Consider the following 112,692-nt stretch of genomic DNA (forward strand, 5'->3'; position numbering starts at 1 on the left):
CCACCGGCCGCTGGTGGGCGCCGCCAGCGTGGAGCAGGACGGCGGCGGCCGGGTGACCGAGCTGATGGCCCGACCACTGCTCAACCTCTTCTGGCCCGAGCTGGCCGGGTTCGTGCAACCCCTCGCGGGCGAGTACGCCGCCCGGCGCGAGGTGCTGGCCCAGGTGCCGTTCGTCTCCGGGTACGGGGTGGAGACGGCGATGCTGATCGACCTGCTCGACCTGGTCGGGCTGGACGCGTTGGCGCAGGTCGACCTGGGCGAGCGCAAGCACCGGCACCAGGACACCGCGGCGCTCGGCCGGATGTCCGCGCAGATCATGTTGACCGCCTGGTCCCGCCTGCAACGGCGCGGCTGGGCCAGCCCCGGCATGTCACCGGAGCCGCTGCTGACCCAGTTCCGCCGCGGCGGCTCCGACGCGCTGCCGAACCTCGACCGCGAGATCGTCGTCAGCGACGTGTCGATCGAGGAGCGCCCGCCGCTGGCCGAGCTGCGCCACCGGGTGCCCCCGCGACGGGTGGCCGCGGCGTGAACGCCCCGGCGCCACGGCCGGCCGCCCTCGTAGCGAAAGGTCACCTCCGATGAGCCTCACCGTGCTGATGAACGCCGGCCCGTGGCTGTCCGTGCCACCACCCGGCTACGGAGGCATCGAGAACGTGATCGCCACGCTGGTCCCGGAGCTGCGACGACTCGGCGTACGGGTGGTGCTCGCCTCGGTCGGAACCAGCACCCTGCCGGTGGACGAGAAGGTGTCGGTCTTTCCCGACGGGCAGTTCGCCGCGTTGCAGCGGCCGTACAACCAGGTCTGCGGAATCGCCCAGGCGCACCTGGCCGGGGTGGTCCGCGAACTGCACGCCCGCCACGACATCGACCTGGTGCACGACCACGTGGAGGCGGTCGGGCTCGCCACTCTCGCCGCGATGGGGCCGAGCGGCCCGCCGACCCTGCACACCCTGCACTGGGACCTGGCCAAGCACCCGGCCCTCTACGGCAGCCTGGACGGCGGCGCCCGCGTCCGCGTCAACGGTGTCTCCGCGTCGCAACTGGCCCGCGCCCCGCTCGCGCTCCAGCAGCACTCGGTGGGGCACGTGCACCTGTCCACGCCGCTGGCCGTGGACGCCGACCGCCGGCCACGGCCGGAGAAGGGCGACCACCTGCTCATCCTCGGCCGGATCAACCCCGGCAAGGGTCAGGACGTGGGCGCCCGGCTCGCCCACCGCGTCGGCATCCCGCTGGTGCTGGCCGGGCCGGTCGGCCCGTACCACCGCCCGGCCGAGCTGGCCGCGGCCGGCGACGAGGCACGGCAGAACCCGGACGTGCGGTTCTTCCTCGACGAGGTGGCGCCGCACGTCGACGGTGACCTGGTCCGCTGGGTCGGCACCGTGGCCGGTCAGGAGCGCGACGACCTGCTCGCCAGCGCCCGCGCGTCGCTGTTCCCGCTGCGCTGGGAGGAGCCGGGCGGCACGGCGGTGGTCGAGTCACTCGCCCTGGGCACGCCGGTGGTGGCGACCGCCCGGGGCTGCCTGCCGGAGCTGATCGAGCACGGCCGCACCGGGCTGCTCACCGCCGACGAGGACGAGCTGGACGAGCTGGTGGTGGCCGCCGAGCTGCTCGACCCCGACGAGTGCCGGCGGGTGGCCGCGCGGCGGTTCACCCCGCAGGTGATGGCCCAGCGCTACGTCGAGCTGTACCAGCGGGTGCGGGAGCTGGCCAGCGCGCCACGGCTGCAGCCGGTCTGACCGTCGCCCGTTGCCGTCGACGTTTGCCGTCGGCGGCAACGGGTAGCCGGCAGCCCTCACGCCGCCGCGCAGCGAGGAGCCGGTGATGGTCGGACCGATGGCGCACTCCCGGGCCCGCTCCAATCCGGCCGACGGCAGGCCGCCGGTACGCCGCGCGGCGGGAACGGTGGCGGTGCTGTTCCTGCTGATCGGCGTCCTCGGTTTCGTGCCGGGGATCACCAGCGGCACGTCCGACCTGCGGTTCGCCGGCCACGGCTCGGGCGCGTTCCTGTTCGGCACGTTCCAGGTGTCGGTGCTGCACAACCTGGTGCACCTGCTGTTCGGGGTGGCCGGGCTGGCGCTGGCGCGCACGGTCACCGGCGCCCGGACGTTCCTGGTCGGCGGTGGCGCCGTGTACCTGGTGCTCTGGCTCTACGGGCTGGCGGTGGACCACGACACCGGCGCGAACGTGCTGCCGGTCAACGACGCCGACGACTGGCTGCACCTCGGCCTCGGCGTCGGGATGATCGCGCTGGGCCTGCTGACCGGACGAGCCCGCCACTGACCTGCCCACCCCATCCGTGACGTGCCTCGCCCGGCCCGCCGGTCCGGTTTGACCCGGGTCCGGGTCGGGTAGTTCGCAGATCCCGACACACCAGCGGATCGAGGGGTTCCATGTCCAGCCGGATGACCTGCGAGGTGCGCGACGCGGCACCGGTGGCGATCGTCCGGCTCGCCGGGCCGCTGGACCTGGGCACCATGCGCACGGTCCACCGGGCGCTGGACGACGCGCTGGCCACCCAACCGGAGGCACTGGTCGTGGACCTCGCCGAGGTCACCGTCCGGGACCGGCTCGCGCTCTCCGTCTTCGCCGCCACCGCCCGACGGGCCGAGGAGTGGCCGGCCGTGCCGGTGGTGCTCTGCGCCCCGCCGCCGGCGGCCGCCCGCTGGCTGACCGAGACGTCCGCGTGCCGGGTGGTCCCGGTGTCACCGGACTGCGACGAAGCGACCCGGATGGCGGGCGCCGCCACCTCCCCCCGCCTGCGGGTCCGGTTGGAGCCGGTGGCCGAGGCCTGCCGGCGTGCCCGGGAGATGGTCACCGACGCGTGCGCGCGGTGGAACCTGCCCGACGCGGCCGGCCCCGCCGCGCTGGTGCTCAGCGAACTGGTCGGCAACGTGGTCCGGCACGCTGGCACGCCCATGCAGGTGACGGTGACGCTGCGCCGGCCGTACCTGCACTTGGCCGTGGTGGACGGCAGCCGGGCGGCCGCCCGCGCTGGCGGGGCGGATCTCCGCGCCGAGGGCGGACGCGGGCTGTTGCTGGTGCGGGAGCTGGCGCAGCGGTGGGGCAGCGTACCGGCCGGGCAGGGCAAGGCCGTCTGGGCGATGCTGCCCGCGACCTGAGCGTCCGGGGTGGTTGGGCCGGTACCGGAGTTCTGACCGAAATTGGCGGTTCGCCTGGTTTCATGGTCAGAGGGACGGGTAGCAACGCTCGTCCTTTCTGTCGTCATGACGGGGTGAGTAGCCATGTCCAAGCGGGTAACCACTGAGCCCGGTCGTGATCGGGGCCCCGCGATCCTGGCGCCGGCCCGCTTCGGGGGCTTCCCCGGGCCGCTGCGGTCGCCGGTCCCCGGCAGCTCCCTGATCAGGTTCCTCGCGACGACCGACCACAAGCAGATCGGGCTGCTGTACCTGCTGACGTCCTTCGGCTTCTTCCTGCTGGCCGGGCTGGAGGCGATGCTGATCCGCGGTGAGCTGGCCCGGCCCGGGCTCCAGTTCCTCTCCTCCGAGCAGTACAACCAGCTCTTCACCTCGCACGGCGCGGTGATGCTGCTGCTGTTCGCCACGCCCGCGGCGTTCGGGTTCGCCAACTTCATCGTGCCGATCCAGATCGGCGCGCCGGACGTGTCCTTCCCCCGGCTCAACGCGCTGGCCTACTGGCTGTACCTGTTCGGTGGTCTGATGGTGGTCGGCGGCTTCCTGACCCCGCAGGGCTCGGCGGACTTCGGCTGGACCGCGTACACCCCGTTGAGCAGTGCCGAGCACAGCCCCGGGGTCGGGGCGAACATGTGGGTCGTCGGCCTGGTCGTCTCCGGGCTGGGCACCATCCTCGGCGCGGTCAACCTGATCACCACGATCCTGACCCTGCGCGCGCCCGGCATGACCATGTTCCGAATGCCGATCTTCACGTGGAACATGCTGTTCACCAGCGTGCTTGTGATCCTGGTGTTCCCACTGCTGGCCGCCGCGCTCCTGGCGCTCTCGGCCGACCGGCTGCTCAACGCGCACGTGTTCGACCCGGCCACCGGCGGCCCGATGCTCTGGCAGCACCTGTTCTGGTTCTTCGGCCACCCCGAGGTCTACATCATCGCGCTGCCGTTCTTCGGCATCATCACCGAGATCATCCCGGTCTTCGCCCGCAAGCCGATCTTCGGCTACACCGGGCTGGTGCTGGCCACCATCGCGATCACCGTGCTGTCGATGACGGTCTGGGCGCACCACATGTTCGCCACCGGCCAGGTGCTGCTGCCGTTCTTCAGCATCCTCAGCTATCTGATCGCGGTGCCCACCGGCGTGAAGTTCTTCAACTGGATCGGCACCATGTGGAAGGGACAGCTCACCTTCGAGACACCGATGCTGTTCGCCATCGGCTTCCTGGTCACCTTCCTGCTCGGCGGGCTGACCGGCGTGCTGCTGGCCAGCCCGCCGGTGGACTTCCACACCCACGACAGCTACTTCGTGGTGGCGCACTTCCACTACGTGGTCTTCGGCACCGTGGTGTTCGCCCTCTTCGGCGGCTACTACTTCTGGTGGCCGAAGATGACCGGCCGGATGCTCGACGATCGGCTCGGCAAGGCGCACTTCTGGACGATGTTCATCGGCTTCCACGGCACGTTCCTCGTGCACCACTGGCTGGGCGACGAGGGCATGCCCCGGCGGTACGCCGACTACCTGCCGACCGACGGCTTCACCACGCTGAACACGATCTCCAGCATCTTCGCCTTCGTCCTCGGCCTGTCCACGCTGTTCTTCATCTACAACGCGTGGAAGTCCTGGCGGTACGGCGCGATGGTCACGGTGGACGACCCGTGGGGCTTCGGCAACTCGCTGGAGTGGGCCACCACCTGTCCCCCCCCGCTGCGCAACTTCGACCGCATGCCCCGGATCCGCTCCGAACGTCCGGCCTTCGACCTGAAGTACGGGCCGCTCGTCGCCGACCTGGGCCGCGACCTGCCGCAGCGCAGCACGAAGCCCCCACAGCACTTCACCGAGGAGTTGCGTATGGAGCACCACGTGCCGGAGTCCCCGGCCGCCGAGGGCGCGCACGGCGCCCAGGAGGCGGCCGACTACCAGCCGGCGGCGCGGTCCGGCGCCCGGCCGGTGGACGTGCCGGAGCCCGACGGCGTGCGCCGACCCAGCTTCGAGCACACCGACGAGCCGGAGGAGACCAACCTCGGCGCCCAACGCGACGAGCAGCCCAACGAGCGGTGGCGGCACCCGCACAGCAAGGGCGACACCGAGGAGTACTGACCCGGGTACGCGACGCGGGGCCGGCACCCGAAGGTGCCGGCCCCGTGTCGTCGACGACCCGAACCGGGCGTCGCGCTCGGGCTCACTCCCGGGCAGGTGCCAGGCCGGCGGCGGTGAGCGAGCGGCGTACCGCGGGTTGGACCCGCGTCAGCCGCAACGGCACCCCGGTGCGGGCCGCCGCGTCCCGCCCGGCCATCAGCGCCGCGATCCCCCCGGCGTCGAAGCCACCCGCGCCGACCAGGTCGACGACGACCTCGGTCGGCTGGCCGGTGACGGCCTCCAGCATCGCCCGGCGCAGCTGGTCCGCGCCGTCCCGGTCCACCTCACCGCCCACCTCGACGACCACACGGTCGCCGTTCTGCTTCACCGAGATCCGGGTCTTGCCCGGGTCCGGCTCGGCGGCGCCGTTCTGCCACGGCGGCGGCGCGTCGGCGAGCATCGCCTGACGCAGCCACGTCAGTGCCCTCGACAGCAGCCGGGAGACGTGCATCTGCGAGATGCCGAACCGGGCGGCGATCTCCGCCTGGGTCTGGTTGCCGTAGAAGCGCATGGCGAGGATCCGCCGCTCCCGCCAGGGCAACCGGTGCAGCAGGCCGCTGACGGTCACCCGGTCGTCGACCGATTCCAGCGCATTGTCCGACTCGCCGACCAGGTCACCGAACTCCGCGGAGCTCTCCCCACCCACCGGCGCGTTGAGCGAGGCCGGGCTGTAGCCGGCTGCCGACTCCAGCGCCGCGAGGATCTCCTCCTCCGGGGTCTCCAGCCGCCGGGACAGCTCCGCGACGGTGGGTGCCCGGGACAGCTCGCTGGTCAGCGCGGCCGTGGCCTGCCCCACCTCGAGGATCAGGTCGCGCAGCCGGCGGGGCACGTGCACGCCCCAGGTGCGGTCCCGGAAGTGCCGCTTGATCTCGCCGACGATCGTGATCGCGGCGTACGCGGTGAACGAGCCCCGTTCCGGGTCGTACCGGTCGACGGCGTTGACCAGGCCCAGACGGGCCACCTGCTCCAAATCCTCCAGCGGCTCGCCGCGGCCCCGGTAGCGGCGGGCCAGCCGGCCGGCGAACGGCAGCGCGAAGCGGACCAGGTCGTCCCGTGCCTCCTGCCGCCGCTCGGGTGGCAGCCCCTCGATGCGGGCCGCGTACGCCAGCGCCGCCGCGTCGAGGTCCTCCAGACCTCGATCGGTGGGTGGTGGTGTGGTCGTGGTCGTGCTCGTCTGTCCGAACATCCGCGCCTCCCTCAGGAAGGTCCCCCGCCCGGATCGGGAAACCGGTCGTGCGCGTGGTCGAGCCACGCACCGGGCCGGAAAGTGGGTCAGTGACTGGGATGCCAGCGGGCGACAACGCCTCTGCGCAGCGCAATCAGGCCGTCGCAGCCAGCGATGTTCCCGCTCCGTAGGTACTCAATCACGGGACCCCGGGTTCGCGAGGAAGTTTCGGCGTGCTCCGCCTCAGGAGAGCAACAACCCCTGGTGGCTGCCGCTGTCGTGGAGCACGGACAACGCCTCGTCGACCCCCAGCGGGGGCGGCGCGGGCAGGTCGTACGGCTGGGCGCGCAGCACCTCGGTGGCCCGGCGGGTGGGCACCGAGGTGACCGGGTATCCCCGCGCGGAGGTCCGGTCGAGCGCCCGACGCCGCCGGCCGAACCCGGCGACCGCCAGCCACTGCGGCAGCCCGGCCAGGGCGGGCGAGCGCACCCCGGGCGGCTCGGGCAGCACGTCCACGGAGCTGAACGCCTCGCTGCCGGCCAGCCACCACTCGGCCTCGTCGACGCTGCGCCGGGTGGCGTTCTCACACCAGTACGGCACCAGCCCCGCCCGCACCACCTGCCACGGATCGAGCAACCGGCCGCACTCCACCACCAACCGGTCACCGGTCTTGCCGGCGCCGCGCAGCCACCGCCGGTACAGGTCGGCCACCGCGGCGCTCAGCGCGCCGGGCCTCGGCGCCAGCACCCGGTGCAGCGGATGCTGCCGGCGGGCAGCCCAGTCCCGCGCGGCCAGCTCGAAGCCCGAGTCCATGCCGTGCTCGGCGTAGCCCGACGGGGCGGACACCTCCGGCGGCTCCCACCGGGTGGCGTCCCCGCCGGCGGAGCGCAGCACCTGCCGCAGAGCGTGGCTGTCCGGGTGGAAGTCCACCGGGTCCAGGCCGCTGGCCGGGCAGCCGACCTGGAAGCTGAACCCGGGGCCGTGCTCCAGCACCGGCCAGGTCCGCGCGTCGCGCACCAGCAGCACCGGGGCTCCCGGGGCCAGCCGGTCGGCCAGGAACTGCGCGTACGCCGCCGGTAGCCCCCGCCAACGGGCGGCCAGCGACACGGTCGCCCCGGTCAGCGGGCCACGGCTGGCCGGGCAGTGCACCTGGCGCAGGTGCAGGTCGGCGTTGCCGGCGAGCAGCCGGGCGGCGAGGGCGCTGCCGTGCTCCAGGGCGGCCGCGGGTCGGTCCACCGCGCCGTCGGTCCAGTGCACGGACATCTCGAAGCCGGCGGGCAGCCACGGCACGCCGAGGGCAACCGCGAGGTGTGCGGCCGCGCCGTGCGGCGAGCCGAGCAGCACCCCGGGGTAGCGGCGACGCGGGTACTGGTCGACGAACCAGCGGGCCACCCGCGCGGAATCCACCTCGTCGACCTGGGTGACGGTGAGCGCGACCCGACCGGCGGCCCTGCTGACGGCGGCGCGGCGGACCGGCTCCGGGGCGCCGGGGAACCGCGACACCGGCCCGGCCTGCCCCAGATCGGCGCAGTCCGCGCCGCGCAGTGCCCGGGCCGTGGCGGCGACCAGCACCCGGGCGGCGCTGCCCACGGCCACGACCCGGTCACCGGCCAGACCGGCGCCATCTGCCGTGAGCCCCTTGTGCACCTTGTGCACCGGCCCCACCTTGCCTCGTTCGCTCACCACGCGGCCCGGCTTCCCGTCCGGATGGGGTTCAAACGGGGCATCACCCACTTGGCGGCACGATTCGCAGGTCTGCGGGGTGCGCCGGTCATCACCGGCGTTGGGCGACGATCGGCCGCGCACGGCGGGAGCGGGTCGCCGGGGGCGATCGGCCCCGCCGGACCCTGCGACGGCGGGCCGGGGTTTCGTCGGAACCAGGGCGGGCACTTCCGGGCCCATGCACACCGAGGACAGCGCCGAGCCCGCCGCCACGATCACGCCGTACCAGGACGGGCCGCTGCTGGTCCGCGGCGACTTCGCCCTGGTCACGCCCGACGGCGAGCGGATCGACGCCCGCCGGGGCACGGTGGCGCTGTGCCGGTGCGGCATGTCGGCGCTCAAGCCGTTCTGCGACGGCACCCACAAGGTGGCGAACTTCCGGGCGGGCACCGCCCGGGAGGGCTGACCCCGCTACGCCACTCCGGCCAGCGGTCCCGCGGCGGTGGACGGCAACGCCGTGGCGGGCACCGAGATGGTCCGCGGGGCGGGCGCCCGCAGGGAGCTGCGGCCGGCGGCCCAGCTGTCCAGCAGGTGCGCGGCGAACATCCGGTCCACGGCGAGCGCCGCGGCGGCGCCGAAGAGCACGTCGCCGGCCAGCGTCGGCTCGACGCGGACCAGGCCGCCGCACAGGTCGTGCGCGGCGATCTGCTCGTGCACCGCGTCGGCCTCCACATGCTCGTCGTAGAAGCGGGTCGCCACCTCGTCCAGGCCGAGACGGCGCAGCCCGTTGCCGTACCGGCGGTTGGGCAGCGAGGAGGTCATCTCGTAGGCGGCCAGGTGACCCAGCAGCGCGCCGCGCAGCCGCCGGTGCAGCCCGAACAGCGACATCAGGTTGTTGGTCGCCAACGTCACGGCGGGAACGGCGTCCAGGTGGGCGCCGTAGCCGGTGTCCAGGCCCAGCCGGTCCAGCGTGCGACGGAACAGCTCGGCGTGCATGCGGTCCAGCCGGCCGTTGCCGTACTCGTCGGTCTGGATCTCCACGAGGGCGGCCTTGGCGGGCCCGCCTAGGCGGGGCAGCGCCCAGCTGTGCGGGTCGGCTTCCCGCAGGTGGTAGACCGAGCGGTGGGCGACGAACTCACGGAACTGGGTGAGGTCGGCGTGCCGTTGCAGGGTGGCGGCCAGTGGCGGCCCGTCGTCGGCGGCGACGATCTCGGCCAGCCCCGCCGCGACGCCGCCGGACGGCACCGGCGGCGAGCCGACCAGTCGGCGCAGGGCCGCCTCGAAGGGTCGCTCGGCGCGGGCGCGCAGGGCCAGCAGCGAGGGCTGCCACTCCCAGCCCTCGTCCACCCCACGCCAGCCCCGGTAGTGCAGCTCGTAGCAGAGGAACAACGTCAGTTGCAGGTCCTCGTCGGTGAGTGGGTCGGCCGGGTCGAGATCGCCGCCGAGGCCCGCCGCAAGGTCGTGCGGCGCACGCCGCAGGGCCCTCACCAGCGCCGTGGACAGCGGGCCGCGTGGTCGCGGAAGCGGCGCGGGACCGTAGCGGCGGTCGGTGGGCTCCGGCATGTGACCTCCAGCGTCGTCGGGCGGCTACTGATGCCCGGACGGAGTGCGCCTAAACGAGGCCCTCCGCGTTCACGGTCAGCTCCACCTGCTCCCGGACCTTCCGGGCGGCGTCCCCGTTGGAGTACAGGCTCCGCAGGTCGGCGAAGGCCGGCTCCGGCGCCGCCAGCGGCACCGCGGCGTCGACCACGGCCTCCAGTACGCACGGCCGGTCCGCGGCGAGCGCCTCGTCCCAGGCCGCGCCCACCAGCTCCGGACGGTCCACCCGGACGCCGTGCAGCCCGAGCAGCCGCGCCCAGCCGGCGTACGGCACGTCGGGACGGCGCTGGGCCGGATCGGAGGACGTCGGCCGCCCACCGCCCATGCCGGACTGGTCGCGGTTGTTGAGCACCAGCACCACCAGTCGCGGGTCCCGCCACTCCTGCCAGTGGTGCGAGACGGTGATCAGCTCGGCGAGCCCGTTGAGCTGCATGGCACCGTCGCCGACCAGCGCGATGACCGGCTGGTCGGGGGCGGCGAGCTTGGCGGCCATCGCGTACGGCAGGGCGCACCCCATCGAGCCGAGCGTCCCGCACAGCTGCGCGTTCACCCCGGGCGGCAGGATCAGGTGCCGGGCGTACCAGTAGAGGACCGAGCCGACGTCGACCGCGACGGCGCCGACCTGCGGAACCCGGGTCGACAGCTCCTGGAGCACGAGCTGCGGGTTGACCGGATCGGCCGGCGCGGCGGCGCGGTCGGCGGCGGTGGTGCGCCACCGGTCCACCGAGCTCTCCACCGTGGCACGCCAGTTGTCGTGGGGCCGCCTGGGCAGCCGCGCCAGCAGCGCCCGCAGCGTCTCCGCGGCGTCGCCGACCAGCGGCACGTCGGCCGGGTACCGGGTGCCGATCCGCCGGCCGTCGATGTCGATCTGCACCGTGCGAGCCTGGTCGGGCATCGGGAAGTAGTCGGTCCACGGGTCGTTGGTGCCGACCATCAGCAGCGTGTCGCAGCCGCCCATCAGCTCGGCCGCGGCCGTGGTGCCGACCTCGCCGAGCACTCCGGTGTGGAAGGGCAGCCGCTCGTCGAGCACCGGCTTGCCCAGCAGAGAGGTGGCAACCCCGGCGCCGATCCGGTCGGCCAACTCGACGATCTCCCGGGCCGCGCCCCGGCCACCCTGGCCCACCAGGATCGCGGTGCGCTGGCCGCCGCCGAGCAACTGGGCGGCGGCGTCGAGGTCCACCTCGTGCGGCAGCACCCGGGCCAACGACTCGCCCGGGTTCGCCGTCATCACGCCGGCCGAGTTCCGTTCCAGGTCGGAGACCATGGCCTCCTGCAGGTGGCGGGGCAGCACGACGCACGTCGGGTTGCGGGTCGCCGCCGCCGTGCGGAACGCCTGGTCCAGCAGCCCCGGCACCTGCTCGGGGCTGCGGGCGTACTGGACGAACTGGTTGCACACGTCGGCGAAGAGCCGGCTCAGCCCGATCTCCTGGTGCGCCCCGCCGAGCGGCCCGGAGATGTCCTCACCGATGATCGCCACCACCGGTGTGCTGTCCAGCTTGGCGTCGTACAGGCCGTTGAGCAGCTGCACCGCGCTCGGCCCCTGGGTGGCCAGGCAGACCCCGATGCCGCCGGTGAACTTGGCGTGCCCGGTGGCCATGAACGAGGCCGTCTCCTCGTGCCGGGCCGGGATGAACGCCGGGTCCCCGCCGGTGCGGTCGAGCGCCGCGACCAGCGGGGCGATCGCCGCACCGGGGAAACCGAAGGCGCGTGGCACACGCCAGGCCAGGAGCCGCTCCACCACCAGGTCGGCGACGCTGCGCTCAGCCATTGCCCCGCCCGGGGGTGCTGGCGTCGACGTACCGCAGCACCGCGCCGACGCCGTCGGTGAGCTCGGGCGCCTCGTCGGGGCCTAGCACGGTCATCGCCGCGTCGGTGCCGACCAGCGCCCGGACCAGCGCCGCGTCGGCGCGGACCCGCTGCGGGTCGTCCACCGACATCGCGGTCAACTGCCCCGGGTCGACGGCGATCTCGGTCGGCTCCGGGCCGATCCACAGCTCACCGTTGGCCGACGGGTCATCCACGATCAGCATGGTGTCCACCTGGTTGCGTTGCAGGGCCCCGACGACCGCGTCGAGCCCGGCGCCCACGTCCTCCTGGACGCCGAACCTGTCCAGGGTGGCGCTGATCCGCTGGTCGGCGACCTCCGCGATGGTCTGCACGGTGAGGTCGTCCAGCAGGGTCTGGTCGGCGCCGGCGGCCCGCGACCCGGCGTCGGTACGCACCATCAGGTCCTGCCACCGTTCGGGCATCTGGGCGGCGATCATGCCGGTGGCCCGTACGTCGCCGGCGATCACCACCACCTCCGCCCCGACCTTCTCGGCCAGCTGGACGGTCGCCGCGGTGACGTCGCCGGCGTTGTGGTGCCACGCCTCCATGGCGGCCTTCTGGTAGATGTCCTGGGACCAGCCACCGGGCTGCGGTTTGCGCAGCGGGAAGGTCTCCCGGCCGACGACGTGCGCCCGTCGCGGCACTCCTCCGGCACTGATCGCGATCGCGTCGGCGCCGGTCCGGTTGGCCAGCACCCGCACCCAGGCCACCTGTTCGCCCCGCTGGGCGAGCAGCGGCATCACGTGCGGCAGTGGCGCGTAACTGGCCAGGTCGCGCAGAGGTGGCGCGGAGAGGTACTCCGACAGCACCACCCGGCCGCGCGTGGCGAAGAGCGCCAGGCCGTAGTCCCCGGCCATCGGGTCGTGCCCACGGACCACCCGGTCCAGTGCGGCGACGGTCGCCTCGTCGGCGCCCTGGTCGGTCAGTTGACGCGCCAGTGCACGCCAGCGCAGGGCCAGCGCCGCGTGGGCGTCCTCCGTGTCGGCGGAGGCGTCCACGTACACCGAGCACCACGGCCCGGGTCGGTCGTAGAGCGGGCGCAGGAAGGACAGCTGCATGCTCGACCCCTTTCCAGCTCGGCCCCCCGCTTACCCGGGTCGCCCGGGATGTCACCTCGCGGCCGTGAGCCCGTGACCAGGTTTCATTCACGTCGTTCAACCGGGGACGTCGATACGATCTGTGAACGGAAGCGGACTCTCGGTGGTGGAGATGGACAGCGGACTCGATACCCGACGGATCGTGCACCCGACGGAGCGGATCGTCACCGGGCGGTTGATCCGCCTGCTCGACGGCTACACCCGCGAGGTGCGCATCGGCCAGCCGGTGCTGGTCGCGGTGCTCGCCGCGGCGGCGTTCGCCCGGCTGCCCGCCCTGCTGCTGCGCTCGCTGTTCTCGGCGGGCGGCGGTGGCACGCGACGGCGCTGGAAGGAGCTGAAGCAGGGCCCGGAGTACCTGGTCACCCCGGTGCGGCTGCGCAACACCGCAGGTCAGCTCTGCGAGGTGGAGCTGCACGGCCACCTGCCGCAGAGCGCCCTGCACCCGGCGGACCACGTGCAGCTCACCCTGCGCCCGCAGCGCGACCCGGAGCTGCCACCCCGCATCGAGCGGATCGTCAACCTCACCACCGGGCAGCTGCTCACCCCGCGTACGGCGACACTCTGGTCGCACCTCGGCCCGCCGCTGCTGTTGCAGGCGGTGCTGGGTGCGCTGCTGCTCGCCGGTGTCGCGGTCGTCGCCGCGCTGACCTGACCGGCTGCCGGGTTTCCCGGGTCGGCACGGCGGGCACCGGCACCGGCATGTTTCCCGGATTCACGCTTGAGGAGATCGACGTCGGCCCGGTACGCCTGCGGGTACGGCACGGCGGGTCGGGTTCGCCGGTGGTGCTGCTGCACGGCCACCCCCGCACCCACGCCACCTGGCACCGGGTGGCACCGCTGCTCGCCGAGCGGCACACGGTCATCTGCCCCGACCTGCGCGGCTACGGCGGCTCGTCCAAGCCGGCGGAGACCGCCGACCACTCCGCGTACGCCAAGCGGGCGATGGCACGCGACGTGGTGGCGCTGCTCGACGCGCTCGGCCACCGGCGGGCCGCGGTGGTCGGCCACGACCGGGGCGCGTACGCGGCGATGCGCACCGCGCTGGACCACCCGGACCGGGTCAGTCGGCTCGGCGTGCTCGACGGGATCCCGATCGGCGTGGCCCTGGACACGTGCGACGCCCGGTTCGCCGCCCGCTGGTGGCACTGGTTCTTCCTGGGCCAGACCGACAAGCCGGCGGAACGGGTGATCAACGCGGACCCGGACGCCTGGTACGGCGGTTCCGCCGCCGAGATGGGCGAGGAAGCGTACGCGGACTACTCCCGGGCGATCCACGACCCGGCGACGGTGCACGCGATGTGCGAGGACTACCGCGCCGGCCTGGGGCCGGACCGGGCGGCCGACGACGCGGACCGCGCCGCCGGGCGGAAGATCGAGTGCCCGGTGCTGTTCGTGTGGTCCGAACGCGACGACATGGTGGAGCTGCACGGCGACCCGGCGGCAATCTGGCGGGAGTGGGCCGACGACGTGCGGGCCGCGTCGGTCGACTCGGGTCACCACATGGCCGAGGAGGCGCCGGAGGCACTGGCCGCCGTGCTCGCCGACTTCCTCGCCGACTGACCGGTCAGCCCGACCGGTGGCGGGTCAGCCGACCGGGGCGGGCTCGGGCGCCGGTCGACGGTCGGTGCCGAGCATGCCCCTGCGGCGGGCCCAGCGCTCGTAGGCCAGGGTGGCGAACGGCGGCACCGCGCAGGCCAGCGCGACCACCGTGGCCAGCAGGCTCCACCGGTGCAGCCGGGCCACCGCCAGCACGAGCAGGACGTACGCGACGAACAGGCCGCCGTGGATCGGGCCGAAGATCTTGACGCCGATCTCGTTGTCCGGCGGGCCGTACTTGACGGCCATGCCGACCAGCAGGGCCAGCCAGGAGCACGCCTCGGCGATCGCCGCCGCGACGAAGAGCCCGGTCACCTTCTCGCGCATACCCACGCCACCACCTCTCGGCCCGCCATGCTATCCGTGCGGGCCGGCCGCCCCCGGAGCGGACCACACGGACGCGACAGGGATCACCGGGCCCGCTGCTGGGTAGGAATAGACCATCGGGTCTTTCCCCATCCGCCGGACACGTGCGAGGTTAGGGAGACCAGCGGTGACAGGGTGGTGACCATGGGCGAGGATGTCGGCGTACGGACCTTCAGTCGTGAGGACCGGGCCCGCTACCGGGAGAAGGTCCGCAGCTGCCTGGACGTCTTCGCCGAGATGCTGCGCGAGTCGCGGTTCGACATCGACCGGCCGATGAGCGGGCTGGAGATCGAGCTGAACCTGGTCGACCAGGAGTCGAATCCGGCGATGCGCAACGCCGACGTGCTGGCGGCCATCGCCGACCCGAGCTTCCAGACCGAGCTGGGCCAGTTCAACATCGAGATCAACGTGCCGCCGCGGCGGCTGACCGGCACCGGCACCGCCGACTTCGAGGAGGACGTGCGGGCCAGCCTCAACGCCGCCGAGGAGAAGGCCCGGGCGATCGGCGCGCACATGGTCATGATCGGCATCCTGCCGACGTTGCGCCCGGAGCACCTGACCGCCGAGACGCTCTCGGCGAATCCCCGTTACAAGCTGCTCAACGAGCAGATCTTCGCCGCCCGGGGCGAGGACCTGCCGATCGCCATCAGCGGGGTGGAACGGTTGGCGGTCACCGCCGACACGATCACCCCGGAGGCGGCCTGCACCAGCACGCAGTTCCACCTCCAGGTCAGCCCGGCCCAGTTCGCCGACTACTGGAACGCCGCCCAGGCGGTCGCCGGCCTCCAGGTGGCGCTCGGCGCGAACTCGCCGCTGCTCTTCGGCCGGGAGCTGTGGCGCGAGACCCGCATCCCACTGTTCCAGCAGGCCACCGACACCCGGTCTGAGGAGATCAAGGCGCAGGGCGTACGGCCACGGGTCTGGTTCGGTGAACGCTGGATCACCAGCGTGTTCGACCTGTTCGAGGAGAACGTCCGCTACTTCCCGGCGCTGCTGCCGGTCTGCGACCCGGAGGACCCGGCGCAGGCCCTCGCTGCCGGCGAGGTGCCCAACCTCGCCGAGCTGCGGCTGCACAACGGCACCATCTACCGGTGGAACCGGCCCGTGTACGACGTGTCGCGCGGCCGGCCGCACCTGCGGGTGGAGAACCGCGTGCTGCCCGCGGGCCCCACCGTGCTGGACACGATCGCCAACGGCGCCTTCTACTTCGGGCTGGTGCGCGCCCTTGCCGAGTCGGACCGGCCACTGTGGTCGCAGATGTCGTTCAGCGCCGCCGAGGAGAACTTCACGAGCTGCGCCCGGTACGGCATCGACGCCCAGGTCTTCTGGTCCGGCCTCGGCTACCTGCCGGCGACCGAGCTGGTGCTGCGCCGGCTGCTGCCGCTGGCGCACCACGGCCTGGACCGGTGGGGGCTGGATCCGGCCGAGCGCGACCGGCTGCTCGGCATCATCGAGCAGCGCTGCCTGACGGGCCGCAACGGCGCGAGCTGGCAGGTGGAGACGCTGCACCGCCTGGAGACGGCCGACCACCTGGACCGGCCGGCGGCGCTGCGCGAGGTGGTCCGTCACTACGTGACGCTGATGCACAGCAACCGGCCCGTGCACGAGTGGCCCATCCCCTGACCCGACCGGGCCCCTGAGCCGCCGTCACTCCCCCGGTCGGTCCCACGGCGACGGGTCGTCGCGCAACCTGCTGTAGAGGTACCCGTCGCGCCAGGCGCCGGCCCGGAACTCGCAGGCCCGGACGACGCCCTCAAGCTGGAAGCCGGCCTTCTCCAGGGACCGCTGCTCGGCGACGTTCTCCGGGTGGGTGCCGGCCTGGATGCGCTGCGCCGGGCTGTGCTGGAACAGGTAGTCGCAGAGCAGCGCCTGTGCCCGCCACCCGACGCCACGCCCGCGCCACGCCGGCAGCAGCACGATCCCGATCTCCCAGTACGACGCCATGCCGCTGTAGCGCCCGGCCTGGTAGCTGACTATGCCGGCCCCGCCCCGCTCCGGCTCGACCTCCACGACGAGCCGTCCGTCGTCCGTGCCGAGCCAGCCGTCGACGGCGAACCGCCGCGCCGGCGCCGCCGCATCGCGGAAACCGGACCAGTCCAGCCCGATCAACCCCGGCTCGGTGCAGAACCGCCGGAACATCGCCAGGTCGGGCTCGGCGACCGGCCGCAGTCGAACGGTGAGGGCGTCCGTCAGGGGTGTCGACGTGCCACCAGGCTCCATCTCGACACGGTAGCCGCCCGGTCGGCGCGACGGCGGCTGCGCCGGTTCGGCGCTCCGCGTCGGCCGCGTGGACAGCGTTCCACGCTGTCCCTTGTGGACCCCCGATCGCATCGATGTTTGTCGTAGGCTGGGCTCGCTCCGACATCGATGACGATGGAGGGATGTCTGTGGAGACTTCCGGAACAGACCGCACCCCGACCCCGAGGTCCGCCAACGGCGCCCTGTCCCGACGGCACGTGCTGCGTGCCGGCGCGGCGACCGCCGGCGGCGCGTTGCTTGTCGGCACGTCCGAGGCGGCGCAGGCCGCGCCGCCTGGCCCGAAGCGGGTGTTGCGGGCACCGGCGCTGGCACCCGGTGACCGGGTTCGGGTCGTGTCGCCCGGTGGCACTCCCAACCCCGCGAACATGGCCCGAGGCATCGAGATCCTGCGGAGCTGGGGCCTGGAGGTCGAGCTGGGCGCGCACGTCTTCGCCAGGTACGGCTACCTGGCCGGCACCGACGAGCAGCGTTTGGCGGACCTGAACGCCGCGTTCAACGACCCCGGGGTCCGTGGTGTCTTCGCCGCCCGTGGCGGCTACGGCACGCAGCGGATCGTCGACCGGATCGACGTGGCCGGCATCCGCCGCGATCCCCGGGTGGTCGTCGGGTTCAGTGACATCACCAGCATCCACGGCCGGCTCTGGCGCGAGACCGGCCTGGTCACCTTCTACGGCCCGATGGTCAACTGGAGCGACAGCCGCACCGGCCCCGAGTCGGCCGAGGCGCTGCGCCAGGCGGTGATGACGACGGCACCCGTCACCATCACCCGGGATCCCGCCGAGACGGCCGCCCCCGTGCTGGTGCCGGGGCGGGCGACGGGTCCCCTGCTCGGCGGCTGCCTCACGCTGATCTCCACATCGCTGGGCGCCGCCGACGCCCCGGCGTTCGACAAGGCCATCCTGTTCTTCGAGGACGTGGACGAGGCGCCGTACAGCATCGACCGGATGCTGACCGAGCTGCGCCGGGTGGGCGTGCTGTCCCGGGTCGCCGGGGTGGTCATCGGCCAGATCACCAACAGCGTCGGTGGACCCGACGAATGGGATGCCGCGGCGGTGCTGAAGGACCGGCTCTACGACCTCGGCGTGCCGGTCCTCGGTGGGCTCCGACTGGGCCACGGCAACGGTCAGCTCACCGTTCCGCTCGGTTCACGCGCCACGATCGACGCCGAGGCGGGGACGCTCACGGTGCAGGCCGGAGTCGGTCCGCGCTAGCCGCGCGCGGCCAGCGGGGTTGGTCAGGCGTCCGGCTCGGTGGCCGGTCCCTGGTCCGTCGGATCATCGGGCCGGACCTCGGCCATTGCGCGGGCCATGTCCCCGCCCTGACGTCGCATGACCATCTCCTCGACCACGACCATCACGGCGATGACCAGGATCAGGGACGCGACCGCGACGAGGGCTGGTATCAGCGTGGCCAGCGGCACCAGAAGTAGGCAGGCCGCGCCCGCACCGACCCGACGCCAGGCGACCGTGTGGTGGATTCGCCAGTACGCGTAGGCGAAGGTCAACAGGAACAACGCGCAGCCGCCGGCGAGGAGCATCGCCTCCCGGGACGGCAGTACGTCGAGTGGCGCGGGAACCATTTCGACCAGGCTGACGGCGATGGTGATGATCCCGAAGCTGAAGAGCAGGTGGCCGTAGACGAGGACCGTGCGGCGCAGGTCCGGCTGGTCCGGGGCCTGTTCCAGGGCACGCCGGAAGTCGGACAGGCCGTAGCCGAAGTAGGCGTACCAGAGGATGCTGACCAGGGCGTAGGCGGCAGCGATGGCGATGAACCGCGCGAAGGTCAGGCGTTCGTGGGCGGCCACCGCCCCGACCTGGATCAGGGACTCGCCGAACACGAGGATGATCAGCAGTCCGTAGCGGTGGGTGAAGTGCGCAGCCTGCACCCTGCTCTGCGCGACAAGGTGACGCGCAACCCAGGGGCTCAGCAGGTCGACGGTGGCGGCGACGGCCCAGAGGATGACCCGGGCGGCGCCCTGCACGAGGGCGCCCGCCAGCAGCAGCGGTCCAGTGAGCAGGAAGACTCCGTAGGGGCCGACGAGAAGGCGCCGCCAGGAGGGGAGATGGCGCAGGGCCAGACCGGTCAGCAGCACCCGGCCGGCAACGTAGATGGCGACGAAGAGCAGGCCGTAATCGTCGTAGGCCCGGGGAATCGTCAGGGCCATCAGGAGACTGACGAGCCCGAGCGTGATGATGCCGACGCGGTCCAGCAGCGACCGCATGTCGCGTTGGTTGGTGTAGAGCACCACGCCGCCCCAGGCCCAGTAGACCGGGACGAAGAGGATCAGGGCCCGACCGATACCGAACCAGCTGTGGTCCTCGTGCAACTGCTCGGAGAACTGGGTGAGGGCGAAGACGAAGGCGAGATCGAAGAAGAGTTCTTCCCAGGTCACGCCCCTGCCGCCTGATGCTGGTCGCATCGACTGCGTCATCAGCCGAGGGCAGGTGGCACCGTGGTTGTCGGCGGTGCCGACGACTCACCGCCTGCCGGCTCTACGAGCTTCACCACCAACCTGCCTCCGGCCGTCCCTCCGCCCCGACGAGGCGAGGTTAACCGCGGTGATGGAGACGCCACGGCGGAATGACAACAGGGTCACCGGAAGGGGCCGATCCCGTTCTGCCTGGTGCTCTGACCGGGAACGTTTACCGGGTTGGCGGCGGGGTCGGGTCCAGACGGCCACCACCCGCCCGACCAGGCTCAGCCAGCCCTTCACCCGCTGGTCCATCCGCAAACTGCTCGCCTACCTGCGCAAGGTGCACGGCCGGGTGATCCGCACCGGCCGCGAGGCCCTGCGCCAACCCCGGGCCCAGTGGCGCCCGCAGGAGCGCGCGCACAACCGACAGATGCGTCACAAGTGCGGGTTTTACGCGTTCGGGTCCCAGTCTGCGAGCTGCTCCATCGGCTCGGTGTCGCCGGTGGTCTCCAGGCCGTCGAGCGGGACGCGCTCGTAGAAGTAGAGGACCAGTTCGCTCGCTGCGCCTCGCATCGCCATGTCGCCCGGCTCCGCGTCGGCGGCGAGGTCGTCGCAGCGGACGCCGTCGGCGTTGAGGGTCAGGCGCCAGGAGCGGCCCTCGGTCGCGTGCAGGTCGATGGTCGCCGGCTTGAACGGCCAGGGGACGGTCGTCGCCGAGACGGTCGTCAGGAACTCGTCGACGCCCTCGACCGCGACGTCCGTCGGCAGCGGCTCTGCGGCCCCCTGGGTGAGCTGGGCGTCGTAGGTGTGGACGGCCAGCTCCTGGATCTGGTGCCGGGCCACGGCTCCGCTGGTCTGCGGGGCCTGCGAGCGGCCCCACCAGGTCCAGCAGCCGCGGTCCGGGCCGGCCTCGCGCATCGCGTCGAGCATGAGCTCGGTCGACTCGGCGAGCCAGGCGTCCAGGGCTTCGCGGTCGCGGGGCGCGGTCGGGGCGCCCTTCGGGTCCGTCCTCGCCGGGGGCTCAGCGCCCGGGCCCGCCGCGATGATGGCGGCCTGACGGCGGCGGCCGTCGCCGAGGTGCTGCGCCAGTTCGCGCAGCGTCCAGTCCGGGCAGGTCGGCACCTGGACGTCAAGGTCGGGGGCGGACGCGATCGCGGCGCGGAACGCGGCCGAGCGGTCTTCGATCAGCCGCAGGACCTCGGGGAACTCCAAAGGGTTTTGCACCTCGGTTGTGTATCACTGTGCTCCGGCCGCCGGGTAGCGAATTTGTCGGACGAACGCGTCGACAGCCGGGCGGAGCGCCGGCGCCGAAGCCGTCCTGAAACTCCGCGCACCGATGTCCAAGCATGCTGGCTGCACCGACCGTTCGGCGCACCTTTCGTTGATGATGGTTGCCATGACGTCTGTGGGCGCCCAGCGGGTACGGGATGCGAACCGTGGAACGCAGAGTCCGTTGGAGCAGCGGCTGATCGAGTCCGTCGCCCACGGCACGGTGCTCGACCTGGCCGGTGACGATCCGGTCGACGAGGCAGCGATGCGGTCCTGGGGCGATGACCGCGTGATCTCGGCTTCGGTCATCCGTGAGCTGGTCCGCGGCCGGCTGGTCAGCGAGCCCGACCCACATGGCCTGCGGCTGCGCGGCGCGCGGATCGTCGGCCAGATCGATCTGGAGAACATCACCAGCGATCTTGCGCTGGAGCTGCGCGACTGCCTGCTGCCCAACGGCGTGAACCTTCGCAATGCCCGACTGTCAGTGGTTGCCCTGACCGGATGCCGCATCGAGCAGGTGTCCGATTCGGCGGATACGGCACTCGATGCCACACGCTGTGTCGCGTGGGTGATGTCGCTCAGGAGAAGCACCGTCACCGCTGACGCTGTCACCGGCACCATTCGTCTCGCCGCCGCACGCGTCGGCACGTTGGACTGCCGCGGAGCGCGGTTGGAGAACAGCACCGGACCTGCCCTGGACGCCGACGGCCTCCAGGTCGACCAGAGCGTGTTCCTGAATGACGGGTTCACCGCCACCAGCCCCAACGTGCGGGGCACCATCCGGCTGCTCGGCGCCCACATCGGCGGCCAGCTCAACTGCGGTGGGGCACGGTTGGAGAACAGCGTCGGCCCGGCACTCAACGCCGACAATCTCCGCGTCGACCAGGACGTGCTGCTGTCGAATGGCTTCGTCGCCACCAGCGCCAGCGAGCAGGGCACCATCCGGCTGCTCGGCGCGCACATCGGCTCGTTGAGCGCGGGCGGTGCGCGGCTGACGAACACCGCCGGACCGGTCTGCGACGCCGACGGCCTCACCGTTGACCGGGACGTGGCCCTGGACCGCGGTTTCACCGCCAGCAGCGCCAGCGAGTGGGGCGGCGTCGGCCTGTCCGGCGCCCACATCGGCGGACTCCTGGCCTGCGGTGAGGCGCGCCTGGAGAACACGACGGGTCCCGCACTCGACCTGAACGGCCTTCGTGTCGACCAGGACGTGCTCCTGGATGACGGATTCAGCGCCACCAGCGGCGGCGAGGAGGTGGTCGTGCTGGTGCTGGCCGGAGCGAGGATCGGTGGGACCTTCCGCCTCGACACCGACCGGGTGACGCGCACGGCACCGGACCCGGGACCGCTGATCGAGTTGGACGGGCTCACCTACAGCGGGCTGCCCCGGCCGGCGTCACTGCGGGGTTGGCTGACCCTGCTGCGCGAACACACGCCTCGTTACAGCGCGCAGCCCTACCAGCACCTCGCCGCCGCGTACCGCGCCGCCGGTCACGACCGCGACGCCCGCACGATCCTCATCGCCCAACGCCGCGACCAGATCCGGCGCGCCGGGCTGACCGCCTCCGAGCGGGCCTGGGGTCGCCTCATCGGCATCACCCTCGGCTACGGCTACCAGCCCTGGCGGGCCCTGCTCCTGCTCCTCGCCACACTGGCGATCGCAGTCACCCTCAGCGTCCTCGGCGGCCACCACGGCGGCCTGGCGCAGAAGCCGGCGACCGGCGAAGCAATCACCACCTGCACCACCATCGACCGGATCGGCGTCGGCCTCGACCTCGGCACCCCACTGCTCAAGACCGGCGCCCGGGACCGCTGCCAACCCACCGACACGCCCGCCGGCCAGGCCCTGACCATCGCCGGCTGGATCCTGCAGCTGCTCGCCTGGAGCTTCGCCACCCTCTTCATCGCCGGCTTCACGAGCGCGGTCCGCAAGACCTGAACCCACGCTCGCCTGCTCCGGTCACGTGTTCGCCGTCAGGCGGGTCGCATCCGAAGGCGATGGTCAACCGCGCGGGGTGGGAACCCCGAAGAGATCGGTGATGCCGCCGGGAAGTTGGGCGAACAGGTCGTGACGCTCGTCGTCGTCGAGCGCCTCGGCGACGGTGCGCAACACCGCCTGGGCGTGCTGACGCACCGCGTCCGCGTCCGCGCACTGCTCCCGGTCGCCCACGTGCCGCAGGAAGTCGCCGACGTCCCACCGGCGGCCCTGCGGGTTACGGGTGACGGACGCGTTCAGCCGCTCCGGTAGCTGAGCCGCCAGGTGGTCGGCCTCCCGTCCGGCGAGCCGTTCGCCGAGCACCGACAGGACAGCCTGTACGGACCGCACGGCCTCGTTCTCGCCGAGGCCCGCGCGCTGCCGTACCGTCGCGATCAACTGGTCGTACTCCATGACCCGCTCCTTCCGACGCGTCGAGCCCGAACCGGTCCGGCGGTCTGCCTGCCAGCCGGGACCACGTCACCGTGCGGCCTTCCTCTCGCGGTGAGCCAGGCGAGTTCCCAGGCTCTGTGGGCGCAAACGAGGTCATTCGTCGGCCCGGCTCCGCCGTCTGCCCGAAACCAGTGGCGCGGCGTCGATGTGCGCCACTACCGTGCTGGCGAACCACGCCGTCTAGTGAGGGACGTGCCGTTGTACACCCTGTGAGACCTCCCGAGCGCTGATCTGTCGCGCGTCGCCCATGTGCGCCGCGCCCCTTCTTGCTGCGGACTTCTCACTGAAACCGGTGTACCCCTGTGCTCAAAAACTGGATGGTCGTGCCCACCCGCCTGCCTCTCGTTCGCCGCCGATGCAACACGTGCGCATCCGAACGCTTCAGGGCAAGCGGCAAGTTTCGCGTCAACGCCAATCACAAGCTCATCGACGTCTGGCTCCTCGCGCTCTGTACCGCCTGCGGGGAAACCGCAAAACTGACGGTCCTGGAACGGATGACTGTGCGCTCCATACGACCCGAACTGCTGGACCGGCTGCACGACAACGACCTTGGCCTGACAGCCGAGCTGCTCCAGGATCCGGACGTGCAGCGTCGTAATCGCATCGCTCTGGACTGGGACAACGCCTGGCGTCTCGACACCGGCGGATCGGATCACCTGGACCGCGAGGTGATCGACGTTACGGTCCGCTTCGCGGCGCGGATCCCTGTCCGGCCGGTGCGACTGATCGCCGAAGGCTGCGCTCTCTCGAGGGCCGAGGTCGAGCGACTGATCGCGGAGGAGAAACTCGTCTCAGCAGTCCGGCTGAGCGGCAAGCTCTCCGGCGACTTCACCTTCACGCTCAAGCGCTGACCCCTCCTCGGTGCCACGGGCCTGTCCGGCGTGATCCGCCGGGCAGGCCCGTGGGAGTTGTTCCGGAAGTGCTGGGCCCGGCGCAGGCCGGCCAGCACTTCCGAGACAAGCCCTAGTCGCGCTTGGGCCAGATGGGGCCCTGATCGGTCCAAGTGACACCCTTGTTGCGGCAGAGGCAGAAGGGGTGGCCAATGGGGTCGGCGTAGACGCGGAAGCCGTAGCCGTCGGCGCCGATGCAGTCCCGCTGCAGGGTCGCGCCGAGGGCCAGGAGACGGCGCTGTTCGGCCTCGATGTCGTCGACTTCGAAGTCGAGGTGGAACTGCTTGGGGTGCTCGCTGTCGGGCCACTGCGGGGCGCGGTAGTCCTCCACCTGGATGAAGGCCAGTTCGATCTCGCCGAACTGGATACCGGCCCAGTTCTCGTTGCTGCCCTCCTTGACCGGGAGCCCCGTCACGTCGGAGTAGAAGGCTGCCAGCTTCATCGTGTCCGGGCAATCGATGATGAAGTCGGTTAGTCGTAGCATCCCGCGATCTTGCCACGAGATCAGATGACCCGGAGTTTGAGACAGGCCCGAGCGGCGAGAACCTACCGGGCCGCGAAGATCGGACCCACGTCGAACCGTCGATCGACCGGGACCAGGTCGTTCGTCGCGAGTGCGAGCCCTGGTCCCGGCCGATCGGCCGATCAGCAGTTCTCGGTGGTGTACTGGACCCACGGGTTGAGGTACGCCCCGCTGATGAAGCCGGACCCACCGGTGCTGAAGCGCACGTGCCACCAGACGGCGATGCCGTTGACCGTGTCGCCGCGCGTGGCGCAGTCCAGGTACGCCGTCACGCCACGATTCACCTGGCCATAGGCGGTGCAGGACGTGTGCGGCCCGGTGCGGTATCGGACGCCGTCTGCCGTCACCACGGCTGTACGGCTGCTCCGGTCCGACCAGCCCTGCCCACAGGCCGCCGACGCCGGTGTCGCGGGCACCACGTAGGTCACCGCCGCCGCGAGCAGCGCGATACCTGCCAGCCGAGCACTCGTTCGTCGCGGGGTCATCGGTCTCCCTCCACAAAGGTGACTTTCAGCCCAGCCTATATCGATGGATGTGCTCGAACCTCTCGCTTCTCGTAGACATCGGGCCGCTACGACAGCGCCGGGCCTATCACCTGGCTAGAGCGCCCACCGGATCACGGTGACCAGCCCGAGCACGGCCAGCGCCAGGACGACCAGGCCGATCAGCGCTGCCACCAGGCAGGGCAGGGCATCGCGCCACCCGTCGGGCGACTCGGGACGGGGGCCGGCCTCCGTCCAGGCGACCCGGTCTTCCCGTCCGGCCTGCTCGACCAGGCGACCGAAGCGCGCGCGTGCCACCGGCCCGAGCCGGTCGGTGGGGTCGGCGTCGACCTTCAGCACGAGCAGGCGCCGCCAGGCATCCGGGTGAGCCCTCTCGAACGCGCCGATCTCCTCCGCGGTGGCGTCCTCGCCGAGGAACCCCCACCGCCCGGCCTCGGCCAGGTTGCCGACCTGCCGGTACAGCGCGGCACGCCGCGCCCGCAGGTCCAGGTCGTCGGGGTACGCGGCCGTCAGGCTCGCCAGGCGCTGCATGGCCGGGTGGACGTGCCCCCGCCGCAGGTCGAGATCCACCTTCGCGAGCACGTGATCTTTCGCCATGGCGGTCATTCTCAGCGGCCCACGACCGGACGGAAAGCTCAATTCCGGCGGCCACTCCTCACGTCTCGTCGCGGGCCAGGCGGATCAGTCGGTCGAGGACCCGGCCGTCGCTGACCCGCAGGCCGTCGTGCTCGTACTCATTGGTGATCCAGGTGCGCAGGCCGCACACCGATCGCGCCGTGGCCAACGAGTCGTCGGTGTCGACGTACATGTCGTCGTGGTAGACGGCGGCGACCACGGGCACCTCGTTGCGGGCGAGCTGCTGCGGGTCGTACAGGTCCGGCCACTCCGCACGCCGTGCCAGCAGCTCCGCCGTCTCGCGCAGCGGGGCCAGCGCCGGATCGGTGGCGAACATCCACGGGTAGATCATCTCGCCGGTCAGCAGCACTGGCCGGTCGTCCGCCAGCGCCTCGTCGACGTCGAACTGCGGGAACTCGGCGCGGACGGTCTCGGCCGCCCAGCCGGTGCCCTCCGGCGTCACCGACCGCTGGCCGTAGATCGGCTCGTGCAGCAGGGCGTAGAGCGGGCGGCTCGCGTACGAGAGCTGGCTCTGCACCTCGGCGAGGAACGGGTCGGAGAGCTGGCCGGCGGGCATCCCGGGCAGGAAGGCGTCTTCGAGCAGGTAGTGCAGGGTGTGCGTACCGTTGCCGGTGCCCAGTGTGGTGCCGATCGCCTGGAACGCCTCGGCGGTCAGCGACCCGCCGCCCGGCAGCCGCACCTCCCGCTCCCGCAGGTGCCGCACCACGGCGCGGACGGTCTCGACGTCCTGCGGGTAGCGCGCGTAGTGCGCCTCGACCTTGCGCTGCACGCGCGGGTACGCGGCCCGGTAGACGTCCTGCGCGGTGCTGCGCAGGCCGGGGAGGCCGCCGGTCACGAAGGCCTCGCGGACGCCCTCGGGCGCGTACGACAGGTAGGTGAGGGTGCAGAAGCCGCCGAAACTCTGGCCGAGCAGGCTCCACCGGCCGTCGGCGCCGAGGAGTTTCCGGCGGATCAGCTCGCAGTCCCGGACGATCGAGTCGGCTCGGAAGTGCGCCAGGTAGCGGGCCTGCGCGGCCGCGTCTCCGCGCAGCGGCAGCGTGTGACGGTCGGCGGGGGTGGAACGGCCGGTGCCGCGCTGGTCCAGCAGCAGCACCCGGTAGTCGTCCAGAGCGCGGTCCAGCCAGGCGTCCCGGCCCACCGGGCGCGGTGACCGGCCGCCGGGGCCGCCCTGCAGGAAGAGCAGCCAGGGCAGCGACTCGCGCTCCTTGCCGGCGGCCACGACCTCCCGGGCGTACACCTCGATCTGCTCGCCGGCCGGGTCCGCGTGGTCCAGCGGTACGCCGAAGCGGTGGTCGGTGATGACGGTGCCTGGGTGGCGGTAGGTCGGCACGGTTCCCTTCCCGGGTAGTCCTGAGGTGCGGCATCTCTGACAGTCGCCGCCACCGTACGTGACAGCCGGCGCCGGTCCGGCCGAGGTGGCGACCCGTCACGGAAGGCGGCCGCACAGAGTTAACCGGCGCGTGCAGTGGGTAGCCGGCAGGCGCCCCTACCAGCGCCGGGAGAGGTCGGATGACGGCGACCAGTGCCTTCTTCGAGCGGTTGACGGTCGCCGGCCAGGACCCGCGGTTCAGCAAGATCTGTGGGAGCGTGCGATTCGACATCCGGGACGGCGACCGCGTGGAGCAGTGGCTCCTGATGATCGATCATGGCCGGATGCGCGTGACGCGGAGCGGCGATCCCGCCGGGACCGTCATCACGGTGTCCGCTCCGTTCGCGGAGGCGATGGCTCGGGGCGAGGTGAACGGCCTGGCCGCGATCCTCCGAGGTGAGATCCAGGTCGACGGTGACCTCGCCATGGCACTGCGCATCGGACGCCTGTTCCCCCGAGCGCCGGAGCAGGCCGACGCCGGCAGCGAGAAGCAGTCATGAGGGACATCCCGGGCACCGTGTCGTGCATCGACGGCAACACCTTCATGGTGTCCGAGGCCAGCGGCGACGTGGAGTCGGCGAGCAGCACCCCGGTCGGGCTGTTCGCCGCCGACACACGTTTCCTGTCCCACTGGGTGCTCACCATCAACGGTGAACGGTTGGCCGCGCTGTCGGTGGACGACAGCCAGTACTACGAGGTGACGTTCTTCCTGGTGCCGGGTGGGGCGGTCGACTACGTGCAGGCGGACGTGTCGGCGATCCGGCGGCGACGTATCGGCCCGGACCTGACCGAGTCGCTGACGATCTTCAACTACGGTCAGCAGGACGTCGATCTCGACGTGCGGCTCGAGGTGGCGGCCGACTTCGCCGACATCTTCGAGATCAAGTTCAACATCCGCGACAAGGTCGGCAGTCACTACACCCACGTCGACGGCAACGAGTTGCGGCTGGGCTATCGGCGCGGCACGTACCGGCGCGAGGTTTCCGTGACGGCGAGCGAGCCGGCCACCTTCGACCCGCACGGACTGCGGTTCACGGCGCGGCTACGGCCCGGGGAGCAGTGGTCCACCCGGTTGCAGGCGGTCATGCGCGCGCTGCGCCCGGACGGCGTCGACTTCCGGGCCCCCCTACGGGCGCTACGCCCGCACGAGTCCACCCTGCCCGACAGCGTGGATGCCTGGGTCGCGGAGGCCCCGAAACTGGACACCGAGAGCGTCGCTCTCCAGCAGGTCTACCACCGCAGCCTGGTGGACCTGGCGGCGCTGCGCTTCGCTCCGCTCTCGCTTCGCGGCGCGAGCGTGCCCGCGGCCGGGCTGCCCTGGTTCATGACCCTGTTCGGCCGGGACAGCCTGCTGACCTGCCTGCAGACCCTGCCCGTCACACCGTCGCTGACCCCGCCGACACTGCGGATCCTCGCCTCACTGCAGGGCGCCCGGACCGACAACGTGCTGGACGAGGATCCCGGCCGGATCCTGCACGAGTTGCGCTACGGCGAGTCGGCCGCGTTCGAGGAGCAGCCGCACTCCCCCTACTACGGCACGGCGGACGCCTCACCGCTGTTCGTCGTGCTGCTCGACGAGTACGAGCGGTGGAGCGGCGACGCGGCGCTGGTGATGGAGTTGGAGCAGGAGGCCCGCGCGGCCCTGACGTGGATCGACCGGTACGCGGACCTGAGGTCGACCGGCTACATCTGGTACGAGAGCCGCAACCGCACCACCGGCCTGGAGAACCAGTGCTGGAAGGACTCCTGGGACAGCATCTCCTTCGCCGACGGACGGTTGCCGACGTTCCCGCGCGCCACCTGCGAGATACAGGGGTACGCCTACGACGCCAAGATCCGAGGGGCGCGGCTGGCCCGTACGTTCTGGGGCGACCCCATCTACGCCGACCGGTTGGAGCGCGAGGCGGCGGCGTTGTACGACCGCTTCAACGAGGACTTCTGGCTCGAGGACCGCGGCTACTACGCCCTGGCACTCGACGGCGACGGCACTCCCGTCGACAGCCTGTCCTCGAACATCGGGCACCTGCTGTGGAGCGGCATCGTGCCGCCGGAGCGGGCCCAGCGGGTCGTCGACCACCTCATGGGTCCGGCGCTCTTCTCCGGCTGGGGGGTGCGCACCTTCGCCGAGGGGCAGAGCCGCTACAACCCGCTCGGCTACCACAACGGCACCGTGTGGCCCTTCGACAACTCGTTCATCGCCTGGGGCCTGCGCCGGTACGGGTTCGCCAGCGAGGCGGGCCGCATCGCGGAGGGCATCCTCTACGCGGCCACGTACTTCCAGGGGCGCCTGCCCGAGGCTTTCGGTGGCTTCGACCGCAGCACCACCCGCTACCCGGTCCGGTATCCGACCGCCGGCAGCCCACAGGCGTGGTCGAGCGGGGCGACGATGCTGCTCCTGCGGACCATGCTCGGCATCAACCCGCACGAGGACCACCTCGCCGTGGACCCGGCGCTGCCGTCCGGATTCGCACGGATCGCGCTGCTGGACATCCCCGGCCGCTGGGGCAAGGTCGACGCCTTCGCCCGTCACCGCCCCGCCCAGCCGTAGGCCGCAGGTCCACGAGCCCGCGACCAGGCAGGCCCGGCAGCCCATTGACAGCTTCGACACCGGGGCCTAGACAGGAGTTCGACGGTCATCGATGAGAACGATGCCCTCCAGCCGCACGCTGAGAAGGGAACCACCACCGTGACCCCGAAACTCCTCTCCGCCGTACTGACCGCCGTGCTCGCCCTCGGGCTGTCCCTCGCCGGCGCCGGGCCGGCGGTCGCCGGGCAGACCAGCCTGCGGGCCGCCGACCCGAGCGTGATCCGCGTCGGCGGCACCTACATCTCCGTCCAGTCGCTCAACGGCGGCATCGCCGTGCGCCAGGCGTCGTCGACCGACGGGCTGGCCGCCGCACCGGCACGGCAGGTGTGGACGGACACCCGCAACCTGGGCGAGGTCTGGGCCCCGGAGATCGTCACCGACGGCGGCCGCTACTACATCTACTTCTCGGCGGGACGCGGCGCCGCGCACCGCATGTACGCGATCAGCTCGACGTCACCGGCCAGCGGCTACACGGCCGAGAGGCAGCTCGCGCTGCCCGGCGGCAAGTGGGCCATCGACGGCAGCCTGTTCACCTTCAACGGGCAGCGGTGGTTCGTCTGGTCGGGATGGGCCGGCGACACCAACGTCGAGCAGAACATCTACCTCAGCCGCATGAGCGACCCGCTCACCCCGACGGGTAACCGGTTCATCATCTCCCAGCCGAGGGAGAGCTGGGAACGCGTCGTCGGCAACCCGTTCATCAACGAGGCACCCGAGGCGATCCGGGACCCGAACGGGCAGCTCCACATCGTCTACTCCGCCAACGGGAGCTGGAGCGACCAGTACTGCATCGCCGACCTGCGACTGCGGGCCGGCGGCGACCCGACCTACGTGTGGGACTGGTACAAGTCCAACGGCTGCCTGTTCGGGTCGAACCGGGCCACCATGATGGCCGGCTGGGACCCCACCCTGCACGTGAACGGCCCCGGCCACCACAGTTTCGTGCTGCTCAACGGCGACATCGCCACGAGCCCGCCCGCCGGGCCGAGGTTCCCGCTGATGTTCCACGCCGTGCCGAAGGGCACCCCGTACTCGTGGGAGAACCGGTACTGGTACACCGGCACCTTCTGCTGGTGGGGCAACACCACCTACCGCCGCGCCAACGTGCCCGGCCCGACGACCGACACCGGATTCAGCATCAAGTTCTTCGAATGATCCGCCGGCCGACACCCGTATTGTGCTTCGCCCTGCTCGCCACGCGGGGACCGGTGGCTGACCGAATGCCCGGCGGAGGACGGATGCTCGGCGGGCGGAACTCGCGAGATGGGCACCTTTCACGGGGATCGATGCCGAGTGGTCAACCGAAACGGTGCGAATGCCCAGGCACCCATGACGACCGCACCCGTCCCGGAATAGAGTGACATCGGTTCGCATCGATCATGACTCATAGCAGATGGGTGGCGATGTGCATGCCGCAGGACGATGAGTTGGTCGAAAAATCGTGGGTGGAGGTCCGCCTGCCGAGCGGCCGGACGGTCATGCTGCGGAGCCTCGACGAGGCGCCCGCTGCCGTCGGCGAGGACACCGGGACGGTCCAGGACGTTCGATTCCGCGCGTTCGACTTCCGTAGGCTCACCGCGACGCTCCAGGAGGTGGGCGACCTCGTGAAGGGCGCGATCGAGACCCTCACCCCGACCGAGGCGGAAGTCGAGCTCGGGCTGGGATTCAGCGCGAAGAGCGGTCAGATACTTGTGCTGTTCGGCGACGCTGCCGTCGACGCGTCCATGAAGGTCACCCTCAAGTGGAGCTTCGATCAGCGGAGCGACAGTGACGACGAAGCTTGAGGGTCTCGTTCGGCAGGCCACCGTCCCCCTGACCGACGCGGCCGGCACACTGCTCGGCACCGCGTTCTTCGTCGCGTCCGGCTTCGCCGTCACGGTCGCGCACGTGGTGCATGAGGTCGTGGACGGTAAAGTCTTCGCTCCCGACCGGCAGGGCGTGCTGCGCGCGCTGTCGGTGTCGGCCAAGCATCCGGCGACCGTCGCACCGGGCATCGAGCCGTACCCGTTACCCGACCTGGCCGTGCTCGTCGCCCGCGCGGGCGAGTTCGAGGACATGCCGTGTGTACTGCTCGGCCGTCCGGGGACCGCAACGCAACTGCTCGCGATTGGACACAGCCGGTCCATCGACCCGCGTGCGGCATTCGGCAACGACCTCGCGCTACTCGACGTCGAGGGGCTCCTCGAGGAGCAGGGCGTCGACGTGTTCAAGGTCAAACAGGGCGCGGTGGAATTCGGGATGAGCGGGGCGCCGGTGCTCGACCGGGAGGCCGGCCTGATCGTCGGCGTGGTGAAGGCGACGCGTGGTGTGGGAAAGCCCTACGGCGCCTACGTCGTCGCCGCCGCCGAACTTCAGCACCTCGAACACTCGGTGTGGGCGCAGAACGAGCTCCACTACCGGACGAACCCCGCGTGGCGCGCGGCGAAGGCGGGCGACTTCGAGGGGCCGGACCCGGTGGCCGCGACGCTGGAGATCGTGGACGCGGTCATCCGGGACGCCGAGTCCCGACGGGAGGCGCTACCGGAGGGAGTCGACGCGGAGGCGCTGCACCAGACGATCTGGCTGCGTCGGCGCGACGTCAGCGGCACCCGGTCGGGTGACGGCGTGTCGTTCCGCCAGCGATGGCGGAGCGAACGCACGATGTCCGGCCTCACCGTGGTCTCCGGGGATCCAGGGTTCGGCAAGTCCTGGCTGCTCGCGCACCAGGCGTTGTACGCCGCACGGCATGCCCGGCATCATCTCGACAGGGGCGGGTCGATCGACGACTGCGTCATCCCGGTGCATCTCACGTGCGCGACGCTCGCGGCCGACAACGGGTACGGCTTGGACGTGCGAGGGCTGGCACGGACGCTGATCGCGGCAACGCTGTCGCACGGGCAGGCGGACGAGAACGACGTCCAGGGGTACGTCGCCGTGGTTGAACGTGCGCTCACTGACGGCCGCGTACTCCTCTGCGTCGACGGCCTCGACGAGATGCCGAACGGTCTTCGATCGAGGCTGAAACTCAGCTTGGTCACGCTGTTGTCGCTCAACAACACGCTGCTGATGGCGTCGCGGCCGGCCGGCCTACCGATAATCGACGAGATCGCGGTCGGCAAGCGTGAGGACTTCGAGCTCGTCGGCTTCTCGACCCGGGAGACCGTGAACTTCGTCCAGGCCTGGCTGCGCGACCGGGAGGAAGCCGCCAACTCGTTGCTCGCTGCGTTCGCCGACCGTGCGGAGCTGGCGCAGCTCGCCGAGGTCCCGCTGCTGTTGTCGTTCCTCTGCCGGCTGGCGGACCCGGCCCAGCGTCAGAACTATCGCCGTGCCACGCTGCCCCAGCTCTACCACGATGTGACCCGGCATCTGTTGTCCGGCCGCTGGCACGGCGCCAGGAGCCCGGATCACAGCGAGGCCATGCCCGATCCCGTTCTGCGCATGCGTCTGCTGGCCGAGGTGCTCGGTGACCTTCAGGACTCGTGGCGCGGCGGCGTCGAGGACATCCCCAAGTCGGACCTACGCGCCGGGCTCCGGCGCCACCGCGAGTACGAGGCGGTTGCCGCCACCGCTGCGGTCCGCATCGCAACACACCACGAGTCGTCCCCGACGTCGGTTGCCGACGTGGCCGAGCCGGTCCTCTGGGAACTGCTCTACGACGGGATTCTGGTCGAGGCGAACGACGCGCGGATGCGGCCGACCGTCCGCTTCATCCACCCGATCCTGAGGGAGACGCTGCTGGCGACGTACTTCGCCGGCTTGCCGCTGGACCAGCAGTTGGCTTGCATCGATAGACACCGTTGGTTGGACGGAAGTTGGACGCGCGTGTTCGTGGCCGCGGCTGGCCTGGTCACCGACCCGGCTGCGCTGGTCGCGCACATTGTCTCCGAGACCGGCGACCCCTGGGTCACGCAACGCACACTGGCCGCGCAGATCATCGTGGAGGCGAACGACTACCGCGATGAGTTGTCCGCGGAGGCCGTACGGGATGCGATCCTTGTCGCGACCCGGTCACCGGTGGCCTTCGAGCGACGGCGGGCCGTCGACGCGCTGGGCATTCTGCTGCGCTCACCATGCCGGCCACTCCGGGAGTGGGCGCGGGAGCAGGTGGAGGTGCTGGATCAGCCGACGGAGCGGCGCGAGGGCATTGAGGGAGCCCCGCACTCGGACATCGAGGCAGAGATTGCACACACCGCCGTCTCAAGCCTCCTGGACGTACGTGACACCGTGGCGGTCCGCCGCGCGCAGACACTCGTAACGTCGGAACGCTGCCCGCAACCACTGCGGCTGCGGCTGATCGCCGGGCTGGTCGCGCTCAACACGAGCGATGCCGCAGACCTGGTTCTCGCCCTGCTGCAGCGACCCGGGGCCGGCCGGGAAGAACTGGAGGCGTTCCTGGGCGCTCTGCGCCCACACTCGTATCCAGCGGTCGCCGCCGCGATCCGGCTGCTGCACAACCGGGGAATCTTCACGAGCGGGCGAGTGCAGGTCGGCCGCGCGCTTCTCGAATGTGGCCCCACCGGTGTCGAGGCAGTCCGGGCCACGGCGGATGACCGCACCATGAACTGGGGCTTGCGCTGCCGCCTGTACGCCGATCTGGTGCGCGCGGCGGTGCCAGACGTGGTCGCGCCGGCCATGCGACTGCTCGCAAGCCAGCACCCCCAATACGACGACCGCGCCGAACTGACACTCGCGTTGGTCGAGGATGGTGTGGCCGAAGCGATCCCGGCCGCCGCGGCGGCGCTGGTCAACCCCCATGTGCACTGGACCGTTCGAGAATCGCTCGCCAGGGCGTTGGCGCGCCAGGGAGAAGCCGGCCGGGATCTCCTCGCGGCACAACTCGACTATGGCGGCATCGAGCTGGATCTGAAGGTCCGCCACGTCTGCGCGCTCGTGGCAGTCCACGACAGTCGCGGCAGCACTGCCGCCGTGAACCTGCACAGCGACAGCGGCGTGGAGAAGTGGATTCGATTCAAGCTGGCCGAGACGCTCCTGCGCCATGATGCCACGCTTGCCGACGAGGAGGCGTTTATCGAGCTCGCCACGTCGGAGGAGATCAATCGGCCGGCACGGCTCGAGATCGTTGCCGAGATGGTCCGGCATGCCTTGCCGTCGGCGGAGATGGTGCTGATGAGCCTCCTTCGGGAGCCCGGCGATGGGGCATATTCGTGGCCAGACGCTTCGAGACGACTGGCCGAGGCCGGCCGAAGCGGGCAGCAGTGCCTGGAGACCGTGGCGAACGCCCCAGACCTGGACTGGAGCGTGCGATGCGATGCGGTGCTCAGCATCGAGAAGACATCCGAGGGCGTTCCCACGCCCGACGCGGTGGCCGAAACGGTCGCGGCGATGCCACAGGTATGGCACAACCGGTTGATCCTTGGTCTGGCCCGCAACGGGCTCGTTCGCGACCTCGATGAGTTCATCACCGTGGCGCGCGGCCAACGGGGCGGCTACCGGATCATCTTCGAGTTCCTCCAGCGCGCTGCGGTCGATCTCCGCGTGCTCACCGAGTTGCTGGCGACAGCGCGTGAGCTGCAACACGGGTCGGCCGTGGACGAAGCGCCGTCCGCGTCACCGATAACCCTCGACGCGGCGCTCCTGACCGAGCTGGGCATCGAGTTCCGATCCGATGTGGAGATGCGGCAGCACCTGGGCTGGATCTACCAGACGCTGCAGCTACGTGTTGGCGCACAGCTGTACAGGCTCATGCTCGCCGAGCAGATCGAAGAGTTCCAGGCTTACGTCGACTCGAACGACGAGGAGGCCGCGTTCGGCTTCATCGAGCAGGAGTTCCCCGAGCACAGGGCAGTTGTCCGCAACGAATTCGCGGCGCTGAAGGACGAGATCCGCAGCGGGAGGACGGTGCCGCCGCCGGTGCCGGACGCGATCCGGGCGAATTCGTTGTTGATCAGCATCTCGAGGGTCTCCGCAGTGCTGTCCGAGTGGGTCGGAGCTGCCGACGCACGCCGGTGGGAGCGGTGGCGCAACCTCACCACCAAGAATGCCGAGTTGATCGGATCGGAGATCGCGCTGCGCGTTCTCAACCTCAGCGTCGGCCTCGATCCGAACTGGGGCCGCCACGAGGCGGCGTTCTTCGTCGCGAGTCGCCTCGCCGACGGCGACGCCGGCATGATCTTCGAGTACTCCGCGCTGATCGACTGGTTGAAGGGTCGGCTCGAGGACGACGACTACCGCGAACTGTTCTACGGCGGCATGTTCGCCACGATGCGATTCGCGGACCAGGAACTCGGCTGGGTGTACGCGGCGGTCGGTGCCGAGCAGTTGGAGCAGCACCAACTGGCGTTGCACCTCGTGCGGCGCGCCGGGCAGAACCGGCCGCCGGGGGAACGGCAGTACGGGTCGTCGATCCTCGACCAGTTCCAGCTCGGCATGGGCTGGAGTGACGAGGTGACCGGCGAGCTGCGCGACGCTTACGTGGAAGGCGTGAAGACCGCCACGCTCAGCGACTACGAACGTGCCGTCGAGCGCGAGCCCGAGTCGGCTGTCCGTCATTTCGCCCTCGGTATCGCCCTGCAACGGGTCGGGCGGCAAGCCGACGCCGTCGAGGCGTACCAGCGAGCAGCCGACCTCGAGCCGAGCGCTGGCATGCGCCATCGTGCGCTCGCTGGGGCGCTTTCTGCGGTCAAGCGGCACGAGGAGGCGCTGACCGCGATCAGCATCGCGCTCGACCTCGACCGGTCCGACCACATTGCCCATTCCGTCCGCAGCATCGTCCTCGGTCGTCTCGATCGGCACGAGGAAGCGCTCGAAGCGATCGAGCAGGCGCACCGCCTGGCACCGACCAGCCCGCACTACCTCGCGCACGTCGGGACCGCGATGTCCCGAGTCGGCCGCCTCGAGGAGGCTATTGAGATGCTGCGCGAGGCGCTCACGCGGCGCCCGAAGCTGATGGAGCCACGATTCGCGCTGGTCGAGGTGTTGACCGGCGCCGAACGTTACGAGGAGGCCTTGACCGAGGTCGACGTCGTACTCCAGCTCGATCCGGTGAACGCCCGGGCGCACTACACGAAGGGCGTGACGCTCAGCCGTGCCGGACGCGACGACGAGGCGGACGAGTGGCTCTGGTCAGCCACCCGGGCGAACCCCGAGAACGCGCTGTATCTGTCCGGCCTCGGGCTGCAACTTCACCGGGTCGGACGGTATTCGGAGTCCGCCGACGCGCTGCGCCGAGCCATCGGCCTGGACGCCAGCTCGTTGATGAGCCAGCGCGTCCTCGCGCAGGTGGAGCTTGCTCTCGGCCGGGAAACCGAGGCCCTTGCGGCAATCACCGCCGCGCTCGCCCTTGACCCTGCGGACCCGCTGACGCATGACGCCCATGGTCGCATGCTGACGCGCCTTGGCCGGTTTCCCGAAGCAGTGGCGGCATTCGCCGAGGCGACGCGACTGGCACCGGAGGCAAGTTGGTGCCGGGCCAACTACGGCGAGGCTCTCGTCCTGTCCGGGCGACTGACGGACGGTGAACGCGAGCTGCGGGAATCGATTCGACTCGGACCAGCCAACGCGATCGAGGCCGCCGTGCTGCTGGCGATTGCGACCCACCAGCGGGACCCGGACGAGGCCGGCGCGCTCGCGCGCGATGCACTGACCTACGAGGACGAGGAGAGCGTCACGCCGTTCCGCAACCGGGAACTCCGGTCGATCGCGCGACTGCTCACCGGCGACGTTGACGGCGCGGTCACCGAGCTGCGGGGCGCGGCCGTTCTGTGGCGTGTCGAGGACTACCGACAGGAGTCGCTCTACGACAGGCTGCGGTCCATCGTGGCACCCGAAGCCGTCGATGCCCTGGTAGCGGCCTGGCCGCAGGCCACCACGTAGTCGTTCGCGCCCTGAATCACCATCGTCGATCATCGGCTGGTAGAAGTAGGCAGTCGCCTCACCTCCCGGGAGATCATCGTGAACCGTTCCCCGCTGTCCCGCCGTTCGCTGTTGGCCGTCGGTGGCGCCGCCGCCGTCACGCTCGGCGCCTCCGCGGCAAGCCCGTCCGCGGCCGCCGCCGCGCCGGCCGACAACCCGGTTGGTACGCCCGCCGAAGCGCTGCGCCGACTGCTCGCCGGCAACCGGCGGTTCACCACCGGCCACGGCCGGCACCCCCACCAGAGCCTGGACGACCTGCACCGGCTCGCCGCCGGCCAGCACCCGTTCGCCATCACCGTCGGCTGCGCGGACTCCCGGGTGGCCCCCGAGGTGCTCTTCGACCAGGGGCTGGGTGACCTGTTCGACAACCGGGTGGCCGGAAACATCGTCGACGACCTGCTGCTGGGCAGCGTCGAGTTCGCCGTGGAGGAGTTCGGCAGCCTGCTGATCGTCGTCCTCGGCCACGAGCGCTGCGGAGCGATCACCGCCACCATCGACGCCATCCGCAGCGGCGCCTCGGCGCCCGGGCACATCGGCACCATCGTGGACAGCCTGCGCCCGATCGTCGAGCCGGTGCTGGACCAGCCCGGCGACCCGGTGGAGAACGGTGTCCGGGCGAACATCGCGGCGCAGGTGGCTGCGCTCTCCGCGCGCAGCCCGATCATCGCTGAGAAGGTGCACGAGGGTGCCCTGCGGGTGGTGGGCGCCCGGTACGACCTGGACAACGGGCGGGTCTCGCTGGTGGCCTGACGAGCATCCCCCTGGCCGCTCGGATGGTACGAGCGGCCAGGGGACTCAGGACGCGGTTGGGATGTCGTCGATGGGGTGGTACTTCATGAGGACCACACCGGAGGCGAAGGGCTCGGCGGACACCAGCTCCAGTCGTACGGGCGGTTGCCCGCCGCCGAACAACGCCTTGCCTCGGCGCAGGTACACGGGATGCACCAGGAGGTGGATCTCGTCGATGAGCCGGAGATCGGCAAGGGACCGGATCACCGCGAGGCTCCCGTAGACCACGATGTCGCCGCCGGACCCCCGCTTGAGTTCGGTGATCTCGTCGGGGTCGAGGTGCGTGAGTCTCCGGGTGTTCTTCCAGGTTGCGATGTTTCCTGAGGCGGAGACGACGATCTTTTCCAAGGCGTCGACTCGCTGGGCATATCCTCGGACGTCGTCCGGTTCGTCAGGATTCTGGGCGGCCAGAGGCCAGTAGCTGGCGAAGTCGGAGTGCGTGATCCGGCCCAGCATCAGGCTGCCGGCGTCGTCCACCAGATCCCGCTCGTACCTCTGAAGTTGGTCCTCGACCAGCAGCCAGTCCATCTCGTCGTCCGGGCCCGCGACGAAACCGTCGAGGCTGGTCCACATCGACACGACAATCTTGCGCATCTTCGTCCTCCGGCTTGGTGCGTTGATCCTCGGCGCCGCGGTCGGTCCGCCTCGGGCTGTGTTGGCCTCTGACCGCCCCGAGCGCCGCGCGGACGGGCGCTGAGCAGGCTCATGAGAGCCAAGCTAGAGGGTCGACTCCTACAGAACAAGTGGCACTCCTGAATTAGGAGTCATGTAGTGTGGAGATCGTGGGCGGGACGCGTAGCTATGGGGATCCGTGCGGTGTCGCGCGTGGGCTGGACATCATCGGTGAACGGTGGGCGCTGCTGGTGGTACGCAACCTCCTGCTCGGCCCCAGGCGCTTCAACGACCTGCTCGCCGGCCTACCCGGGGTGAGCCCGAACGTGCTGAGCCAGCGGCTGCGCGAGCTGACCGAGCACGGCGTCGTGCAACGGCGAGACCTGGGGCCGCCGACGCGGGTCCACCTCTACGACCTCACCGAATGGGGCCGCGCCCTGGAGCCCGTCCTCCTACAGTTCGGGCGCTGGGGAAGCCAGTCCCCGCAGCTGCCCGAAGGCGACCTCGGCATCGACTCCCTGCTGCTGAGCATCAAGGCAGCCTTCGACCCGGCGCGAGCCGCTGACCTACGCGGCGTCTACGAGTTCCACATCGACGCCGACACGTACCTCGCCGAGGTCGCCGACGACTCGGTCCAGCTCCGTCGCGGCACAGCGCCCGAGCCCGATGCGACACTCACCACCGACGTCGACACCCTCCGGGCCGTCTGCCTCCACCAGATCACCATGGCAGCGGCACAGGACTCGGGCATGCTGCTTCTGAGCGGTGACGAGCACGCCAGGCGGCGGCTCACCGACCTTCTCCTGGCCCCGTTCGCACCCGCACCGCAGCCATCCACGCCCTGACGTTCGGGTGGGTGTGCGGGCCGGCCGACGACAGGAGCCGCGCTGAGGGGCGCGACTGCGTCCCATCCCCGACCGACCCGCGCCGGTCAGTCGGTTGCCAGCCCTCGGGTCGCCAGCTCGCTGAGCGAGACGTCGCCGCCGCCGAGCGCCGAGCGGGCCACCGCCGGCTTGCGCAGCTCGAACACCTCCACCATGCATGTCGGCGATTCGGCCCGTCGCCTGATTCCGTCGATCTCCTGCTGGTCCGGGTTGAACGGCAGCTTCCGCCACTGGTTCGCGGTTTCCTGCCAGTCGGAGGAGATGGACTTCGCCAGACCGTCGAGCAGGGTCGCGTACTCCGGCGAACTGATCGCGTGACCCAACCCGTACCGCTTGCGCAGATCGATGATCTCGGCACTGGGTTCTCCGGAGTAACTGTCGTCCAGCCCGAGCCACCAGTGGGCGAAGTAGGTGCCCTGGTAGCCCTGGGCGAGGTAGCGCGACCCGTCGTGGTGCACCTCGATCATGAAGTTGTGCACCTGGGGGAACTGACAGTCCAGCAGCAGAACGGTCTCCGCGCTGGCGGGCTGGACGAGCAGAGCCTGCCGGAGCGCCGCACCCTCACCCGCCCCGTAGGTGTGGGCGGACCGGCGGACGGGTTCGCCGCCCTTGTTGTGCAACTGCTCGCGGATCTGGAACGCGGCCATGCCACAGTTGGCCCACCTGCGGCTCTTGTCGCGCAGTGTGATGTGCGGGTCGTCGGTCCGACCCGTGCTCCCCACAGCCGCGGCGAGCTTCGCCCGGTCGTCGCCGTCGAGGACGTGGTCACGCTGCCGTTGAGTGTCGGTGGCACCCGTGAGCTCGCCCTGCGCGTACTTCGTCGCGGCGGCGACGGCTTCGGCCCAGGTGGCGAAGCTCTGGTTGCGCAGCAGGTTGCTCGCCGACCAGGTGGTCAGCCTGCCCACGACCTGTTCCTCGAAGTCGGCGGGCAGGAGTGGCTTGATCCGCGTCACGATCTCGGCGTACGCCTTGTCGTCGGTCTCCAGGTTGGGGATCTGGCCGTCCGGTGGGTACGTCGCCTTGTCCTCAGCGATGATCAGCATGCCGACCCTCCACAGTCCCTTGTGTACGGCCCGCCCCCACGGTGGGCCGAATTCAAGGCTGGACCAGCCGAGGGCCGGCAGTCCCCTCAACGTCGGACTTCCGTCCCCTGCGGCGACCGGCCAGGCCGGCCGCGAGGTAGTGGGTCAGAGGGTGATGACCACCTTCGCCCGCGCGTGCTCACCTTCGAGGTACCGCATGGCCTGGGGCACCTCGTGCAGCGGATAGGTCCGGTCGATGACCGGGGTGAGGCGGCCGGCTTCGGCGTGGGCGCGGAGAGTGTCGAGGTGCTGCCGGCTGGGTGCCGTCGTCAGGACGACGATGCGGTGTCGGACGAAGGGTGCCAACAGCCGCCCGCGCACGATGAGCCCGATCGGTCCGAGGAGGCTGCCGCCGCGGTACACGCCGCCGCCGGAGAGCACCAGCGTCCCGGTCGGGGTCAGCACCCGCCGGAGCGCGGCGAGTGAGCGGTTGCCGACAAGGTCGAACACGACGTCGTGGCGGCGGGTGTCGTCGGCGAAGTCGTCGCGGGTGTAGTCGACGACGTGGTCGGCGCCGATGGAGCGGACCAGATCGACGTTGCGGGTGCTGCACACCGCGGTCACGGTCGCGCCGAAGGCTTTGGCCAGTTGCACGGCCAGGGTGCCGACGCCGCCGGAGGCGCCGTTGATGAGAACGCGGTGGCCGGGCTCGACCTGCCCGACGTCACACAGGCCCATGAGCGCGGTGATGCCGGCCAGCGGAAGGGCAGCCGCCTGCTGCGGCGTCAGGTTCGCCGGCTTCGCTGCGACCTGGGTCTCGGACACGCACACGTACTCCGCGAACGCGCCGTTCGCGTCGCCGAGGTCGCCGAAGACGGCATCACCCGGGCGCACCTGTCGAACGTCGGCGCCGACGGCCTCGACCCGGCCGGCGAAGTCGCGGCCGCGGATGCGCGCCCGGGGCCGCGACCGGCCCATGGCCAACCGCGCCACCCGGGGATCACCACGCATGGCATGCCAGTCGTACGCGTTGAGGGCGGCAGCCTCGACCCGCACGAGCACCTCGTCGGCGGCGGGCACCGGCACCTCGACGTCCGCGATCGTGAGGGTCTCCGGGGGGCCGTATCGGTCCTGGACGATGGCTCTCATTGTTCCTCCCCTCAAGGCGTACGGCGTACACCTTGCGGTTTGAATGTAGGTGTACGCCGTACACCTGTCAAGAGGATTAGGGTTCAAACACCGTCGGACGTTAAGGAGCGAGATGGCTGAGCAGGCTGAGACGCTGCGCCGGACGCCGCTGAGCAGGGACCGCGTCCTGCGCGCCGCCGTCGCGCTCGCGGACGAGGCCGGGATCGAGTCGCTCAGCATGCGCAACCTCGCCCAGGATCTGGGCGTCGTGCCGATGGCCCTCTACAAGCACGTGACCAACAAGGACGAACTGCTCGACGGCATGATCGACGTGGTCGTCGGCGAGATCGACCCGCCGCTGCCGGACGCCGCCTGGAAGCACGTGGTCCGCCAGCGCATCCTCTCGGCGCGGCAGGTGCTGCGGCGCCACCCCTGGGCTCCGCTCGCCATCGAGTCGCGGAACATGGCGACGCCGGGTGTCCTGGCCTACCTCGACTCGATGATCGGGACGTTCCGGGCCGGCGGGTTCTCCGTCGACCTCGCGCACCACGTGATGCACGCGATGGGCAGCCGGATCCTGGGCTTCAGCCAGGAACTGTTCGACGCGTCCCGCCGCGCCGGCCGGTCCGGCACGACCGAGCCGGAACCACCGACGGCCCTACCACCGGAGGTCGCGGCCAGGTTCCCGCACGTCGCGGAGATCGCCATGGCCGCGTCCCATGACGACGGGTCCGTCGTGGGGCAGGGCTGCGACGACCAGTTCGAGTTCGAGTTCGCGCTGGACCTGCTGTTGGACGGCATCGAGCGGCTGCAACAGCAGGGCTGGAGTTCGTCGCGCCGGCCCCGATGAGACGTCAGCCTGAGCCGATCACTCCAGCGTCCAGGCGATGGCGGGAGGGTGGACCCGAGCACACACCGGCCCGCCCGCGGCGTCGGTCAGCCCGAGTCGGCCGACCAGCATCCCGCGGTCCTCGTGCGCGGCGCGGAGCAGCTCGGTCGGGATGTCGGTGAACATCAATTTCGCCCGCCTGAACATCGCGAAGCCGTCATCGGTCACCGCGCCCCAGCTCAGGTACAGGAACCGTGCTCCGGGGCGCCCATGCACCCACGGCCCGCCGACGTCGAGCATCCCGTCGACCTCCGGGCTGGACACCTCGAAGCGCCATGTCGCGCTCGCCGCGTCGGCCGATACCTGATCGACCACGTCGGCCTTGCGCTGGACCCCGACGTGCACGTTGCCGAGCCGCAGGGCGTCGGCTTCCGGACCGGCGCGCCGCCCCGGGAGGTCGCTGCCGTCGATCCGGATCCGCACACCACCGACTCTAGTTTCCCGACCACCATCGTCGGCCGGGTCGGTGTCCCTTCACCGGGTACGGCTTCGTCCCACGCGCGCCTGGTACCAACCGCCATCCGGCCCCGCCGTGGGCCTGATCTTGTTGATCAGGCCCGGACGGGGCCGGATGTTGGTGGCTGCCGGTGCAGAGTAGGACGTGTGGAGGTGTCCTCAGCGCCCTTTGTGGTCGAGGGCGGCGACCTCACGTACGGCCTCGGCGATGGCCGGGAAGTCCTTCTTGAGGATCGCCCCGTGGTTGCTGGTGACCTTCGCGCCGATCTGGATGTTCGGGTTGCGGGCGGTCACCGCATCGAGGCTGGTACGAATGCGTTCCTGCTCGTCACCCTTGCTTCCGAAGGACGTCCCCGAAGCGACCACGTACCGCACCGGGACGGTGATGGCGTCCAGCACCGGGCCCAGCTCGCGCTCGCGGGAGATCTTGCCGACCTCAATGTTGCTGTTCGCCTGCTGTTCGGCGGTCATCCGCGGGGCCAGGCCCGTCGGGCGCAGCAGCGGCAGGAACCAGCTCATCCGCCGGAACAGCTTCCGGATCCGCTGCTCCATGGCGTCGTCGAGCCAGTCGTACGGGAACGCGCCGTCGACCAGGACGGCACCCAGGGCACGCTCTGGATTCCGGCTGGCCCAGTGCGCCCCGACGAACGCCCCGTAGGACCAGCCCACCAGCAGCGCCCGGTCCACACCCCGAGCCGCGAGAACGGCATCGACGTCCCGGACGGCGGCCTCGAAGGAGTAATCCGCCGACCGCTTCGACTTGCCGCGGGCCCGCTCGTCGTAGGTGATGTGCCGCCACCCCGTCCCCAGTTCGGCGATGACCCGTCGCCAGTACCCCTGGGTGGCGAACTGGCCATTGAGGTAGAGGACAGGGATCCCGGGGCCGCCGGTGTCGGTGACGGCCAGGGCCGTGTCTTCGACCGGCACCATGCCGGTCCACTTGGCATTGGTCGAGGAGGTGCTGTTCATCGTCATGGTTCCACTCCTGGTTCGGTTGACGTCGTGCTCAGAGGCTGCGGGCGGTGATGTCGCCGTGGGAGGTGGTGGCGTGGATGTCTAGCTGGGTGTTGCCGTTGTTCTTGAGGGCGTTGCTGACGCGGCCGTAGCCGGTGCCGGCGTCCAGGGCGGCCGAGACGCCGGTGGCGGCGGCGATCGAAATGTTGCCGGACTGGGTGCCGAGCACGACCCTGCCGCGTACGGCCTCGGTGATCCGGATGTCGCCCCGCGCGGTGCGGATCTCCGCGGGGCCGTTGAGCCGGCCGACCTCGACATCGCCATCGATCGCGGTGAGGCGGACGCTGGCGGCCTCGTCGATCTTGATCCGGCGGTACGCGCCTTCGAAGGCGACGTCACCCAGGCGTCCGACGCCACGGAGCTCGGCGCTGGCTGTCTTGGCCTCGATGCGGGAGTCGGCGGGCAGTTGGACGGTGACCTCCAGGGATCCGGAAGGGCCGATGAGCTGGTTGGGGGTCGAGGTCGTGATCCGCAGGACGCCGTCGACGTAGGCGGCGGTGGTCCGCTCCGCGGTCTTGATGTCGCGGCGCTTGGAGGGGTCGGTGGGCCGGATCTCGACGGTGGTGTCGGTGCGGTCTGCGGCGATGAACTGGATGCGTCCGGCGGGGATGTCCAGGACGGCGGCGATCGGGGCGGGGGTGTCGAACTTCTGCATCGTCTTCTCCGGTGCTCGCTCGTTGTTTCTGACACCGGAAACGCTACGTTGCTTTCCATATGACGACAACGTCTTCGTTGCACGGAACTCGCGTTTTCCCTGTTCAGCGCCGTGAAATCGTTGCAACGTTCTTGGGATCAACGCAACGTGCAACGCCTCACCATTGCAATGGACGAAGAATGAACGCTATAGCGAGGGTCAGCGACGGCCATGAAGGATCACCGGGCAGCTCACGTCACCGCACCTCGGCGGCGCGCGCAGTGACGGCTGGCCCGACCCGACCGTTTAGTCGGGCCGGTCGGCGGTCCTGCCGTCCTCGCCGTACTCGCCGCGGATGGGCAGGTAGTAGGCGGGCAGGAGGCCGGCGATGATGGCGACGCCCGCGATCGGCACGAACGCGCCGACGAGGATGCCGCAGCCGATCCAGACCAGCGCGAGCCTGAATCGGCGGCCGATGGCCCGGACGCCGAAGGGGCCGAGGCTGGGGTCCAGCAGTTTGGCGCGGCGAAGATGGGCCCAAATGACGTTGAACAGGGCCGCCGCCAACCACAGTGTGGTGCCGTAGACGACGACCGCCGTACGCAGGCCCTGCTCCGCGCGCAACGCGCCGGCGAGCAGCGACGTGGAAAACGGCAGGAACGCGATGACCATCAGGAGCACCGTGTTGAGGAACAGGACCTCACGGTCGACGTGCCGGACACGGTCGAACATGACGTGATGGTTGACCCACACCTGCCCGATGAGCAGAAAACTCAACGTGTACGCCAGGTACGACGACCACAACCCCCCGAGGCCCCGCAGGAGATGCCCGAAGTCCTCCGGCGGTTGGATCTCCAGCACGAGGAGCGTCACCGCGATGGCGAAGACAGCGTCGCTGAAAGCCGCCAACCGGCTCGGATTACGCGCGAGCCGTGGAGTGCCGTTATTGGAACGCACGCCCTGATAACGCAGCACGTCCGCTTCCGCCACTCACAGCGGCAGCCCGGTCGCGGCCTAGTTCTGCGGTGCCAGGGTGCGCAGGACGCAGAACTCGTTGCCCTCGGGGTCTGCCAGGACCACCCAGTTCCGGTCTGCGCCCTGGCCCACATCCGCCCTGGTGGCACCGAGGCCGAGCAGCCTGGTCACCTCGTCCTCGGTGCTGCCGTCGATCGGGCTGACGTCGAGGTGCAGCCGGTTCTTCACGGTCCTGCCCTCGGGCACCTGGATGAACACCAGGGTGGGCGACATCTGGCGGGCCCGGACATCCTCGACGGTCGGCACCCAGGAGCCGATCTCGACCTTGCCCTCGCTCTGGTCGATCACCGTGAAGTTCAGGACCTCGCACCAGAATGCGGCGAGCCTCTCCGGATCGTGGCAGTCAACGGCCAACTCGGTGAACCTACTTGTCATGACTCTCCCCGATAGCGCGAACGGCGCTCAGAATATCCGCCCGTCCGACAGCTCCGAGATCCTCCTGACGTGCCAACGGCCGGCACCGAACCTCGGCTGGCGCGGCGCCGACCAGCATCACCCTCCCGGCGTGGACCACCCAGGGGCCACGTGGTGAACGGTCATCCACAATGTCCCTGCTCCATGAACTGCTGAGACAAAGGACCGACAGTGAACTGGACAGACCGGATCGTTGACGCGACCAGGTGGCGTCAGGAGCCTTCCGACGGCGACTGGGCCGAGGCCGAATCCGAACTCGGGGTGACACTGCCGACCGATTACAAGGAGATCTACCGCTACTTCGGACCGGGATCGTTCTCCGCATACCTGTACGTTCTGCCGCCGACCGCCGATCAAGGTTCGGCGTCACTGCTCGGGACATGGCGGAGGTATCGGCAGGACAACCGCGAGGGCGACATGATCGAGCGGTTCCTCACGCCCTACGGACTGTATGAGCCGGACAAGGGACCGGGTCTGATCCGCTGGGCTTCGGACCAGACCGAGGGCGAGTACTTCTGGCTGGCTGACCGCTCGGTGGACGCCGACCGGTGGCCGTTGATCGTCCGAAAGGACCCACTGGAGCCGTGGCACCGGCTCGACATGTCCATCGCGGAATTCGTCTATCGGCTGATTGCCGATCCGGAGTTCAAGCCCTTCACGGTTGCCGATCCGCCGCGACGGGCGTTCTATCTGCCAGCCGGACAGACCATTTCCAGCGCCGAGGAATGGGATGCCTTCACCGACCCGGACCGGGAGAGCTGACCAGCCAACCACGCTCTCACCACGACGCTGTCCAAGTCAACGGTCGACGTGAGCGCCAACAGGGGGTGGTTGACACTCGGCGACACGGCTCGTGAAGGCGGGGCCGGTTATCGGGTCAGGCCGACCAGCGTCGCAAGTCGCGCCACGCCTGCCGGCGCCGGGTGGCCCCGGGCAACTTCGGCGATCACGGTACGCGCCAGAGGCCGGCACCGGACCTCGGCCGGCGCGACGCTGTCCGCGTCCACCAGGGCGCGTGCGGCGCCGCGCAGGTCACCGACCTGGAGGTACGCCCGCGCGGCATCCACCAGGTACGCGCCCCGATATTCGGCCGGCAGCCGCCGCCACGCCTCCCGCCGGATCACCGTCACGTGCCGCTGCACCGCCTCGGCGGCGTCACCCCGCAGGACCGCCACCACCACCCGCGCCAGGTCGACGGCGATCGGCCCGAAGCTGGTTCGGTGCGGGTCGTCGTACTCCCGGAGCCCGGCGGCGATCCCGGCGGCCCGGTCGGTCAGCTCCTCGGCGCGGCGGGTGTCGCCGCAGCCGGCGGCGGCCAGGGCGGCCTGGAGCAGTAGCGTTCCGCCCACGGCCCACTCCCCCGCCAGCCGCTGCGCCGTGGGCGTGATGCGGTTCGCGGCGGTGAGGGTCGCGGCGAGGGCCAGCCGGTCCCGGCCCGCCGCGCGGAGCGTCTGCCCGACCGACACGGCCGCCGTCGCCGCAAGGACCCGATCGTCGCCCGCCACGGCCATCGCCCGGTCGGCGGCCAGCCACCCGAGGTCGGCCTCGCCGAGCTTCACCAGCACCGACGAGGTGATTCGGTACGCCTGCACCAGCAGCTCCGCTGACTGGGCGCCCTGGGCGGCGTCGAGCAGATCCGGCAGCACCCGCACCAACTGCGCGTAGTGCGCGTGCTGGTAGGTCAACCAGGCGTACCCGACCTGCCTTCTCAGCTCTTCCGTTGCGTGGGCGGGGGCTTGCGGGGTGTCGTAACGGGCGAGAGCGGCCCGGATGTCGTCCACCCCGTCCGGTGTGCCGGCGGGTGTGCTCCGCTGCTGGCCGAGCAGCACCTCCGGGTCGACACGCAGCACGTGGGCCAGCTCCTGGATCACCGAGTACCGGTCCAGGGTGCGGACGCCCCGCTCGACCTTGTCCACCCAGCTCTTCGACCTGCGAAGCCGGTCGGCGAGCATCTGCTGCGTCATCTGCCGCCGTACTCGCCAGCGCGCCACCCGGCGGCCGATCGGGACGTCATCACTGGTCACGCCGCCACCGCCGGTCCGGGACCGCGCAGGTGGTGTCCTCCACCGGTACGCGCTCCGCCTCGGCCTGCGCGAGCAGGCGTTGTTTGGCGGCCTCCCGCTCGGCCGCCTCCCCCTGCTCGCTCTTGTTCTCCGGAGCGCCGTCGTCCTGACCGCTCATCCCCGCCTCCTCAGCTAGAGGCCCAGCGGTGATGCTCGGGAAAATCACCGCCGCACCAGGCCACGGGCCGCTAGTGCGGCCCAAACCGGACACTAGGGCGGATCAGTGATGGCGGAATTACTGCCAGTTATGCGGCCAGGTTGATGCCGATGCGGCCGGCCAGCAACCGCAGCTCGTCGGGGATGGCTCGGCGCTGGGCACGCTGCGCCAGCGTCACCACGGCGTCGCGGGCGAGGGGGTTGATGGCGAACGGAATCGGCGCAGCCCGCTCAGCCTGCACAAACGCGGCGAGGGTCTCCGCGTCCCGGCGACCTCCGTCGGCCAGCGCTCGGCCAACATCGAGCCAGTAGGACATCTGGCGATTAGATGCCACCAGCACCTGTGGTCGTACCGTCCGGGACAGCTCGATCACCTTGCCGGACTCGCCTTGCTCTGCTGCGATGGACATCTTCCATAGCCCTACGTTGGTCGGCCCAAAGCAACAATCGTTGAAGCCGCCACCGTCAGCGGGATCTCCCAAACTCGCCGCCTCCCGCGTTGCCTCCGCGAGATGGTGGCGGGCATCATCCGGTCGACCATCTACCGTGGAGGCGAGCGCAGCCGTGAGGTGCAGTTGGCCGAGCATTTGCCGGACCCGGACGTCGGCTGCGTTTCCCTGAAGCTCCGCCAGCGACCGGTCGGCAGCTCCGGCAGCCAACCGCGCCGACTCGATTGGCAGGCTCTGCACGTACGCAAACCGAGATGCCCCGATCCATGCGCAATCTTCGACGTCCTCAGCAGCCAACACGGATACCCGAGCGGCATTGAGCGCCAGGTGTCGGTATCCGAGGTGCCGGAGGCAGGTGGAGGCTTGGTAGGCGACCTGAACCAGCGTGGCCCCACCCACGGCGGCGGCTTCGAGTAGCAGGCCGGGGAGCAGGCGAGCCATCGCCGGGTAGTTGCACGAGTTGCGGAGCTGGTCGCTGCGGGCGATTTCGGCGGCCAGACGGTCCTTGGTGTAGGTCGAAGCGCGACGTTCGCCGTCCTCGATCTCGATCAGGGCCGACCAGATCGCCGGTACGCACTCGGCGGCGCTCTCGCGGGCCGGATCGCCGGACTCTGTGCCCTGGCCGAGCAGGTCGGCCACCGTGACCTGGAGTGCAGCAGCTAGAGCGACAAGAGTGGAACGGCGGTCGATAGTCTTCCGGCCCGACTCGACCTGCGACACGTAGGACTGGGTGACGCCAGCGAGCCCAGCGAGGACGGCCTGAGTCATTCCTCCCCGGCGCATCCGCCAGTACCGGATCCTGGCACCAATGGTGTCCGGCTTCTTCACCATGCCTTCGCCCACCCCTAGGTAGAGGACTGGGACAGCGGCCAGGCACACTGCTATCCCCGCACGATTGGACGGTACACCTACAGAGCGTCCAAGCGATGACGCTGAGTGCCCGAGTAGGGTCGCTCCGCGCCTTGCCCTTGGACACCACAGCGTCGGAGCTGGCTTCGGTCGCCTGATGAACTTGAGGAGCCGGACGAAGGGCCTGGATGCGGCGCCCGCACGGCTTCCGGATCTGTCGATGTCAGTGCACTTGATCATGCTCGCGCAAGCTTTGATTGATCGTCACATGAAGAGAACCCCTTCGATTGGTGCGAACCCCTTGTGAGGACGACGCGGCAACGTGACTGTGACCGTCAATTAGGTGGCGTATTCGTGTGGCATCTGGATTGAGGCATGCGGTGCGGTGATGCCTGAGACCGGCCGGGCTTGGGTGAGAATGACTTGACCTCCCACCTGGTCGGCGGCTGCACCGATGCGGCTAATGGCGTGTACGACGACGTCGGCAGTTAGCCCTTGTTGGTATGGGTTGTCCAGTAGCAAGATGCCAGGTGGGCAGGTGCGCCGGTCCTCGGCGTCGGTGAGCCTTAGGATGGCGTAGCTGTAGGCGAGAAAGAAGAGAACCCTAGCTTCAGCGCCGAGGCTGTGGTCCCACGGTCTGGTGCCGACATAAAAGGTGAGCTCATCGCCAGAAATTGTGACCTGACCGGCGACCCAGCCACGGTCGCGGAAGAGCCGCAGAAAGCTGTTCATGTGATCGGCGAGGGCACCACAGCGGTCCGGGATGTCTGCGGAGGCGTCAGCGTCGAGAGCGGCTAGGCGAGTGAGCCGCGCCACTTCCTGCCGGGCAGTGTCCACCGCATGCTCAGCTTGCTGCCGACGGGCCAGGATGATCTCCAGTGCGGGCAGGGCGTTGCGCTGCTGTTCAATCAGCCCGATCTCTCGGGCGGCGTCCTCGAGGGCAGCGACGAACGGTGCCAGTTGGGCCACCCGTTCGTCGTGGAGGCGCCCGGCTAACCGGACCCGGCGTTCGGATACCTCCGCCTCGTTCTGCCGCGCATGTCGCAGGTCGCTGGCTGCTCGCGCGAGGGCGTCGGCCAGGTCGGACTGTTCCGCGGCGAGTGCCTGTTGCTCTCGCTCGGCCCGGCGCCGCCGAACATCTCCGGCAACTGGCTGGCTACAGAGGTAGCAGCTGGATTCGTCATGCACCCGGCGAGGGTCGACGTCTTGTTCGCAGGCAGGGCAGATGCGCACCGGAACCGAATCAAAGGCGTCGACTGCATCGGTCAGGCGATTGAATCGCTCTAGGTCGGCGGCGATGAGCCTCATCGACCGCTGGTGCTCGTCGATAACCTGCAGGAGGGACGCGATGCGTCCGGCGGCGTCGGCGGCCCGCGCGGAAGCCTCCTGGAGTTGCGCTGGCAGCCCGGGGTCTAGGCCGGGTGCGCTTTCCTCGGCCTGGCGTGCCCGCACGGCCGCAGCTGCCAACGCGTCGCGTTCGCTCTGTGCGGCCGTGAGGCGACGGTCTACCTCGTCGCGAACGCCTTGCAGACTATCCGCGTTCACGACGGGCGGCAGGCCCAGCTGGTGCACGACAGCCCGCGTCGCCTCATCTGTGCTGGCCAGTACATCCCGGAGTACCGCTTCGGCGGCGGTCAGCTGTCGTTGCGCTCTGCCGAGCTCGTACTCGGTCGTTTCGTAACGTTGCGGGGCGAAGCCAAGGAAGAGGCTTACCACCGCGCGGCGTAGATACTCCTGTTCCTTAGACGCAAACTCCGTCCAAGAGTCCTCGCGTCTGTAGATGTGCCGTAGTGCGCTGCGAAAGCTCAGCGGTGTCTGCTGGGTGGCGGTACCTGCGTTGCGTCCCAGCGGAATGGCCAGCCGGGGCCAGCCGAGTTTACTGAGCAGCCAGTCGGACATTTTGACGACGGGGACGGCGCTGTCGTCGTCGATCTGGACGACTCCGCGTTGCCCGAACCCAAATTCGCGGGTCAGCCGATGCTGCTGTCCGTCGATGGCGATCTGGATGGACAGTGCGGCGTACTTTTCGTCGATGGGGGCGCCGAGATCCTCGGCGACGCTGCCACGGCCACCGAGGCAGTAGTCGATAACTTTCAGCGTGGTGGTCTTCGAGCTGTTGCGAGGCCCGGTGAGGATCGTCATGGCGGACTGGCTGAGGTCGAAGCGTTCGAGTTCGCCGGTTCTCTGCACCAGCTCGACGTTCATCACCCTGAGGCCATGTCCCAGGCGCAATGGCTGTGGCGGAGTCGATTCGGTCACTGCCTGATCTCCGCTCGCATCTCAGCCTCACCGACTTCGCCGGGGAAAAGGTCATAGACCAGGTCCTTGAGTTCTGTGCCGGTCAGAGCTGCAAGATTGCCGACCATGGCGTCGCATCGTTCCACGATCGGCCCGAAGGATGGCTTGGTGGCCAGCTGCTCAGCGAGCCGGCGTCCGCCTGCGGTGAGCGATACCCGCTCCGGCTTAGTCACTGTGATCCTGATCAGCTGGCGAGCCTCGAGGAAGGCCAGGTACTGCCGGTAGCGCGGGTCCCAAGGGCCGAAGCGATACCGGATCATCGGCGCCTCCGTCTCGGCGCCATGAGCGTGCCACACCGATGTGATGTGACCTTCAGCGTGCAGGACCTGCATGGCCCGCTGCAGGAATAGTGGGTAGCGGACAAAGAAATCGAGTTTCGCGAGTTTCGTGCGGCCCTCGATTTGGTATCGGGGTTGAGTACCGCAACGCCTGAACAGGATAAGCAGCCTGGCCGCGTGGAAGTCGACACTGTCGTCCGGGTCCCACGGCCGGTGCAGCGGCGGGACCACAGAGCGCCCTAATTCACGTGCCATCCGTGTAGCGATTCTGGCACCGTGCCGTCACATCGTCGAGCGCGGCGAGGCGATCGTGCACCGGCAGCGATGGCGAGGGTAGGAAGGGCTCTCGGGTGACTGCGTGAACTGTGGCGGCGTAGGCTGCCGTGCCCGGTTCGATGTGCCCCGCCCGCCGCCGTGCCGACACCTCGCTGCAGAGGGCGAAAACGTGGTCGTTCAGATCGTCCAGCAGCCGCCGCTCACCGCCGACGGCCGAGCGGTAGCGCCGCCGATAGCGCAGCAGCAGGTCCAGATGACCCTCCGCCTCCTCGGCGGTCAGCCCGGCCGGTTGCAGCTTGCTCCGTAGCCGCTGCAGCGGCTCCGTGCTGCCGTCAGACCGCCGCCCCGTCGACGCTGCGATGGCTTGAAGCAGCGACGCCTTGAATGTCGCTGCATCCCAATGACGGCTGATCTTCTGCGATGCTTCACGGGCTAGCAGTATGGATAGCCGAATAAGGACGTCCTCAAGCTCTCGCCACAGGCCCGGCTGGCCGAGGACCGCTGCGACTGGGCCGTCGAGGCGACGCAGGATGGCGTCCTCCACCTGCTCGATGGTGCGCGCCTCGACCAGCACCTCGAAACGGTCGATGAAAAAGGCGAGGGACCGACCTGGGGCGACCGGCAGGTCTTGCAGACGCTTGGCGATGTCATCGCGATGCTTCTGCGGTACTGGACCCCGGGTGGTGCCTCGTTCGGTCCGGAAGCTGTCGAGATCGGCCTGCGGCGTCTCGTTCACCACGAGACAGAACCGTGATTCGCCGGTGCAAGGCTTGCCGGAGAACAATCGTCCGAGGATGCTGGTCTCGACGCGGTCCTTCAGTTCTGGCCGGCATACGGATGCGATGGTGTGTCGTGTTGCATCTTCCTTCGTTTTCACCTGCCGGTACGTTGTCCCGTCACGGGCTGTGCAGACGATGTCGTCGAGGTCTTCAAATCCGACCGAGTCGTATGCTCCGGCATGCATGTCCAGGCAGTCGAGCAAGGTTACTGCGTCTTGATATTGGAAACCACGGCGGCTGCGGCGGCCGCCGTCCAGCGCTGACGAATCCACCCAGGCCACTCCAATACAGGCCATCCTGCTCCGGACCACACAGCGTTTCTAAACGCACGCGCTCCGTCACTACGGTACTGGTTGCCGACACGGTGATCAATACCCTGGAGGTGAGCCGCTGGCCATGTCGGCGAATGCAATCCGCGAAGTTGATAGGCAACTGCACCTGTCGCCGAGGGATGACCGTACAGCGGGTGCGCGCTCATGCCGCGATCCGCGCGGCACGCAGCGTGACGGCTGGAGCTGCCGCTCGCCATCTGGAACTGCCGATGAGAGTCACTCGATCTTGTTGGCGGCTTACCCAGTGGGCGGCTGTTTGACCAGGATAACTTTTGTCGGGTCGATGCCCTGAGCCGTCGCGAGGTAGGGCAATTCGTGCTCCCCGCCTGACAGTTCGATGGCGGCCTTGCCCGCAAGATGGGCGGAGTTGACTGACTGCCCGTTAGCAACCGAAGAGTAGAGGGCGGCGGCGTAGTTAAGAGCGTCGCCGTCGTCGATGCTGTCTGTCATACCGATCGCCAAGGGTGCGAAGCGGTCGACGAGCGCGTCGGCCGTGCCGGAGGACTTGCAGGCGTTGAACACGATCAAGGTTGGCGGAGAGTCGGTGGCTTGGCACGCTGAGGCGAAGGCGCTCGCAGTCACCACGACGCCGGTGTGGAAGTCGTCGACATCTTCCTCGAAGGAGATCAGCTGCTCATCGCCGTGCCCGGAGAAGTGGACGACGTGAGGGCGGAATTTGGCGAGGCCGTCCTGTAGGTCCTGCGTAGTAGCCGAAAGCCGCACGTCAATCTCGACTTGATCACGGTGCAGCGCAGCTTCGACTGCTCGGCGGATTCTGGTGTGTTCGCGCGTGACGCGGAGGTCTCCCTCGGAGGACGCGCCCAACATGAGGATACGGAGTTTTTCGGCTTTCGGCGCGCTGAGTGCACGCAACGCCTGCTCTGACATGGCGATTCTCTCCTGCGAGGATGCAACCTGCTGGGCGAGCTGGCGTTGCTGGACCTGTGCTGCCCGCTGAGCGATGATCTGCTGACGGGCGGCTCGTTGGCGTTCAGCCGTTTCCGCCTTCGCGATCTTGGTTTGTAGCTTCGCCGCATCGGAGCCGTAACCAGCGGCTTCAGCCTCCAATGCGGATGCGTCTCGGCCGTACTTGTTGGCAGCCTCCAAGGCCCGGACGGCTTCGCGTCTTTTGCTCTGAGCTTGCGAAGGGCTGCGAGTGCGGCCGGCTGCTTGATCGGCTTTGGCTGCGTCCACGCGCTTGCGCGCCTCCTTGGTGCGCAGGTCGGCGGCCCTGCGCGCCCTGTCCGACTGCGCCTTCTGCTTGCGCTCCAACTCTCGCCGATCCTGCTGGATACTCACGAGTCTCCTATCGGGGCGGTTGATGATCATGTTAGCCGCTGCCGTTACTGGCCTTCCCATAGACGGGTTGCCGGACCGATGAACTCTAGGTCATTTGTCCGAGTTAGGAAAGACGCTCGGGATTCGGTGGAGAGCTGCGTGTTCAGATCGAATTGAAGCAGCCGGCGCCATCTGTCTTTCTGCCACCACCGACGCGGAGCCGACCGAACCTCGACGGTGACGACGTAGGGACCGTCTGCGAGCGTCGTAGGTGGATTGTCCCACTGAAACTCCACGAACTTTTCCGCCATCCCTCGTCCATCCACTGCGAACGGCGCGTTGTATGTCCGTGAGTCGGAGTAGACGTCGGACCGACAGGCAATCCACGGCATGATCTTTGGTAGAGCGACCGAATCGGCGGCCGCCTCGGCAGCATCCCGGCGCCTGGCCTCGGGTAAGTCGACCCGCAATCGAAGCCCAACCACAGCCAGCGGCGCCGGTGCCGGATTATGAATCACCAGGGGCAGCACTATCATTATCTTGTTTGGCCCAAAGGCGGCGGCGTAGACCTGCGGCGGATAGCTGCGTAGCCGGCCACGGCGAACCTGGATCCACCAGAACGAACCGATCGTGAAGACGAGCGCGCAGATAGACGCCACTAGGCCGGGAGTAATCCACGCGTCTGAGGCGCCAATGACTGGCTTGGCGAGCGGCATGGGCGCACGCTACCGCAGAGGAGGCCCCAGCTGCACCATCGGATCAGGCCGAAGCTACCCAATACTGCACCGCCACGGCAATGTCGCCGAGGTTGCTACCGTTCTTCTGCCCGACGAACTGCCATAGCGGCCATCCGCAGCCGTGAAGTTCGGCCCAACCGCGTACTGCCGGCGCTGGCAGCTCGTTCTCGACGATCGTTCCGACGTCGCCCGCGACCGTCCCGCAGCCAAAACGGACCGGCACGCCACCGATGCTGCGCCACCTGATCAAAAAACGCTGGTTGGCACAACCATTCATGGTGGCCAGATAGGGGTCGTCCGGGTCGTCGGGTGATAGAGATCGCCATTCCCCGCAGAACACCCGCAGGTGAGCTTCCCACTCCCGACGGAGACGCCAGCCCTGCAGAACAGTGGGAAAGTCTGGGCCCTGATCTGCGTGGATCGAGTTGCCTGTGTTGGCGCCGTTCCACAGGAGCGTATCGTCCACGTTTGAACAGTAGCGCATCACGAAGCATCTCCACGACGCAGCCTGGCCTGACTCACGGCGACCGTCGTCTACGAACGCAACCCAACCGTTACGGCGGACTTTTGTAACTGCTCAAGGCGCGGTCGCTTTCAGCGGCGGCATCTTCTCATGCCGCGATCCGCGCGGTTGCAGTTGAACGGTGGGGGCCCCGCTGGGCCGTTTCGGGAGCCCGCTCATCATGAGCGGGCTCCCCGGAGCCTGGCCCGACTCGAACAGTGCTGCCACCCTTGGGTTCAGCGCGCGGTACCGGCGCCGCGCGTTGGGCAGGCCGGCCTCCAAGCGTAGTGCGCCCGGCGCCAAGGCAGGTGTGTCCGGACATGCCGCGATCCGCGTGCATCCTCCTGAAGCGATTTGACACCAACGTCACAACGCCACGATCGCCGCCGTCTCGGCCGGCAACTGGATCCGGTCCCGCATCACCGTGACCCCCTCCCCCGTGGCCAGTAGCACCCGCCGCGCCACCCCAGGCAACGAGATCCCCTGCCCCCGCCCAGCCAGGTTCGCCACCACAAGGGTGTCCCCCCGCCGCATCAGCAGGAACTGGTCTCCGTGCTGCACGGAAACGGCGTGCAACCGAGGATCAGACAGATCCGGAAGGCTCCGCCGCAGAGCAATCAACCGCTGGTAGAACGCAAACATCTCCCGATGCTCGGGCTTGTCCAGCTCCGCCCAGTCCAACCGCGACCGCACGAACGTCTGCGGGTCCTGCGGATCCGGCACGTCCCCCTCCGGCCACCCGTGCGCCGCGAACTCCCGCCGCCGCCCCGTAACCACAGCAGACGCTAACTCCGGCTCCGGATGCGACGTGAAGAACTGCCACGGCGTAGACGCCGCCCACTCCTCCCCCATGAACAACATCGGCGTGAACGGCGCCGTCATCAGCAACGTCGCCCCCACCCGCAGCATGGAAGGCGACAGCGAAGCCGAGATCCGATCCCCGGTAGCCCGGTTGCCGATCTGGTCGTGGTTCTGCAAGTAAGCCACCAGCCGATGCCCAGGCACACGCGGGTCCAGAGGCCGCCCGTGGTGCCGGTTGCGGAAGCTCGACCAGGTGCCCGCGTGGAAGAACCCGCCGGTGAGCACGTCGGCAAGGGTCTCCAGGGAGCCGAAGTCCCCGTAGTACCCCTGCCGCTCCCCCGTCAGCAACGTGTGCAGCGCGTGGTGGGCGTCGTCGTTCCACTGGGCGTGCAGCCCGAACCCGCCCGCCTCCCGAGGGGTGATGAGCCGTGGATCGTTGAGGTCGGACTCGGCGATCAGCGACAGCGGCCGCCCCAGGTGCGTAGACAAAGACTCGACGGAAACAGCCAGCTCTTCCAAAATCGGAACAGCCCGCGAGTCGGGCAGGGCGTGCACGGCGTCCAGGCGCAGGCCGTCGACGTGGTAGTCGCGCAGCCACATCAGCACGCTGTCGATGATGTAGCGGCGTACCTCGTCGGAGTGCGGGCCGTCCAGGTTGACCGAGCGGCCCCAATTGTTGCTCTGCTCGGCGAGGTAGGGCCCGAACCGCGGCGCGTAGGCCCCGGAGGGCCCGAAATGGTTGTAGACGACGTCGAGGATCACCCCCAGACCTTTGGCGTGGGCGGCGTCCACGAGGCGTTTCAGGCCGTCGGGGCCGCCGTAGGGCTGGTGTGGGGCGTACCAGCAGACGCCGTCGTACCCCCAGTTGTGTTCGCCGTTGAAGGCGTTGACCGGGAGCAGTTCGATCAGGTCGACGCCCAGCGAGACGAGGTGGTCGAGGCGGTCAATGGCCGCGTCGAAGGTGCCCTCCGGGGTGAAGGTGCCGATGTGCAGCTCGTAGAGGATGCTGCCGGGCAGTTGCCGGCCGGTCCACGAGCTGTCGGTCCAGTCGAAGGCGCCGTGGTCGTACAGGCGGCTCGGCCCGTGGACACCGGAAGGCTGCCACGCCGAGCGCGGGTCGGGCAGCGGGGTGTCGTCGTCGTCGAGCAAGAAGGCGTAGTCGGTGCCGGGGCCGGTGTTGGGCACCTCGACCCGCCACCAGCCGTCGGCGGCGGCGCGCATCTCGTGGTCGGCGGCACCGGGCAGGTGCAGCCGGACCCGGGCGGCGTCCGGCGCCCACACGGTGAATTCGGTCATCGCGCAGCCTCCGCGGAATCGGTGGGAGCCAGCAGAGCGACGGGATAGTCGGCCAGAAGGTCGGCCAGGGAGGTCTCTCCGCCACTGTAGACCCGACCGGTGAACAGGTCCTTCACCTCGTTAACGGGAAGCGACAGGACTGTGTCACGCCAACCACCGGCGCGGGCCAGGCCCAGCGGCAGCCGGGTCGCCACGGCGATCGCGCCACCCCGGTCGAAGGCCACCACGTGCCGGCCCGCCGGGCCGTGCGCCGGGACCGGCCGGTAGCCGGTGAACAGGTCCGGGTGCGCGCGGCGCAGCCGCAGGGTCCGCGAGACCACCAGCAGCTTCGCGGCGCCGCTGTCGTCCACCGGCGGCTGCCAGCCGCCGTCGAGACGCGCCAGCACCTCCCGGCGTACGGAGAAGTCGACCGGGCGGCGGTTGTCGGGGTCGACGAGCGAGTTGTCCCACAGCTCGGTGCCCTGGTACGTGTCGGGGATGCCGGGCATGGCGAGCTGCACCAGCTTCTGGCCCAGTGAGTTGCACCAGCCGGCCGGGGTGATCGCCGCGGCGAACTCGGTCAGCTCGGCGTGCAGCCGCGGGTCGTCGTACATGGTGTCGACCACGTCGTGCATCGCCTGCTCGAAGGCCGCGTCGGGGTCGCCCCAGCTCGTGGAGGTCGCGGCCTCCCGGGCGGCCTTCTCCACGTACGCGTGCAGGCGCTCCCGCTCGATGGGCCAGGCGCCGACGGCGGTCTGCCAGAGCAGGTGGGCGAAGGCCGGGTCGGGCAGCGGCGCGTACCCCATCCAGGCGGTGACCTGCTCGCCCCAGCGTTGCGGCAGTTCGCTGAGCACGGCCATCCGCGCGCGGACGTCCTCGCTGCGCTTCGTGTCGTGGGTGGAGACGGTGGTCATGCTGGCCGGCCAGCGGACCTGTCGGGCGGTGGCGAAGCGGTGGAACTCCGCCGGCGGCACCCCGAAGTGGGCGGGGGTGCCGCCGACCTCGTTGAGCGCCACGAACCGGGTCCAGCGGTAGAACGCGGTGTCCTCCACGCCCTTGGCCATGACCGCGCCGGTGAGCTGGGGGAAGCGTTGCGCCAGCTCGTCGTCCGGGTCGCGGAGGCGGCGGGTGATCGCGTCCAGGGCGGCGGCCAGGTCGGGGCGGCGCCGGCCCGCCTCGGAGCGGGCGGCGGCCAGGTGCCGGGCGCCGTGCGGCGGGTAGCCCCGGTAGACCGGGAACGCGGCGGCCAGCTCGGCGAGGGCCGCCCGCGCCGGCTCGGTGGGCACCTCGGGGGCGAGCGCGGCCAGCCTCGTCAGCTCGGCGGCGAGCAGCTTCGTGGCGGCGGCCAGCTTCGTGTCGTGGGTCAGGTTCTCCCAGGAGGTGTGGTGCCCGACGAGGCGGGCGTCCAGCACCGTGAAGTCGCCCTCGGCGTCCGGGTCGACGAAGAGCCCGTTGACGGCGGCCAGGGCGTCGTAGCCGGTGGTGCCGTCGACCGGCCAGTCCGGCAGCTCCTCGCCGTACTCCAGGATCTTCTCCACCACGAGCCAGGCCTCCGGCGCGGCGGCCCGCAACCGGGTCAGGTAGCCGCCCGGGTCGCGCAGGCCGTCGGGGTGGTCGACGCGGATGCCGTGAACCTCACCGTCGGCGGCCCAGCGCAGGATCAGCTCGTGGGTGGCGGCGAACACCGCCGGGTCCTCCACGCGCAGGCCCGCCAGGTCCGCGATCGCGAAGAACCGGCGGTACGTCAGCTCGGCGTCGCCGCGCCGCCAGGAGACCAGCTCGTAGTGCTGCCGGTCGTGCACCTCGCGGGGACTGCCGTCGCCGGTGCCGTCGGCGACCGGGAAGCGGTGCTCGTGGTAGCGCAGCTCCCCGTCGACCAGCTTGAGGTCGTCCAGGGCGGCCGGGTCGTCGGCCAGCACCGGCAGCAGCAGCCGGCCCCGGTCCCAGTCGATGTCGAACCAGTCGGCGTACGACGAGGCGCGGCCCCGGCGCAGCACGTCCCACCAGGCGGGGTTGGCCGGCGGCACGGCCACCCCGGCGTGGTTGGGCACGATGTCGACGACCAGGCCGAGCTGCTTGTCGCGCAGCGCGCGCAGCAGCCGTTGCCGGCCCGCCTCGCCGCCCACCTCCGGATTGACGGCCCGGTGGTCGACGACGTCGTAGCCGTGCGCGGAGCCGGGGGTGGCGGTCAGCAGCGGGGCGCTGTAGAGGTGGCTGACGCCGAGGTCGGCCAGGTAGTCGACGATCTCGGCGGTGGCGTCCAGGTCGAAGCCGGGGCGCACCTGCACCCGGTAGGTGCCTGTCGTCTTCCGCTGCTCGGGGTGAGGGGGCACCGCCATGTCAGACCGTCCTCTCCAACACCACCAGGGAGCGGTCCGGCACCCGGACGGTGCCGCCCGCGCTGATCACCGTGACGTCGTCCGGTTCGGGTTCGGCGGTGCTGATGACCCGTTCCCACTTCTGGCCGTACTCGCTGCCGGGCAGGATGAAGTCCAGCGGCGCGTCGTGGGCGTTGAAGCAGAGCAGGAACGAGGCGTCGTGGTGCTTCTGGCCGTACTGGCCGCGCTCGCGGATGCCCTCGCCGTTGACGAAGAGCGCCACCGAGCGGCCGAAGTCGTTGCCCCAGTCGTCGCCGGTCATCTCCCGGCCGTCCGGCGTGTACCAGGCCAGGTCGGGCAGCGGCTCGTCGACGTCACGCCCGCCGACCGGCAGGCCGGTGAAGAACCGGCGGCGGCGGAACACCTGGTGCCGGGCCCGGAACGCGGTCAGCGTCCGGACGAACTCCAGCAGGTGGGAGTCGGCGTTGTCCCAGTCGACCCAGGCCAGCTCGCTGTCCTGGCAGTAGGCGTTGTTGTTGCCGTGCTGGGTGCGGCCCAGCTCGTCGCCGTGGCCGATCATCGGCACGCCCTGGGAGAGCATCAGGGTGGCCAGGAAGTTGCGCCGCTGCTTGGCCCGCAGGGCGAGCACCGCCTCGTCGTCGGTGTCGCCCTCCACGCCGGAGTTCCAGGAGCGGTTGTGGCTCTCGCCGTCCCGGTTGTCCTCGCCGTTGGCCTCGTTGTGCTTGTCGTTGTACGACACCAGGTCGTTGAGCGTGAACCCGTCGTGGCAGGTGACGAAGTTGATGCTGTGGAACGGGCGGCGGCCGTCGTCCTGATAGAGGTCGGCCGAGCCGGAGATCCGGGAGGCGAACTCGGCGAGCGTGGCCGGCTCGCCGCGCCAGAAGTCCCGCACGGTGTCCCGGTACTTGCCGTTCCACTCGGTCCACACCGGCGGGAAGTTGCCCACCTGGTAACCGCCGGGGCCGACGTCCCACGGCTCGGCGATCAGCTTGACCTGGCTGACCACCGGGTCCTGCTGGACCACCTCGAAGAAGGTGGAGAGCCGGTCCACCTCGTAGAACTCCCGGGCCAGGGTGGCTGCCAGGTCGAAGCGGAACCCGTCGACGTGCATCTCCTGCACCCAGTACCGCAGCGAATCCATGATCAGTTGCAGGGAGTGCGGGCTGCGCACGTTGAGGCTGTTGCCGGTGCCCGTGTAGTCGACGAAGTAGCGGCGGTCCTCCTCGCTGAGCCGGTAGTAGCTGGGGGCGTCCACGCCCTTGAAGCTCAGCGTCGGCCCGAGGTGGTTGCCCTCGGCGGTGTGGTTGTAGACCACGTCGAGGATGACCTCGATGCCCGCGGCGTGCAGGGCCTTGACCATGCCGCGGAACTCCTGCACCTGCTGGCCGAGCCGGCCCAGCGCCGAGTAGCCGTGGTGCGGGGCGAAGAAGCCGATCGTGTTGTAGCCCCAGTAGTTGCGCAGCCCCAGATCCACCAGCCGGTGATCGTGGATGAACTGGTGCACCGGCATCAGCTCGATGGCGGTCACTCCGAGCCGCTTCAGGTAGTCGATCATCACGGGCGAGGCGATGCCGGCGTACGTGCCGCGCAGCTCCTCCGGGATGTCCGGGTGCCGCATGGTCAGCCCGCGTACGTGGGCCTCGTAGATCACCGAGTGGTGGTACGGGGTGCGCGGCGGCTTGTCGTTGCCCCAGTCGAAGTACGGGTTGACCACCACCGACTTCGGCATGAACGGCGCCGAGTCGGTCTCCGACATCCGCTCCGGGTGCTCCAGGTCGTAGTCGTAGACCGCCGGGTCCCACTCCACGTCGCCGTCGATCGCCTTCGCGTACGGGTCGAGCAGCAGCTTGTGCGGGTTGCAGCGCAGCCCGTTGGCCTGGTCGTACGGGCCGTGGACCCGGTAGCCGTAGCGCTGCCCCGGCTCGATGCCCGGCAGGTACGCGTGCCAGACGTAGGCGTCCACCTCGCGCAGCTCGACCCGCCGCTCGGCGCCGGTGTCCCACTCGTCGAAGAGGCACAGCTCGACCCGCTCGGCCACCTCCGAGAAGATGGCGAAGTTGGTGCCCATCCCGTCGTAGGTGGCGCCCAGGGGGTACCGCTCGCCCGGCCAGACCTGCATGTCGCTCCTTCAGACCGTGGTCATGTGCGCATCACGCACGAGCGCACCAGCAAGGGTCGCCAGCGCGCACGCCGGTATTGCCCCGCGCCCCGACGCGCCAATCCATCCTTTCAGGGGATGCCCGGAATCCACCTGTCTGATGCGCGCTAAACCTTCAGGTGTCTTCCGTCACCTTGACCTCTCTCAGGATGCGCGACGGCGCTCGATGCCTTTTGCTTGTCCAGGGGCACGCGCCCGCGCGTAGCCCCACTCGGCCCTCGGCCACCCCGCCACCTCCCGCAACGCCGCCACCGCTGCCGGCGCGTACCACCATGCATGGACGGAGATTGATGTGACGACCCTGCGGGTCGGCGAGCAGATCGCTACCACCGCGGACCGGGTCCACCGGCCCACCCTGACCTCCCGACCCCAGCTCCCGCCGCAGCCCGGCCCGGGCGTCCCGCCGCAGACCCGTCGCATCCTGATGCTCTCGTGGGAGTACCCGCCCGTGCTCGTCGGCGGCCTCGGCCGACACGTCCACGCCCTCTCCGTCGCCCTCGCCGCCGCCGGCCACGACGTCACCGTCATCACCCGCCACGCCGACGGCGCACCCCTGGAGGAATACGCCGACGGCGTCCGCATCCTCCGCGCCCCCGAAGACCCCGTCACCTTCCCCCTCGCCACCAGCTCCCTCCTGGCCTGGACCATGGCCTTCAACCACACCCTCACCCGCACCGCGCTGCGCGCCACCGAAGCCGGCACCTACGACGTCATCCACGCCCACGACTGGCTCGTCGCCCACACCGCGATGACGTTGCGCGACCACCTGGACATCCCGCTGGTGAGCACCATCCACGCCACCGAGGCGGGACGGCACCAGGGCTGGCTGCCGGAGGAGATGAACCGCACCATCCACGGCGTGGAGCAGTGGCTCAGCACCGAGTCCAACCGGGTGATCGTCTGCTCGGGGTACATGCGCGACGAGGTGAACGCGCTGTTCGACGTGCCGGTCGGCCGGGTCGACGTGGTGGCCAACGGTGTGGAGCCGCACCGCTGGAAGGTGCCCGCCCGCGAGGTGGCCGCCGCCCGGGCCCGCTTCGCCGGGGACGGCCCGCTGGTCACGTTCGCCGGCCGACTGGTCTACGAGAAGGGCGTGCAGCACCTGATCGCCGGGCTGCCCCGGCTGCGGGAGCGGCACCCCGGGCTGCGTGCCGTGATCGCCGGCGACGGCCCGTACCGCGCCGAACTGGAGGCCGAGGTGCACCGCCACGGCCTGGGCGGCATGGTCACCATGCCGGGCTTCCTCGGCGGCACGGACCTGCCGGCGCTGATGGCCGCCTCCGACTGCTTCGCGGTGCCGAGCATCTACGAGCCGTTCGGCATGGTGGCCCTGGAAGGCGCGGCGGCCGGCGCACCGCTGGCGGTCGCCGCCACCGGCGGTCTCGCCGAGATCGTCGAGCCGGGCGTGACCGGCATGACGTTCCCGCCGCACGACCCGGACGGGCTGACCGAGGCCGTGGACGCGCTGCTGTCCGACCGGGAGCGTGCCGGCGCCCTGGCCCGCCGCGCCCGCCGGATGGTGCACGACCAGTACGGCTGGTCGGCCATCGCCCAGCGCACCGCCGCCAGCTACGCCGCCGCCATCGCCACCGACGCCACGTTCACCGCCGAACGTGCCGAGCAGCGCATGTCGCGCGGTCGTGCCCTGCCCGCGCTCCCCGACGGCAACCTGCTCGCCGCCGCCGGCCTTCGCTGACCGACTCCGCCGACCGAGATCGGCACAACTCCAGGGAAAGTGCTGCCTCCCGGCCGTTCGAGGCAGCACTTTCCCTGGAGTTGCTCGGATCTTGGGCCGAGCAGCCGGCGGGGGGCCCGGCGGGATCTGTCGGCGGAAAGGCGGCAGGCCGCCGACCCGTGTGGGTCGGCGGCCTGCCGGTGGTGCCGGGGGGGGCGGAGGTCAGCGGTCGGCGAAGGGGACGTAGTCCCGCTCGGCGGAGCCGACGTAGACCTGCCGCGGACGGCCGATCTTGGTCTCCGGGTCGCTGATCATCTCGCGCCACTGGGCGATCCAGCCGGGGAGCCGGCCGAGCGCGAACAGCACCGTGAACATCTTCGTCGGGAAGCCCATGGCCTTGTAGATCAGGCCGGTGTAGAAGTCCACGTTCGGGTAGAGCCGGCGGGAGACGAAGAAGTCGTCGGCGAGGGCGATCTCCTCCAGCTCCATGGCGATGTCCAGCAGCGGGTCCGGCTTGGCCATCCGGCCCAGCACGTCCTGCGCGGCCTTCTTGACGATCGCCGCCCGCGGGTCGTAGTTCTTGTAGACCCGGTGGCCGAAGCCCATCAGCTTGACGCCGTCCTGCTTGTCCTTGACCTTGCGGACGAAGGACCGGACGTCGCCGTCGCCGGCGTGGATCTGCTGGAGCATCTCCAGCACGGCCTGGTTGGCGCCGCCGTGCAGCGGGCCGAACAGCGCGTTCACACCGGCGGAGACCGAGGCGAACAGGTTGGCGTTGCTGGAGCCGACCAGCCGGACGGTCGAGGTCGAGCAGTTCTGCTCGTGGTCGGCGTGCAGGACGAAGAGCATGTCCAGCACCTTCGACATCACCGGGTCGACCTCGTACGGCTCAGCCGGCACGCCGAAGGTCATCCGCAGCAGGTTGTCCACGTACCCCAGGGAGTTGTCCGGGTACAGCAGCGGCTGCCCGATGGACTTCTTGTAGGCGTACGAGGCGATGGTGGGGACCTTCGCCATGAGCCGGACAGTGGAGATCTCCACGTGCTCGGAGTCGAACGGGTCCAGGCTGTCCTGGTAGAAGGTCGAGAGGGCGCTCACCGCCGACGAGAGCACGGCCATCGGGTGGGCGTCCCGGGGGAAGCCGTCGAAGAAGCGACGCATCTCCTCGTGCAGCAGCGAGTGCCGCCGAATCCACTCGGTGAACTCGGTCAACTGCTGCTCGCTCGGCAGCTCACCGTAGATGAGCAGGTAGGAGACCTCCAGGAAGGAGGACTTCTCGGCCAGCTGCTCGATCGGGTACCCCCGGTAACGCAGGATCCCCGCGTCGCCGTCGATGTAGGTGATCGCCGATGAGGCGGCCGCGGTGTTGACGAAACCGGGGTCGTACGTCGTCATCCCGGTTTCCTTCAGCAGCTTGCTGACCCCGATACCGGCGGGGCCCTCGACCGCGGGATGTACCGGCATCGACAGCTGCCCACCGGGGTGATCGAGCTTGACTTCCGTCATGTGGTTCCTCGCTTCGCCGGCAGATCTACGTTGAATTGCCTTCGCTTCTACCGTAATTGCGGCTCGGGGGACACCGCCCGCCGTGGTTCGGCGGTGAGGTATGCGTCACCCGATTCCCGACCGGGCAGCCGGGAAACCCGCTTCCCGTTGTGCGGGATGGAGCTGAGCGGTTTCACGAGAGGGCAAGGCGTCGCAGCGTACCGTCCGTCGCGACCTGGTAGACGTCGAGCTGGTTGGTACCGGCCCGGAACAGTTTGTCGTCGGTGAGCAGCGCGGCGAATCGGCGTCCGCCCGGATCGACCGGCACCACTGGGACCACCGCGCCGATCCGGCCGTTGACCGCCACCGCCAGCAGTGTGCCGTCCGGTATGCGGCCCGGCACGTCACCCCAGACCAGGGCCGGGATGGTGCCGGTGTCCGGATCCATGGCCCGGAACGCGGCGAGGTCGGCCACGGTGGCGCTGCCGCCGGCCGGTCCGGCGCGGACCTCGGTGCCCACCAGCGGGTGCGGCGTCGGCAGCGGTGGCGGGGCGGGCAGCCCACCGGGGAAGGTCACCGGCTCGCCGGGGCGGTCGTAGAAGTGTTTCGTGCCGTCGGTGCGCGGGGCCTGCCGGGCGGACCGGCCGTCGACCCGCCACGGCAGCCGGACGCCGGCCTCGTCGGCGACGGTCGGCAGCAGGTCGATGTGCTCCCAGTTGCGGTCGTCGACCCGGCCGGTCTGCTGCCGGGGTTCCTTGACGAACATCGGCACCCACGCCACCTCCCCGGCGGCGGCCTTGATCGCGTCCATGCCCCGGCCCTGGGCGCCGGCGCGGAAGCTCACCCCGTGGTCGGCGGTGACCACGACCAGCGCCTGGTCGTAGAGGCCGCTGGCGCGCAGCGTCCGCAGCGTCTCGCCGATGAGCCGGTCGGTGTAGCCGAGCTGGGCCAGGTGGCGCTGCCGGGCCAGCTCGACCCAGCCGGCGCCGTCGCTGGGCAGGTCCTCGGGGGCGTCGTAGCGGGCGCCGGAGGGCAGGAACGTCCACGGCGAGTGCGGCATCAGCAGGTGCAGGAAGTGCAGGGCCGGTCGGGGCTCCGGTTTCAGCCCCGCGAGGAAGCTGGTGAACCGGGCCGGCTGGTTGTCGTCCAGGCTGTCCCAGCGAAACTTCGGGTCGGCCGGCACCGGTTCGGCGGCGTCCAGGCCGGCCTCGGCACGGGTCTGCTCCCGGTAGGAGTCCTCCGGGTCGACCCGGGTCTCGGTCGGCCCGGCGACCTGGCCGAGGAGACTGCCGGTCTCCCGCACCAGCACGCCGAGCCCCTGTTCGGGGCTGACCGGCTGCTCGCAGCGGCTGGGCGGGCAGAGCCGCGTGATGCTCTCCTGGGCGTGGACGTCGTACAGCCCGCCGAAGGCGGTGAAGAGGTTGTCCGGGTACTGCGAGTAGTGCGGCGCGACCGACCGCGCCGGGTAGCGGCCGGTGAGCATCGCCGGCAGCGCGTTGGGCGTCCAGCCGCTGACGCCGGTGGCGTTGCGGTACCAGGTCGACGCCTCGGCCAGCTCGGCGAAGTGCGGGAACCGGGCCGCGTCGATCCGGCCGTCGGCGCCGAGCAGGCTGACCAGCGGCAGCTCGTCGAGGATCAGCATGACCACCGGCGGGTGCACGCCCGTGCCCTGCGCGGTGCCGGCCGCGCCGCCGTCGCCGCGCGGCAGCACCACCGCCGAGGTGGGTGAGACGAGCAGGAAGAGCGCCACGAAGGCCACCGGGCCGGCGGCGGCCAGTCGCAGCACCCGGCCCGGCGCCCGCCACCGCCGGTGCGCGACCGCGCCGGCAGCGCCGGCCAGCCCGGCGACCAGCAGCAGGGGTACGCCCCGCAGCGGCGTCGCGTGCCGGCCCACCTGCACGGCCAGCGCGGCCAGCAGCAGCCCGACCAGCCCGGTGTGGGTGAGCGCGCGGACGGTCCGGCCGGCGAGGCGGCTGAGTGCGCCGAGCAGCGCGACTCCGACGGTGGGTGCCACCGCCACGAGGGCGACCAGCAGCAGGATCTGACCGGGGTCGGCGCGGTGGAAGAGGAAGAAGTCGGGGCTGCGGCCGAGCACGTCCAGCAGCGGTTGGGTGACCACCAGCCCGACCAGCGCGGCGACCTCCAGCATCCGGCCCACCTCACCGCGCCACCCGCGGTCCCACCGGTCGGCCGTCGTCGGCTGGGTCGTCGGCGGGGTCGTCGGCGGCGGGGTCTCGGAGGCCGGGTCAGCCACCCATCACCGCCCGGTAGAGCGTGCGGGTGCCCGACGGCAGCTCGACCCGGTCGGTGATCCGGCCCCGGGCGGCGAGCAGCCGCTCGAAGACGTCGCGCTGGTAGTCGGGGAAGAGACCATCGGGCTTGTTGGCCAGCAGCCGACCGGCCATCGGGTCCTGTGGGTGGACGAACTCCACCACCACGGCACCGCCCGGGGCGGTCAGCCCGGCCAGCCAGTCGATCACCTCCGGCAGCGGCACGTTGCGCCCGATCGCCAGGTGGTGCACCACGGCCAGGGCGAGCACCGTGTCGGCCGCCGCGCGCTCGGCGAAGCCGGCCCGCTCGACGCCGCGCCAGCCGCCACCGGGCGACGGGTCGGCGAGATCCAGCACCAGCGGCAGGATCCGCCGCTGACCCTCGGCCCGCAGCGCCCGGTACAGGTCGTCGACCACGGCCGGGTCCTGCTCGACGGCCACCACGTAGTCGGCGTGCTCGGCGGCCAGCCGCGAGTACCGGCCGTCGTTGGCGCCGAGGTCGAGCACGAGGCGGGGCCGGGTGCCGGCGGTCAGCGCGGCGGTCACGAACTGCTCCTTGGCCGCCCGGTCCTGGGCCGAGTAGCCGCAGGTGCGCTGGTAGTCCGACCAGTGGCTGACCGGAGGGCGGTGGTCCAGCTTGCGGACGAGTTTCTCGATGCCGCGCACGGTGGCCAGCAGCAGCTCCCGGGAGAAGCCGGCGGCCCGAAGCTGGGCGCGTACGTCGGTCGTGCTGGCGGCGGCGTTGCGCTGCTGCATCGCACCGTGCAGGTGCAGGTGGGTGAGCACGCCGGGGCGCAGCCGGCGGGCCCCGGCGAAGAGCGGGCGGAGCTGGTCGGCCTCGATGCCGTCGACCTGGGCGCGCAGCCACGGCTGGAAGTCGACTCCCAGGTGGGCGGTGAGCAGCAGCGGATAGAGCACCGTCTGGCAGAACTGCCGGTAGCCAGCCCACGGCTCGCCGTCGCGCACCGGCTCGAAGGAGCCGACGTCGATGAAGACCGGGTCCGTGCCGCGCCACTGCAGGTTGTACGCCGAGCCGTCCTTCGTGGTGAAGCCGTCGGCGAGCGCGTCGCGCAGGATCTCCAGGTGCAGCAGCGCGGCGTCGCGCAGCATGGTGAAGGACCACTCGTACGGGTGGGAGACGAACGGGATGCGTTCGTGGCGCAGCACCGCCGCCCACGGCGCCCCGGCGGCGGTGGGCACCAGCGCCGGTGGGGCGTCCTCGGTGGCGCAGACCTTGCCCCCGGCCACCAGCGCCGGGAAGAACACGCTCGCCGTCAGTGCCCGCCAGTGCTCGGCCGCCTGCGTGTCGAGCCCGCGCAGCACCTCGTCGCCGACGTGGAAGACCCGGTTGGCCGGGTCACGGAAGGACGCGGGCTCGGGCCGTACCTCGGTGGGTGCGGTCGCCATCGCCGGTACGGGCCGGCTCACCGCTGGTCGGTGGGCTGCCGGCGGAACCGGTCGACCAGTCGCCGCCAGTAGAGCTTGGCGGCGACCGCGGCCCCGGCCACCCCGCCGACCACCGCCTGCACGATCAGGCTGCCGGATCCCGCGTCCAGGTAGGCCAGATGGATCACCGATCGCTCCTTCCCCTCGCCCGTCTCGACACCGGCGTCCCGGGCGTGCAGCGGTGAGGCTTTTGACCCAGAAAGCCGGACTTGTCTGCCACCGTACGCTGATCGCCGAGGTCGTACGGGGCACATCGGCGGACTCCCAGGCACGCCACAGGGATGCGACCGGAAGTCGCTGGCGTCCCCTGGCGTCCGCCCGGAATGATCTCCGGCATGACGCTGCACCAGGACGAGGTCGCGATCGACGAGACGGTCGTCCGGTCGCTGCTGCGGGCGCAGTGCCCGCAGTGGGCCGACCTGCCGCTGTCGCCGGCCGGAGCCGGCACCGACAACACGATGTACCGGCTCGGCGACGACCTGCTGCTGCGCCTTCCACGAACCGTCGACAAGGCCCGGTCGCTGCGCACGGAGCAGGAGTGGCTCCCCCGGTTGGCGCCGCTACTGGGGTGCTCGGTCCCGCGTCCGGTCCACGCCGGCACGCCCATCGCCGCGTACCCGATCCCCTGGGCGGTGTATCGCTGGATCGACGGGCACGAGCCCACCCCGGACACCGTCCGGGACTGGGCCGCCTTCGGTGGCGACCTGGCGACGTTCGTACGGGAACTGCACGGGGTCGACCTGATGGGAGCGACCCGCGCGGACGGGCTCAGCTGGTACCGCGGCGGCCCCCTCCAGGCGTGGGACGACCCAGCCAGCACGTACTTCGACGACTGCCGGGCCGACGACACGCTCGACGTGGCGACCCTGGAACGGCTGTGGCGCACCGCGCTCGCCCTGCCGGAACCCTCCGGCCCACACGTGTGGCTGCACGGTGACCTCCGGCCCACCAACATCCTGGTGCAGGACGGCAAGCTCCACGCGGTCATCGACTTCGGCGCCCTCTCGGTCGGGTTTCCCGACGCCGAGCACGCCCCGGTCTGGGACCTGCCACCGCAGGCCCGACGGGCCTACTGGGACGCGCTGAGCCTCGACGAGGCGACGTGGACGCGCGCCCGGGCCTGGGCCATCGCGGTGGGCGTCAGCGGCGTCTCGTACTACCGGCACACCTATCCCGCGTTCGTCGCCGAATGCCGGGCGCGACTTCAGGCGATCCTCGCCGACGCCGCAACCCGGTGACCGTCCCGCCGATACGCTGCGGACGTGCGCTGGGTGGTTGTCGACGTACCGCTGGACTCCTCCGGGGCCGGCCGCGGTGAGGAGCGGGCTCCGGCCGCGCTGCGCGGCGCCGGTCTGGTGGACGCCCTGGGCGCCGACGACGGCGGCCGGGTCGACGAGGCGCTGTTGCGGGACCCGGCCCGGGACCCGGCGAGCGGCCTGATCGGCGCCGCCGGTCTGCGCCGCGCCGGCGAGGCTGTCACCGCCCGCATCGCGGCACTGATGGCCGAGGGTCGTCGGCCGCTGGTGCTCGGCGGGGACTGCGCCATCCTGCCCGGCATCTGCCGCGCCCTGCCCCGCACGACGGAGCTGTGGTTCGTCGACGGTCACCCGGACTTCTTCGACGGCGCGACCTCGCTGACGGGTGAGGCCGCCGACATGGACCTCTCGGTGGTCACCGGGCACGGCCCGGCCGCCGCCATCGGGCAGGACGGACCGCTGCTCGACCCCGGCAGCGTCCACCTGCTCGGGCACCGGCCACCCACCGACGACAGCAGCCGGGCCGAGACGGCGCGGATCGACCCGGCGATCCACCAGGTGCCCGCCCCGGAGCTGCTTGCAATGGGCGCCGGAACGGTCGGCGCGGGCCTGGCGGCGGGCGGGGACGGGCCGGCCTGGCTGCACCTCGACCTGGACGCCGTGGACCCGCGCGACCTGCCGGCGGTGACCTATCCCGAGCCGGACGGGCTGCGCTGGCCCGATCTGGTCGCGCTGGTCACCCCGCTGGCCCGCGCCGACCGGCTGCTCGGCATAAGCGTGACCGACCTGAACGTCGACGAGGACCCCGACGGGCGCCACACGCGACGCGTCGTCGAGGTCCTCGCGGAGGTGCTGGGCACGGCCGGCGGCTGACCGGCGCTCACTCCCGCCGGTGGTGCATGCCGAGGCGCAACAGCACGAAGCGCAGCACGGTGGCGGCCAGGTTCGCGCCCACCAGCACGGCCAGCTCCACCGACCGGGTGGGCGCGGCGTCGACCGCGTGCAGCACGGCCAGCGAGCCGCTGGTCAGCGCCAGGCCCAGCACGAACGCCAGCAGGCCCTGCACGTGGTGCCGGCCGGCGTGCCGGCGCCCGGTGATGCCGAACGTCAGCCGCCGGTTCGCGGCCGTGTTCGCCACCGCCGTGACCAGCAGCGCCAGCAGGTTCGCCGGCTGCGCTCCGAGCGTGCCCCGGGTGGCCACGAAAAGCAGCAGGTACGCCAGCGTGCTGGCCACCCCGACAGCGGCGAACCGGACCAACTGCCGGGGCAGCCCGACCGGCACCTGAGCCGGCGAGGCGGCCAGCGGCGCCCGGCCCAGCTGCGCGCGCAACTCGGTCAACGGCAGCGCGCCGGTCAGCAGCGCCCGGCCCAGCCGCCCCATACCCCGCAGGTCGGCCAGCGCGGTGGCCACGATGTCGACGCGGCTGTCCGGGTCGTCGACCCAGTCCACCGGCACCTCGTGGATGCGCAGCCCGGCCCGCTGCGCGAGCACCAGCAGCTCGGTGTCGAAGAACCAACCGGTGTCCTGGATCAGCGGAAGGAGCCCGCCGGCCACGTCCGCGCGGATCGCCTTGAACCCGCACTGCGCGTCGGAGAACCGCGCCGCCAGCGCGCCGCGCAACAGCAGGTTGTACGCCCGCGAGATCACCTCCCGCTTCGCGCCGCGCACCACCCGGGAGGTACGCGCCAGCCGGGTGCCGATCGCCAGGTCGGAGTGACCGGAGATGAGCGGCGCGACCAGTGGCAGCAACGCCGCCAGGTCGGTGGAGAGGTCCACGTCCATGTACGCCAGCACCGGCGCGGACGACGCGGACCAGGCGGCGGACAGGGCCCTCCCCCGGCCCTTGGCGTCCAGGTGCAGCACCTCGACGCCGGGCAGCTCACCGGCAAGCCCTTCGGCGACCTTCAGGGTGTCGTCGACGCTGGCGTTGTCGGCGACCGTGATCCGGAACGGGTACGGGAAGTGCTCGCTCAGGTGCGCGTGCAGCCGCCGTACGCACGGCCCCAGGTCGGTCTCCTCGTTGTGGACCGGGATCACCACGTCCAGCACCACGCCGGCGGCCGTGGGCACGGCCTGGACGACGGCCCGGGGCCCGCCGAGGGCGCTCACGCCGCGTCCTTGCCGCTGCTCAGGTCGTAGACGGTTACCCCGTCCACGGTCTGCGCCGTGAAGGTCTCCGCGACCCAGGCGCTGATCTCCTGCGAGGCGGAGCTGCCACCGTTGGCCCGGAAACCGCCGCCACCCACGAAGTAGTGGATCTTTCCGTCGGCCACGTACCGCTGGAACTGGGCGAGGGTCGGCGACGGGTCACTGCCGTTGAACCCGCCGATCGGCATCACCGGGTCGCCGGTGGCGAGCTGGTAACCGGAGGCGTTGTTGGAGCCGATGGTGGCTGCGATCCAGGTGTAGTCGGCGCTGTCGCGCTCCAGCAGTTCGCGCAGCGCGGCGCTGGGCTCGCGGGCGTCGAGCAGCCCGCCCATGCCGCCGCCGGCCGAGCGACCCTGCCCACCACCGGTGGAGCCGGGCGGCTGGGCGCCGTTCTGGGCGCCGCCAGGGAAGCCGGGCGGCTGGGCGCCGCCAGGGAAGCCGGGCACCTGACCGCCGTTGCGGCCGCTACCCGGGAAGCCCTGGGCCTGGCCGCCGGCCGGCCACTCCATGCCGCCCGGTGGTCGCCCGCCCGGGAAGCCACCCCGCCCGAAGCCGCCGGCCACCGTCGGGCCGGCGCTCGGGATCGACCCGGTGTGCGGGGTGCCGGCCGTCTGCGCCGCGTAAGCGGCCGGACCGGCGAGGGCCGCCGCCGCGCCCAGGCCCAGCACCACCGGCACCAACCGGCGGGGCAGCCGGGTGACCAGCAGGATCAGTGCCGCGCCGACCAGGCCGGCGACCAGCACGGTGGTCCGCAGCCACGGGTACCAGTCGGGGCTGCGCCCCAGCAGCACCCACGCCCACCAGACGGTCACCGCCAGCGTGCCGGCGAGCGTCACCGTGGCGGCCAGCGGACGCCACCGCCACCGCGAGCCAGCGGCCGGGACGTCGCCCGGCAGTGGGCGGTGCTGCCTCCAGAGCAGCGTCACGCCGATGCCGACCAGCGCGCCGACCGCGGGGGCGAGCGCCACCGTGTAGTAGGCGTGGAAGATCCCCGACATGAAGCTGAAGATCAGGCCGGTGACCAGCAGCCAGCCACCCCAGAGCAGCAGGCCGGCCCGAGTGCGGTCGGTGCGGGCCGCCCGGCCGGCCAGCAGCAGGCCGGCGACGAGCAGGATCAGCGCGGCCGGCAGCAGCCAGGAGATCTGACCGCCGACGTCGCCGCCGAACATCCGCAGCAGACCGGTCTGCCCCTCGAACGGGCCGCCACCACCGCCACCGGGCCGACCCCCACCGCCGACGCTGCCCACCTCGTCCCCGGTGATCCGGCCCAGTCCGTTGTAGCCGAGGGTGAGTTCCAGAATGCTGTTCCGCTGCGATCCGCCGATGTAGGGCCGCGCGCCGGCCGGGACCAGCTCGACGATCGCCACCCACCAGCCGGCGGAGACCACCACCGCCAGGCCGGCCAGCAGCAACTGCCGGACCCGCCGCCACAGCCCGGTCGGCGCGGCCAGCAGGTAGACCCCGGCGAAGACCGGCACCACCAGGAACGCCTGGAGCATCTTGGTCAGGAAGCCGAAGCCGACCAGCACGCCGGCCAGCACGATCCACCGGGTTCCGGCCGACTCCACCGCCCGCACGGTGGCGTACGCCCCGGCGACCAGCAGGAGGATGAGCAGCGCGTCGGGGTTGTTGAACCGGAACATCAGCGTCGCCACCGGGGTGACGGCGAGCACCGCGCCGGCGATCAGGCCGGCCACCGGCCCGTACCACCGCTTGACGGTCGCGTGGAGAACGCCGACCGAGGCGACCCCGCAGAGCGCCTGCGGAACGAGCATGGCCCAGCTGTTCAGGCCGAAGACGCGGACGGACAGGGCCATCAGCCACAGCGACGCGGGCGTCTTGTCCACGGTGATCGAGTTGGCCGCGTCCGACGAGCCGTAGAAGAGGGCCTTCCAGCTCACCGAGCCGGCCTGCACGGCCGCCGCGTAGAACGAGTTCGCCCAGCCGGAGGCGCCGAGCCCCCAGAGGTAGAGCACGCCGGTTGCCAGCAGCAGGACCGCCAGCGCGGGCCGGCTCCAGGCCGGGGAACGGCGCTGCGCCGCCGGGTGCTCGTCGCCCGGGCGCGCGGCCGGTGGCGCCGTGTCGGGCTCGGCGGGCGCTGTCAGCAGGGTCTCTGTTCTGTCCATGCGGCCAGCCTCGGCCGCTGGCCTGGCCCGCCGCCGTGCGCCGACTATGCGTCAGCTGTGGGATGGGGCAGCCGGACGGTGAACACCGTCCGGCCCGGCCGGCTGTCCACGGCGACCGTGCCGCGGTGGGCCTCCACGACCGCGGCCACGATCGCCAGACCGAGGCCGGTGCTGCCGTGCGCCCGCGACCGGGAGCTGTCCCCACGGGCGAACCGCTCGAACATCTCCGGTTGCAACTCCGGCGGCACCCCCGGCCCGTCGTCGGCGACGGTCAGCACGGCGGCGTCCCCCTCGACGGTCAGGGTGGTGGCCACCAGGGTTCCCGGCGGGGTGTGCACCCGGGCGTTGGCGAGCAGGTTGGCCACCACCTGGTGCAGGCGGGCGTCGTCGCCGGGCACCCGGATCGCCACGTCGGGCAGGTCGAGCTGCCAGCGGTGCTCGGGGCCGGCGACGTGCGCGTCGCTGACCGCGTCGACCACCAGGGCGGTGAGGTCGACCGGTTCGACGGCGAGCGGGCGGCCGGTGTCCAGCCGGGCCAGCAGCAGCAGGTCGTCGACGAGTCTGGTCATCCGGGTGCTCTCCGACTCCACCCGGCTCAGCGCGTGCGCCACGTCGGTGGGGACCTCGTCGCGGCCGCGCCGGGCCACCTCGGCGTATCCCCGGATCGCGGCGAGGGGGGTCCGCAGCTCGTGGCTGGCGTCGGCGACGAACTGGCGTACCCGGGTCTCGCTGGCCTGCCGGGCGGCGAGCGCGTCGGCGACGTGGCCGAGCATCCGGTTCAGCGCGGCGCCCACCTGGCCGACCTCGGTACGCGGATCGGTGTCGGCGGCGGGGACCCGGACGGCTAGGGCCACCTCGCCGCGGTCCAGCGGCAGTTCGGTGACGCGGGTGGCGGTGGCGGCGACCCGGTTCAGCGGTCGCAGTGTGGCCCGGACGATCAGCGCGCCGGCACCGCCGGCGATGACGAGCCCGACGGCCGCCACCCCGGCCTGCGCGGCGACCATCCACCAGACGGTCTCCTGCACGCCGGCCAGCGGCAGCGCGACGACGCGTACCCTGCCGTCGCGGAACTGCTGGGCCACGGCCCGGTAGTCGCCGCGCGCACCGAGGTCGACGGTGCGCGGGGGGCCGCCGACCGGCAGGTCGGCCAGCGCGGCGACCTCCGCGACCGGCACCGACTCGGCTTCCGGAAAGGGGTCGTCGCTGGACGCGTCGCGGGGCAGGGTCGCCGCGGCGGTCACCCGACCGCCGGTGACGTCGGCGACCACCGTGCCGGGCGGCGAGCCGGGCGGGATGCCCGGTCGTCCGGTGCCCGGCCAGGCCGGCCGGCCCGGGCGGTCGCCCCGCATGACGGCGGCGGGAGCGAGTTGGGCGTCGAGACGGTCGATCAGGAAGTGCCGCAGCGCCACCGTGGTGAGCCCGCCGATGGCGACGCTGACCAGCGCGAGGAGCGCGACCAGGGCGAGGACCAGTCGGGTACGCAGGGACCGGCCGGCCAGCCACCCGCGGGCGGCGCGCACCGGGTGCCGGCGCGGCCGGTCGCCGGGATCACTCGGCGGGTTTGAGGACATAACCCGCGCCGCGCAGCGTGTGGATCATCGGCGCCCGGCCGGCGTCGATCTTCTTGCGCAGGTACGAGATGTACAGCTCCACCACGTTGGCCTGGCCGCCGAAGTCGTAGTTCCACACCCGGTCGAGGATCTGCGCCTTGCTGAGCACCCGGCGCGGGTTGCGCATCAGGTAACGCAGCAGCTCGAACTCCGTCGCGGTGAGGGTGATCAACTGGCCGGCGCGGCGTACCTCGTGGCTGTCCTCGTCGAGGCTGAGGTCGCCGACGGTGAGCACCGCCTCCTCCCGGGTGGCGACCGCGAAGCCCGAGCGGCGCAGCAGGGCGCGCAGCCGGGCGATCACCTCCTCCAGGCTGAACGGCTTGGTGACGTAGTCGTCGCCACCGACGGTCAGCCCGGCGATGCGCTCCTCGACCGCGTCCCGGGCGGTCAGGAAGAGCACCGGCACGGTGGGGGCCTGCTCGCGCAGGCGCCGCAGCACCTGGAAGCCGTCCAGGTCCGGCAGCATCACGTCGAGCACCACCGCGTCCGGCTGGAACTGCCGTGCCGTGCTCACGGCGGCCATGCCGCTGCCGGCGCTGCGCACCTGCCAGCCCTCGTAGCGCAGCGCCATCGAGAGCAGGTCGGTGAGCGTCGGTTCGTCGTCGACCACCAGCACCCGGACGGGTTCGCCGTCGGGGCGGCGCAGCTCGATCCGGCTCGGCGCGATCTGCCCGTCCTTGACCATGTCCGCCATCGTGGCCGCGGCGTCTGTGCCGGGCCTCTGCGCCCGCTGTGCGCCAGCTGTGCGGCCGGCCCGACGGTGGACTGACGGCACCACCGGTCAACCCCGACCGGAGGTCACTCGGACACCCCGAACGGGTCGGTGCGAACGAACCGCATGCTCCAGCCGCCCGCGCCGTCGGGCTGGTCCCGTTCGTAGAGATGGTCGGGGCCGGCCTGCACCGGCCCGGTGCCGTCCGGATGCCGCATGATCCAGCGAGGCGGCGGGGCGCCGTCGGGCCCGGCCGGCAACAACCGGACCAGGCCGTTGGCCGGCCCGCCGACGAAGCGTACGGTGACCTCGCTCATCGGGCGTCCCCTCGGGTGACGGTGTCGGCACGTTGGGTGATGCCGGCCCTGGCTCGCAAGCTACCGCACCCACCGACGCACCGCAGCGAGGTACGCGGGCTCGACGGCGCACGATTCCGGCGACGGTTTGCCCAGCTCTGGGCCCGGGTACCGCGATCGAAGGCACCCGCCGCTGGCGGGACGGGAACGAGGAGCAGTCAATGCGCACGCTGGACGGGCGGTACCAGCTCGAACAGCGCATCGGCATTGGCGGGATGTCCGAGGTGTGGCGGGCACACGACCAGGTGCTGGACCGACCGGTCGCGGTGAAGTTGATCTCACCCGGGCAGGACGGCCAGTCCGGCCCGGTGGAACGGATCCGCGCGGAGGCACGATCCGCGGCCCGCCTGGTACACCCGAACGTGGCCAGCGTGCACGACTTCGGCACCTCCTCGGTGCTGCCCGGCCGCCGAGTGCCGTACATCGTCATGGAACTGGCCGAGGGGGAGACTCTCGCCGCGCACCTGCGGGCCGGGCCGCTGGACTGGCGCATCTCGGTACGGGTCTGCGCCGAGGTCAGCGCGGCCCTCGCCGCCGCGCACGCGGAGGGCATCGTGCACCGCGACGTCAAGCCGGCCAACGTCATGCTCACCCCCTCCGGCGTGAAGGTGCTCGACTTCGGCATCGCCACCCCGGCCGGAGCGCCGGAGCCGGTGCCGGACGGGCTGCTGATGGGCACGCCCGCTTACCTGGCGCCGGAGCAGCTCGCCGGAGCGCCGGCCACCCCGGCGGCCGACATGTACGCCGTCGGCGTCCTGCTCTACTACAGCCTCACGGGCCGGCTGCCGTACCGGGCGGACAGCACCACCGAGCTGCTGGCCACGCGCCGCCGCCTGCCGCCGGAGCCGCTGCCCGAGATCGACGGCCTGCCGCCGGAGGTCGCCGAGCTGTGCCGCTCCTGTCTGGCCGAGGCCCCGGCGGACCGGCCGACCAGCCTGGTCGCCGCGCTGGTGCTGGCCGAGGCCGTGGACGCCCGGGTGTACGTGCCGATGGGCCTTCCCGCGCAGCGCCAGCCCGCCCCGGTGTCGCCGTGGACCGAGCAGGCCGCGATGGAGGCCACCGAGGCGGCGGTGATGGTGGACGGGCCGGAGAGGTCCGCCGGGCGCTGACGGTGCTGGCCACGGCGTTTCGCGAGGCAGCCGTCGGGTAGCCGGGCGGGTGAGCGACGGGAGGAACGCGATGCCGGACCCGAGTTCCTGGCTTCATGAGGCCACCGCGACCGCCGAGGGCGGCCACGTACGCACCGACGATGGCGGGCTCTCCACCGCGCTGGCCTCGCCGCTGGCAGCGCACTGCACGGGGTTGAGGCCGGAGCAGCTACTGGCCGCCGCCTTCGCGTCCTGCCTGCACCACGCGGCGGTGGAGGCGGCCGGGGAGATCACCAACGAGGCGCACACGGTGCAGGTGCGGGCCGAGGCGAAGCTGGGGCGCGACGACGACGGCCGCTACCGGGCCGACGTGCACGCCTCCATCTCGTCCGCTGGCCTGAGCCGTCAGCAACTGGCCGACCTGGTCGAGTACGCCGACCGGCTGTGGCCGTTCTCCAGCGGTGACAACAGCCGGCACCGGCTGACGGTCACGCCGGCGGAGAACGGCCGGCACTGATCCGGTGGACGACCCCTGGCCTGCCCGTCCACCGGACGGGCGTGCCGGGCGCCCACCGTTCGGCGGAGCGGCCATCCGCTGTACGGGTGAGTCCTGAGAGGCGGCTGAACCCGTTGCTGACGGTTCGCGCCGTGACCGCCTTGGCACGACGAATCGGGAATAACCAACTCGCCCCATCCGCCAGGTTGATCCACTGCGAGTAGTTGTTGCCCCTTATTGCCTTCAAGATCGGGGCAAATTGTGGCGCATGCCACCGTATAGGCCGGTGGCAGCGGGCGACGGGGTATCTAGCCTCGGCGGGTGCATTCCGACGACCCCGCCGACCAGAAGCTGACCGACGCGCTCCCGACCACCGGGTCGGGCGACGCCGCCTCAACCGAACGGACGATCGGCCGTCACCGGGCCGCCGACTCCCGCCGCCGCGCCCTGCTGGGCTCGACGTCGCTCCGGGTGGCCCTGGCCACCGGTGTCACCTGCTGCCTCGGTCTGACCGCCGTCGCCAGCGCCCGGGGCAGCGACGACACCCCCCGCCCCGTGGAGCCGCTGGCCGAGGCGGTGGCCGACCGCGCCGCCATCGCCGACGAGCGCGCCTCCCGGTCGCTGGACCGCGACGCCGCCCCCATGCGGGTCGTCCCCAGCCCGACCGCGAAGCCCACCCCCAGCCCCAAGGTGGTCCGCAAGGCGGTCAAGAAGCCGGTCAAGCCGCGCCGACCCCGGCCCGTCGCCGGCCTCGACCAGGTCCAGATGGACAACGCCAAGATCATTGTGGACGTCGGCCTCGAGCTGAAGATGCCGCGTCGCGCGCTGGTGGTGGCGCTGTCCACCGCCATGCAGGAGAGCAACCTGTACAACCTGGCCAGCGACGTGCTGCCCGAGTCGGCGCAGTACACCAACCAGGGCAGCGGCTCCGACCACGACTCGGTCGGGCTGTTCCAGCAGCGACCGAGCAGCGGCTGGGGCACGGTGGCCGAGCTGATGCGCCCGTCGTACGCCGCGAGGGCGTTCTACACGGCGCTCAACGAGGTCCCGGGCTGGCAGGACATGAGCGTCACCGCCGCCGCCCAGGCCGTACAGATCTCCGCCTACCCCGACGCGTACGCCCAGCACGAGGAGCGGGCGAGCACCGTCGCGGCGGCGCTCACCGCCTGAGGAGTCAGCGGCTGCGTGCGCCGTCCCGGCCGTTCGGCGGCTCCGCTCCCGCGTCCGGGCCGCCGGCGGCCACCCGGGTCGCCGGCACGCCCGTGCCGGCCGCCGCGGTCGGGGTGTCTTCGGGGACCGGCGGCTCGACGGTCACTCCGCTGAGGATCTCGTCCACCAACACCTCGCGTCGCCGGCGGGCGTCCAGCGCGGCCTCGACGTCACGCCGGGCCTGCACGGCCTCCGCGTACGCCCGCTCCCGCACCCGCCGAGCCTCCTCGCGGGCCTCGTCCAGCTCGTACCGGGCCTGGGCCAGGATCTCGGCCGCCTCCCGCCGTACGGCGTCCCCGGCCCGCCGGGTGACCGTGGCGTCGCCCAGGTCCAGCCGCTGGAGCAGCCCGCTGAGCCAGGTCGCCTCCTCGCGGATCTCGTCCCACTCCCGACCGGCCCCGGCGGCGCCTTCCGCCCGCGCGGCGAGCCGGGACAACCGGATCCCCAGCTCATCCAGGCAGGAATCGACCTGCCGCTGGTCGTAACCGGTCTCAACGACGGAGAACCTCATACTGTCGCCCCCCAGGCAGCTGCTGTTACTTCCCCAACCTGGATCCTCGGACGCGACGGGAGCGGCCGAGGGTGTTCGGGAAAAATGTTCAGCATCCGAGCGCGCGAGGCACCCCGCGGCGGGCGACGCCGGGGTGACGGGTCAGGCGCGCTTGGGCAGCACGACCACCCGGCCGAAGAACTCGTCGATCCGGCGTACCACGTCGTTGAAGTCGTCCAGGTCGATCGGCTTGGTGACGTACGCGTTGGCCTGCAGGGTGTAGCTGCCGACGATGTCGGTGTCGGCGTTGGAGGTGGTCAGCACCACGATCGGGATGGTCCGCAGATCCTCGTCCTGCTTCACCGCGCCGAGCACCTGTCGCCCGTCCATCCGCGGCATGTTCAGGTCCAGCAGGATGACGTCCGGCCGCCGGGCCTCCAGGTGCCGGCCCTCGGCGCGGAGGAACTCCATCGCCTCCTCGCCGTCGCTGACCACGTCGATGACCTTGTCGACATCCGAGTCCGCCAGCGCTTCCTCGATCATCAGCACGTCGCCCGGGTCGTCGTCGACCACCAGGATGCGTACCGGCTGCGGGCTCTGTTCGCCCATCACTACCTGCCTCGAATCGACGGAAACGGGACCGACGGTCACCGCGCTGGCGGGGAAATCTAGCCCATCAGGAGGCGCTCTGGCGCGCCGGGTCGGTCGTGTCGGGCTGGTAGCGCAGCACGTCGGCGAGACCGGTGACCCGCAACACCCGCTCGACCCGGCCGGTGGCGCCGGTGATCCGCAACCAGCCCCCGTCGGCGGAGGCCCGGTTGTCTCCCCGGACGAACACCGCCATCCCGGTGGAGTCGCAGAACGTGAGGTCGGTGAGGTCGAGCAGCACCCGGCGCTCGCCGGCGTCGGAGAGCCGGTCGATCGCGGCGGCCAGCTCGGGAGCGGTGCTCAGGTCCAGCTCACCGGCGAGCCGCAGGCAGACGCCATCGCCGTCGCGACCGGCGTACCTGACGCTGAACGTCACCGTGCTCCCCCTCGCTCCACCGCTGGGTGGACGTTTGCAGTGCGGCAAGTATACGCAGGGGCGGGCTGCCCGCCGCAGGGCGCGGTGATCACCGGGGATGCCCGGCGGGGCCGTCAGCGGGCCGTGGGGGCGCCGGCGGCGGCCAACGCGGCCCGGCCAAGGGCCAGCGTGTGCACCGCCCGGGGAAAGTCCCGCAGCGCGGCGGAATAGTGCGCCAGGGACAGGTCCACCGCAGCCGCGGGCACCCCACGGCTGGTCAGGATCCCCACCAGCCACGCCACGAACTCCGAGAACAGCGAGACATCGTCGACGTAGAGCGCGGCGGCCAGGAAGTCGAGGATGTGGCCCAGGTCGCTCACGGTCGAGTCGAGCTGGGCGGCGGTGTAGGAGCGCGCGGCCGGGACGTGCTCCCGCAGATCGGCGAGCGCGCTGTCGATCAACTCGGCCCGGCGCCGGACCAGGCTGGCGTACTCGTCATCGGCCAGGTGCGACAACTGCGCCGGCGGCACCCGACGCAGCGTCCGCTCGTCGGCGATCAGCTCCGCCGCCGAGGGCGCGTCCGGCGCCCAGGCCGCCCCGAGCCGGCGGGCCCACCGGCCGTCGACACCGAACCCGCGCCCACCGACCACCACCGGCACGTCCGAGCGGCGGCACGCCTCGATCATCCGGTGCGCGTGCGGCAGCCGCATCGGCAGCGCGCAGGCCAGCGCGACCGCGTGGGCGTCGTTGCGGTGCAGGTACGACACCAGGTGCGCCGCCGGGACGCTGGCGCCCAGGAAGGTCACCTGCCAGCCGCGCAGCCGCAGCACCTCGGCGACCAGCCGGGGCGGCAACGCGTGCCACTCGCCGTCCATGCAGGCCACCACGACACGTCCACCCGTCGGTCGAGGGTTGGCGTGGACGGCCACCGCCGCCACCACCCGCTCGCTGATGTGGGTGGCCGCGTGCTCCTGGGCCACGCTCCACTCGTTGCGCGCCCACCGCTCGCCGACCTCGGCCTGGGCCGGCGCGACCAGGTCGAGCAGCAGGCGCTCGGCCGGCACACCCGCGTCGAGCAGGCCGAGCGCCACGTCGATCGCGGCGTACTCGTCGGCGTCGGCGAGGCAGTCCAGATAACTGGGGTAGGCGTCGATCGGGTCGGCTGCGGTGGTCGGGGCGGTCAAGCTGGGGTCTCCTTCCGCTGGTCGGTGCCCGCCGGTGCGGGCACCGCGTGCAGGTGCCGCGATGGCCGCCCGCTCGGCCCGACCGCGCGTAACGCGAGGACCGCGATGTCGTCGTGGTCGCCGTGCGCCAGCCAGTCGCAGGTGACCTGCTCCACCCGCTCGGCCAGGGCGGGCGCAGGCATCCGCTCGCACCCGGTGACCGCGTTGAACAGCCGCTCCGGGCCGAACTGCTCGTCGCCACGACGGCCACCGCGGGCCTCGGTCACCCCGTCGCTGTAGAGCAGGCAGGTCTCGCCCGGGGCCAGCCGCACGGTGACCTCGCCGACGCGCGGATCGGGCACCACGCCGATCAGCATGCCGCGCAGCGGCACCGACTCCACCTCGCCGGAGGCGCGCAGCACCAGCGGCGGCAGGTGCCCGCCGCCGGCCATGGTGAGGGTGAGACCGCCGTCGCGGTGCGGCCGGGCCACACCGAGCACCATGGTGGCGAACCGGCCCTGGCCGTGCGCCATGGTCGTCTCCAGCAGCGAGTCGTTGAGCAGCCGCAGCAACCGGCCGGGGTGCGACTCCACCCGGTGCAGCGCCTGCAGGCACTGGCGCAGCTGGCCGGTGAAGACGGCCGCCTCGACGCCCTTGCCCGACACGTCACCCAGGAAGAACACCGAGCCACCGTCGGGGAGCTGGTGCGAACCGTAGAAGTCGCCCCCGATCCGCAGCCCCGCCTGCGCCGGCCGGTACGCGGTGCCCCACTGCACGCCGGGGGTCTCGGCCGGTTCCACCGGCAGCAGGCTGGCCTGGAGGGTGTCGGCGACCTCCGCCTGGTCGCGGTAGAGCAGCGCGGTGGTCAACGCCGCGCCGGCCCGGGCCGCGAAGGCGCGGATCAGCTCCACGTCGTCCTCGTCGTACCAGCGGGTGGCGCGGCGGGCGACCAGGAGCACACCGACCGGGGCGTCGCGGCCCGGCAGCGGAACGACCCGGGCCGTGCTCTCGGTGCCGGTCAGGCCGGGCAGCCAGCCGGCGTCGATCGCCTGCTCCACCAGCCAGTCGACAGCGTGCGGCTCGACCCCGGTCAGCCCTTCGGCGATCGCCGCCGGCAGGTCGCCGCCGGCCAGGACGCCGCTGTCCACCAGCGGCGCCTCGTCGTCCGCCCGGGACGCCCGCCACCAGCGGGCCCGTCCCAGTCGCGGTGCGAGCACCAGCACCGCCACCTCGGCCAGGGTCGGCACGGCGAGCCGGACGGCCGCCGCGGCGGCCCGGTCGGGGTGCAGCGGGTTGCCCAGCTTGTCGCCCACCACGGCCAGGAACGCCGAGCGGGCACGCTCGGCGAGCAGCGCGTCGGCGCGGCTGACGCTCTCGGTGACGTCCTCGACGTACCAGCAGCAGCGGCCGCCGGAGAGCGGCACCTGACGGGCGGTGAGCCGGTGCCCGCGATGGGCGAAGCCACCCGGCCGTCCGTCGCTCAGCCCGGGGACGCCGGCCGCGGCGAGCAGCTCGCCGGGCACCACCTCGGGCAGCAGCCGTTCGGCCACGGGGCTGACGTGTCGCACCACGCCGTCGGCGTCGCAGACCACCAGGCCCTCACGGAAATGCTCGACGACCTCGGCCCAGTAGTCGGGTGCGGCCAGACCGCGGTCGGGGGCCAGCGGCGGCAGAGCGGCGGGCTGGGACAGCGCGTCGGCGGACCACGCCGCGGCCCGTGTGGTACTCGGCGTGGAGATCCGTCCGTCGCCCGGGTCCCAGTCCCTGACGTCGGCAGCAGTCACCAGCTGAGCCTCACTCCTTGTCGTCCACCCGAACCCGCACCGGAACCGGCGTATGTGGTCAGAACTCTCCAGCTCAGCCTACGCCGGTACGCCGATAGCGGCACTTCACGGCGGCTGGCGGCCCGCGCCGCGTACTCAGCGGACCCGGTCGTGGATTGTTACGCTCCCGATCGAGCCGGCCGGACCGGCAGCAGGCGGAAAGGCGTGATCATGCTATCCCAGGGGCGGCGACCCGAGACCACACCGCTGAGCATGTCCGTCGATCGGTTCGACCCCGACAGGCCGGTGATCCGGGTCGGCGGCGAGCTGGCGTACGCGACGTCGGCGCCGCTGCGCGCCGAGGTCGACCGGGTGCTCGCCGAGGCGCCACAGACCATGGTGTTGGACTTCGCCGACCTGCACTTCATCGACAGCTCCGGCCTCGCCGTGATCGTGCACGCGTGGCGGGAGGGGCAGGAGGTCGGCGCGACGCTCCGGCTGCGGGCGGTCCCCCGCTTCCTGGCCGCGATCCTGGACATGACGGGCGTGGCGGGGCTGCTCGCCCGGCCGCTGCCGGCGGCCCAACCCGTGGCCGGACCGGGCACGCAGACACCCGCGGCCACCGCCTGACGGTCGCCGGTGACCCTGCCGGCGCGTCACTGCGACCCCGGGTTTGCGTTCGGCCCGTCGACTGGGAACATGGACTGATGTCCCCCCAGCTGTTGACCATCGAGATGACCCGGCTCGACGCCGGGCGCGTCCGGCTGCGGCTGACCGGCGACCTCGACTACGACACCGCACCCGAGCTGATCGCGGCCGCGGCCGAGCTGCACGGCGACGGCCACCAGCAGGTGATGATCGACCTGACCGGGGTGACCCTCTGCGACTCCTCCGGGCTCAGCGCGCTGCTGGTGGTGCACCGCGCCGCCGGGGCGATCCGGCTGACCGGGGTCAACGCGCAGCTCCAGCAGATGCTGGACCGCACCGGCCTAAGCGAGCTGCTGTCGGCCGAGGCCGCCGGCGACGACGACGTACGCGCCATCGGCTGACGAGCGACCCACGGGGCCGCCCCGGGTGAAGGGGGGTGGCCCCCGACCCTGGGACCTGGGGTCGGGGGCCGGAGGAATGTCTAGGGTGCGGTCATCGGCTGCAGCCGGGGTCCGCTGTCGCGCAGCTCGCCGGTCGGCGCGGGGTCGACGTCCTCGGGGGTGCCCGAATCGGGCGTCTGGTACAGATAGCGGACGAAGTCCCCACCCACCTCGTTGTCGTCCGCGCCCGGCCACTGGCCGATGCAGTCCATGCCGACCACTTCCCGGCCGGTGCCGTCGGCCTCCTCCAGCAGCGCCCACAGGCTCACCGGGTAACACCGGGTGGCATCCGGCGTGAGCTGCCAGCGGGCGTACCAGCCGGGTCTGGCGGGGACGATCTCGACGATCCGTTTCATGACGACCTTCCTTCCGCGTACCTCGGAAGAACTCCGGTCCTGACCCCGATCCTGCGGGCCGCACGGGTGAGCGCCCCTCACCCGCGCCGGATGAAGCCCACCGGTGCCCGGCCGACCCGCCCCGGCGGCGTCCGTTTCGGCGACCGGGACGACGGGAAGGCGACGGACGCACGCACGATCCCCAGCGGAAGGGGTGTCACCATGCGTAAGCAGATGGAGGGCGACAACCAGCGGCGCCGGGCGCTCGCCCGGCAGGCCCGCGAGCAGGGTCGCCAGCCCAGCGAGTTCGGCGCCAGCCTGAGCGCCTCCAAGCAGCTCACCAGCCTCGATCAGGGCAGGCGGCACGGCCCGGCACCGGCCGGACGGCACAAGCCGGACAGCACGCGCGGCGGACCGGCCCCGCCGGCGGTCGGATCCGCCGACAATCCTCGGCCGCAACCGTCCGCCGATGCCGGCGCGGCGGGAGTGAGCAGCCTGGGCTACCACGACCTCGTCGACGAGGTCCGGCGCCGGGCGGGCGTCGACTTCAAGACCGCGAAGGTGGGCACCGAGGCGACCGTCCTGGTGCTGGCCTTCGCCCTGGACACGGTGGAGCGGCAGCGGCTGCTCGCCGCCGTGCCGAACTCGCTGCACGACGTTGTGCCCGTCGACGGCATCGAGCGGCACCGCGACCTGCCCGGCTTCCTGGCCGAGGTGGGACGGATCAGCGGCCGTACGCCGGAGCAGGCCCGCTACCAGGCCGAGGCGACGCTGGCCGCGCTCGCCGACCACGACGGCGACCTGGTCGAGTCGCTGCACGTGCCCGACGGCCTGCGGGAACTGCTGAACCCCCCGGCGGCCGGCGGCGGCATCGTCGGCGCGTCCACCACCACACCCACCCTGGACGGCGACGAGTTGCGGGCGGCGCTGGACGACCTGCCGTACTGGGCCGGGGACAGCGACGCCCTGCACCGGGTGGTCGCGTTGCCGGCGGACAACCTGGACCGGGTGCTCGCCCGGCTCGACCGGCTGCGGGACGAGACCGGGCGCGCCCCGAGCATCGGGCGCCCCGGTGACACGGCGGCCGTGCTGACCGTGCGCACCCGCCAGGCCGACGGGGTGACCGCGCTGGACGTGGACCTCGCCCACCGGATCGACGATGCCATCGACGAGGTCGGTGCCGGGATGGCCAACGGCTGACCGGCCGCACCGGCGTTCACGGGCCGGCGGACGCGGGGGTTTCCCCGCTCCGCCGGCCCGCAGGTCTGCACCGACCGGCGGCACCGTCGGGCCACGGCCGGGGTACGCCGGCGGTTCGGCTAGCGTGCCGGTCATGAACCGTGCCGCCGACCGGCTGGAGCTGGCCGCCGACCCGGTCCGCCGCACCGGGCGGATGCTGCTGTCCGGCGGCGTCGAGCAGTCGTACGTGGACGTCGAGGACCCTCGGCACCTGCACTTCGAGTACGTCCGGCGGATCGCCTCGGCGGTGGAGCTGGCCGCACCGGCGGGCACCCCGCTGAGTGTCCTGCACCTCGGCGGCGGGGCCTTGACGCTGCCCCGGTGGTTGGCCGCCACCCGGCCCGGTTCCCCCCAGCGCGTCGTCGAGCGGGACCCGGCTGTGGTCGAACTGGTCGCGCGGGAGCTGCCGCCGTTGCCGCCCGACGTGCGGGTCGAGGTGGCCGACGCCCGCGACGCCGTCACCGCCACCCCGGCGGGCCGGTACGACCTGGTGGTCGCCGACATCTACCGGGCGGCCCGGATGCCCCGGCACGTGCGGACCGTCGAGTTCGCCGCCGAGGTGGCCCGGACCCTGCGCCCCGACGGGCTCTACCTGGTCAACGTCACGGACCTGCCGCCGCTGGTCGGCACCCGGGTGCAGGTGGCCACGCTGCGGGCGGTCTTCGGTGACGTGTGCGTGCTCGGCGACCGGCGGATGCTGCGCGGACGCCGCTACGGCAACCTGGTGCTCGCCGCGACGCACCGACCCGGTGGGCTCCCGGTCGGCCGGCTGGCGGTGGCCGCCCTGCGCGACCCCGTGCCCGGTGGCCTGCTGCACGCCGCCGCACTCGACGGCTTCGTCGCCGGCGCCCACCCGCTCACCGACGCCGACCAGCGCTGATCACCGGATGTTCCCCGGCGGCACCCGGGGGTGACGGGCACAGGGTCGGGTTTCCGGAGGTGGGCGCGGGGAAGGCGCGGCGGATGAGCGACGCCGACACCCGGTTGACCGCCCGCCGGACGCTGACCGTGATCGGTCTGGTGCTGGCGACCGTGTTCGCGTTGGCGTTCGTGTACGCGACCCGCCGGGTGCTCGTCTGGGCCGTGGTGGCCGCCTTCTTCGCCGTCGCGCTCAAGCCGCTGGTGGACCGGCTGCAACGCCGGTTCGTGCGGCGACGGGCGCTGGCCACGCTGCTGGTGTTCCTCGCCGCGTTCGTGGCGCTGGCCATCCTCGTCGCCGTCATCCTGGTGCCGCTGCTCGGCGAGCTGGGGCGGTTCGCCGACCGGGCGCCGGAGCTGCTGCGCGACGCGCGCGCCGGACGCGGCCCACTCGGGCACCTGCTGGAACGCACCGGCGCCCGAAAGTACGTCTCGGAGCACTCCGAGCAGGTGCGGGACTTCGGCGAGCGGCTGCGCCAACCCGCCGTCGGCGTGCTGCGGGGCGTCGTGGAGACGATCGCCGGCCTGGTCACGGTCATCGTGCTGGCGTACCTCATGGTGTTGGAGGCGCCGCGGATCACCCGTGGTGTGCTGGTGGCAGCCGGGGACGGGCAGGCCGAGCGGCTGCGCCGGGTGGGCCGTGAGGTCTCCCGCAGTGTCACCGGCTACCTCACCGGCAACCTGCTGATCAGCGTGATCTGCGGGGCGTTGACCTTCGTGGTGCTCACCCTCACCGGGGTGCCGTTCGCCGCCGTGATCGCCCTGCTGGTGGCCGTGGCCGACCTGATCCCGCTGGTCGGCGCGACACTCGGCGCGGTGATCGCGGCCGGGGCCGGTTTCGTGCACTCCCCCACCGCCGGCGTGGTGGTGCTGGTCTTCTTCGTGGTCTACCAGCAGTTCGAGAACCACCTGCTCCAGCCGCTCATCCTGTCCCGCGCGGTCCGGCTCAACCCGCTGACCGTGCTGGTCAGCGTGCTGCTCGCAGCCGAGTTGGCCGGCCTGCTCGGTGCGCTGCTGGCCATCCCCGCCGCCGGCATCGTCCAGACCCTGCTGCGCGAGTACGGCCCGCGCCGGTTACGCGCCACCCCGCCGGCCGTTCCCGACGACCAACGCAGACCGGCCGGTCCGGCCCAGCAGGGCTGACCGGCCGGTTCGGCGTCCTCAACGGGCGCGGGCCGCGACCTCGGGTGAGGTGCTCTCCAGCGGGACCGCGTTGGCCGGGACCAGGCCGAGCTGGACCGCCGGCCGGGTCAGAGTGGCGTCCAGCGCCCAGTCGGCGCCGACCCGGGTCCGGTTGCCCGGCATCGCCAACAGGTGGTACGCGCGGGTGACCGCCTTGGCCGGCAGCCCAGCCAGCGGCACGTGCAGCGGGTTCGCCGCCGCGGCCTTGCCGCCCAGGTCGACCACCCAGCCCAGGTCGTGGTGCTTGTACGGCTTGCGCCGGCCGTGGCCGTACGACGCGGCGATGTTGTGCGCCGCGAGAGTGCCCTGCCGTTGGGCGTGCTGAGCGGTCATCGTGCAGACCTGACCGGGGCGGGTCAGGTCGGGCACGGCGGCGGCGTCGCCGCAGGCGTACACCTCGGGGTAGCCGGGGACGGTGAGGAACTCGTCGACCACCAGGCGGCCTTTCTCGGTGCGAAGGCCCAGCTCGTTGACGAACGGGTCGGGGCGCACCCCCACACACCAGACCAGCGTGCAGGTGGGCACGTACTCGCCGTCGGTGAGCTTCACCCCGTCGGCCGTCGCCTCGGCAACCGAGGTCCCCATCCGCACGTCCACCCCACGCCGGTCGAGCACCTTGTGCGCGGTCTTCGACATCCGCTTGTCCAGCTCCGGCAGCACCCGGGCGGCGACGTCGAGCAGCATCCACCGGGGGCGGACGGTCAGCCGGGGCCGCTGGGCCTGCAGGGCGTCGGTGAACAACTGCCCGTGCGCGGCGACCTCGGTGCCGGTGTAGCCCGCGCCGACCACCACGAAGGTGGACCGGGCCCGCTGCTCGGCCGGGTCCTCGGCCTGCTCGGCCAGCTCGATCTGGCGGACCACGTGGTCGTGCAGGTAGACCGCCTCGGGCAGGCCACGGAAGCCGTGCGCGTACTCGGTCACCCCGGGGATGGGCAGCAACTTGTTGACGCTGCCCACGGCGAGGACCAGCCGGTCGTACGCCAGCCGGTTCTTGTCCCCCTCCGGCTGGGTGAAGCCGACCCAGCGGTTCTGGAGGTCGACGTGGTCCGCCTCGCCGATGACCACCCGTACGCCCTTCAGCGTCCCGGTCAACGGCACCGCGATCCGCCTGGGCTCGATCACCCCGGCTGCCACCTCGGGCAGCAGCGGCAGGTACAGGAAGTAGTCGGTGGAGTTCAGCAGCACGATCTCGGCCCGGTTCCGGGCGATCCGGCTCAACGTCTTCGCCGCGTGGTAACCGGCGAACCCGGCCCCCACGATCACCACACGAGGTTTCGTCATTGCGGCCCGTTTCCCGCCGAAGCCCCGGACAAACGTCGAACGCGTCGCTGTCGCGCCGCCGTCAGGTCGGCTGGAGCCGGACATGCCCGGTGGTTCGCACCGCCTCCAGCTCCCACTCGCGGCCGAACGCGCGCACCCGCTCGGCGGTTATCCGGCCCAGCTCGGGTGGAATGTCCGGGTCGAGGACCAGCCGCCCGTCGACCGGGTTGACACCGAGCAACGCGCGGACCAGGGCCAGAGGCGTGCCGGCCGCCCATGCCTGCGGGCTGCACGCCGTCGGGTACGGCACGGCGAACAGCAGCCGCTCCCGGACGTACCCGCTGAGCGCCTCCGGCAGCCGGTGGCCGAACTGCTCGGCCGCGTCGAACATCGCCAGGATCACCTGGTTCGCCTCCGCCCGGTAGCCGTACCTGGTCAGGCCGAGCACGGCGATGGAGTTGTCGTGCGGCCAGACCGTACCGAGGTGGTAGCCGAGGGCGTTGTAGAGCCGCTCCTCCAGCGACAACGTGCGGATGCCCCAACCGGAGAACATGTTCGGTGACATGAGCTGGCGCACCACCGCGTCGGCGCGCTCTGGCGGCACGATCCCGCTCCACAGCAGGTGACCCATGTTGGAGGTCTTGGCGTCCACCTGGTTCTTGTCACCGTCCAGGGCGACCGCGTAGTAGCCGCCCCGCTCCTCGATCCAGAAGTCCCGGTTGAACCGCTCGTACAGGGTGCCGGCCTCGTCGCGCAGCCGCAGCGCCAGCGCGGGATTGTCCAACGGCCCGTCGAACAGCTCGGCCATCCGCACCTTCGCGTCGTACGTGTAACCCTGCAGGTCGGACGTCGCCAGCGGGAGCACCGGGATGCGGCCGTCGGCGAAGCAGACGCCGTCCGGCGAATCCCGCCAGCACTGGTTGCCCAGCCCCTCCGGGGAGCGTGTGGCGTACTCGACGTAGCCGTCGCCGTCCCGGTCGCCGTACTCGTCGATCCAGCGCAGAGCGGCCAGCGCGTTGTCCCGCAGGTGCTGGACGGTCTCGTCGTCGCCGGTCCAGCGCCAGTACTCCGAGAGCAGGATCAGCCACAGCTGCGTGGCATCGGCCGTGCCGTAGTACGGGCCGTACGGCTTGAGCCCGGTGCGGGTCAGTTCGCCGCTGCGCACCTCGTGAAGGATCTTGCCGGGCTCCTCGTCGGTGAAGTCGTCGCACGTGTCGCCCTGGAGCCGGGCCAGCGCGAGCAGCGCTCCCTTGGCGAGCATCGGCCCGGCGACCAGGGTCTGGTACGCGGTGATCAGGGTGTCCCGGCCGAAGACGGTGAGGAACCAGGGCAGCCCTGCCCCGGGCAGCATGATCCGCTGGCCCTTGACCTCGAGGTCGAGCCGCAGCGCGGCGATGTCGTCGCGGGACTGCCGCACGGTGCGCTCCAGCGGCTGGTTGTCACTGCGCAGCACCGCCCGGTCCTCGGTCCACCGGCGTAGCGGGTCGTCGGCCCTGCCGTGGATGACGTCGGCGATGTCTCCCCGGACCGGCTCGACCACCCCCAATCCGGGCGGTAGTGGCACGTCCAGGTCCACCTCCCACTTCTCACGGGGACCCAGGTGCAGATCCCAGACCAGCTCGTCACCCTCGACGCGGTCCGCCGGCGTTCGGCAGCACACCCGGGTCTGGGCGGAGAAGTCCCCGTTCCGGTAGGAGAAGCACAGCTCGGATCCGTCGGCGGCATGGTTGCGGGTGATCTCTGCAGAACGGTCCCGGACCACCGACTTGACCTCGAACAGGTCGGCGAAGTCGACGTCAACGGCCAGCCGCACCTCCACCCGGACCGGCTCCGGCCGGAACGACACCAGCTCCAGCCGCTCGTGAAAGCCGTCACCCACATAGCGGAGCCGCCGGACACCCAAACTGTTCGGAGGCAGCCCCGGCAGCTCGGAGTTGGTGAGCACGTACTGCGCCGAGTAGTGGTCGATGGTTTCGGCGCGCAGCACCAGCAGCTCCCCGCCGTTGACGGTCACCGTCCAGCCGCTGATCAGCCGGGTGTCCAGGTGCACGAGCCCACCGATGCTGCCCGGTGGCACGTCCCCGGACGGGTTGGAGTACATGAACGTGGGCCCGCTGAGCACGGCGAGAGAGTCGGGCCCCAGCTCGGGTGGCATGGCCCGCTGGTCACCGCCCTCCCCGGGCGCCTTCGCGGCCAGACCGGGCGTGGGGTCGGCAGGGGTCGCGCGCACGGCAGCCATACCACCCACCGTAGGAACGCCGGGCACCGCCAGTCATCACCCGGTTCGGGTGAAAGCCGCGGAACATCCATGCCCGGCGATGTAGACAGGCACCGTCGTCGATGGAGAGGATGCCGGAATGGGATCTGACGACACCGGCGACCGACCCACGAGGTCCACCCGCCGCACCTTCCTGTCCGCCTCTGCCGCCGCCACCGCGGCGACCGCCGCCACCGTGGCCGTGCCCGCGCTCGCCGCGCCGGCCGCCGCCGACGCCCCGCCCGCCGGCCCTGGCCGCCCGATCCGCCCCCAGCAGCCCGACCGCGAGCTGCGCGACCTGCTGCGCCAGGTCGACCCCCGGCGGATCGAGGCGATCGTGCGCCGTTTGGCCGCGTTCGGCACCCGGCACACCCTCTCCAGCCAGGACGACCCGCAGCGGGGCATCGGCGCCGCCCGGGACTGGATCTTCGCCCGCCTTCAGGAGTACGCGGCCACCTCGGGCGGCCGGATGACGGTCGAACTCCAGTCGTACATCCAGCAGCCGGCGTCGCGGATCCCCACCGCGACCCGGATCACCAACGTGGTGGCCACCCTGCGCGGCCAGACCTCCCCGAACCGCACCTACGTGGTGACCGGCCACTACGACTCCCGGGTGACCGACGTGATGGACGCGGTCAGCGACTCACCCGGCGCCGACGACGACGCCTCGGGGGTGGCCGTGGTCATGGAGCTGGCCCGCTTGATGGCCACCCGCCCTACCGCGGCCACCGTCGTCTTCGCCGCGGTCGCCGCCGAGGAGCAGGGGCTGTACGGCTCGGCGTACCTGGCCCAGCAGCTCAAGGCCGCCGGCGCGGACGTGCAGGGCATGTTCAGCGACGACATCGTCGGCAGCAGCACCGCCGACGACGGCACGCGCGACCCGCACGCGGTGCGGCTGTTCGCCGAGGGTGTGCCGACGGCGGAGACCCCGGCGGAGGCGAGCACCCGGCAGTCCGTCGGCGGTGAGAACGACTCACCGTCCCGGCAGCTCGCCCGGTTCGTTCGGGACGTGGCGGAGAACGACGCCACCGGGATGCGGGTGCGGGTGATCTACCGGCGGGACCGCTACCTGCGCGGCAGCGACCACATCTCGTTCCTCCGCGAGGGCTGGCCGGCGGCGCGGTTCACCGAGCCGAACGAGGACTTCGCCCACCAGCACCAGGACGTCCGGGTGCAGGACGGGCAGCAGTTCGGTGACCTGCCGGAGTTCTGCGACTTCGGCTACATCGCCCGGGTGGCCCGGGTCAACGGCGCGACACTCTGGTCGCTGGCCCAGGCGCCCGGCACGCCCAAGCGCGCCATCATCGTGACCACCGACCTGACCAACAACACGACGCTGCGCTGGCAGCGCGGCGACGAGCCGGACCTGGCCGGCTACGAGGTGCTGTGGCGGGAGACCACGGCCGCCGAGTGGCAGCGGGTGATCCCGGTCGGCGACGTCACCGAGGTCAGCATCGACCTGTCCAAGGACAACGTCTTCTTCGGCATCCGCGCGGTCGGCCGTGACGGCCTGCGCAGCCCGGTCGCGTTCCCCCGGCCGGGCAGTTGAGCGACGCCTCGCACCGGTTCCTGGCCGCCTCCCGGCGGTAACCCCGTGGCACCGGCGGCGGCCGATCAGGTCGCCGCCGGTGCGGTGATCGCCCACCGCTCGTGGTCCCGCCAGGCGCCGTCGATGAACAGGTAGTCCGGGGAGAAGCCCTCCAACCGGAAACCCAGCTTGCGGGCCACCCGCCGGGACGGCTCGTTGCCCGGCTGGATGTTCGCCTCCAACCGGTGCAGCCCGAGCGCGCCGAACGCGTGGTCGATGACCAGGGCGACTCCCGCCGAGGCGTGCCCGGTGCCGCTGTACGGCTGGAACGCCGCGTACCCCAGGTAGCCGCCGCGCAGCGCGCCCAGCACGATCCCGCTGATGTTCACATAGCCGGCGATCTCACCGCTGGCCCGGTCGCAGATCAGGTAGCCGGAGCCGTCGCGGCGGCGGATCCGGCGCAGGTAGCGGTCGTACTCCTCGGGGCTGTCCGGCGCGACCAGCCACGGGTGGTGCAGGTCCCGGCTGCGCCGCGCGGCGGCGACGAACTCCTCGCAGTCCGAGGGCCGGGGTCGACGGATCGCGGCGGGGCCACCGGTACGCAGGTATCTCACGGCGGAACACTCTCGCCGAGGTACCCGCGCGTTGTCCAACCGGCCGCGCTCAGCGCGGCTCGGTGCTCTCCCGAGGCAGGACCGTGTGCGGCGCGGTCACCCGGGCGAAGGCCGCGTCGGGCTGGTCGATCCGGTTGGCGACCCGGGCGACGGCCTCCCGGGCGAGAAAAGCGGTGTCGATGCTGACGGTGCTCAGGGTGGGCCGGGAGTAGCGCCCCTCCTCGATGTCGCCGATGCCGATGACGGCGACGTCGCCGGGGACACGCAGCCCGGCGTCGAAGGCGGCGCGCATCGCGCCGATGGCAAGGGCGTCGGAGTAGCAGAAGATGGCGTCCGGACGCTCCGGCTGGGCGAGCAGGGCACGGGCCGCGCGGTAGCCGTCGGCCCGGCGGTGTCGCGACGCGGGCAACCGGTGACCGGGGACGGGGGCCAGCCCGGCCCGGCACAGCGCGCGGTGGTAGCCGTCCGCTCGCGGTGACTCCCTCGGGTACGCGCCGATCGCCGCGATCCGACGACGGCCGGCGCCCAGCAGGTGTGCGGTCGCGTCCTCGGCGGCCCGGGCCACGTCGATGGTGACCTGGTCGCAGCGGCCGTGCCGGGCCTCGCCGCCCACCAGCACGACGGGACGCCCGGCGGCGGTCAGCGCCTCGACCAGCTCGCTCGGCGCGACGGGCGCGCTGACCAGCACGCCGTCCACCGGCATCGCTCGGGCATCGCCCAGCGCCGGCGCCGCTGGCTCGTCGTCGGGCGGGGCCTGTTCGATGACGACGCGGTAGCCCCGGCTCCCGGCCTCGCGGACGACCTCACGGGCGAGGTCGTCCGGGTAGGGCACATCGGCGCCGGGCAGGACGAGGGCCAGCACGCCGGTGCGTCCGGTCCGCAGGGTCCGGGCGAACGCGTTCGGCCGGTAGCCGAGCTGCGCGACGGCGGCGTCGACCCGGCGGCGCACGTCGGCGCTCACGTGGGGATAACCGTTGACCACGTTCGAGACGGTCTTCACCGACACGCCGGCGAGTCGTGCCACGTCCTTGAGCGTGGAAGCCACGACACTGCCCTCCCCCGGCGAACATCACACCAGCGAACCGGTTTCACTGGTGTAGTTCCGACCCTCCCAGGCGGTTTCACACCTGTCAAGGCGCTACGGTGGTGTGAACGAAGGGGGTGGCCGGTGGACGACGACAGCGCGGTGCCGGCCGCCGTGCGGCTGGTCCGGGACTTCGTGAACACCCTCGAACCGCAGATCGACGACGAGACGCTGACAAGCCCCGACCGGCTCCGCGACTGGTTCGTCGACCGGGAACTGCTGCCGCCGGAGACGCGCCTCGGACCGGCGGACCTCGACGTGGCCGTGACGGTCCGGGAGGGCCTGCGCGCCGTGCTGCTCGGCAACGCCGGTCACCAGGCCGACGCCACCGCCGTGGAAGGGCTCAACCAGGCCCTGGCTGGGCTGCCGGTCACGCTGCGCTTCACCGACGGCGGCCGCCGCCTCGTCGCCGCCGGCAGCAGTCCCCTCAACCTGGCGCTGGCCGGGCTGGTCGACGCCATCCGCGTGTGCGGTGAGGACGGCACCTGGCCGCGCCTCAAGGTCTGCGCCCGCGACACCTGCCGCTGGGCCTACTACGACGCCTCCCGCAACCAGGCCCGCCGCTGGTGCTCGATGGCCGGCTGCGGCAACTACATCAAGATGAGGCGGGCGTACGCCGTTCGCACGGGCCGCCCGCCCGCCTAGTTGACTCTGGCCGCCCCTAGCGGGGCGTCAGCACCCGGAACTCGTTGCCGTCGGGATCGGCCAGCAGCACGTCGCCGGCGCCACCGTGGTCGGCGTCGATTCGGGTCGCCCCGAGAGAGAGCAGACGGTCGACCTCCGCCTGCTGATCACCGTAGAGCCCCGGAGCGAGGTCGAGACGCAGTCTGTCCTTGCCGTTCTTCGGCATCAACGGCGGACCACCCCACGTGATCTTCGGACCGCCGGCAGGCGACTGGATGGCGGTCTCCTGGTCCTGGTCCCAGACCAGCGGCCACCCGAGCGCCTCGCTCCAGAAATACCCGACCTTCTGCGTACCGTCGCAGGACAGCGCACCGACGAACCCGCAGCCGGCGAGGAAGTTGTTGCCCGGACCGATGACGCAGAACTCGTTGCCCTCCGGGTCGGCGAGCACCACGTGGCCCTCCTCCGGGCCCTGGCCGATGTCGATGTGCCGACCGCCCAGCTCCAGCGCTCTGGCCACCGTCTGCTGCTGGTGCTCCAGGGATGCGCTCGTCAGATCGAAGTGCATGGGGTTCTGCCCGACCTTGGGCTGCCGGGTCGGAGGAAAGCGGAGTCGGAACCCGGTGTCGTCGTCGGGAAGGACCAGGAGGCCCTCGCGGGGATCGTCGACCAGCTCCCGGCCCAGGAGCCCGGACCAGAACCGCGCGACGCGAGGAGGCTCGATCGCGTCGAAGCACACCGCGAACAGGTGGCTGGTCATCGCTCTGCTCATCTCCGATCCGTTGACGGACCACCGTCGACAGAACGCGCGGGCAGCCCTGGGATCGCGAGCCTACGGGTGAGCCTGGACGCCCGCACCCGAGTATTCGGCGCCCCGGCCCATCATCCCGCCACCACCTCCGGACTGACCTCTCCCGTGCTGTCACAGCTCCACCCCGGCCGGTGTCTTCATGCGGAGACCCACCCGAGGAGGAGGAGACATGACCAGCAACGCCCGGATTCCCCAGGCCGAGATCACCGGCCTCTACGGCGCCGTCCTCAAGCGATTCAGCAGGAGGAAGTTCGGCGAGGTACCGGAGGCGCTCGGTGTGATGTGGCACCACCGGCAGGTGCTCAAGTTCGGCTTCGGCCTCAACCAGAAGGCCGCGAAGTGGAACGAGTGCGACAAGGACCTGAAGTCCTACGCCCACATGGCGGTGGCGTCCCTGATCGGCTGCTCGTTCTGTCTCGACCTGGGGTACTTCATGGCGCACAACGAAGGGCTCGACGTGACCAAGGCCCGCGAGGTGCCGCGCTGGCGGGAGTCCGAAGTCTTCACGCCACGGGAGCGCGACGTCCTGGAGTACGCCGAGGCGATGTCGCAGACCCCACCGACCGTCACCGACGACCTTTCCGCTCGGCTGCTGAAGCAGCTCGGGGCGCCGGCGTTGGTCGAACTCACCGCCTGGATCGCGGTGGCGAACCAGTCCGCGCGTACGAACGTCGCGCTCGGCATCGAGGCCGAGGGTTTCGCCGCCTCGTGCGGCCTGGCACCCCTGGCGCAGCCGAACGGCGCCGCGTCACGGGCATGACGCTGCCGGCCGGTGGTCCGTTGCGGATGCGAGGATCAACCCGTGGACGACGAGTTGGTGGCCGCGCTGACGCGCGTTCAGGACGCGTTCGCCCGGTACCCGCGGCGGGGGGTTCTGGAGGGCTGCCCGCACTGCCGGGGCTCGGTGGTCGTCGACGATCACGACCTGTTCGGACTGACCATCAGCCTCGGCAATACCGTCGGCAGCCGTGACGACGTGAAGAGTCTGCTGCCGGTGCTGCTGGAGCGTCTGCTCGTGTCGGGGGAGCTTGAACCGTCCATCGTCTTCGGCAAGCTCTCCCGCCAGGGGTGGCGTTCCTGGCCGGAGGTCGAGCAGGATGCCGTCGACGGGTACCTCGACGCGGTGTGGCGATCGGTACTGGCAGGTCACCCGTCCCGGCTCGAGTCGTTCCCCGACGCGGTGAGCTTCCTCGACGCGGCCCTTCTCACCGGCGAGAGCATCGACCGGTTCCTGCACACCTGGGACGTCACGCTCACCCCGTCGGCGGACCGTCACCTCGCCGAGACGGTGAACGGACTCAACTTCGCGGCCCAGAAGCCGAGCGCTCTTGGCGACTGGTTACGCCGCGACACGACCCGCGACCGGCTCTACCGTGCGTTCGAGCGTGACCCCAACTCGGCCTGGTCGGATGATCTCGCGAGGGCCTACGATCTCCTCCGCGTCTGAGGAGGCCCGCGTCAGAGCGGGCTGGGGTACGGCTGCTCCATCGGCATCGGGACCTGGAGGAAGGTGGTGCCGCGCATGTCCAGCCAGGCCCGGTCGGGGCCCCGGACCAGGCGCAGCATCACCTCCTCGCAGGACGGGCAGCGCGCGATCAGGCCCGGAGCGTGCGAGAAGACGCGCAGGCTGGCCATCGAACCGGTCATCCCGCAGTTCTCGCAGCGCCCCGTCGCGGTGCTCAGGTCGACGGCGAACAGCTCGCGCAGCGGGCCGTCGAGCATGTTGCCGTCCAGGTAGGACATCTCGGTCATCGGGTCTCCTCGACGTTGCGGGCGAGCGGGGCGGTCAGCCGGTGGGGCCGAAGCGTTCGGTCTTGACCCGTCGCGACGGGTGGCCCAGCCCCACCAGCAGGTCGGCCACGGCCTCCACGAACCCGGTCGGGCCACAGACGTAGGTGAGGGGTTCCAGGTCCGGCGGCCAACCGTGGGTGTTCACGTCGGCCAGCCCCATCCGGTGCGGCTCACCGCGCCACCCGTCGGGCGCCTCGCGGGTGTACACGTACGCCACGTCGAGCCCGAAGTCGTCGCGGACCCGGCGGCGCAGCTCGTCGGCGTAGATCACGTCGTTCGGGGTCCGCACCGAGTAGAGCAGCCGGAACGGCACCTTGCTGCCGGTCGCCCGCCGTGCCCGGATCATCGCCATCAGCGGCACGATGCCGGAGCCGCCCGCGAGCAGCTGCACCGGTGCCGTCTCCTCCGGTCGCCAGATGAACCAGCCACCGAGCGGCCCGCGCACCTCCACCGGGTCGCCGTGGCCGAAGACGTCGATGAGGTACGGAGACACCTCGCCGTTGTGCACCCGCTGCACGGTCACCTCGATACGCGGGCCGCCGGGGCCGTCCACCACCGGCCCGGCAATCGAGTACGACCGGGCCGCCTGATAGCCGTCCGGTGCGGTCAGCCGCACGTCGACGTGCTGCCCGGGCAGGTGGCCCGGCCAGTCGGGGACCTCCAGCACCAGGGTCTGGGCGCTCGGCGTCTCGACCCGGCGCTCCACGAGCCGGCCCACCTGCCAGCGGATCGGGGCGCGCGCCGGGGTGCCGGTCGCCACCGCGCGCTCAGTCACCCTGGTACCGCTGTTCGCGCCACGGGTCGCCGTAGTCGTGGTAGCCGGCGGTCTCCCAGAACCCCGGCTCGTCCATCGTCTTGAGCCGGATGCCGCGCACCCACTTGGCCGACTTCCAGAAGTACAGGTGCGGTACCAGCAGTCGCGCCGGCCCGCCGTGTTCGGGCGCCAGCGGTGCGCCGTCGAAGGTGTGCGCCACCCAGGCCCGGCCGCCGCGCAGGTCGTCCAGGGGCAGGTTGGTGGTGTACCCGCCGTAGGAGTGCGCGAGCGCGAAGTGCGCCCCGGTGTCCACACCGTCGAGCAGGACGTCCAACGAGACGCCCTTCCAGTTGGTGCCGAGCTTGGACCAGTGGGTGACGCAGTGGATGTCGACCATCGGCGTCTCCTGCGGCAGCGCCATCAGCTCCTGCCACGACCACCGGTACTCGGCGCCGTTCTCCGCCGCGATGACGAACTCCCAGGTGTCCAGCGAAACCCGGGGCGTCGGGCCGGCGGAGAGCACCGGGAAATCCTCGGTCAGGTACTGCCCGGGCGGCAGGGCCGGCTCCTGCGTTCGGGGCCGACCCTGAAAGCCCGGTGACACGATTCCCATTGCACAGTCGTACCACCCACGCGAGCGGGGGCGGGTGGTTTCCCGCGTACCCCCTCGTCGCCCCGGCGCGGCGCGGTCAGCGCTGCTCCGCCACCACCTCGCGCTCCTCGGGCTGACCGCCACGAGTGGCGCGCAGGCTGGTCAGCGTGACCACCACCAGCACACCGATGATCACCCCGAGCGAGGCCAGGGTGGGAATCTGCGGAACGCTCTCCCAGATCCCGTGCGCCCAGTGCAGACCCAGCTTGAGGCCGATGAACGCCAGGATGATGGCCAGGCCGTAGCTGAGGTGCACCAGCCGGCTCAGCGCCGCGTGCAGGACGAAGTAGAGCGCACGCAGGCCGAGCAGGGCGAACGCGTTGGTGGCGAAGACCAGGTACGGGTCCTCGGTGATGCCGTAGACCGCCGGCACCGAGTCGACCGCGAAGACCACGTCGGTGGCCAGCACCGCGACGACCACCAGGGCGAACGGGGTCAGCGCCCGCTTGGCGCCCTGCCGGACGGTCATCCGGGTGCCGTGGTACTCGTCGACCACCGGCATGAATCTGCGCAGCACCTTCACCGAGCGCATCTTGCTGATGTCAACCTCCTGCTGGTGCCCGGAGAGGGCATCGCGGAGGAGCTTCACCGCGGTGGCGATGAGGATGATCGCGAAGAGCAGGAAGGCGAAGTCCAGGGTCTGCAACGCGGCCGCACCGAGGGCGATGAAGACCGCCCGCAGGACCAGCGCGCCAGCGATGCCGTAGAGCAGCACCCGCTGTGCGAGCACCGCCGGCACCGCGAACGCGGCCAGCAGCAGCATGAAGACGAAGAGGTTGTCGACGGAGAGCGACTTCTCCACCAGGTAGCCGGTGAGGTACTGCACGCCCAGCTCCGAGCCGTAGCGGGCCCAGAGCCAGCCGCCGAACGCCAGCGGCAGGGCGATGTAGAACGCCGACCAGCCGATCGCCTCCCGCATGGACACCTCGTGCGGGCGGCGGGTAACCAGGAAGTCGAGCACCAGCAGCAGCAACACGCCGGCGATGGTCACCACCCACAACGTGGGGGTGCCCACCGTCGACAGCTCACCGGCGGCAGACAGGTACGACACCTCGGTCATGGGGCCTCCTCGAACACCGTGTCATGTTCGAGGTCTCCTTCACCCACCAAAGGTGGGCAACCACCCGAGGCGCGCCGGGCGCGCCGTACTGACCGGAATGGTTCGTGGGAAGTACTCCCCTCGCACGACAAGGTTAGGCCAGGCTCAATCGCCACGCCAAACCGGACATCGATGGTTGCCCTGACCAACCGCTGTGCACTCCCGGACGAGGGTGTCGCCGTCAGCCGCGACGCAGCGTCGCGCCCGGCGCCATCGACTGCTCGACCAGCGCTCGGTAGTCGCGGGGCAGCTGGGTGGCCACGTCGTCGAACTCCCCGCCGGTGATGGCCTCGCGCAGGGTCGTGAAGACCGCCCGGACGGCCTCGCGTGCCGCCGGCTCGTCCACACGGGCGCGCAACGCGACCCGGGCGACGAACTCGGCCGCCCCGATCCGTTCCGCCTGCTCGACGCTCGGGCTCGGTTTCAGCACCAACTGCAACGGCTGGGGTAGTTGGACGGCCAGGTCCAGCACCTCGCCACCGGTCAGCCGCTCGGCGAGTGTCTCCAGCACGGCCCGGGTCAGCTCGACGGCCTGCTCGGACGGCGCCCTGGTCCGCTGGGAAACCTGGTCGATGAAGGTGTCGTAGTTCATCCGTACTCCCCTCCGGCCGGGCTCGCGTCGGCGCCTGCGGGTACCCGCGGCGGCGGGGTGGAAACGGCACCGATTCCACCCCCGGTCCGGGCGTGACCCGGCGGCGGGCGGGTAACCGCCGCCGGTCGTGACCACATCGATGCCCCGAGGGAGCTCCTGCCATGGCGAGCTACACCGAGGTCCTGCAGTACCTGTCGAGCCTGGACTACCCGGCCGAGAAGGACGACGTGGTCCGTGAGGCCGAGCGGGAGGGCGCACCGCCGGACGTCCTGAAGGCGTTGCGCGCACTTCCGCCGGTGGACTACGCCAACGGCACCGAGGTGGCCCGCTCCGCCGGCATCGAGGCGGCCCCCGAGGTCGGCCCGTCGCAGCGGGCGGCGCAGGCCCGGGACACCAAGCACAACCGGGTCTCGCAGCACCTCCGCGGCATCTGACCCGGCGGTGGCGGCCTCGGCTCCCACGGTCGGGCGGCGCGGATGACCAGAACCGGCCCGCTGTCGCGCCCGCCGTACGGGCACACTCCCGCCGCGTTCCAGCTCGCTCTGGTGGGAGTGGTCGGCGTCGTCGCCGGCAGTGTCTTCGCCGCGACGCTGTCGCCTCAGCTCGCCCCGCTGGTCGGCTGGGACGCGGCAGCCCTGAGCTGGCTGGGGCTGGTCTGGCGCAGACTCTGGCCGCTGGACGCCACGCGGACCTCCCGGGTCGCCTCGTACGAGGACCCCAACCGGGCCATCCGCGACGTGGTGCTGCTGATCGCCTGCCTGGCCAGCCTGCTGGCGGTGGGACTGGTGCTGGCCACCGCCCGCGCCGCGCCGCCCGGGATGGCCCGGGAGGTGGACGGCGCGTTGGGCGTGTTCAGTGTGCTGCTGTCCTGGCTGGTGGTGCACACCGTATTCGCCGCCCGATACGCCCGGATCTACTACACCGGCCCGGACGGCGGGATCAACTTCAACCAGCCGGAGCCGCCCCGCTACACCGACTTCGCGTACGTGGCGTTCACGATCGGGACGACGTTCCAGGTCTCGGACACCAACCTGACCAGCAACGAGATGCGCAGCACCGTCCTGCGGCATTCGATGATCTCGTACCTCTTCGGCGCGTTCATCATCGCCGTGACGGTGAACCTGCTGGCCGGTCTGGCCCGCTGAGCGCCCACCTGACCCGGATGCGGCACGGGCGGCGGGCTGGTCGCCGGGACAGGCGGGCGCCCCGGGGTCACGAACCGCGACCGGGGGCGCCACGCAAACCTGCCCAGGCGGTGAGTCACGTCCGAACCGGGCGCGATCACCAGGCGGTGGAGGCCGCCCGAACCGAGCGGCTGTCACTGCCGGGTACAACCATACGACAGAACATCCCCCGTACGGTTAGATTTTGGGGAACTGTGGGCCAGGGCACGTCATGGTCTACCGGTCAGCTCCGCGTACCGGTGCTCCAGGTCGACCCGCGCGAGCGCCCCCACCAGCCAGGCCAGCCGCTCCGACTCCCCGCTGCCGGCCAACCCGGCCAGGTCGTCGGCCGACCGTCCCAGACCGAGCCGGCGGGCCGCAGCCAACGCCCTCCGGTCGGCCACCGGCGCGACCTCCCGCCACAACGCCTGCGCCTCGCGCAGGAACAGGTCGATCACCTGATCGTCGACCCCCGGCAGCTCGGCGAGCAGCGCCCGCTCCCGGGCCGGGTCGTGGTGCGCCAGCGCGCGCAACCGCCGCAGGTCACCCCGGTACCGCTCGACGACCGTGCGGGCCAGATCGCCCAGCGCGTCCGCCAACGCGTCCACGTCGCCGCGCTGGCCGCTGTCGCGCAGCACCCGCACCCGGTCCTGATGCAGGGAACGGGCCAGCCGGGCCGCGCTGTCCCAGCCCGCGTCGCGTAGCGCGCCGGCGCCGTCCAACGCCCGGCGGAAGTCACCTCGTCGGGCCAGTAGCACCGACAGGTAGAGCACCTGGAACAGGCTCGCCGGGTTGTTGATGACCCGGAAGCCGTACTGCTCGGCGAAGCCCCGTCCACTGCCGGCAAGCCGGCGGGCCAGGCGCTTCCGGTCCTCCATCGGAGTTATCAGACTGGTCGGCATGCCGGCGACTACCCGCGCCACCGTCGGTCACACGCCGTCGGCATGGCACGCAGCGTCAGCCGTGCAGGCCGCCCGTGCGGTCGCGGGCCTTGAGCCGGGTTGTGGGCAGGGCGGGCGCCGGCAACGGCGGAGCCAAATCGTCGGCGACCACACCGAAGCGGCGCCCGGCCATCCAGTCCTCCCGCGCCGCCGCGACCTCCTCGTGGGAGCGACCGACGAAGTTCCACCACATCACCAGCGGCTCCTCGAACGGCGTCCCGCCCAGCAGCAGCAACCGAGCCCCGGCACCGCCCCGCACGGTCAGCTCGCGACGACCCGAGCCCAGGTAGAGCAGCGCCCCCGGCTCGAACCCGACCCCGCCGGCCTCGGCGGAGCCGTTCATCGCCAGCAGCGCGTACTCGAAGTCGGGCCGCAGCGGCAGCGTGGTCGGCGCCGACCCACCCAGCTCCAACTGCACACCGACCAGTGGCGTGTGCACCACAGCCGGCGACCGCTCGCCGGCGAACTCGCCGACCAGCAGGGTCACGTCCAGCTCGCCGTCACGCCACCGCGGCAGGTCGGCGTGGTGGGCGAAGTCCGCCGCGCCGGCCCGCGCCGGGTCCGGCAACGCCACCCAGAGCTGCACGCCGTGCATCACCGGCGGATGCCTGTCCGGCGACCGCTCCGAGTGGGAGATCCCGTGCCCGGAGGTCATCACGTTCAGCTGACCGGGCAGGATCGGCTGGACGTTGCCGAGGCTGTCCCGGTGCAGGATCTCGCCGTCCAACAGCCACGTCACCGTCTGCAGCCCGGTGTGCGGGTGCGGCGGCACCTCCATACCGGGCCGCTCCGCCACGTCGTCCGGCCCGAAATGGTCCACGAAGCACCAGGCGCCGACCATCCGGCGCGGGCGCTGCGGCAGCAGCCGCCGCACGGTCGTGTACCGGCCCAGCGGCACGTCGTGGCCGGGCAGCAGCACACTGCCGGGATCGACGGCGGCCACGCCGGGCGGTCGGGTCTCCGCCGGCATCGATTCAGTACGCTCCACCGCCCGACTGTACGCTCGCGCCCACCCGCCCCTGCGACCCTTCCCACCTGCGGCTACCGCCCCCGGGCGTCACCGGGTGCTGGAGGCCACCGTCACGCTGCTGGCTCCTGCCACCAGGTCGAGGTAGAGCCGGTCCGCCGACCGGTCCCATCCCGGCGTACTCAGCAGCGCCCCGGCGGCCACCCCGGCCCACCGCTCGTCACGCACCACGACCGAGCCGGCGCCAGTTCCCACGCGCACCCGTACCGGCGGCTCGCCGGGCACCCGGACGTCGAGTTGGCTCGTTCCGGCGGTCAGACGCACCGTCGTGGTGCCGTTCAGGGGTGGCAGGAGGAGTTCGGTACGGGACGACCCACCGCCAAGCTCCATGCCCAGCAGCCGAGCGCGGGTCAGGTCGAGCACCTGGCTGCTCACCCCGCCGGACAAGTGGAGGCGCCAGTCGACCCGTTCGTTGAGGTGCACCCGCACGGCCCGCTCCCCGGACGTACCGGTCGCCACCACGCCGAGCTGGACGCGCTCGCCCAGCACCGCCGGTCGCGGAACCACACCCGAGCCGGCCGGGCTGCTGATCCGGTAGAGGTCGTCACCCAGATCCGCCACCCGCAGATCGAAGGAGGACAGCCCGTCGACGAGCACGAAGGTGGCCTGCCGCCGGCCCGCCAGCGGCGCGGTCATCGTCTGCCCGACCGCCGCAGCGCCGTCACCGCCCGGCGCGACACCTCCGCGCCCGGTGGGCTCGGCGGCACCGGCCGAACTTCCGGCACCATCGGGACCAGTGCCGTCTGGTCCGGCGCCGTCGGGGGCGCCGGAGTAGGCCATGCCGAGGCGGTGCGGGTCGGCGACGATCACGGCCACTGCGGCGGCACCGAGGATCAGCACGACGACTGCGGCGGCCAGCAGGATCCGAGCCTCGCTCGACCAGCGCTGGGGCGTTGCCTCGTCAGCCGTCGGCGGCTCCGGCCCCGGTTGGCGATCCGTGCCGTGCCCCACTGCCACCATGCCTTCGTCCCTCCGCCGGTCCCCGCCGGGGGTACGTACGTACCCACCCCCGGATCGGATCACTCCGCGCCGATCGCGCCACTCCGCTCCGTTGCCTGCGGAGATTCACGGTGGTGATGCAGACGCCGCTGGCCGGCACCCGTGTCGGGTGCCGGCCAGCGATCAGATTGCTCTATACGGGTCAGCTGTTCCAGTGCTGGGCGACGAGGTCGGTGGCCTGCTGCTCCCACTGGGCGTAGGCGTCCGGGTAGGCCGATACCTGCACGGTCTGCGCGGCGTCGGTCAGTGGCATGTCCTGCCACCCGTCGACCTGCTTCAAACCCTTCAGGAACGCGGTGGTCGAGTAGTCGGGGTCGGTGATCTGCTCCGGGGTACCCCAACCCGAGCTCGGTCGCTGCTGGAACAAACCCAGCGAGTCGTGATCGTTGCGGTCGCCGAGGTGGCCCAGGTTCTCCAGCTTCGACTCCTGCAGGCTCGTCGCGATCGAGATGACCGCGGCCCGCTCGGGCAGGCCCGCCTTCTTCGTCGCGGCGATGATCGCCTTCACGTTCGCCGTCTGCTCATCGTTCAGATCGATGTGCGACTGCTCGCCCTGCGGCTTGACGGTCTGCACCGCAACCGCAACCGGCTTCGCATCGACCGGAGCAGCGGCGTGGGCGGCGATGGGACCGGCGAACACACCACCGGCGAACGCCAGACCAGCAACGGACAGCATGCTCTTACGCATGATCGTGTTCATGGGGGTAGCTCCTTCACGGGGGTAGACACCCGCATCACCGCTCGGGGGGAACGGCATAGGGGTGCAAGCACCTCGTCCGGCGCTCTCAAACACGGGAGGAAAAGTCTCACGGCGGCTCACGGGCGCAGGGCTCGTGGCGCCGGGTCTGTGTGTAACGACCGCCGGGCCAGGCTCATTCCGGGGTGCGGCACCCTGACGTGCGGGTGCTGGTGCGGTCGTTCAGGGGATGTGTAACGACCGGGGGTGGCCTGGCATTCCAACCCGGCGGGGGTCGGGGCGGCGGGCCGTGGTGCTGCGATCGTCAGGGTATGTAACGACCCCCGACCGGCCCCCATTCCGCCGCACGGATGCACCGGATCACAGGTCAATGCGGCATGAACCGGACAACAGGCCACTCGCGGGTCAGTCGCCCGACCAGTCCGGAGTCACACCGGCCCCTGCGGAGGGTGATCCACTCGGCATCCCTGACATCGGGCATCCTGACGCCGGGGAAACCACGACATCACCGACAACGAGTCGATCACCCGCCACGGGGCGACGCCCGGCCGGGTCTCGGCGACACCGGCGATACCTCACAGGTATATATATGCCTCACAGGTATCGCGGCCACGACCGCGACCGCCACCCGGCGGGCTTGGCTTGCTGCGTGGCCCCAAGGAAGTCGCCGGCACCACCGGCGGCGGGCTGCGGCCGGTCAGCCGGCGAGTCGGGAGCGGACCTTGGCGGCGCAGGAGTCGAGCACCGTCCGCGCATCCAGGCCCAGGCTCTCGATTGCCACCAGCGCCGTGAAGGCGACGTCGGCCAGTTCCGCCGCAACGTCCTCGCGGGTGTGGGTGACGCCCTTGCGCGGATTCTGCCCGAGCAGACCGATCCAGGCGGCCGAGGCCTCCCCCGCCTCCTCGGTCAGCTTGAGAATGCGGCAGGTCAGTTCCGTCTGCCCGGTGCCGTTCGCCGCGTCCAACCAGCCACGCGACGCTCGGGCGGCCTCCCAGATCGACTCGTCCACGGCGACCAGTCAACCCGACCGACCTGCGAGGTCACACAGCCGGGCCCCACCACCACGGCGTGCTCTGACCGGCCGGACAGTTGAGCCTGACCGAGCGATCAGCGCAGCCATTGACTCCGGTCGACGGCGGTTCTAGGTTCAGGGCGCTACCGGCCGGTAGGCAACCGTCCCGCCTGGTCGCCCCCGGGCGACATCCGTCCGATGGGGAGCACCGATGCTGTCCACACCCGTCCGTACCCTCCGCCGTCTGCTCGGCGCCACCGCGACCCTGACCCTGGCGGTCGGGCTGGCCGGCGCGGCGCCGGCCAGCGCCGCCGACCGCGACCCGACAGGCGGCCAGCCGCTGCCCGGGTACACCATCGAGAATCCGCCGCTCGCGCCGCTGGTCGTGGCCGGCAAACCGACGACGGTACGCCAGGGCGTGCACCGCCACGCCGGGTACATCATCGAGGTCCCCGCCCGGTGGAACGGTGACCTGGTGCTGTGGGCGCACGGCTACCGCGGCCAGGGCACGGTGCTCTCGCCGGAGCAACCCGGCTTCGGGCTGCGCCAACGGCTGCTGGAGCAGGGGTACGCCTGGGCGTCGTCGTCGTACGACCGCAACGGATTCGACATCCGCTCCGGGGTGCTGGGCACCAAGGACCTGTCCGAGCACTTCGGACGGACGATCCGCCGGCCGCACCACACCTACCTGGCGGGGGTGTCGATGGGCGGGTACGTCATCGGCCGTTCGCTGGAGCAGTACCCCGGCTACTACGACGGGGCGCTGCCCATGTGCGGGGTGCTCGGCGACCAGACGCTGCTGGACTTCTACCTCGACTACAACCTCGTCGCGCAGACCCTCGCCGGGGTGCCCGCCTACCCGACGCCGGCCGACTACCTGACGAATGCCGTACCACGCATCCAGGTGGCCCTCGGTCTGGCCGGGCTCACCCCCACCGGGCCGGACACCACCACCGACCGGGGTAAGCAGCTGCGGGCGATCACGGTGAACCGTACGGGTGGGCCGAGGCCCGGCGCGGACGCCGCGTTCGCCGTGTGGAAGGACTTCCTCTTCTCGATCAGCGTGACCAGCGGCGGTGACTCCCCCGCGCAGCGGCCCGGTCAACTCTCCACCAACCTGCTCACCCGCTACAGCCCGAACACCCCGGTCAACGTCAACGCCACCGTCCCGCGGATCGCCCCGGAGAACGTCCGGCAGCGACTCCTGCCGACGCTGACCGAGGTGCCACGGATCGCCGGCCGGCCCACCGCGCCAGTGCTCAGCCTGCACGGCCTCGGTGACCTGTTCGTGCCGTTCAGCATGGAGCAGGCGTACGCCACGGACGTGGCCCGGCACGGCCGCAGCAAGCTGGTGGTGCAGCGGGCCATCCGGGCCACGCAGCACTGCGAGTTCAGCCCCGCCGAGGCTGGCGCCGCCTGGGACGACCTGGTGTCCTGGGTACGCACCGGCAAACGCCCGGCCGGCGACACGGTGACCGATCCGGCCGTGGTGGCCAGGGCAGACTACGGCTGTCGATTCAGCGACCGGGCCGCGTACGCCGCCGGTGTCGGCACCCGCCGCCTCTACCCGGCCTGCTGAGCATGCGCGGCGCGGTCGCCGGCGGGTTGATCGGCCTGTGCCTGCCCCTCTTTCCCCTCGGGCTGGCCACGCTGGTCGTCGCCGACGGCGTCGCCCGGTTGGTCGGCGCGGCGGCGATGCTCGTGGCCGTCGCCATGGCCGTTGGCTGGTGGTATCTCGCCGGACGTCACGACGGCGCGGCGGACCGCGTCGGTCCGCGACGCCACCTCCTGCTCAGCCTTGCGGCGTTGGGTGGCGTGGAGTTTGTCCTGATCGGTCTGGGTTGGAGCGCCGCAGTCGGCGGATGGGGCAAGGCGATCGCCCTGGCCTGGATCGCCGTCGGCGTAGCTCTCTTCGCCGCGTTCTGGCGGAAGGTCGTGCCGTACTACGTCGACGAGCCTCCGGGGGCGGACGGCGACGCACCGGAGCAGCGCTGACAGCGGGCGAACGAACGACGCCGGCCGGCTCCCTCTCGGGAACCGGCCGGCGTGTGTCATCGCTGTCGTATCACCAGAGCTGCTGGACGAGGTCCGCCGCCTGCTCCTCCCACTGCGCGTACGCGTAGGGGAACGCGGAGACCTGGACGGTCTGCGCGGCGGTGGTCAGCGGCAGGTCCTGCCAACCGCCCACGTTCTTCAGTGCGCTGAAGAACGCCGTGGCGGCGTACTCCGGGTCGGTGATCTGCTCGGGCGTGCCCCAACCGGACGACGGGCGCTGCTGGAACAGGCCCTGCGAGTCGTGGTCGTTGTACGCGCCGAGGTGGCCGAGGTTGTACAGCTTCGACTCCTGCAGCGAGGTGGCGATACCGATCACCGCGCCTCGGTCGCCGACGCCGGTCTTCTTGGCCGCGTCGACGATCGCCCGTGCGTTGGCGAGCTGCGCGTCGTCGAGCGGGATGCGCGACTGGGCGCCCTCGATGCCGTGGGGGATCAGTTCCTCGCGGCTCGGCTTGCCGGCCGGCGGCTTGCCGGTGGCGGAGCCGGTCGTCAGCCCGGACTCTACGGGCTGGTCCTCCTGACGTGCGGAGGTGGCGGCCTTGCCGGTGGCGAGGTCGATGGCGGCGACAGCGCCCTGGTGCGGCCCGGAGGTGACCGGGGCTGCGGCTGCCGTCGGTGCGAGCGCCAGGCCACCGAGGGCGGCAACACCCACAACGCTCAGCGCGGTCTTGCGGTACTGGTCCTTAGCGATGGCGGGGAGCCATCGAGTGAAGTCGACCTTCACGATGGTTGCCCTTTCGATCGTGCGGAGCGCTCCGGGGTGAACACTCCTCGGGAGATGACCGCGGAAAAGGGTTTGGGCTCCGGCGGTACGGGGGACACAACCAGGTTCACCTGTCGGGCATTCCGGAAATGCCCACGCTCGGCGAGGTGCGGTCCCGGTCACCCCCGGAAACCGGACAGGTCAACCTCTCACCGCCTGCGCCCGGCAATAGTGACGCAGAGTGGCCTTCGGGGCGGTAGGCCACTCCCACCCAACAGCCTTTGCGCTGCTTCAACAGACGCAACAGTTACGGACCGTGCGGACCTGTCGACAACCTCCGGAGCCACCCGAAACTCGCCTTACGCAGGTCAAGGGACGTGTTGCGTCTGTGTCAGACGGTGTCAGACCGGTCAGGACCGGTCAGAACGATCACGTCCGGTGCTGGCGCCGTCCGTCTCGGCCCGCTCCTCCGGCGGGTGCAGCTCCTGAAAGACGGTGATCTGAAGGTCGGCCGGCGCGGCGAGGCGGGCGTTGAGCGACTGCCAGGGGGTGCGGGTGGGTGGCGCGATCTCGCTCGCCCCGGCGGCGACGAGTCGGGAGGTCGTCTCTCGGGCGTCGTCCACCTCGAAGGCCACCCGGATGCGGGGCGCGACCTGTCGGCCTACCTCGACCTCGTCGATCATGCGCTTCTGCGCCGGGTTGGCGATCTCCAAGGTCGCGCGGCCGGCGTCCAGGATCACCACCCGGGCGTCCCCGTCGCCGCTGAACGCCGCCTCCTCACGCAGGCCGAGCGCGTCCCGGAAGAAGGCGACGGCCGCCTCGTGGTCCGCTGCCTCCACGACGAGGCGCAGCTGACGGACGACGGGTGCGGGGTGCTCGGCTGCCATGAGCGGGATGATAGCGCCGGCCAGCGGCGCTAGATCGGGACCGTCCGGAAGGGAGCGGCCATGGACGAAGCCGAGAGCGGCGACACGTACCTGCCGCGCCCGGTCGGCCGGGTCCGCCTCACCGACGCGGCGTGTGCGCCGAGGCAGGGCGACGAGGGGGCCCCGGACGCCGCCCACCGGCCCGCGACCGGAAAACCACGCTCAGTGGCCCCGGGCCAGCCACTCCTCCAGGTGCGGGGCCTCCGCGCCGATCGTGGTGTCGTCGCCGTGCCCGGTGTGCACGACAGTCTCCGCCGGCAGGCTGAGCAGGC

General features: G+C 71.3%; 107 protein-coding genes (2 of these 107 running past the window's edge). 40 read left to right on the plus strand and 67 right to left on the minus strand.

Annotated elements, in window-relative coordinates; translation table 11 throughout:
• The 5 genes from M8C17_RS03420 to ctaD form a co-directional block, all read left to right on the plus strand.
• Window positions 1-529: the 3' portion of a glucosyl-3-phosphoglycerate synthase gene (locus tag M8C17_RS03420; protein WP_252415074.1), read on the plus strand. Its footprint begins 455 nt before the window's first position; only the last 529 of its 984 coding nucleotides appear in the window; the start codon falls outside the window, past its left edge; the stop codon is at window positions 527-529.
• Window positions 530-578: 49 nt separating this feature from the next.
• Window positions 579-1,736: a glycosyltransferase gene (locus M8C17_RS03425; RefSeq protein WP_252414837.1), complete on the plus strand. Its 1,158-nt coding sequence runs from the start codon at window positions 579-581 to the stop codon at window positions 1,734-1,736.
• Between the two features lie 85 nt (window positions 1,737-1,821).
• The gene (locus tag M8C17_RS03430) at window positions 1,822-2,280 is read left to right on the plus strand and encodes a DUF4383 domain-containing protein (protein ID WP_374556953.1); all 459 of its coding nucleotides are present in this window, start codon (window positions 1,822-1,824) and stop codon (window positions 2,278-2,280) included.
• Window positions 2,281-2,390: 110 nt separating this feature from the next.
• Window positions 2,391-3,119: an STAS domain-containing protein gene (locus M8C17_RS03435; protein WP_252414838.1), complete on the plus strand. Its 729-nt coding sequence runs from the start codon at window positions 2,391-2,393 to the stop codon at window positions 3,117-3,119.
• 123 nt (window positions 3,120-3,242) lie between these two features.
• A complete protein-coding gene (ctaD, locus tag M8C17_RS03440) occupies window positions 3,243-5,246 on the plus strand; it encodes a cytochrome c oxidase subunit I (RefSeq protein ID WP_252414839.1) in 2,004 nt (667 codons plus the stop codon).
• Between the two features lie 82 nt (window positions 5,247-5,328).
• Here ctaD and M8C17_RS03445 read toward each other — a convergent pair whose 3' ends face one another.
• On the minus strand, window positions 5,329-6,471 hold the full coding sequence (locus M8C17_RS03445; RefSeq protein WP_252414840.1) for a SigB/SigF/SigG family RNA polymerase sigma factor: 1,143 nt from the start codon (window positions 6,469-6,471) through the stop codon (window positions 5,329-5,331).
• Between the two features lie 222 nt (window positions 6,472-6,693).
• Window positions 6,694-8,106 (minus strand): hypothetical protein, encoded by a 1,413-nt coding sequence (locus tag M8C17_RS03450; protein WP_252414841.1) that lies wholly within the window; start codon window positions 8,104-8,106, stop codon window positions 6,694-6,696.
• Window positions 8,107-8,350: 244 nt separating this feature from the next.
• On the opposite strand from M8C17_RS03450, the gene M8C17_RS03455 reads away from it, so the two are divergent.
• Window positions 8,351-8,578: a CDGSH iron-sulfur domain-containing protein gene (locus M8C17_RS03455; RefSeq protein ID WP_252414842.1), complete on the plus strand. Its 228-nt coding sequence runs from the start codon at window positions 8,351-8,353 to the stop codon at window positions 8,576-8,578.
• 5 nt (window positions 8,579-8,583) lie between these two features.
• On the opposite strand, the gene M8C17_RS03460 is transcribed toward M8C17_RS03455, so the two are convergent.
• From M8C17_RS03460 to M8C17_RS03470, 3 genes are read right to left on the minus strand one after another with little or no spacing between them, the layout of a single operon-like run.
• On the minus strand, window positions 8,584-9,675 hold the full coding sequence (locus M8C17_RS03460) for an iron-containing redox enzyme family protein (RefSeq protein ID WP_252414843.1): 1,092 nt from the start codon (window positions 9,673-9,675) through the stop codon (window positions 8,584-8,586).
• Window positions 9,676-9,724: 49 nt separating this feature from the next.
• The gene (locus M8C17_RS03465; RefSeq protein WP_252414844.1) at window positions 9,725-11,479 is read right to left on the minus strand and encodes a thiamine pyrophosphate-binding protein; all 1,755 of its coding nucleotides are present in this window, start codon (window positions 11,477-11,479) and stop codon (window positions 9,725-9,727) included.
• The gene (locus tag M8C17_RS03470) at window positions 11,472-12,596 is read right to left on the minus strand and encodes a Vms1/Ankzf1 family peptidyl-tRNA hydrolase (RefSeq protein WP_252414845.1); all 1,125 of its coding nucleotides are present in this window, start codon (window positions 12,594-12,596) and stop codon (window positions 11,472-11,474) included. Before M8C17_RS03470 ends, M8C17_RS03465 begins: the two co-directional genes overlap by 8 nt.
• 142 nt (window positions 12,597-12,738) lie before the next feature.
• Between M8C17_RS03470 and M8C17_RS03475 the strand changes: the two genes are divergently transcribed.
• The gene (locus M8C17_RS03475; protein WP_252415076.1) at window positions 12,739-13,287 is read left to right on the plus strand and encodes a hypothetical protein; all 549 of its coding nucleotides are present in this window, start codon (window positions 12,739-12,741) and stop codon (window positions 13,285-13,287) included.
• 47 nt (window positions 13,288-13,334) lie between these two features.
• Window positions 13,335-14,195, plus strand: a complete 861-nt coding sequence (locus tag M8C17_RS03480) for an alpha/beta fold hydrolase (RefSeq protein ID WP_252414846.1) — start codon at window positions 13,335-13,337, stop codon at window positions 14,193-14,195.
• A gap of 24 nt (window positions 14,196-14,219) precedes the next feature.
• Here the strand turns inward: M8C17_RS03480 and M8C17_RS03485 are convergent, their stop codons facing one another.
• Window positions 14,220-14,558: a DUF3817 domain-containing protein gene (locus M8C17_RS03485; protein ID WP_252415077.1), complete on the minus strand. Its 339-nt coding sequence runs from the start codon at window positions 14,556-14,558 to the stop codon at window positions 14,220-14,222.
• Between the two features lie 183 nt (window positions 14,559-14,741).
• Here M8C17_RS03485 and M8C17_RS03490 point away from each other — a divergent pair, with 183 nt between their 5' ends.
• Window positions 14,742-16,220: a glutamate--cysteine ligase gene (locus M8C17_RS03490; protein WP_252414847.1), complete on the plus strand. Its 1,479-nt coding sequence runs from the start codon at window positions 14,742-14,744 to the stop codon at window positions 16,218-16,220.
• A gap of 24 nt (window positions 16,221-16,244) precedes the next feature.
• Here the strand turns inward: M8C17_RS03490 and M8C17_RS03495 are convergent, their stop codons facing one another.
• Window positions 16,245-16,817, minus strand: coding sequence for a GNAT family N-acetyltransferase (locus M8C17_RS03495; protein WP_252414848.1), 573 nt, complete (start codon window positions 16,815-16,817; stop codon window positions 16,245-16,247).
• A 161-nt stretch (window positions 16,818-16,978) separates the two neighbouring features.
• Here M8C17_RS03495 and M8C17_RS03500 point away from each other — a divergent pair, with 161 nt between their 5' ends.
• A complete protein-coding gene (locus tag M8C17_RS03500) occupies window positions 16,979-18,067 on the plus strand; it encodes an LD-carboxypeptidase (protein WP_252414849.1) in 1,089 nt (362 codons plus the stop codon).
• 23 nt (window positions 18,068-18,090) lie between these two features.
• On the opposite strand, the gene M8C17_RS03505 is transcribed toward M8C17_RS03500, so the two are convergent.
• Both M8C17_RS03505 and M8C17_RS03510 read right to left on the minus strand, forming a co-directional pair.
• Entirely contained in the window at window positions 18,091-19,248 is a 1,158-nt protein-coding gene (locus M8C17_RS03505) for a low temperature requirement protein A (protein WP_252414850.1), read from the minus strand.
• Between the two features lie 471 nt (window positions 19,249-19,719).
• On the minus strand, window positions 19,720-20,493 hold the full coding sequence (locus M8C17_RS03510; RefSeq protein ID WP_252414851.1) for a maleylpyruvate isomerase N-terminal domain-containing protein: 774 nt from the start codon (window positions 20,491-20,493) through the stop codon (window positions 19,720-19,722).
• 172 nt (window positions 20,494-20,665) lie between these two features.
• Here M8C17_RS03510 and M8C17_RS03515 point away from each other — a divergent pair, with 172 nt between their 5' ends.
• Window positions 20,666-22,477 (plus strand): hypothetical protein, encoded by a 1,812-nt coding sequence (locus M8C17_RS03515; protein ID WP_252414852.1) that lies wholly within the window; start codon window positions 20,666-20,668, stop codon window positions 22,475-22,477.
• Window positions 22,478-22,540: 63 nt separating this feature from the next.
• Here the strand turns inward: M8C17_RS03515 and M8C17_RS03520 are convergent, their stop codons facing one another.
• Entirely contained in the window at window positions 22,541-22,927 is a 387-nt protein-coding gene (locus tag M8C17_RS03520; RefSeq protein ID WP_252414853.1) for a DUF2267 domain-containing protein, read from the minus strand.
• Between the two features lie 356 nt (window positions 22,928-23,283).
• Here M8C17_RS03520 and M8C17_RS03525 point away from each other — a divergent pair, with 356 nt between their 5' ends.
• A complete protein-coding gene (locus M8C17_RS03525) occupies window positions 23,284-23,817 on the plus strand; it encodes a DUF1062 domain-containing protein (RefSeq protein ID WP_252415078.1) in 534 nt (177 codons plus the stop codon).
• Window positions 23,818-23,929: 112 nt separating this feature from the next.
• On the opposite strand, the gene M8C17_RS03530 is transcribed toward M8C17_RS03525, so the two are convergent.
• The 4 genes from M8C17_RS03530 to M8C17_RS03545 form a co-directional block, all read right to left on the minus strand.
• On the minus strand, window positions 23,930-24,340 hold the full coding sequence (locus M8C17_RS03530; RefSeq protein ID WP_252414854.1) for a VOC family protein: 411 nt from the start codon (window positions 24,338-24,340) through the stop codon (window positions 23,930-23,932).
• A gap of 161 nt (window positions 24,341-24,501) precedes the next feature.
• Window positions 24,502-24,864 (minus strand): hypothetical protein, encoded by a 363-nt coding sequence (locus tag M8C17_RS03535; RefSeq protein WP_252414855.1) that lies wholly within the window; start codon window positions 24,862-24,864, stop codon window positions 24,502-24,504.
• A gap of 114 nt (window positions 24,865-24,978) precedes the next feature.
• A complete protein-coding gene (locus M8C17_RS03540; protein WP_252414856.1) occupies window positions 24,979-25,479 on the minus strand; it encodes a DUF6584 family protein in 501 nt (166 codons plus the stop codon).
• A gap of 58 nt (window positions 25,480-25,537) precedes the next feature.
• Entirely contained in the window at window positions 25,538-26,848 is a 1,311-nt protein-coding gene (locus tag M8C17_RS03545) for an alpha/beta fold hydrolase (protein WP_252414857.1), read from the minus strand.
• A gap of 179 nt (window positions 26,849-27,027) precedes the next feature.
• Between M8C17_RS03545 and M8C17_RS03550 the strand changes: the two genes are divergently transcribed.
• The 6 genes from M8C17_RS03550 (at window position 27,028) to M8C17_RS03575 (ending at window position 38,075) form a co-directional block, all read left to right on the plus strand.
• On the plus strand, window positions 27,028-27,387 hold the full coding sequence (locus M8C17_RS03550) for an SCP2 sterol-binding domain-containing protein (RefSeq protein WP_252414858.1): 360 nt from the start codon (window positions 27,028-27,030) through the stop codon (window positions 27,385-27,387).
• A gap of 5 nt (window positions 27,388-27,392) precedes the next feature.
• On the plus strand, window positions 27,393-29,435 hold the full coding sequence (locus M8C17_RS03555) for a glycogen debranching N-terminal domain-containing protein (protein ID WP_252415079.1): 2,043 nt from the start codon (window positions 27,393-27,395) through the stop codon (window positions 29,433-29,435).
• Window positions 29,436-29,573: 138 nt separating this feature from the next.
• Entirely contained in the window at window positions 29,574-30,629 is a 1,056-nt protein-coding gene (locus tag M8C17_RS03560) for a glycoside hydrolase family 43 protein (protein WP_252414859.1), read from the plus strand.
• Between the two features lie 254 nt (window positions 30,630-30,883).
• Window positions 30,884-31,258 carry a CU044_2847 family protein gene (locus M8C17_RS03565; protein WP_252414860.1) on the plus strand — a complete coding sequence of 125 codons (375 nt, stop codon included), beginning with the start codon at window positions 30,884-30,886 and terminating at the stop codon, window positions 31,256-31,258.
• Window positions 31,242-37,286, plus strand: a complete 6,045-nt coding sequence (locus M8C17_RS03570; RefSeq protein ID WP_252414861.1) for a tetratricopeptide repeat protein — start codon at window positions 31,242-31,244, stop codon at window positions 37,284-37,286. The genes M8C17_RS03565 and M8C17_RS03570 overlap by 17 nt, the downstream gene beginning before the upstream one ends.
• 78 nt (window positions 37,287-37,364) lie before the next feature.
• The gene (locus M8C17_RS03575) at window positions 37,365-38,075 is read left to right on the plus strand and encodes a carbonic anhydrase (protein ID WP_252414862.1); all 711 of its coding nucleotides are present in this window, start codon (window positions 37,365-37,367) and stop codon (window positions 38,073-38,075) included.
• Between the two features lie 45 nt (window positions 38,076-38,120).
• Here M8C17_RS03575 and M8C17_RS03580 read toward each other — a convergent pair whose 3' ends face one another.
• On the minus strand, window positions 38,121-38,708 hold the full coding sequence (locus M8C17_RS03580) for a dihydrofolate reductase family protein (RefSeq protein ID WP_252414863.1): 588 nt from the start codon (window positions 38,706-38,708) through the stop codon (window positions 38,121-38,123).
• A 188-nt stretch (window positions 38,709-38,896) separates the two neighbouring features.
• Between M8C17_RS03580 and M8C17_RS03585 the strand changes: the two genes are divergently transcribed.
• Entirely contained in the window at window positions 38,897-39,571 is a 675-nt protein-coding gene (locus M8C17_RS03585; protein WP_252414864.1) for a helix-turn-helix domain-containing protein, read from the plus strand.
• Window positions 39,572-39,657: 86 nt separating this feature from the next.
• On the opposite strand, the gene M8C17_RS03590 is transcribed toward M8C17_RS03585, so the two are convergent.
• Together M8C17_RS03590 and M8C17_RS03595 are read right to left on the minus strand one after the other, a co-directional pair.
• Window positions 39,658-40,653, minus strand: coding sequence for a hypothetical protein (locus M8C17_RS03590; RefSeq protein ID WP_252414865.1), 996 nt, complete (start codon window positions 40,651-40,653; stop codon window positions 39,658-39,660).
• A gap of 144 nt (window positions 40,654-40,797) precedes the next feature.
• Window positions 40,798-41,781, minus strand: coding sequence for an NAD(P)-dependent alcohol dehydrogenase (locus M8C17_RS03595; protein WP_252414866.1), 984 nt, complete (start codon window positions 41,779-41,781; stop codon window positions 40,798-40,800).
• 112 nt (window positions 41,782-41,893) lie between these two features.
• Here M8C17_RS03595 and M8C17_RS03600 point away from each other — a divergent pair, with 112 nt between their 5' ends.
• Window positions 41,894-42,610, plus strand: coding sequence for a TetR/AcrR family transcriptional regulator (locus tag M8C17_RS03600; RefSeq protein ID WP_252414867.1), 717 nt, complete (start codon window positions 41,894-41,896; stop codon window positions 42,608-42,610).
• An 18-nt stretch (window positions 42,611-42,628) separates the two neighbouring features.
• On the opposite strand, the gene M8C17_RS03605 is transcribed toward M8C17_RS03600, so the two are convergent.
• The 5 genes from M8C17_RS03605 to M8C17_RS03625 form a co-directional block, all read right to left on the minus strand.
• Window positions 42,629-43,072, minus strand: coding sequence for a DUF5990 family protein (locus M8C17_RS03605; RefSeq protein WP_252414868.1), 444 nt, complete (start codon window positions 43,070-43,072; stop codon window positions 42,629-42,631).
• A gap of 192 nt (window positions 43,073-43,264) precedes the next feature.
• The gene (locus M8C17_RS03610; protein ID WP_252414869.1) at window positions 43,265-44,080 is read right to left on the minus strand and encodes an alpha/beta fold hydrolase; all 816 of its coding nucleotides are present in this window, start codon (window positions 44,078-44,080) and stop codon (window positions 43,265-43,267) included.
• A 31-nt stretch (window positions 44,081-44,111) separates the two neighbouring features.
• Window positions 44,112-44,774, minus strand: coding sequence for a DUF4097 family beta strand repeat-containing protein (locus M8C17_RS03615; protein ID WP_252414870.1), 663 nt, complete (start codon window positions 44,772-44,774; stop codon window positions 44,112-44,114).
• Between the two features lie 285 nt (window positions 44,775-45,059).
• Window positions 45,060-45,743 carry a TMEM175 family protein gene (locus M8C17_RS03620; protein WP_252414871.1) on the minus strand — a complete coding sequence of 228 codons (684 nt, stop codon included), beginning with the start codon at window positions 45,741-45,743 and terminating at the stop codon, window positions 45,060-45,062.
• 24 nt (window positions 45,744-45,767) lie between these two features.
• The gene (locus M8C17_RS03625; protein ID WP_252414872.1) at window positions 45,768-46,163 is read right to left on the minus strand and encodes a VOC family protein; all 396 of its coding nucleotides are present in this window, start codon (window positions 46,161-46,163) and stop codon (window positions 45,768-45,770) included.
• A gap of 210 nt (window positions 46,164-46,373) precedes the next feature.
• On the opposite strand from M8C17_RS03625, the gene M8C17_RS03630 reads away from it, so the two are divergent.
• Complete coding sequence (locus tag M8C17_RS03630) at window positions 46,374-46,964, plus strand: SMI1/KNR4 family protein (RefSeq protein ID WP_252414873.1); 591 nt, start codon at window positions 46,374-46,376, stop codon at window positions 46,962-46,964.
• A gap of 107 nt (window positions 46,965-47,071) precedes the next feature.
• On the opposite strand, the gene M8C17_RS03635 is transcribed toward M8C17_RS03630, so the two are convergent.
• From M8C17_RS03635 to glgX, 12 genes are all read right to left on the minus strand, one after another.
• Window positions 47,072-48,226: a helix-turn-helix transcriptional regulator gene (locus M8C17_RS03635; RefSeq protein WP_252414874.1), complete on the minus strand. Its 1,155-nt coding sequence runs from the start codon at window positions 48,224-48,226 to the stop codon at window positions 47,072-47,074.
• Entirely contained in the window at window positions 48,216-48,383 is a 168-nt protein-coding gene (locus tag M8C17_RS03640) for a hypothetical protein (RefSeq protein ID WP_252414875.1), read from the minus strand. Before M8C17_RS03640 ends, M8C17_RS03635 begins: the two co-directional genes overlap by 11 nt.
• 127 nt (window positions 48,384-48,510) lie before the next feature.
• The gene (locus tag M8C17_RS03645; RefSeq protein ID WP_252414876.1) at window positions 48,511-49,701 is read right to left on the minus strand and encodes a helix-turn-helix domain-containing protein; all 1,191 of its coding nucleotides are present in this window, start codon (window positions 49,699-49,701) and stop codon (window positions 48,511-48,513) included.
• Window positions 49,702-50,058: 357 nt separating this feature from the next.
• The gene (locus tag M8C17_RS03650) at window positions 50,059-51,924 is read right to left on the minus strand and encodes a hypothetical protein (RefSeq protein WP_252414877.1); all 1,866 of its coding nucleotides are present in this window, start codon (window positions 51,922-51,924) and stop codon (window positions 50,059-50,061) included.
• Window positions 51,925-51,974: 50 nt separating this feature from the next.
• Window positions 51,975-52,550 (minus strand): hypothetical protein, encoded by a 576-nt coding sequence (locus M8C17_RS03655; protein ID WP_252414878.1) that lies wholly within the window; start codon window positions 52,548-52,550, stop codon window positions 51,975-51,977.
• Window positions 52,540-53,622 carry a dsDNA nuclease domain-containing protein gene (locus tag M8C17_RS03660; protein WP_252414879.1) on the minus strand — a complete coding sequence of 361 codons (1,083 nt, stop codon included), beginning with the start codon at window positions 53,620-53,622 and terminating at the stop codon, window positions 52,540-52,542. Before M8C17_RS03660 ends, M8C17_RS03655 begins: the two co-directional genes overlap by 11 nt.
• Before the next feature lie 297 nt (window positions 53,623-53,919).
• Window positions 53,920-54,981, minus strand: coding sequence for a hypothetical protein (locus M8C17_RS03665; RefSeq protein ID WP_252414880.1), 1,062 nt, complete (start codon window positions 54,979-54,981; stop codon window positions 53,920-53,922).
• A gap of 44 nt (window positions 54,982-55,025) precedes the next feature.
• The gene (locus M8C17_RS03670) at window positions 55,026-55,676 is read right to left on the minus strand and encodes a hypothetical protein (RefSeq protein WP_252414881.1); all 651 of its coding nucleotides are present in this window, start codon (window positions 55,674-55,676) and stop codon (window positions 55,026-55,028) included.
• Between the two features lie 43 nt (window positions 55,677-55,719).
• Window positions 55,720-56,163, minus strand: a complete 444-nt coding sequence (locus M8C17_RS03675) for a hypothetical protein (protein ID WP_252414882.1) — start codon at window positions 56,161-56,163, stop codon at window positions 55,720-55,722.
• Between the two features lie 402 nt (window positions 56,164-56,565).
• On the minus strand, window positions 56,566-58,296 hold the full coding sequence (treZ, locus tag M8C17_RS03680; protein ID WP_252414883.1) for a malto-oligosyltrehalose trehalohydrolase: 1,731 nt from the start codon (window positions 58,294-58,296) through the stop codon (window positions 56,566-56,568).
• Complete coding sequence (gene treY, locus M8C17_RS03685; RefSeq protein WP_252414884.1) at window positions 58,293-60,614, minus strand: malto-oligosyltrehalose synthase; 2,322 nt, start codon at window positions 60,612-60,614, stop codon at window positions 58,293-58,295. The genes treZ and treY overlap by 4 nt, the downstream gene beginning before the upstream one ends.
• A 1-nt stretch (window position 60,615) precedes the next feature.
• Window positions 60,616-62,733 (minus strand): glycogen debranching protein GlgX, encoded by a 2,118-nt coding sequence (gene glgX, locus M8C17_RS03690; RefSeq protein ID WP_252414885.1) that lies wholly within the window; start codon window positions 62,731-62,733, stop codon window positions 60,616-60,618.
• A gap of 331 nt (window positions 62,734-63,064) precedes the next feature.
• Between glgX and M8C17_RS03695 the strand changes: the two genes are divergently transcribed.
• Window positions 63,065-64,468: a glycosyltransferase family 4 protein gene (locus M8C17_RS03695; protein ID WP_252414886.1), complete on the plus strand. Its 1,404-nt coding sequence runs from the start codon at window positions 63,065-63,067 to the stop codon at window positions 64,466-64,468.
• Window positions 64,469-64,669: 201 nt separating this feature from the next.
• On the opposite strand, the gene M8C17_RS03700 is transcribed toward M8C17_RS03695, so the two are convergent.
• From M8C17_RS03700 to M8C17_RS03715, 4 genes are all read right to left on the minus strand, one after another.
• Window positions 64,670-65,953, minus strand: a complete 1,284-nt coding sequence (locus M8C17_RS03700; protein ID WP_252414887.1) for a citrate synthase — start codon at window positions 65,951-65,953, stop codon at window positions 64,670-64,672.
• A 172-nt stretch (window positions 65,954-66,125) separates the two neighbouring features.
• Window positions 66,126-68,186 (minus strand): sulfatase-like hydrolase/transferase, encoded by a 2,061-nt coding sequence (locus M8C17_RS03705; protein ID WP_252414888.1) that lies wholly within the window; start codon window positions 68,184-68,186, stop codon window positions 66,126-66,128.
• Window positions 68,179-69,609: a bifunctional 2-polyprenyl-6-hydroxyphenol methylase/3-demethylubiquinol 3-O-methyltransferase UbiG gene (locus M8C17_RS03710; RefSeq protein ID WP_252415080.1), complete on the minus strand. Its 1,431-nt coding sequence runs from the start codon at window positions 69,607-69,609 to the stop codon at window positions 68,179-68,181. The genes M8C17_RS03705 and M8C17_RS03710 overlap by 8 nt, the downstream gene beginning before the upstream one ends.
• A 17-nt stretch (window positions 69,610-69,626) precedes the next feature.
• Window positions 69,627-69,776 (minus strand): hypothetical protein, encoded by a 150-nt coding sequence (locus tag M8C17_RS03715; protein ID WP_007459587.1) that lies wholly within the window; start codon window positions 69,774-69,776, stop codon window positions 69,627-69,629.
• A gap of 207 nt (window positions 69,777-69,983) precedes the next feature.
• Between M8C17_RS03715 and M8C17_RS03720 the strand changes: the two genes are divergently transcribed.
• Window positions 69,984-70,886, plus strand: coding sequence for an aminoglycoside phosphotransferase family protein (locus tag M8C17_RS03720; RefSeq protein WP_252414889.1), 903 nt, complete (start codon window positions 69,984-69,986; stop codon window positions 70,884-70,886).
• Window positions 70,887-70,910: 24 nt separating this feature from the next.
• Window positions 70,911-71,777 (plus strand): arginase family protein, encoded by an 867-nt coding sequence (locus M8C17_RS03725; protein ID WP_252414890.1) that lies wholly within the window; start codon window positions 70,911-70,913, stop codon window positions 71,775-71,777.
• Window positions 71,778-71,784: 7 nt separating this feature from the next.
• On the opposite strand, the gene M8C17_RS03730 is transcribed toward M8C17_RS03725, so the two are convergent.
• From M8C17_RS03730 to M8C17_RS03750, 5 genes are all read right to left on the minus strand, one after another.
• A complete protein-coding gene (locus M8C17_RS03730) occupies window positions 71,785-73,014 on the minus strand; it encodes a bifunctional glycosyltransferase family 2/GtrA family protein (RefSeq protein WP_252414891.1) in 1,230 nt (409 codons plus the stop codon).
• Window positions 73,011-75,179: a glycosyltransferase family 39 protein gene (locus M8C17_RS03735; protein ID WP_252414892.1), complete on the minus strand. Its 2,169-nt coding sequence runs from the start codon at window positions 75,177-75,179 to the stop codon at window positions 73,011-73,013. The genes M8C17_RS03730 and M8C17_RS03735 overlap by 4 nt, the downstream gene beginning before the upstream one ends.
• A gap of 44 nt (window positions 75,180-75,223) precedes the next feature.
• A complete protein-coding gene (locus tag M8C17_RS03740) occupies window positions 75,224-76,750 on the minus strand; it encodes a sensor histidine kinase (RefSeq protein WP_374556987.1) in 1,527 nt (508 codons plus the stop codon).
• On the minus strand, window positions 76,728-77,474 hold the full coding sequence (locus tag M8C17_RS03745) for a response regulator transcription factor (protein WP_252414893.1): 747 nt from the start codon (window positions 77,472-77,474) through the stop codon (window positions 76,728-76,730). Before M8C17_RS03745 ends, M8C17_RS03740 begins: the two co-directional genes overlap by 23 nt.
• Window positions 77,475-77,587: 113 nt before the next feature.
• Window positions 77,588-77,818, minus strand: coding sequence for a hypothetical protein (locus M8C17_RS03750; protein WP_252414894.1), 231 nt, complete (start codon window positions 77,816-77,818; stop codon window positions 77,588-77,590).
• A 200-nt stretch (window positions 77,819-78,018) separates the two neighbouring features.
• Between M8C17_RS03750 and M8C17_RS03755 the strand changes: the two genes are divergently transcribed.
• From M8C17_RS03755 to M8C17_RS03765, 3 genes are all read left to right on the plus strand, one after another.
• Complete coding sequence (locus M8C17_RS03755; protein ID WP_252414895.1) at window positions 78,019-78,966, plus strand: serine/threonine-protein kinase; 948 nt, start codon at window positions 78,019-78,021, stop codon at window positions 78,964-78,966.
• A 70-nt stretch (window positions 78,967-79,036) separates the two neighbouring features.
• A complete protein-coding gene (locus tag M8C17_RS03760; RefSeq protein WP_252414896.1) occupies window positions 79,037-79,462 on the plus strand; it encodes an OsmC family protein in 426 nt (141 codons plus the stop codon).
• A 300-nt stretch (window positions 79,463-79,762) separates the two neighbouring features.
• Window positions 79,763-80,611: a hypothetical protein gene (locus M8C17_RS03765; RefSeq protein WP_252414897.1), complete on the plus strand. Its 849-nt coding sequence runs from the start codon at window positions 79,763-79,765 to the stop codon at window positions 80,609-80,611.
• Window positions 80,612-80,615: 4 nt separating this feature from the next.
• Here the strand turns inward: M8C17_RS03765 and M8C17_RS03770 are convergent, their stop codons facing one another.
• From M8C17_RS03770 to M8C17_RS03790, 5 genes are all read right to left on the minus strand, one after another.
• A complete protein-coding gene (locus tag M8C17_RS03770) occupies window positions 80,616-81,161 on the minus strand; it encodes an ATPase (RefSeq protein ID WP_252414898.1) in 546 nt (181 codons plus the stop codon).
• A gap of 141 nt (window positions 81,162-81,302) precedes the next feature.
• Window positions 81,303-81,749, minus strand: a complete 447-nt coding sequence (locus M8C17_RS03775; protein WP_252414899.1) for a response regulator — start codon at window positions 81,747-81,749, stop codon at window positions 81,303-81,305.
• A 67-nt stretch (window positions 81,750-81,816) separates the two neighbouring features.
• Window positions 81,817-82,164 carry an STAS domain-containing protein gene (locus M8C17_RS03780; protein ID WP_252414900.1) on the minus strand — a complete coding sequence of 116 codons (348 nt, stop codon included), beginning with the start codon at window positions 82,162-82,164 and terminating at the stop codon, window positions 81,817-81,819.
• 113 nt (window positions 82,165-82,277) lie between these two features.
• On the minus strand, window positions 82,278-83,327 hold the full coding sequence (locus M8C17_RS03785) for a B12-binding domain-containing protein (RefSeq protein WP_252414901.1): 1,050 nt from the start codon (window positions 83,325-83,327) through the stop codon (window positions 82,278-82,280).
• Window positions 83,324-85,090, minus strand: coding sequence for a PP2C family protein-serine/threonine phosphatase (locus M8C17_RS03790; RefSeq protein ID WP_252414902.1), 1,767 nt, complete (start codon window positions 85,088-85,090; stop codon window positions 83,324-83,326). Before M8C17_RS03790 ends, M8C17_RS03785 begins: the two co-directional genes overlap by 4 nt.
• Window positions 85,091-85,342: 252 nt before the next feature.
• Between M8C17_RS03790 and M8C17_RS03795 the strand changes: the two genes are divergently transcribed.
• The gene (locus M8C17_RS03795; RefSeq protein ID WP_252414903.1) at window positions 85,343-85,699 is read left to right on the plus strand and encodes an STAS domain-containing protein; all 357 of its coding nucleotides are present in this window, start codon (window positions 85,343-85,345) and stop codon (window positions 85,697-85,699) included.
• 77 nt (window positions 85,700-85,776) lie between these two features.
• Entirely contained in the window at window positions 85,777-86,118 is a 342-nt protein-coding gene (locus M8C17_RS03800) for an STAS domain-containing protein (RefSeq protein WP_252414904.1), read from the plus strand.
• Between the two features lie 80 nt (window positions 86,119-86,198).
• Here M8C17_RS03800 and M8C17_RS03805 read toward each other — a convergent pair whose 3' ends face one another.
• Window positions 86,199-86,513, minus strand: a complete 315-nt coding sequence (locus M8C17_RS03805; RefSeq protein ID WP_252414905.1) for a hypothetical protein — start codon at window positions 86,511-86,513, stop codon at window positions 86,199-86,201.
• A 201-nt stretch (window positions 86,514-86,714) separates the two neighbouring features.
• Between M8C17_RS03805 and M8C17_RS03810 the strand changes: the two genes are divergently transcribed.
• The 3 genes from M8C17_RS03810 (at window position 86,715) to M8C17_RS03820 (ending at window position 89,792) form a co-directional block, all read left to right on the plus strand.
• Window positions 86,715-87,692, plus strand: coding sequence for a DUF2267 domain-containing protein (locus tag M8C17_RS03810; RefSeq protein ID WP_252414906.1), 978 nt, complete (start codon window positions 86,715-86,717; stop codon window positions 87,690-87,692).
• Window positions 87,693-87,825: 133 nt separating this feature from the next.
• Window positions 87,826-88,611 (plus strand): fused MFS/spermidine synthase, encoded by a 786-nt coding sequence (locus M8C17_RS03815; protein WP_252414907.1) that lies wholly within the window; start codon window positions 87,826-87,828, stop codon window positions 88,609-88,611.
• Between the two features lie 83 nt (window positions 88,612-88,694).
• A complete protein-coding gene (locus M8C17_RS03820; protein ID WP_252414908.1) occupies window positions 88,695-89,792 on the plus strand; it encodes an AI-2E family transporter in 1,098 nt (365 codons plus the stop codon).
• Window positions 89,793-89,810: 18 nt separating this feature from the next.
• Here the strand turns inward: M8C17_RS03820 and M8C17_RS03825 are convergent, their stop codons facing one another.
• Together M8C17_RS03825 and M8C17_RS03830 are read right to left on the minus strand one after the other, a co-directional pair.
• A complete protein-coding gene (locus tag M8C17_RS03825; protein WP_252414909.1) occupies window positions 89,811-91,112 on the minus strand; it encodes an NAD(P)/FAD-dependent oxidoreductase in 1,302 nt (433 codons plus the stop codon).
• A 61-nt stretch (window positions 91,113-91,173) separates the two neighbouring features.
• Window positions 91,174-93,330 (minus strand): glycogen debranching N-terminal domain-containing protein, encoded by a 2,157-nt coding sequence (locus tag M8C17_RS03830; RefSeq protein WP_252414910.1) that lies wholly within the window; start codon window positions 93,328-93,330, stop codon window positions 91,174-91,176.
• A gap of 118 nt (window positions 93,331-93,448) precedes the next feature.
• Here M8C17_RS03830 and M8C17_RS03835 point away from each other — a divergent pair, with 118 nt between their 5' ends.
• Window positions 93,449-94,897, plus strand: coding sequence for a M20/M25/M40 family metallo-hydrolase (locus tag M8C17_RS03835; RefSeq protein WP_252414911.1), 1,449 nt, complete (start codon window positions 93,449-93,451; stop codon window positions 94,895-94,897).
• Between the two features lie 65 nt (window positions 94,898-94,962).
• On the opposite strand, the gene M8C17_RS03840 is transcribed toward M8C17_RS03835, so the two are convergent.
• Together M8C17_RS03840 and M8C17_RS03845 are read right to left on the minus strand one after the other, a co-directional pair.
• Complete coding sequence (locus M8C17_RS03840; protein ID WP_252414912.1) at window positions 94,963-95,490, minus strand: GNAT family N-acetyltransferase; 528 nt, start codon at window positions 95,488-95,490, stop codon at window positions 94,963-94,965.
• 49 nt (window positions 95,491-95,539) lie between these two features.
• Window positions 95,540-96,535: a LacI family DNA-binding transcriptional regulator gene (locus M8C17_RS03845; protein ID WP_252414913.1), complete on the minus strand. Its 996-nt coding sequence runs from the start codon at window positions 96,533-96,535 to the stop codon at window positions 95,540-95,542.
• Between the two features lie 123 nt (window positions 96,536-96,658).
• On the opposite strand from M8C17_RS03845, the gene M8C17_RS03850 reads away from it, so the two are divergent.
• A complete protein-coding gene (locus M8C17_RS03850) occupies window positions 96,659-97,219 on the plus strand; it encodes an ABATE domain-containing protein (RefSeq protein ID WP_252414914.1) in 561 nt (186 codons plus the stop codon).
• A 16-nt stretch (window positions 97,220-97,235) separates the two neighbouring features.
• On the opposite strand, the gene M8C17_RS03855 is transcribed toward M8C17_RS03850, so the two are convergent.
• A complete protein-coding gene (locus tag M8C17_RS03855) occupies window positions 97,236-97,958 on the minus strand; it encodes a VOC family protein (protein ID WP_252415082.1) in 723 nt (240 codons plus the stop codon).
• Window positions 97,959-98,178: 220 nt separating this feature from the next.
• Between M8C17_RS03855 and M8C17_RS03860 the strand changes: the two genes are divergently transcribed.
• Both M8C17_RS03860 and M8C17_RS03865 read left to right on the plus strand, forming a co-directional pair.
• Window positions 98,179-98,769 (plus strand): carboxymuconolactone decarboxylase family protein, encoded by a 591-nt coding sequence (locus M8C17_RS03860; protein WP_252414915.1) that lies wholly within the window; start codon window positions 98,179-98,181, stop codon window positions 98,767-98,769.
• 42 nt (window positions 98,770-98,811) lie between these two features.
• On the plus strand, window positions 98,812-99,456 hold the full coding sequence (locus M8C17_RS03865) for a hypothetical protein (RefSeq protein WP_252414916.1): 645 nt from the start codon (window positions 98,812-98,814) through the stop codon (window positions 99,454-99,456).
• Between the two features lie 11 nt (window positions 99,457-99,467).
• Here M8C17_RS03865 and M8C17_RS03870 read toward each other — a convergent pair whose 3' ends face one another.
• From M8C17_RS03870 to M8C17_RS03890, 5 genes are all read right to left on the minus strand, one after another.
• Window positions 99,468-99,761 (minus strand): DUF6510 family protein, encoded by a 294-nt coding sequence (locus M8C17_RS03870; RefSeq protein WP_252414917.1) that lies wholly within the window; start codon window positions 99,759-99,761, stop codon window positions 99,468-99,470.
• A 34-nt stretch (window positions 99,762-99,795) separates the two neighbouring features.
• Window positions 99,796-100,560: a ferredoxin reductase gene (locus M8C17_RS03875; protein ID WP_252415083.1), complete on the minus strand. Its 765-nt coding sequence runs from the start codon at window positions 100,558-100,560 to the stop codon at window positions 99,796-99,798.
• A 7-nt stretch (window positions 100,561-100,567) separates the two neighbouring features.
• The gene (locus M8C17_RS03880; RefSeq protein ID WP_252414918.1) at window positions 100,568-101,167 is read right to left on the minus strand and encodes a sulfite oxidase-like oxidoreductase; all 600 of its coding nucleotides are present in this window, start codon (window positions 101,165-101,167) and stop codon (window positions 100,568-100,570) included.
• 76 nt (window positions 101,168-101,243) lie between these two features.
• The gene (locus M8C17_RS03885; RefSeq protein WP_252414919.1) at window positions 101,244-102,266 is read right to left on the minus strand and encodes a TerC/Alx family metal homeostasis membrane protein; all 1,023 of its coding nucleotides are present in this window, start codon (window positions 102,264-102,266) and stop codon (window positions 101,244-101,246) included.
• 220 nt (window positions 102,267-102,486) lie between these two features.
• Window positions 102,487-102,897 carry a DUF2267 domain-containing protein gene (locus M8C17_RS03890; RefSeq protein ID WP_252414920.1) on the minus strand — a complete coding sequence of 137 codons (411 nt, stop codon included), beginning with the start codon at window positions 102,895-102,897 and terminating at the stop codon, window positions 102,487-102,489.
• A gap of 161 nt (window positions 102,898-103,058) precedes the next feature.
• Between M8C17_RS03890 and M8C17_RS03895 the strand changes: the two genes are divergently transcribed.
• Window positions 103,059-103,331 carry a DUF2795 domain-containing protein gene (locus M8C17_RS03895; protein ID WP_252414921.1) on the plus strand — a complete coding sequence of 91 codons (273 nt, stop codon included), beginning with the start codon at window positions 103,059-103,061 and terminating at the stop codon, window positions 103,329-103,331.
• 42 nt (window positions 103,332-103,373) lie between these two features.
• Window positions 103,374-104,042, plus strand: a complete 669-nt coding sequence (locus M8C17_RS03900; RefSeq protein ID WP_252414922.1) for a DUF1345 domain-containing protein — start codon at window positions 103,374-103,376, stop codon at window positions 104,040-104,042.
• 248 nt (window positions 104,043-104,290) lie between these two features.
• On the opposite strand, the gene M8C17_RS03905 is transcribed toward M8C17_RS03900, so the two are convergent.
• The 5 genes from M8C17_RS03905 to M8C17_RS03925 all read right to left on the minus strand — a co-directional run bounded on the left by M8C17_RS03905 (window position 104,291) and on the right by M8C17_RS03925 (window position 108,733).
• Complete coding sequence (locus M8C17_RS03905; RefSeq protein WP_252414923.1) at window positions 104,291-104,962, minus strand: hypothetical protein; 672 nt, start codon at window positions 104,960-104,962, stop codon at window positions 104,291-104,293.
• 55 nt (window positions 104,963-105,017) lie between these two features.
• A complete protein-coding gene (locus M8C17_RS03910; protein WP_252414924.1) occupies window positions 105,018-105,989 on the minus strand; it encodes a pirin family protein in 972 nt (323 codons plus the stop codon).
• 69 nt (window positions 105,990-106,058) lie between these two features.
• A complete protein-coding gene (locus M8C17_RS03915) occupies window positions 106,059-106,988 on the minus strand; it encodes a cell wall-active antibiotics response protein (RefSeq protein ID WP_252414925.1) in 930 nt (309 codons plus the stop codon).
• 181 nt (window positions 106,989-107,169) lie between these two features.
• Window positions 107,170-107,727 carry a hypothetical protein gene (locus M8C17_RS03920; RefSeq protein WP_252414926.1) on the minus strand — a complete coding sequence of 186 codons (558 nt, stop codon included), beginning with the start codon at window positions 107,725-107,727 and terminating at the stop codon, window positions 107,170-107,172.
• A gap of 694 nt (window positions 107,728-108,421) precedes the next feature.
• Window positions 108,422-108,733 (minus strand): MazG-like family protein, encoded by a 312-nt coding sequence (locus M8C17_RS03925; RefSeq protein WP_252414927.1) that lies wholly within the window; start codon window positions 108,731-108,733, stop codon window positions 108,422-108,424.
• A 214-nt stretch (window positions 108,734-108,947) separates the two neighbouring features.
• Between M8C17_RS03925 and M8C17_RS03930 the strand changes: the two genes are divergently transcribed.
• Window positions 108,948-110,315, plus strand: coding sequence for a hypothetical protein (locus M8C17_RS03930; protein ID WP_252414928.1), 1,368 nt, complete (start codon window positions 108,948-108,950; stop codon window positions 110,313-110,315).
• A 2-nt stretch (window positions 110,316-110,317) separates the two neighbouring features.
• On the plus strand, window positions 110,318-110,731 hold the full coding sequence (locus tag M8C17_RS03935; RefSeq protein ID WP_252414929.1) for a hypothetical protein: 414 nt from the start codon (window positions 110,318-110,320) through the stop codon (window positions 110,729-110,731).
• A 70-nt stretch (window positions 110,732-110,801) separates the two neighbouring features.
• Here the strand turns inward: M8C17_RS03935 and M8C17_RS03940 are convergent, their stop codons facing one another.
• From M8C17_RS03940 to M8C17_RS03950, 3 genes are all read right to left on the minus strand, one after another.
• Window positions 110,802-111,515: a hypothetical protein gene (locus M8C17_RS03940; RefSeq protein WP_252414930.1), complete on the minus strand. Its 714-nt coding sequence runs from the start codon at window positions 111,513-111,515 to the stop codon at window positions 110,802-110,804.
• Between the two features lie 389 nt (window positions 111,516-111,904).
• Window positions 111,905-112,381, minus strand: a complete 477-nt coding sequence (locus M8C17_RS03945; protein WP_252414931.1) for a VOC family protein — start codon at window positions 112,379-112,381, stop codon at window positions 111,905-111,907.
• Window positions 112,382-112,582: 201 nt separating this feature from the next.
• A protein-coding gene (locus M8C17_RS03950; protein ID WP_252414932.1) for an MBL fold metallo-hydrolase crosses the window boundary here: on the minus strand, window positions 112,583-112,692 show its 3' end. 520 nt of this gene lie beyond the right edge of the window; only the last 110 of its 630 coding nucleotides appear in the window; the start codon falls outside the window, past its right edge; it ends in the stop codon at window positions 112,583-112,585.

Source organism: Micromonospora sp. RHAY321, from assembly GCF_023896955.1.
GTDB lineage: Bacteria > Actinomycetota > Actinomycetes > Mycobacteriales > Micromonosporaceae > Micromonospora.

Coding starts and splice junctions, on each gene's coding strand:
- M8C17_RS03805 (WP_252414905.1), bottom strand. CDS start 86,513: ATGAAACGGATCGTCGAGATCGTCCCCGCCAGACCCGGCTGGTACGCC.
- M8C17_RS03820 (WP_252414908.1), top strand. CDS start 88,695: ATGAGCGACGCCGACACCCGGTTGACCGCCCGCCGGACGCTGACCGTG.
- M8C17_RS03700 (WP_252414887.1), bottom strand. CDS start 65,953: ATGACGGAAGTCAAGCTCGATCACCCCGGTGGGCAGCTGTCGATGCCG.
- M8C17_RS03590 (WP_252414865.1), bottom strand. CDS start 40,653: ATGCTGATCATCGCTGAGGACAAGGCGACGTACCCACCGGACGGCCAG.
- M8C17_RS03490 (WP_252414847.1), top strand. CDS start 14,742: ATGGGCGAGGATGTCGGCGTACGGACCTTCAGTCGTGAGGACCGGGCC.
- M8C17_RS03750 (WP_252414894.1), bottom strand. CDS start 77,818: ATGAGCGAGGTCACCGTACGCTTCGTCGGCGGGCCGGCCAACGGCCTG.
- M8C17_RS03445 (WP_252414840.1), bottom strand. CDS start 6,471: ATGTTCGGACAGACGAGCACGACCACGACCACACCACCACCCACCGAT.
- M8C17_RS03495 (WP_252414848.1), bottom strand. CDS start 16,817: ATGGAGCCTGGTGGCACGTCGACACCCCTGACGGACGCCCTCACCGTT.
- M8C17_RS03915 (WP_252414925.1), bottom strand. CDS start 106,988: ATGGTGGCAGTGGGGCACGGCACGGATCGCCAACCGGGGCCGGAGCCG.
- M8C17_RS03755 (WP_252414895.1), top strand. CDS start 78,019: ATGCGCACGCTGGACGGGCGGTACCAGCTCGAACAGCGCATCGGCATT.
- M8C17_RS03775 (WP_252414899.1), bottom strand. CDS start 81,749: ATGGGCGAACAGAGCCCGCAGCCGGTACGCATCCTGGTGGTCGACGAC.
- M8C17_RS03880 (WP_252414918.1), bottom strand. CDS start 101,167: ATGGGAATCGTGTCACCGGGCTTTCAGGGTCGGCCCCGAACGCAGGAG.
- M8C17_RS03935 (WP_252414929.1), top strand. CDS start 110,318: ATGCGCGGCGCGGTCGCCGGCGGGTTGATCGGCCTGTGCCTGCCCCTC.
- M8C17_RS03485 (WP_252415077.1), bottom strand. CDS start 14,558: ATGCGCGAGAAGGTGACCGGGCTCTTCGTCGCGGCGGCGATCGCCGAG.
- M8C17_RS03550 (WP_252414858.1), top strand. CDS start 27,028: ATGACGGCGACCAGTGCCTTCTTCGAGCGGTTGACGGTCGCCGGCCAG.
- M8C17_RS03610 (WP_252414869.1), bottom strand. CDS start 44,080: ATGACGATGAACAGCACCTCCTCGACCAATGCCAAGTGGACCGGCATG.
- M8C17_RS03460 (WP_252414843.1), bottom strand. CDS start 9,675: ATGCCGGAGCCCACCGACCGCCGCTACGGTCCCGCGCCGCTTCCGCGA.
- M8C17_RS03465 (WP_252414844.1), bottom strand. CDS start 11,479: ATGGCTGAGCGCAGCGTCGCCGACCTGGTGGTGGAGCGGCTCCTGGCC.
- M8C17_RS03905 (WP_252414923.1), bottom strand. CDS start 104,962: ATGCCGACCAGTCTGATAACTCCGATGGAGGACCGGAAGCGCCTGGCC.
- M8C17_RS03670 (WP_252414881.1), bottom strand. CDS start 55,676: ATGCCGCTCGCCAAGCCAGTCATTGGCGCCTCAGACGCGTGGATTACT.
- M8C17_RS03525 (WP_252415078.1), top strand. CDS start 23,284: ATGGTCGTGCCCACCCGCCTGCCTCTCGTTCGCCGCCGATGCAACACG.
- M8C17_RS03520 (WP_252414853.1), bottom strand. CDS start 22,927: ATGGAGTACGACCAGTTGATCGCGACGGTACGGCAGCGCGCGGGCCTC.
- M8C17_RS03795 (WP_252414903.1), top strand. CDS start 85,343: ATGTCCGTCGATCGGTTCGACCCCGACAGGCCGGTGATCCGGGTCGGC.
- M8C17_RS03425 (WP_252414837.1), top strand. CDS start 579: ATGAGCCTCACCGTGCTGATGAACGCCGGCCCGTGGCTGTCCGTGCCA.
- M8C17_RS03900 (WP_252414922.1), top strand. CDS start 103,374: ATGACCAGAACCGGCCCGCTGTCGCGCCCGCCGTACGGGCACACTCCC.
- M8C17_RS03455 (WP_252414842.1), top strand. CDS start 8,351: ATGCACACCGAGGACAGCGCCGAGCCCGCCGCCACGATCACGCCGTAC.
- M8C17_RS03740 (WP_374556987.1), bottom strand. CDS start 76,750: ATGTCCTCAAACCCGCCGAGTGATCCCGGCGACCGGCCGCGCCGGCAC.
- M8C17_RS03870 (WP_252414917.1), bottom strand. CDS start 99,761: ATGACCGAGATGTCCTACCTGGACGGCAACATGCTCGACGGCCCGCTG.
- M8C17_RS03480 (WP_252414846.1), top strand. CDS start 13,335: ATGTTTCCCGGATTCACGCTTGAGGAGATCGACGTCGGCCCGGTACGC.
- M8C17_RS03815 (WP_252414907.1), top strand. CDS start 87,826: ATGAACCGTGCCGCCGACCGGCTGGAGCTGGCCGCCGACCCGGTCCGC.
- M8C17_RS03810 (WP_252414906.1), top strand. CDS start 86,715: ATGCGTAAGCAGATGGAGGGCGACAACCAGCGGCGCCGGGCGCTCGCC.
- M8C17_RS03920 (WP_252414926.1), bottom strand. CDS start 107,727: ATGAACACGATCATGCGTAAGAGCATGCTGTCCGTTGCTGGTCTGGCG.
- M8C17_RS03825 (WP_252414909.1), bottom strand. CDS start 91,112: ATGACGAAACCTCGTGTGGTGATCGTGGGGGCCGGGTTCGCCGGTTAC.
- M8C17_RS03600 (WP_252414867.1), top strand. CDS start 41,894: ATGGCTGAGCAGGCTGAGACGCTGCGCCGGACGCCGCTGAGCAGGGAC.
- M8C17_RS03655 (WP_252414878.1), bottom strand. CDS start 52,550: ATGGCACGTGAATTAGGGCGCTCTGTGGTCCCGCCGCTGCACCGGCCG.
- M8C17_RS03650 (WP_252414877.1), bottom strand. CDS start 51,924: ATGAACGTCGAGCTGGTGCAGAGAACCGGCGAACTCGAACGCTTCGAC.
- M8C17_RS03930 (WP_252414928.1), top strand. CDS start 108,948: ATGCTGTCCACACCCGTCCGTACCCTCCGCCGTCTGCTCGGCGCCACC.
- M8C17_RS03595 (WP_252414866.1), bottom strand. CDS start 41,781: ATGAGAGCCATCGTCCAGGACCGATACGGCCCCCCGGAGACCCTCACG.
- M8C17_RS03470 (WP_252414845.1), bottom strand. CDS start 12,596: ATGCAGCTGTCCTTCCTGCGCCCGCTCTACGACCGACCCGGGCCGTGG.
- ctaD (WP_252414839.1), top strand. CDS start 3,243: ATGTCCAAGCGGGTAACCACTGAGCCCGGTCGTGATCGGGGCCCCGCG.
- M8C17_RS03745 (WP_252414893.1), bottom strand. CDS start 77,474: ATGGTCAAGGACGGGCAGATCGCGCCGAGCCGGATCGAGCTGCGCCGC.
- M8C17_RS03500 (WP_252414849.1), top strand. CDS start 16,979: ATGTCTGTGGAGACTTCCGGAACAGACCGCACCCCGACCCCGAGGTCC.
- glgX (WP_252414885.1), bottom strand. CDS start 62,733: ATGCAGGTCTGGCCGGGCGAGCGGTACCCCCTGGGCGCCACCTACGAC.
- M8C17_RS03735 (WP_252414892.1), bottom strand. CDS start 75,179: ATGGACAGAACAGAGACCCTGCTGACAGCGCCCGCCGAGCCCGACACG.
- M8C17_RS03720 (WP_252414889.1), top strand. CDS start 69,984: ATGACGCTGCACCAGGACGAGGTCGCGATCGACGAGACGGTCGTCCGG.
- M8C17_RS03945 (WP_252414931.1), bottom strand. CDS start 112,381: ATGGCAGCCGAGCACCCCGCACCCGTCGTCCGTCAGCTGCGCCTCGTC.
- M8C17_RS03830 (WP_252414910.1), bottom strand. CDS start 93,330: ATGGCTGCCGTGCGCGCGACCCCTGCCGACCCCACGCCCGGTCTGGCC.
- M8C17_RS03515 (WP_252414852.1), top strand. CDS start 20,666: ATGACGTCTGTGGGCGCCCAGCGGGTACGGGATGCGAACCGTGGAACG.
- M8C17_RS03540 (WP_252414856.1), bottom strand. CDS start 25,479: ATGGCGAAAGATCACGTGCTCGCGAAGGTGGATCTCGACCTGCGGCGG.
- M8C17_RS03535 (WP_252414855.1), bottom strand. CDS start 24,864: ATGACCCCGCGACGAACGAGTGCTCGGCTGGCAGGTATCGCGCTGCTC.
- M8C17_RS03435 (WP_252414838.1), top strand. CDS start 2,391: ATGTCCAGCCGGATGACCTGCGAGGTGCGCGACGCGGCACCGGTGGCG.
- M8C17_RS03565 (WP_252414860.1), top strand. CDS start 30,884: ATGCCGCAGGACGATGAGTTGGTCGAAAAATCGTGGGTGGAGGTCCGC.
- M8C17_RS03615 (WP_252414870.1), bottom strand. CDS start 44,774: ATGCAGAAGTTCGACACCCCCGCCCCGATCGCCGCCGTCCTGGACATC.
- M8C17_RS03885 (WP_252414919.1), bottom strand. CDS start 102,266: ATGACCGAGGTGTCGTACCTGTCTGCCGCCGGTGAGCTGTCGACGGTG.
- treZ (WP_252414883.1), bottom strand. CDS start 58,296: ATGACCGAATTCACCGTGTGGGCGCCGGACGCCGCCCGGGTCCGGCTG.
- M8C17_RS03710 (WP_252415080.1), bottom strand. CDS start 69,609: ATGGCGACCGCACCCACCGAGGTACGGCCCGAGCCCGCGTCCTTCCGT.
- M8C17_RS03645 (WP_252414876.1), bottom strand. CDS start 49,701: ATGGTGAAGAAGCCGGACACCATTGGTGCCAGGATCCGGTACTGGCGG.
- M8C17_RS03860 (WP_252414915.1), top strand. CDS start 98,179: ATGACCAGCAACGCCCGGATTCCCCAGGCCGAGATCACCGGCCTCTAC.
- M8C17_RS03855 (WP_252415082.1), bottom strand. CDS start 97,958: ATGACCAGCCACCTGTTCGCGGTGTGCTTCGACGCGATCGAGCCTCCT.
- M8C17_RS03580 (WP_252414863.1), bottom strand. CDS start 38,708: ATGCGCAAGATTGTCGTGTCGATGTGGACCAGCCTCGACGGTTTCGTC.
- M8C17_RS03800 (WP_252414904.1), top strand. CDS start 85,777: ATGTCCCCCCAGCTGTTGACCATCGAGATGACCCGGCTCGACGCCGGG.
- M8C17_RS03890 (WP_252414920.1), bottom strand. CDS start 102,897: ATGAACTACGACACCTTCATCGACCAGGTTTCCCAGCGGACCAGGGCG.
- treY (WP_252414884.1), bottom strand. CDS start 60,614: ATGGCGGTGCCCCCTCACCCCGAGCAGCGGAAGACGACAGGCACCTAC.
- M8C17_RS03760 (WP_252414896.1), top strand. CDS start 79,037: ATGCCGGACCCGAGTTCCTGGCTTCATGAGGCCACCGCGACCGCCGAG.
- M8C17_RS03770 (WP_252414898.1), bottom strand. CDS start 81,161: ATGAGGTTCTCCGTCGTTGAGACCGGTTACGACCAGCGGCAGGTCGAT.
- M8C17_RS03895 (WP_252414921.1), top strand. CDS start 103,059: ATGGCGAGCTACACCGAGGTCCTGCAGTACCTGTCGAGCCTGGACTAC.
- M8C17_RS03625 (WP_252414872.1), bottom strand. CDS start 46,163: ATGACAAGTAGGTTCACCGAGTTGGCCGTTGACTGCCACGATCCGGAG.
- M8C17_RS03530 (WP_252414854.1), bottom strand. CDS start 24,340: ATGCTACGACTAACCGACTTCATCATCGATTGCCCGGACACGATGAAG.
- M8C17_RS03640 (WP_252414875.1), bottom strand. CDS start 48,383: ATGAGCGGTCAGGACGACGGCGCTCCGGAGAACAAGAGCGAGCAGGGG.
- M8C17_RS03430 (WP_374556953.1), top strand. CDS start 1,822: ATGGTCGGACCGATGGCGCACTCCCGGGCCCGCTCCAATCCGGCCGAC.
- M8C17_RS03835 (WP_252414911.1), top strand. CDS start 93,449: ATGGGATCTGACGACACCGGCGACCGACCCACGAGGTCCACCCGCCGC.